Origin of the sequence: Nocardia takedensis NBRC 100417, assembly GCF_000308695.1 — a bacterium.
GTDB classification, from domain to species: Bacteria; Actinomycetota; Actinomycetes; order Mycobacteriales; family Mycobacteriaceae; genus Nocardia; species Nocardia takedensis.
Window position 1 is genome coordinate 1 of the sequence record NZ_BAGG01000093.1, and the last position, 114,916, is coordinate 114,916.

At 70.4% G+C, this 114,916-nt stretch carries 106 protein-coding genes, 2 tRNA genes and 1 pseudogene (1 of these 109 cut by a window edge); 42 read left to right on the plus strand and 67 right to left on the minus strand.

What is annotated here, in order from left to right; genetic code table 11:
* On the minus strand, positions 1-745 hold a 745-nt coding region (locus tag ON30_RS18970), incomplete at its 3' end, for a chromosome segregation SMC family protein (protein WP_157183774.1).
* A gap of 312 nt (positions 746-1,057) precedes the next feature.
* Between ON30_RS18970 and ON30_RS18975 the strand changes: the two genes are divergently transcribed.
* Positions 1,058-5,011 carry a hypothetical protein gene (locus ON30_RS18975; RefSeq protein ID WP_040708858.1) on the plus strand — a complete coding sequence of 1,318 codons (3,954 nt, stop codon included), beginning with the start codon at positions 1,058-1,060 and terminating at the stop codon, positions 5,009-5,011.
* A gap of 208 nt (positions 5,012-5,219) precedes the next feature.
* Here ON30_RS18975 and ON30_RS18980 read toward each other — a convergent pair whose 3' ends face one another.
* Positions 5,220-5,636 (minus strand): DUF1707 SHOCT-like domain-containing protein, encoded by a 417-nt coding sequence (locus ON30_RS18980; RefSeq protein ID WP_040708859.1) that lies wholly within the window; start codon positions 5,634-5,636, stop codon positions 5,220-5,222.
* Positions 5,637-5,827: 191 nt separating this feature from the next.
* Between ON30_RS18980 and ON30_RS18985 the strand changes: the two genes are divergently transcribed.
* Positions 5,828-6,913, plus strand: a complete 1,086-nt coding sequence (locus tag ON30_RS18985; protein ID WP_040708860.1) for an S-(hydroxymethyl)mycothiol dehydrogenase — start codon at positions 5,828-5,830, stop codon at positions 6,911-6,913.
* Positions 6,910-7,536, plus strand: coding sequence for an MBL fold metallo-hydrolase (locus ON30_RS18990; RefSeq protein WP_040708861.1), 627 nt, complete (start codon positions 6,910-6,912; stop codon positions 7,534-7,536). Before ON30_RS18985 ends, ON30_RS18990 begins: the two co-directional genes overlap by 4 nt.
* A 48-nt stretch (positions 7,537-7,584) precedes the next feature.
* On the opposite strand, the gene ON30_RS18995 is transcribed toward ON30_RS18990, so the two are convergent.
* The 7 genes from ON30_RS18995 to ON30_RS19025 all read right to left on the minus strand — a co-directional run bounded on the left by ON30_RS18995 (position 7,585) and on the right by ON30_RS19025 (position 14,566).
* Positions 7,585-8,034: a DUF350 domain-containing protein gene (locus tag ON30_RS18995; RefSeq protein ID WP_040708862.1), complete on the minus strand. Its 450-nt coding sequence runs from the start codon at positions 8,032-8,034 to the stop codon at positions 7,585-7,587.
* 42 nt (positions 8,035-8,076) lie between these two features.
* Positions 8,077-9,243, minus strand: coding sequence for a glutathionylspermidine synthase family protein (locus ON30_RS19000; RefSeq protein WP_040708863.1), 1,167 nt, complete (start codon positions 9,241-9,243; stop codon positions 8,077-8,079).
* A complete protein-coding gene (locus tag ON30_RS41760) occupies positions 9,243-10,112 on the minus strand; it encodes a hypothetical protein (protein ID WP_281004734.1) in 870 nt (289 codons plus the stop codon). Before ON30_RS41760 ends, ON30_RS19000 begins: the two co-directional genes overlap by 1 nt.
* 28 nt (positions 10,113-10,140) lie before the next feature.
* Complete coding sequence (locus tag ON30_RS19010; protein WP_083911514.1) at positions 10,141-10,449, minus strand: acylphosphatase; 309 nt, start codon at positions 10,447-10,449, stop codon at positions 10,141-10,143.
* 73 nt (positions 10,450-10,522) lie between these two features.
* Positions 10,523-10,990 (minus strand): OsmC family protein, encoded by a 468-nt coding sequence (locus ON30_RS19015; protein WP_040708864.1) that lies wholly within the window; start codon positions 10,988-10,990, stop codon positions 10,523-10,525.
* A gap of 253 nt (positions 10,991-11,243) precedes the next feature.
* The gene (locus ON30_RS19020; RefSeq protein ID WP_040709183.1) at positions 11,244-11,951 is read right to left on the minus strand and encodes a response regulator; all 708 of its coding nucleotides are present in this window, start codon (positions 11,949-11,951) and stop codon (positions 11,244-11,246) included.
* Between the two features lie 65 nt (positions 11,952-12,016).
* Entirely contained in the window at positions 12,017-14,566 is a 2,550-nt protein-coding gene (locus ON30_RS19025) for a sensor histidine kinase (RefSeq protein ID WP_083911515.1), read from the minus strand.
* 398 nt (positions 14,567-14,964) lie between these two features.
* Between ON30_RS19025 and ON30_RS19030 the strand changes: the two genes are divergently transcribed.
* The 10 genes from ON30_RS19030 (at position 14,965) to ON30_RS19075 (ending at position 24,492) form a co-directional block, all read left to right on the plus strand.
* Positions 14,965-15,828, plus strand: coding sequence for an ABC transporter permease (locus tag ON30_RS19030; RefSeq protein ID WP_083911516.1), 864 nt, complete (start codon positions 14,965-14,967; stop codon positions 15,826-15,828).
* Positions 15,828-16,700, plus strand: coding sequence for an ABC transporter permease (locus ON30_RS19035; RefSeq protein WP_040708865.1), 873 nt, complete (start codon positions 15,828-15,830; stop codon positions 16,698-16,700). The genes ON30_RS19030 and ON30_RS19035 overlap by 1 nt, the downstream gene beginning before the upstream one ends.
* Positions 16,701-16,707: 7 nt before the next feature.
* A complete protein-coding gene (locus tag ON30_RS19040) occupies positions 16,708-17,730 on the plus strand; it encodes an MlaD family protein (protein WP_040708866.1) in 1,023 nt (340 codons plus the stop codon).
* Positions 17,727-18,743: an MlaD family protein gene (locus ON30_RS19045; protein WP_040708867.1), complete on the plus strand. Its 1,017-nt coding sequence runs from the start codon at positions 17,727-17,729 to the stop codon at positions 18,741-18,743. The genes ON30_RS19040 and ON30_RS19045 overlap by 4 nt, the downstream gene beginning before the upstream one ends.
* Positions 18,740-19,762: an MlaD family protein gene (locus ON30_RS19050; RefSeq protein ID WP_040708868.1), complete on the plus strand. Its 1,023-nt coding sequence runs from the start codon at positions 18,740-18,742 to the stop codon at positions 19,760-19,762. The genes ON30_RS19045 and ON30_RS19050 overlap by 4 nt, the downstream gene beginning before the upstream one ends.
* Positions 19,763-19,765: 3 nt before the next feature.
* The gene (locus tag ON30_RS19055; RefSeq protein ID WP_040708869.1) at positions 19,766-20,821 is read left to right on the plus strand and encodes an MlaD family protein; all 1,056 of its coding nucleotides are present in this window, start codon (positions 19,766-19,768) and stop codon (positions 20,819-20,821) included.
* Positions 20,818-21,828: an MlaD family protein gene (locus tag ON30_RS19060; protein ID WP_040708870.1), complete on the plus strand. Its 1,011-nt coding sequence runs from the start codon at positions 20,818-20,820 to the stop codon at positions 21,826-21,828. The genes ON30_RS19055 and ON30_RS19060 overlap by 4 nt, the downstream gene beginning before the upstream one ends.
* On the plus strand, positions 21,825-22,808 hold the full coding sequence (locus ON30_RS19065; protein ID WP_040708871.1) for an MlaD family protein: 984 nt from the start codon (positions 21,825-21,827) through the stop codon (positions 22,806-22,808). The genes ON30_RS19060 and ON30_RS19065 overlap by 4 nt, the downstream gene beginning before the upstream one ends.
* Before the next feature lie 149 nt (positions 22,809-22,957).
* The gene (locus ON30_RS19070) at positions 22,958-23,458 is read left to right on the plus strand and encodes a hypothetical protein (RefSeq protein ID WP_051029526.1); all 501 of its coding nucleotides are present in this window, start codon (positions 22,958-22,960) and stop codon (positions 23,456-23,458) included.
* Positions 23,459-23,484: 26 nt separating this feature from the next.
* Entirely contained in the window at positions 23,485-24,492 is a 1,008-nt protein-coding gene (locus ON30_RS19075; protein ID WP_083911517.1) for an oxygenase MpaB family protein, read from the plus strand.
* Here ON30_RS19075 and ON30_RS19080 read toward each other — a convergent pair.
* On the minus strand, positions 24,489-25,136 hold the full coding sequence (locus ON30_RS19080) for a TetR/AcrR family transcriptional regulator (protein WP_373282591.1): 648 nt from the start codon (positions 25,134-25,136) through the stop codon (positions 24,489-24,491). The two genes, ON30_RS19075 and ON30_RS19080, sit on opposite strands and share 4 nt — an antisense overlap.
* Positions 25,137-25,398: 262 nt before the next feature.
* Between ON30_RS19080 and ON30_RS19085 the strand changes: the two genes are divergently transcribed.
* Together ON30_RS19085 and ON30_RS37600 are read left to right on the plus strand one after the other, a co-directional pair.
* Positions 25,399-26,403, plus strand: a complete 1,005-nt coding sequence (locus ON30_RS19085; protein ID WP_040708872.1) for an oxygenase MpaB family protein — start codon at positions 25,399-25,401, stop codon at positions 26,401-26,403.
* Positions 26,404-27,204: 801 nt separating this feature from the next.
* Positions 27,205-27,543: an ANTAR domain-containing protein gene (locus ON30_RS37600; RefSeq protein ID WP_083911519.1), complete on the plus strand. Its 339-nt coding sequence runs from the start codon at positions 27,205-27,207 to the stop codon at positions 27,541-27,543.
* 218 nt (positions 27,544-27,761) lie between these two features.
* Here ON30_RS37600 and ON30_RS19095 read toward each other — a convergent pair whose 3' ends face one another.
* Genes ON30_RS19095 through ON30_RS39255 form a run of 3 tightly spaced genes read right to left on the minus strand, consistent with a single transcriptional unit; the run spans position 27,762 to position 30,789 of the window.
* On the minus strand, positions 27,762-28,691 hold the full coding sequence (locus ON30_RS19095) for an oxygenase MpaB family protein (RefSeq protein ID WP_063719908.1): 930 nt from the start codon (positions 28,689-28,691) through the stop codon (positions 27,762-27,764).
* Positions 28,688-30,619: a linalool dehydratase/isomerase domain-containing protein gene (locus ON30_RS19100; RefSeq protein WP_051029529.1), complete on the minus strand. Its 1,932-nt coding sequence runs from the start codon at positions 30,617-30,619 to the stop codon at positions 28,688-28,690. Before ON30_RS19100 ends, ON30_RS19095 begins: the two co-directional genes overlap by 4 nt.
* Positions 30,616-30,789: a hypothetical protein gene (locus ON30_RS39255; protein WP_157183775.1), complete on the minus strand. Its 174-nt coding sequence runs from the start codon at positions 30,787-30,789 to the stop codon at positions 30,616-30,618. The genes ON30_RS19100 and ON30_RS39255 overlap by 4 nt, the downstream gene beginning before the upstream one ends.
* Before the next feature lie 60 nt (positions 30,790-30,849).
* Between ON30_RS39255 and ON30_RS36215 the strand changes: the two genes are divergently transcribed.
* Together ON30_RS36215 and ON30_RS19110 are read left to right on the plus strand one after the other, a co-directional pair.
* The gene (locus tag ON30_RS36215) at positions 30,850-31,491 is read left to right on the plus strand and encodes a TetR/AcrR family transcriptional regulator (RefSeq protein WP_051029530.1); all 642 of its coding nucleotides are present in this window, start codon (positions 30,850-30,852) and stop codon (positions 31,489-31,491) included.
* Between the two features lie 337 nt (positions 31,492-31,828).
* Complete coding sequence (locus tag ON30_RS19110; protein ID WP_040708873.1) at positions 31,829-32,275, plus strand: helix-turn-helix transcriptional regulator; 447 nt, start codon at positions 31,829-31,831, stop codon at positions 32,273-32,275.
* A 152-nt stretch (positions 32,276-32,427) separates the two neighbouring features.
* Here the strand turns inward: ON30_RS19110 and ON30_RS19115 are convergent, their stop codons facing one another.
* From ON30_RS19115 to ON30_RS19155, 9 genes are all read right to left on the minus strand, one after another.
* Entirely contained in the window at positions 32,428-33,510 is a 1,083-nt protein-coding gene (locus tag ON30_RS19115) for a winged helix DNA-binding domain-containing protein (protein WP_040708874.1), read from the minus strand.
* Positions 33,511-33,570: 60 nt separating this feature from the next.
* On the minus strand, positions 33,571-35,076 hold the full coding sequence (locus ON30_RS19120; protein WP_040708875.1) for a PstS family phosphate ABC transporter substrate-binding protein: 1,506 nt from the start codon (positions 35,074-35,076) through the stop codon (positions 33,571-33,573).
* Between the two features lie 124 nt (positions 35,077-35,200).
* Positions 35,201-36,253 carry a PHP domain-containing protein gene (locus ON30_RS19125; RefSeq protein WP_051029531.1) on the minus strand — a complete coding sequence of 351 codons (1,053 nt, stop codon included), beginning with the start codon at positions 36,251-36,253 and terminating at the stop codon, positions 35,201-35,203.
* Positions 36,254-36,835: a dihydrofolate reductase family protein gene (locus tag ON30_RS19130; RefSeq protein ID WP_040708876.1), complete on the minus strand. Its 582-nt coding sequence runs from the start codon at positions 36,833-36,835 to the stop codon at positions 36,254-36,256.
* 60 nt (positions 36,836-36,895) lie between these two features.
* Positions 36,896-37,756, minus strand: a complete 861-nt coding sequence (gene mutM, locus ON30_RS19135) for a bifunctional DNA-formamidopyrimidine glycosylase/DNA-(apurinic or apyrimidinic site) lyase (protein ID WP_040708877.1) — start codon at positions 37,754-37,756, stop codon at positions 36,896-36,898.
* The gene (gene rnc, locus ON30_RS19140) at positions 37,757-38,479 is read right to left on the minus strand and encodes a ribonuclease III (protein WP_040708878.1); all 723 of its coding nucleotides are present in this window, start codon (positions 38,477-38,479) and stop codon (positions 37,757-37,759) included.
* A 22-nt stretch (positions 38,480-38,501) separates the two neighbouring features.
* Entirely contained in the window at positions 38,502-38,684 is a 183-nt protein-coding gene (gene rpmF, locus ON30_RS19145) for a 50S ribosomal protein L32 (RefSeq protein ID WP_040708879.1), read from the minus strand.
* Between the two features lie 90 nt (positions 38,685-38,774).
* Entirely contained in the window at positions 38,775-39,407 is a 633-nt protein-coding gene (locus ON30_RS19150) for a YceD family protein (RefSeq protein ID WP_040709202.1), read from the minus strand.
* An 88-nt stretch (positions 39,408-39,495) separates the two neighbouring features.
* The gene (locus ON30_RS19155; protein ID WP_040708880.1) at positions 39,496-40,242 is read right to left on the minus strand and encodes a DivIVA domain-containing protein; all 747 of its coding nucleotides are present in this window, start codon (positions 40,240-40,242) and stop codon (positions 39,496-39,498) included.
* A gap of 359 nt (positions 40,243-40,601) precedes the next feature.
* Between ON30_RS19155 and ON30_RS19160 the strand changes: the two genes are divergently transcribed.
* Complete coding sequence (locus ON30_RS19160) at positions 40,602-41,117, plus strand: GtrA family protein (protein ID WP_083911522.1); 516 nt, start codon at positions 40,602-40,604, stop codon at positions 41,115-41,117.
* Between the two features lie 98 nt (positions 41,118-41,215).
* On the opposite strand, the gene coaD is transcribed toward ON30_RS19160, so the two are convergent.
* The 3 genes from coaD to ON30_RS19175 are packed head-to-tail and all read right to left on the minus strand — an operon-like array spanning position 41,216 to position 45,740.
* A complete protein-coding gene (coaD, locus tag ON30_RS19165; RefSeq protein ID WP_040708881.1) occupies positions 41,216-41,701 on the minus strand; it encodes a pantetheine-phosphate adenylyltransferase in 486 nt (161 codons plus the stop codon).
* Positions 41,702-41,748: 47 nt separating this feature from the next.
* On the minus strand, positions 41,749-42,327 hold the full coding sequence (gene rsmD, locus ON30_RS19170) for a 16S rRNA (guanine(966)-N(2))-methyltransferase RsmD (RefSeq protein WP_040708882.1): 579 nt from the start codon (positions 42,325-42,327) through the stop codon (positions 41,749-41,751).
* Complete coding sequence (locus ON30_RS19175) at positions 42,324-45,740, minus strand: pyruvate carboxylase (protein ID WP_040708883.1); 3,417 nt, start codon at positions 45,738-45,740, stop codon at positions 42,324-42,326. Before ON30_RS19175 ends, rsmD begins: the two co-directional genes overlap by 4 nt.
* 735 nt (positions 45,741-46,475) lie before the next feature.
* On the opposite strand from ON30_RS19175, the gene ON30_RS19180 reads away from it, so the two are divergent.
* Positions 46,476-47,897, plus strand: a complete 1,422-nt coding sequence (locus ON30_RS19180) for a short-chain fatty acyl-CoA regulator family protein (protein WP_040708884.1) — start codon at positions 46,476-46,478, stop codon at positions 47,895-47,897.
* Between the two features lie 4 nt (positions 47,898-47,901).
* Here the strand turns inward: ON30_RS19180 and recG are convergent, their stop codons facing one another.
* Positions 47,902-50,178 (minus strand): ATP-dependent DNA helicase RecG, encoded by a 2,277-nt coding sequence (recG, locus tag ON30_RS19185; RefSeq protein ID WP_040708885.1) that lies wholly within the window; start codon positions 50,176-50,178, stop codon positions 47,902-47,904.
* A 24-nt stretch (positions 50,179-50,202) separates the two neighbouring features.
* Entirely contained in the window at positions 50,203-51,876 is a 1,674-nt protein-coding gene (fakA, locus tag ON30_RS19190) for a DAK2 domain-containing protein (protein WP_245554140.1), read from the minus strand.
* Positions 51,877-52,180: 304 nt separating this feature from the next.
* Here fakA and rpmB point away from each other — a divergent pair, with 304 nt between their 5' ends.
* The 3 genes from rpmB (at position 52,181) to ON30_RS19205 (ending at position 53,862) form a co-directional block, all read left to right on the plus strand.
* Entirely contained in the window at positions 52,181-52,372 is a 192-nt protein-coding gene (gene rpmB / locus ON30_RS19195; protein WP_011210730.1) for a 50S ribosomal protein L28, read from the plus strand.
* 180 nt (positions 52,373-52,552) lie between these two features.
* Positions 52,553-53,047 carry a GNAT family N-acetyltransferase gene (locus tag ON30_RS19200; RefSeq protein WP_051029532.1) on the plus strand — a complete coding sequence of 165 codons (495 nt, stop codon included), beginning with the start codon at positions 52,553-52,555 and terminating at the stop codon, positions 53,045-53,047.
* A 26-nt stretch (positions 53,048-53,073) separates the two neighbouring features.
* On the plus strand, positions 53,074-53,862 hold the full coding sequence (locus ON30_RS19205; protein WP_040709206.1) for an enoyl-CoA hydratase/isomerase family protein: 789 nt from the start codon (positions 53,074-53,076) through the stop codon (positions 53,860-53,862).
* Positions 53,863-53,874: 12 nt separating this feature from the next.
* Here the strand turns inward: ON30_RS19205 and ON30_RS19210 are convergent, their stop codons facing one another.
* From ON30_RS19210 to ON30_RS19225, 4 genes are all read right to left on the minus strand, one after another.
* Positions 53,875-54,750 (minus strand): alpha/beta fold hydrolase, encoded by an 876-nt coding sequence (locus ON30_RS19210; RefSeq protein WP_051029533.1) that lies wholly within the window; start codon positions 54,748-54,750, stop codon positions 53,875-53,877.
* A gap of 58 nt (positions 54,751-54,808) precedes the next feature.
* Positions 54,809-55,063, minus strand: coding sequence for a hypothetical protein (locus ON30_RS19215; protein WP_040708886.1), 255 nt, complete (start codon positions 55,061-55,063; stop codon positions 54,809-54,811).
* Positions 55,064-55,133: 70 nt separating this feature from the next.
* Positions 55,134-55,817, minus strand: coding sequence for a uracil-DNA glycosylase (locus ON30_RS19220; protein WP_040708887.1), 684 nt, complete (start codon positions 55,815-55,817; stop codon positions 55,134-55,136).
* Between the two features lie 11 nt (positions 55,818-55,828).
* Positions 55,829-56,830 (minus strand): thiamine-phosphate kinase, encoded by a 1,002-nt coding sequence (locus ON30_RS19225; RefSeq protein WP_040709209.1) that lies wholly within the window; start codon positions 56,828-56,830, stop codon positions 55,829-55,831.
* Positions 56,831-56,990: 160 nt separating this feature from the next.
* On the opposite strand from ON30_RS19225, the gene ON30_RS19230 reads away from it, so the two are divergent.
* Positions 56,991-57,614: a DUF3515 domain-containing protein gene (locus ON30_RS19230; protein ID WP_083911523.1), complete on the plus strand. Its 624-nt coding sequence runs from the start codon at positions 56,991-56,993 to the stop codon at positions 57,612-57,614.
* Between the two features lie 17 nt (positions 57,615-57,631).
* Here the strand turns inward: ON30_RS19230 and ON30_RS41160 are convergent.
* From ON30_RS41160 to ON30_RS19240, 3 genes and pseudogenes are all read right to left on the minus strand, one after another.
* Positions 57,632-57,757: pseudogene (locus ON30_RS41160) on the minus strand (pyridoxal 5'-phosphate synthase glutaminase subunit PdxT); the annotation flags it as partial.
* A gap of 78 nt (positions 57,758-57,835) precedes the next feature.
* Positions 57,836-58,927 (minus strand): D-alanine--D-alanine ligase family protein, encoded by a 1,092-nt coding sequence (locus tag ON30_RS19235; RefSeq protein WP_040708889.1) that lies wholly within the window; start codon positions 58,925-58,927, stop codon positions 57,836-57,838.
* Positions 58,928-59,148: 221 nt separating this feature from the next.
* On the minus strand, positions 59,149-60,162 hold the full coding sequence (locus ON30_RS19240; RefSeq protein ID WP_040708890.1) for an NAD(P)H-dependent glycerol-3-phosphate dehydrogenase: 1,014 nt from the start codon (positions 60,160-60,162) through the stop codon (positions 59,149-59,151).
* Between the two features lie 94 nt (positions 60,163-60,256).
* On the opposite strand from ON30_RS19240, the gene cofC reads away from it, so the two are divergent.
* From cofC to ON30_RS19255, 3 genes are all read left to right on the plus strand, one after another.
* Positions 60,257-60,931 (plus strand): 2-phospho-L-lactate guanylyltransferase, encoded by a 675-nt coding sequence (cofC, locus tag ON30_RS19245; RefSeq protein WP_040708891.1) that lies wholly within the window; start codon positions 60,257-60,259, stop codon positions 60,929-60,931.
* Positions 60,932-61,013: 82 nt separating this feature from the next.
* On the plus strand, positions 61,014-63,176 hold the full coding sequence (locus tag ON30_RS19250; protein ID WP_040708892.1) for an RNA degradosome polyphosphate kinase: 2,163 nt from the start codon (positions 61,014-61,016) through the stop codon (positions 63,174-63,176).
* Positions 63,173-64,138, plus strand: a complete 966-nt coding sequence (locus ON30_RS19255; protein ID WP_051029535.1) for an NUDIX hydrolase — start codon at positions 63,173-63,175, stop codon at positions 64,136-64,138. The genes ON30_RS19250 and ON30_RS19255 overlap by 4 nt, the downstream gene beginning before the upstream one ends.
* Before the next feature lie 134 nt (positions 64,139-64,272).
* Here the strand turns inward: ON30_RS19255 and ON30_RS19260 are convergent, their stop codons facing one another.
* The 3 genes from ON30_RS19260 to leuC all read right to left on the minus strand — a co-directional run bounded on the left by ON30_RS19260 (position 64,273) and on the right by leuC (position 67,185).
* On the minus strand, positions 64,273-64,935 hold the full coding sequence (locus ON30_RS19260; protein WP_040708893.1) for an HU family DNA-binding protein: 663 nt from the start codon (positions 64,933-64,935) through the stop codon (positions 64,273-64,275).
* Between the two features lie 157 nt (positions 64,936-65,092).
* Positions 65,093-65,701 carry a 3-isopropylmalate dehydratase small subunit gene (gene leuD / locus ON30_RS19265; protein ID WP_040708894.1) on the minus strand — a complete coding sequence of 203 codons (609 nt, stop codon included), beginning with the start codon at positions 65,699-65,701 and terminating at the stop codon, positions 65,093-65,095.
* 59 nt (positions 65,702-65,760) lie between these two features.
* Entirely contained in the window at positions 65,761-67,185 is a 1,425-nt protein-coding gene (gene leuC, locus ON30_RS19270) for a 3-isopropylmalate dehydratase large subunit (protein ID WP_040708895.1), read from the minus strand.
* A 249-nt stretch (positions 67,186-67,434) separates the two neighbouring features.
* Here leuC and ON30_RS19275 point away from each other — a divergent pair, with 249 nt between their 5' ends.
* From ON30_RS19275 to ON30_RS19285, 3 genes are all read left to right on the plus strand, one after another.
* Positions 67,435-68,136: an IclR family transcriptional regulator gene (locus ON30_RS19275; protein ID WP_040708896.1), complete on the plus strand. Its 702-nt coding sequence runs from the start codon at positions 67,435-67,437 to the stop codon at positions 68,134-68,136.
* A 33-nt stretch (positions 68,137-68,169) separates the two neighbouring features.
* Entirely contained in the window at positions 68,170-68,670 is a 501-nt protein-coding gene (locus ON30_RS19280; RefSeq protein WP_040708897.1) for a pyridoxamine 5'-phosphate oxidase family protein, read from the plus strand.
* Positions 68,671-68,811: 141 nt separating this feature from the next.
* Positions 68,812-68,994: a DUF5302 domain-containing protein gene (locus tag ON30_RS19285; protein WP_040709214.1), complete on the plus strand. Its 183-nt coding sequence runs from the start codon at positions 68,812-68,814 to the stop codon at positions 68,992-68,994.
* A 440-nt stretch (positions 68,995-69,434) separates the two neighbouring features.
* Here the strand turns inward: ON30_RS19285 and ON30_RS19290 are convergent.
* From ON30_RS19290 to ON30_RS19305, 4 genes are all read right to left on the minus strand, one after another.
* Positions 69,435-69,507: transfer RNA gene (locus ON30_RS19290), tRNA-Glu, on the minus strand.
* Positions 69,508-69,674: 167 nt separating this feature from the next.
* A tRNA-Gln gene (locus tag ON30_RS19295) sits at positions 69,675-69,746 on the minus strand.
* A 171-nt stretch (positions 69,747-69,917) separates the two neighbouring features.
* Entirely contained in the window at positions 69,918-71,390 is a 1,473-nt protein-coding gene (gene gltX / locus ON30_RS19300; protein ID WP_040708898.1) for a glutamate--tRNA ligase, read from the minus strand.
* Between the two features lie 30 nt (positions 71,391-71,420).
* On the minus strand, positions 71,421-72,209 hold the full coding sequence (locus ON30_RS19305; protein WP_040708899.1) for a fumarylacetoacetate hydrolase family protein: 789 nt from the start codon (positions 72,207-72,209) through the stop codon (positions 71,421-71,423).
* A 256-nt stretch (positions 72,210-72,465) separates the two neighbouring features.
* Here ON30_RS19305 and ON30_RS19310 point away from each other — a divergent pair, with 256 nt between their 5' ends.
* The 3 genes from ON30_RS19310 (at position 72,466) to ON30_RS40400 (ending at position 75,598) form a co-directional block, all read left to right on the plus strand.
* Complete coding sequence (locus tag ON30_RS19310) at positions 72,466-73,677, plus strand: MFS transporter (RefSeq protein ID WP_040708900.1); 1,212 nt, start codon at positions 72,466-72,468, stop codon at positions 73,675-73,677.
* Positions 73,678-73,687: 10 nt separating this feature from the next.
* Complete coding sequence (locus tag ON30_RS19315) at positions 73,688-74,749, plus strand: ADP-ribosylglycohydrolase family protein (protein ID WP_218006284.1); 1,062 nt, start codon at positions 73,688-73,690, stop codon at positions 74,747-74,749.
* Between the two features lie 117 nt (positions 74,750-74,866).
* Positions 74,867-75,598 (plus strand): AsnC family protein, encoded by a 732-nt coding sequence (locus ON30_RS40400; protein ID WP_174387525.1) that lies wholly within the window; start codon positions 74,867-74,869, stop codon positions 75,596-75,598.
* A gap of 103 nt (positions 75,599-75,701) precedes the next feature.
* Here ON30_RS40400 and ON30_RS19325 read toward each other — a convergent pair whose 3' ends face one another.
* Both ON30_RS19325 and serA read right to left on the minus strand, forming a co-directional pair.
* Positions 75,702-76,709 (minus strand): 3-isopropylmalate dehydrogenase, encoded by a 1,008-nt coding sequence (locus ON30_RS19325; RefSeq protein WP_040708904.1) that lies wholly within the window; start codon positions 76,707-76,709, stop codon positions 75,702-75,704.
* A gap of 23 nt (positions 76,710-76,732) precedes the next feature.
* Positions 76,733-78,331: a phosphoglycerate dehydrogenase gene (gene serA, locus ON30_RS19330; RefSeq protein WP_040708906.1), complete on the minus strand. Its 1,599-nt coding sequence runs from the start codon at positions 78,329-78,331 to the stop codon at positions 76,733-76,735.
* Positions 78,332-79,117: 786 nt separating this feature from the next.
* On the opposite strand from serA, the gene ON30_RS19335 reads away from it, so the two are divergent.
* On the plus strand, positions 79,118-80,041 hold the full coding sequence (locus ON30_RS19335; protein ID WP_085999361.1) for a nucleotidyltransferase domain-containing protein: 924 nt from the start codon (positions 79,118-79,120) through the stop codon (positions 80,039-80,041).
* Here the strand turns inward: ON30_RS19335 and ON30_RS19340 are convergent.
* From ON30_RS19340 to ON30_RS19365, 6 genes are all read right to left on the minus strand, one after another.
* Complete coding sequence (locus ON30_RS19340; RefSeq protein ID WP_040708908.1) at positions 79,993-80,199, minus strand: cold-shock protein; 207 nt, start codon at positions 80,197-80,199, stop codon at positions 79,993-79,995. The genes ON30_RS19335 and ON30_RS19340 overlap by 49 nt on opposite strands.
* Positions 80,200-80,374: 175 nt before the next feature.
* Positions 80,375-80,578, minus strand: coding sequence for a cold-shock protein (locus ON30_RS19345; protein WP_040708909.1), 204 nt, complete (start codon positions 80,576-80,578; stop codon positions 80,375-80,377).
* Between the two features lie 181 nt (positions 80,579-80,759).
* Entirely contained in the window at positions 80,760-82,595 is a 1,836-nt protein-coding gene (gene iolD, locus ON30_RS19350) for a 3D-(3,5/4)-trihydroxycyclohexane-1,2-dione acylhydrolase (decyclizing) (RefSeq protein ID WP_040708911.1), read from the minus strand.
* 67 nt (positions 82,596-82,662) lie between these two features.
* A complete protein-coding gene (iolB, locus tag ON30_RS19355; RefSeq protein WP_040708913.1) occupies positions 82,663-83,547 on the minus strand; it encodes a 5-deoxy-glucuronate isomerase in 885 nt (294 codons plus the stop codon).
* Positions 83,544-84,515: a 5-dehydro-2-deoxygluconokinase gene (gene iolC, locus ON30_RS19360; protein ID WP_051029536.1), complete on the minus strand. Its 972-nt coding sequence runs from the start codon at positions 84,513-84,515 to the stop codon at positions 83,544-83,546. Before iolC ends, iolB begins: the two co-directional genes overlap by 4 nt.
* Entirely contained in the window at positions 84,512-85,429 is a 918-nt protein-coding gene (locus ON30_RS19365) for a TIM barrel protein (protein WP_051029537.1), read from the minus strand. Before ON30_RS19365 ends, iolC begins: the two co-directional genes overlap by 4 nt.
* 306 nt (positions 85,430-85,735) lie before the next feature.
* Here ON30_RS19365 and ON30_RS19370 point away from each other — a divergent pair, with 306 nt between their 5' ends.
* The gene (locus ON30_RS19370; RefSeq protein WP_085999362.1) at positions 85,736-86,749 is read left to right on the plus strand and encodes a Gfo/Idh/MocA family protein; all 1,014 of its coding nucleotides are present in this window, start codon (positions 85,736-85,738) and stop codon (positions 86,747-86,749) included.
* Here the strand turns inward: ON30_RS19370 and ON30_RS19375 are convergent.
* From ON30_RS19375 to ON30_RS19390, 4 genes are read right to left on the minus strand one after another with little or no spacing between them, the layout of a single operon-like run.
* Positions 86,671-87,834, minus strand: a complete 1,164-nt coding sequence (locus ON30_RS19375; RefSeq protein WP_083911525.1) for a DNA cytosine methyltransferase — start codon at positions 87,832-87,834, stop codon at positions 86,671-86,673. The genes ON30_RS19370 and ON30_RS19375 overlap by 79 nt on opposite strands.
* A 36-nt stretch (positions 87,835-87,870) precedes the next feature.
* Positions 87,871-89,319 carry a vWA domain-containing protein gene (locus tag ON30_RS19380; RefSeq protein ID WP_245554117.1) on the minus strand — a complete coding sequence of 483 codons (1,449 nt, stop codon included), beginning with the start codon at positions 89,317-89,319 and terminating at the stop codon, positions 87,871-87,873.
* On the minus strand, positions 89,316-90,191 hold the full coding sequence (locus ON30_RS19385; RefSeq protein ID WP_040708915.1) for an AAA family ATPase: 876 nt from the start codon (positions 90,189-90,191) through the stop codon (positions 89,316-89,318). The genes ON30_RS19380 and ON30_RS19385 overlap by 4 nt, the downstream gene beginning before the upstream one ends.
* Positions 90,192-90,213: 22 nt before the next feature.
* On the minus strand, positions 90,214-91,569 hold the full coding sequence (locus ON30_RS19390) for a DUF2252 domain-containing protein (RefSeq protein ID WP_040708917.1): 1,356 nt from the start codon (positions 91,567-91,569) through the stop codon (positions 90,214-90,216).
* Between the two features lie 406 nt (positions 91,570-91,975).
* On the opposite strand from ON30_RS19390, the gene ON30_RS19395 reads away from it, so the two are divergent.
* Positions 91,976-92,290 (plus strand): hypothetical protein, encoded by a 315-nt coding sequence (locus tag ON30_RS19395; protein ID WP_157183776.1) that lies wholly within the window; start codon positions 91,976-91,978, stop codon positions 92,288-92,290.
* A gap of 58 nt (positions 92,291-92,348) precedes the next feature.
* On the opposite strand, the gene ilvC is transcribed toward ON30_RS19395, so the two are convergent.
* The 3 genes from ilvC to ON30_RS19410 all read right to left on the minus strand — a co-directional run bounded on the left by ilvC (position 92,349) and on the right by ON30_RS19410 (position 96,020).
* Complete coding sequence (ilvC, locus tag ON30_RS19400) at positions 92,349-93,350, minus strand: ketol-acid reductoisomerase (protein WP_174387538.1); 1,002 nt, start codon at positions 93,348-93,350, stop codon at positions 92,349-92,351.
* A gap of 220 nt (positions 93,351-93,570) precedes the next feature.
* The gene (gene ilvN, locus ON30_RS19405; protein WP_040708923.1) at positions 93,571-94,074 is read right to left on the minus strand and encodes an acetolactate synthase small subunit; all 504 of its coding nucleotides are present in this window, start codon (positions 94,072-94,074) and stop codon (positions 93,571-93,573) included.
* A complete protein-coding gene (locus ON30_RS19410) occupies positions 94,071-96,020 on the minus strand; it encodes an acetolactate synthase large subunit (RefSeq protein WP_040708926.1) in 1,950 nt (649 codons plus the stop codon). Before ON30_RS19410 ends, ilvN begins: the two co-directional genes overlap by 4 nt.
* Before the next feature lie 400 nt (positions 96,021-96,420).
* On the opposite strand from ON30_RS19410, the gene ON30_RS19415 reads away from it, so the two are divergent.
* From ON30_RS19415 to ON30_RS19440, 6 genes are all read left to right on the plus strand, one after another.
* Entirely contained in the window at positions 96,421-96,969 is a 549-nt protein-coding gene (locus ON30_RS19415; RefSeq protein ID WP_245554118.1) for a PH domain-containing protein, read from the plus strand.
* A gap of 341 nt (positions 96,970-97,310) precedes the next feature.
* Positions 97,311-99,152 (plus strand): dihydroxy-acid dehydratase, encoded by a 1,842-nt coding sequence (gene ilvD, locus ON30_RS19420; protein WP_040708927.1) that lies wholly within the window; start codon positions 97,311-97,313, stop codon positions 99,150-99,152.
* Between the two features lie 209 nt (positions 99,153-99,361).
* The gene (locus ON30_RS19425; RefSeq protein ID WP_083911527.1) at positions 99,362-99,676 is read left to right on the plus strand and encodes a WXG100 family type VII secretion target; all 315 of its coding nucleotides are present in this window, start codon (positions 99,362-99,364) and stop codon (positions 99,674-99,676) included.
* Positions 99,677-99,693: 17 nt separating this feature from the next.
* Positions 99,694-100,002, plus strand: a complete 309-nt coding sequence (locus ON30_RS19430) for a WXG100 family type VII secretion target (protein WP_040708929.1) — start codon at positions 99,694-99,696, stop codon at positions 100,000-100,002.
* Positions 99,999-101,327 carry a polymorphic toxin type 24 domain-containing protein gene (locus ON30_RS36220; RefSeq protein ID WP_157183777.1) on the plus strand — a complete coding sequence of 443 codons (1,329 nt, stop codon included), beginning with the start codon at positions 99,999-100,001 and terminating at the stop codon, positions 101,325-101,327. Before ON30_RS19430 ends, ON30_RS36220 begins: the two co-directional genes overlap by 4 nt.
* Positions 101,327-101,758 (plus strand): hypothetical protein, encoded by a 432-nt coding sequence (locus ON30_RS19440; RefSeq protein WP_157183778.1) that lies wholly within the window; start codon positions 101,327-101,329, stop codon positions 101,756-101,758. Before ON30_RS36220 ends, ON30_RS19440 begins: the two co-directional genes overlap by 1 nt.
* A gap of 113 nt (positions 101,759-101,871) precedes the next feature.
* On the opposite strand, the gene ON30_RS19445 is transcribed toward ON30_RS19440, so the two are convergent.
* Positions 101,872-102,780 (minus strand): DoxX family protein, encoded by a 909-nt coding sequence (locus ON30_RS19445; protein WP_051029623.1) that lies wholly within the window; start codon positions 102,778-102,780, stop codon positions 101,872-101,874.
* Between the two features lie 124 nt (positions 102,781-102,904).
* On the opposite strand from ON30_RS19445, the gene ON30_RS19450 reads away from it, so the two are divergent.
* Positions 102,905-104,008: a PQQ-dependent sugar dehydrogenase gene (locus ON30_RS19450; protein ID WP_040708931.1), complete on the plus strand. Its 1,104-nt coding sequence runs from the start codon at positions 102,905-102,907 to the stop codon at positions 104,006-104,008.
* Positions 104,009-104,045: 37 nt separating this feature from the next.
* On the opposite strand, the gene ON30_RS19455 is transcribed toward ON30_RS19450, so the two are convergent.
* The 10 genes from ON30_RS19455 to ON30_RS42300 form a co-directional block, all read right to left on the minus strand.
* A complete protein-coding gene (locus ON30_RS19455; protein ID WP_051029540.1) occupies positions 104,046-104,825 on the minus strand; it encodes a hypothetical protein in 780 nt (259 codons plus the stop codon).
* A complete protein-coding gene (locus tag ON30_RS36225) occupies positions 104,822-105,505 on the minus strand; it encodes a helix-turn-helix domain-containing protein (RefSeq protein ID WP_157183779.1) in 684 nt (227 codons plus the stop codon). Before ON30_RS36225 ends, ON30_RS19455 begins: the two co-directional genes overlap by 4 nt.
* A gap of 457 nt (positions 105,506-105,962) precedes the next feature.
* A complete protein-coding gene (gene gatB, locus ON30_RS19465) occupies positions 105,963-107,468 on the minus strand; it encodes an Asp-tRNA(Asn)/Glu-tRNA(Gln) amidotransferase subunit GatB (RefSeq protein ID WP_040708934.1) in 1,506 nt (501 codons plus the stop codon).
* A 62-nt stretch (positions 107,469-107,530) separates the two neighbouring features.
* Positions 107,531-108,907, minus strand: a complete 1,377-nt coding sequence (locus ON30_RS19470) for an alpha/beta hydrolase family protein (protein WP_040708935.1) — start codon at positions 108,905-108,907, stop codon at positions 107,531-107,533.
* A gap of 78 nt (positions 108,908-108,985) precedes the next feature.
* A complete protein-coding gene (locus ON30_RS19475; RefSeq protein WP_040708936.1) occupies positions 108,986-109,456 on the minus strand; it encodes a hypothetical protein in 471 nt (156 codons plus the stop codon).
* A gap of 24 nt (positions 109,457-109,480) precedes the next feature.
* Complete coding sequence (locus ON30_RS19480) at positions 109,481-110,515, minus strand: ATP-dependent 6-phosphofructokinase (RefSeq protein ID WP_040708937.1); 1,035 nt, start codon at positions 110,513-110,515, stop codon at positions 109,481-109,483.
* A gap of 122 nt (positions 110,516-110,637) precedes the next feature.
* Positions 110,638-111,006 (minus strand): hypothetical protein, encoded by a 369-nt coding sequence (locus ON30_RS19485; protein WP_051029542.1) that lies wholly within the window; start codon positions 111,004-111,006, stop codon positions 110,638-110,640.
* Positions 111,003-112,640, minus strand: coding sequence for a serine/threonine-protein kinase (locus ON30_RS36230; protein ID WP_051029543.1), 1,638 nt, complete (start codon positions 112,638-112,640; stop codon positions 111,003-111,005). The genes ON30_RS19485 and ON30_RS36230 overlap by 4 nt, the downstream gene beginning before the upstream one ends.
* A 98-nt stretch (positions 112,641-112,738) precedes the next feature.
* Entirely contained in the window at positions 112,739-113,623 is an 885-nt protein-coding gene (locus ON30_RS19495; RefSeq protein WP_040708938.1) for a serine hydrolase, read from the minus strand.
* Between the two features lie 145 nt (positions 113,624-113,768).
* Positions 113,769-114,916: the 3' end of a protein kinase domain-containing protein gene (locus ON30_RS42300; protein ID WP_051029544.1), read on the minus strand. It continues 1,381 nt past the right edge of the window; only the last 1,148 of its 2,529 coding nucleotides appear in the window; the start codon falls outside the window, past its right edge; its stop codon occupies positions 113,769-113,771.

Consider the following 114,916-nt stretch of genomic DNA (forward strand, 5'->3'; position numbering starts at 1 on the left):
CTTCCTTGCTCTGCTGACTAGCCAGCTCCGCGCGCCGGGTGACCAGATCGTCGGCGGTCAGGCGCAGTCGGGCGTCGCGCAGGTCCGCCTGCACCGTCTGCGCGCGCCGCGCCACCTCGGCCTGGCGGCCCAGCGGTTTGAGCTGGCGGCGCAGTTCGGTGGTGAGGTCGGTCAGGCGGGCCAGATTCGCCTGCATCGCCTCGAGTTTGCGGACCGCCTTCTCCTTGCGTTTGCGGTGCTTGAGGACACCGGCGGCCTCCTCGACGAACGCGCGCCTGTCCTCGGGCCGCGATTCCAGGATCGCCGAGAGCTGCCCCTGCCCCACGATGACGTGCATCTCCCGGCCGATGCCGGAGTCGCTGAGCAGCTCCTGGACGTCCATCAGGCGACACGAACTGCCGTTGATCTCGTACTCGCCCGCGCCGTCGCGGAACATGCGCCGGGTGATGGAGACCTCGGCGTAGTCGATCGGCAGCGCGCCGTCGGAGTTGTCGATGGTCAGGGTGACCTCGGCGCGGCCCAGCGGCGCGCGGCCGGAGGTCCCGGCGAAGATGACGTCCTGCATCTTGCCGCCGCGCAGCGCCTTCGCTCCCTGCTCACCCATGACCCAGGTGAGCGCGTCGACGACGTTGGACTTGCCCGAGCCGTTGGGGCCCACCACGCAGGTGATGCCCGGCTCGAAGCGCAGCGTCGTCGCGGACGCGAAGGATTTGAACCCCTTCAACGTCAGACTCTTCAGGTGCAAATTCGGCCGACCTTTCCGTCCTCGGCGCACCGCGGCGGTCGCGCGGCGACCGGCCATCGGCGCCACCGGTCCCCTCGACCGGCGGGCAGTCGCTCCAGGTTATCGACTCCGCCGCCCATAGCGAGTATTCAGGTGTGCCCCGCGTTTGCCGGCACGGGGGGCGTGCGCTTGCCCACGGCGAGTCGGGAAGTCGGCCTGTAGTTTTCACACCGATACCTCGTGACGATCGACTCGCAAACTCTGCGATGATGGCCGCACTGGGAATACCATCCTCCTGATTCGCCAGCGGAACATTGTTCGGGAGTGTCACCGATGCCAGCCCCCCTGTTCGGGACCAGCACCCGCTACCGGCTTGCCCGGATCACGGCGTTGGTGCTGGGCAGCCTGGTTTTCCTGTACGCGTGCGAGAGCAGTCGCAGCGCGATGTTCTCCGACGTGTGGGGCGAGTTGCTGTTGGCCGCCTGCCTCGGTCTGGCCGGAATCGGAGCGGCCTGGTTCGAGATCACCCTGAGCAATCGACACGGCGCGCAGGAGGCCGCGGAAACCGGCGAGAGCGGCGAATTCCTCCTCGAATCGGATAATCGGACAATTCGGGCGCGTATCGCGCCGTCGGGAAATCTCGTGTTCCACGGCCGGGAAATCGCCGAGGACGGCCACGCCTCCCACGAATGGTCCTGGACCTTCCGCCCCACCACCTTCCCCGCCATCCGCACCGCGCTCGGCGGCGGCGACGGCGAACTGGTCGACCTGCTCGAAACCGTCATCCCCGAACTCGACCGCCACAGCCGCCGCGACCCCGGCGCGTGGGTCCGCGCCCACGGCATCACCGCCACCTACCGCGAAAAAGGCGACAACCCCAGCCGCGCCACCACCAAACTCCCCATCCTCAAACGCGGACTCCCGCGCGAAGTCCAGGCGAGCCGCACCGCCGGACTCCCCGTCACCTCCTTCGCCGGACGCGGAACCGATTCCGAGGACGATCCGCCCTCGGCGCGGTCGAAGACGAAGCCGCCCGGGCGCAAGGCGGCCGGTAGCGAGTCGAGCGGCGCGGGCCGCGCGTCCGCCGGAGGGTCGAAGGGGAGTGCCTCCGATAGCGACGCGCGACCGTCGACCGGACCGCAGGCCGTCTTCGGGCGCAAGTCGGCCGGTGCTGAGTCCAGCGGCGTGGGCCGCGCGGCCGCCGGCGGGACGAAGGCCGGTGTCTCCTCGAGCGAAACGCGACCGTCGACCGGACCGCAGGCCGTCTCCCGGCGTGCGTCGACGGACGGACGGCGACCGTCCACCGGGCCGGAGAAATCCGGGCGTACACCCACGGGACCGGATGGGCGACCGTCGACCGGGCCGCAGGCGACATCCGGGCGTACTCCCGCGGGGTCGGACCGACGGCCGCCGGTCACCGGGCCGCAGGCCGCCTCGCGACGGACCGGGTCCACCGAGTCGGACGGGCGGTCCGCGCGCAGACCACTGTCCGAGAAGTTCGCGGCCGGACGTGACTCGACCGCGAAATCCGGCCGCACACCGTCCCCCGATGCGAACAACGGCGTGCCGTCCACCGGTTCGCGCACCGGGCGTTCGTCGTCCGGCGGGCAGCGCGCCTCGTCCGCCCGTGACGAGATCGGTTCGCCGACGACGGGGCCCCGAGCCGCGACCGGACGTGGTCTGCCCGGTGAGAAGCTGTCCTCGCGCGCGATGGGAACCGACGCGGGACCGGACCGTGCGACCAGGTCACGCGGCCGGAGCGCATCGCTCGACGCCGAGTACAACGACGACTACGACGACGGGTACGGCCCCGACGCGGACGACGAATTCGACGAGGACTCGCCCTCGCTGCGCGCCCGCCTGGGCCGCGCCCGCGGATTCCTGTCCCGAGCCCTCCCCCAACGCCGTCGCGACGACCCCGAGGACTACGACGATTTCGCCGACCTCGAGGACGAGTACTACCTGGACGACGATCACGTCTCCGACGATCCCGAGGACGACCCGTACAGCGTCGAGGAACGCCCGCGCGTCCGCGCGAAGGCCGATTACGACGACTACCAGGACTACGACGTCCGCTACGACGACCTCCCCTCCCGCGCTCGCGGCGGGGCGCGCACGCGCGCCGGTGGCACGGACCGCGGCCGCGCGGCCGGAGACCCGAAGCGAGACCGCGCGGCCGCGAGCGAGTCCACCCGCGACCGCCGCAACCGCGCGAACGAGGCGACACCGGAGCGGGACCGTACGAGCGCCCGCGGCGAGTCGGCGTACGACTCGGCCGACGGTGCGAGCGGACGCGGGGCGCGGACGGATCTCGACCGTCGCGCACCGCGCGACACCGGATCGTCTCGGGGCGAACGAGGCGTCGACACCGGCTACGGCGCCGCCGATCGCCTCGGCACACGCGGCGAGGGAGGTCGAACGCCGCCGCCCCAGCGTGGGCGGGGCGCGGACGCCGAGCGTAGGCGCAGCGCGGAAGCCGGTCGGGGGCGCGGCGCACGCAACGGACGCGCCACCGCGAACGACCCGACCGCGCGCGCGGGACACGACGCCGACTCGTGGGAACCGAACGGATACGCGGAGGACGAGGAGGGCCGACGCGATCCCTCGAGGCAACGCCCGGATGCCACGCGAACCGCACCGCGCACCCCCGGGGACTCCTGGTCCGACTACGACCAGGGCACGCGCGGCAACCGCTCCCCTTCTCGCAACGGCACCCCCGCCGCCCGCAACGGAGCGAACCCCCGCACCGCGCACAACGGCGCGAATCCCGGGTCCGCCGGCGACGATGTGAGCGCGCGCGCCGACTACGACGGCGCGGGTTCGGGTGGCGCCTACGACGAACTCGGAGCACGTCCCGCCCGGACCGCGGGTTCCGGCAGCGGACGCAACGGCTCCGGTGCGCGCCCGGCCCACAATGGCGAGGTCGCGGGTGCCGCACGACGCAACGCGGGTTCCGGCGCGGGCTACCTCCCCGAGGACACGGGCGCGGATGACGCCTACGACCGCCGGTCACGCGCGGGCGGTGCGAGCAACGGCGTCGCCGGGAGTACGCCACACGCCGACTCGTGGGGTGCGGGCACCGGCGTTCCCCTGTGGAGCGCCCGCGACGACATCGGATCGAACACGCGCGGCGATGCGGATTTCCGAGGCGGGAACTCCGACTCGTGGGGCGGGGGCTCCGGCGTGCCGCCGTGGAGCGCGCGCGACGAAATCCGGCCCAACACTCGCGGCGGCGCGGACATGCGAACCGGGCGCGGGGCAACCGCGAACGGCGGCGACTCGTGGGGTGTGGGAACCGGCGTACCGCCGTGGAGCGCGCGCGACGAAATCCGACGGAACACTCTCGGCGGTGGGGATATGCGGGCCGGCGGTGGGGATATGCGGGCCGGCGGTGGTGAGGCCGGACGCGGGGCAGAAACCGGACGCGGGGCGGAGGCCGGACGCGGGGCGGGGGGCTCGTGGAACGGGTTCGGGGGTGCGCCGGAGTCACGATTCGAGGGCGGCGCGGGGAACTACCCGAACGGGTCGCGGGGTGCGGGCTCGGGCGGGCGGCGCGAGTTCGGGGGTTCGCCGAGTGATCGGGCCGGGTCCACCGCCTTTCCGAGCCGCTACGACGATCTCCTACCCCCGCAGCGCGCGTTGCCCGCTCCGCCGGTCCGCGACGACGCCGCGAGGAACTGGGCGGGGCATGATTCGGGGGCGGCCGAGAGTTCCGGTCGGCGGGCGTGGCGTTCCGAACCGGAGTACGGAGCCGAGCAGGTGAGGTCGGGGGTCGAGCGGGAGTCGCGCTCGACTCGTGGGGAGACGTCGAGCCGTTCGCGACTGGTGGACGATATCGCGGGCTATTCGCGGCACGGGTTCGCGGACGACCGGGCGGCGGGCACCCCGGACACGGAGGCGTCGTCGCCGCGATCCGCGCCTATCCCCCGGATTCCGGAGCCGGAACCGCTGCCGTCGGAGTCGGGGTTTTCGAGTCGGGAACAGCCCGTCACGCCGAGGCGCGCGGTGGATCCGCTGGACCCCGAGTGGAATCCGGCCGACGCCGTGCCGTCGACCCGCTGGTCGGGACGACGCTATTTGGCCGATCCCGCCGAGGACGCCGCGAGTCCCGCCGACATCATCGAGGATTCCGGCAGGCACGGCCTGCGCGCGGCCGAACCCGCACCCGAGGTCGACAGCACGCCGTCCCCCGAACCTCCCCCTGCGGACAGCGCCCCGCGTCGCCGCGCGCGCCACGGTCGCGACGAGGACGAACCGCGCCCCCGCCGTTCCCGCCACAGCCGCTGAGCCACGCGCCTCCGGCTGAAACCGTCGTCTCCGAAGCCACGAGCGCGCGGACCGGCGGCTTCCCGATCGAATCGGCGCTCACCGCGACCGGGATCAGCTCGAAACCGCTGCGTCGGCACCCGGCACCCTCAGGCGTCGGGCGCACGCCGCAAGGGGGTGAGCCCGGATCATGTCGCGCCGCCCGTAGACGCCCGACGACCTCCGAAGTTCAGCGCCGCCCGCACCCCAGGTTCGATTCGAAACCGGTGACCAGGCGGAACGCGAGGACCGCGCCCCAGGGACCGATGACCCAGATCGGCCAGAAGTAGGTGAACGCGCCGACGCCGAGGGAGATCGCGGCCCAGATGACCAGGACCAGCAGGCCGACGCCCGCCCAGGTGGTGATCTCGATGCGCTGCCAGATCGGGAGGCGGCGCTTGTCGGGCGCGGGGGCGGCGACGGTGGGCGCGGGGAGGTCGGCGAGGACCGCGCGCAGGTCGTCGCGGGTGGTGGTGGCGTAGACGGCGGCGACCCGCTGGTCGTATTCGGTGAGGTCGAGTCGGCCTTCGGCGAGGTGGCGAGCGAGTTGGCGCACGACGGTGTCGCGTTCGGCGTCCGAGGCCCGTGTACCGGTGGCGATATCCATATCCCCGTTCCTTCCACATTGGAATGAACCAAGCATGAATCCTCCAATGTGGAATGTCAAGGGATGGACAAGTGTCTGGTTTCTGGTGGCGCGCCGCTCCCGCAGACGGCAGGATTGGCCGTGCCGCAGCAGTGCAGGCCCCAGTCAAACCCGGCCCGGACCACTTCCGGCCAGAAGCAAGGAGGTACTTCGTGACGCAGACCGTCCGCGGTGTCGTCGCCCGCGCGAAGGGCGCACCGGTCGAGATCGTCGACATCGTCATCCCCGACCCCGGCCCGCACGACGTGGTGGTGCGCATCCAGGCGTGCGGGGTCTGCCACACCGACCTGCACTACCGCGAGGGCGGCATCAACGACGAATTCCCGTTCCTGCTCGGACACGAGGCGGCGGGCGTCGTGGAGACGGTCGGCGACCAGGTCACCCACGTCGCCGCGGGCGATTTCGTGGTGCTGAACTGGCGGGCGATCTGCGGGGAATGTCGCGCCTGCAAGCGCGGACGGCCCTGGTACTGCTTCGACAGCAGCAACGCGAGCGTCCCGATGACCCTGGCCGACGGCACCGCGCTGAGTCCCGCGCTGGGCATCGGCGCGTTCGCCGACAAGACCTTGGTCCACGAACGCCAGTGCACCAAGGTCGATCCCGAGGCCGACCCGGCCATCGCGGGTTTGCTGGGCTGCGGGGTCATGGCGGGCATCGGCGCGGCGGTCAACACCGGCAACGTCTCGCGCGGCGACACGGTCGCGGTCATCGGCTGCGGCGGGGTGGGCGACGCCGCCGTCGCGGGCGCGCGCCTGGCGGGCGCGAAGACGATCATCGCCGTCGACCGCGACGCCACGAAACTCGAGTGGGCGCGCGAATTCGGCGCCACCCACACCGTGAACGCCACCACCGAGGACGTGGTGGAGCGCATCCGCGAACTCACCGACGATTTCGGCGCGGACGTGGTCATCGAGGCGGTCGGCCGCCCCGAGACCTGGAAGCAGGCGTTCTACGCGCGCGACCTGGCGGGCACGGTGGTCCTGGTCGGCGTGCCCACCCCGGACATGACGCTGGACATGCCGCTGATCGACCTGTTCTCCCGCGGCGGCGCGCTGAAATCCTCCTGGTACGGCGACTGCCTGCCCGAACGCGACTTCCCGATGCTGGTCGACCTGTACCGGCAGGGTCGGTTGCCGCTGGAGAAGTTCGTCACCGAGCGGATCGCGCTGGACCAGGTCGAGGAAGCCTTCCACGCGATGCACGCGGGCACGGTGCTGCGGTCGGTGGTGGTGCTGTGAGCGCGCGCGTGGACCGGGTCGTCACCTCGGGCACGTTCTCCCTGGACGGCGGCACCTGGGAGGTCGACAACAACGTCTGGCTGATCGGCGACGACAGCGAGGTGCTGGTGGTCGACGCCGCCCACGACGCGGAGGCCATCGCGGCGGCGGTGGGCCGCAGGCACGTGGTCGCGGTGCTGTGCACGCACGGACACAACGACCACGTCACCGTCGCACCGGAATTGAGCGCGCGCTTCGACGCGCCGATCCTGCTGCATCCCGGCGACGAACCGCTGTGGCGGATGACCCACCCCGACGTCGACTACAGGTCGCTGGCCGACACCCCGCGGATCACGGTGGCCGGCGCCGACATCGACATCCTGCACACCCCGGGCCACTCACCCGGGTCGGTGAGTCTGCACCTGCCGGACCTGAGGGCGCTGTTCACCGGTGACACCCTGTTCCAGGGCGGGCCGGGCGCGACCGGTCGGTCCTACTCGGATTTCGACACCATCATCGATTCCATCCGGGACCGCCTGCTGACCCTGCCGGAGGACACGTCCGTGCACACCGGCCACGGCGACAGCACCACCATCGGCACGGAGAAACCGTCGCTGGCGGACTGGATCGCGCGCGGACACTGACGAAAAGGTCGGGGTGCGTACAAGACACGCGCCCCGACCCCCGCGCGGCTAGAGGATCGCGAAGGCGACGACCAGTCCGAGGCCGAAGTGCGCGGCCGCCACGACCAGCACCTCCACGGTGTAGGCGGGCGCGTGCAGGGCCGCGCCGATGTCGATGCCGAGCACCTTCTCCAGCACGCGCACCGAGATCACCTGCGCGATGATGCCGACCAGACCGTAGACCGCCGCGGCGATCAGCCCCTCGGACAATTTGCCGCCCGCCGAGAAGATCGCCAGCACCACGATGAAGGCCATGCTGACGATGCCCGCCGCGGTCACGATGATCGCGTTCGGCTTCCCCTCGCTGACCAGCTTGCGCAGATGCCCGGGGGTGGTCAGATCGATGGCGTAGAAACCGATCAGCATGAGCACCAGGCCGATCACGGCGTAGAGCAGGATCGCCCCCACGCCTTCGCCCAGTGAATTCCAATACCCCGATTCGAGGGCGACAGCGGTCATCGATGGTCCTTCCTGAACATCGAACGAGGTGTTCGTCATGGGTCAGCTCGTGGGGATGCGGTGCGGGACGAAGGCCGCGCCGTCGTCGGTGATCAGGCCCGCGGTCTCGCGGATGCCGAGTCCGGCCGAGGTGTCGCCGACCATCCACGCGCCGAGCACCGGGCGCATGTCGTCGAAGACCGGCAGCGGGTCGAGCAGTTGGTAGACGAAACCTTCCTCGCCGTAGACGCCGCCGGTGGCGGTCTCCATGCCCGCGCCGACGATGGTCATGTTCGCGCCTTCGCGGCCGAGTTTCGGCTTGCGGATGTATTCGGTGAGTTCGTGCGGCTCGTCGAGGTAGGCGGGCAACAGATTCGGGTGCCCGGGATACATCTCCCACAGCACGGCCAGGATCGCCTTGTTGCTCAGCAGCGTCTTCCACAGCGGTTCGACCCAGGCGGTGCCCGGCTGACTGTGCACGACCTGTTTGCCGAAATCGTCGTCGAGCACCCATTCCCACGGGTAGAGCTTGAAGGCGGCCTCGATCGGCGTCTCGGCCAGATCGACGAAACGTTCCAGCTCGGAGTCGAATCCGATCTCCTCGATCGGCAGCGCGACGGTGTCGAAGCCCGCTTCGGCGGCGGTTTCCTGCATGTAGGCGGTGGTGACGTTGTCCTCACCGCTGGCGTCGGCGGAGGACCAGCTGAAATGCAGGTGCGGCGAAGGCAGTCGGTCGCGCAGTTCGCCCCAGCGCTCGACCAGCTTCTCGTGCAGGGAATTCCACTGGTCGTCGCCGGGGAACACCGTGGTCAGCCAGTGCCACTGCACGATCGCGGCCTCGAGCAGCGAGGTGGGCGTATCGGCGTTGTACTCCAGCAGTTTCGCGGGCCTGCGGGCGTCGTAGCGCAGGTCGAAGCGGCCGTAGACGTACGGGTCGGAGCGCTTCCAGGATTGCGCGATCGGTTCCCAACTCCATTCCGGCAGGCCGAAATCGCGGAACCGTTCGGTCAGCACGACGTGTTCGACGGCGTTGAGGCACATCGAGTGCAGCAGTTCGACGTCGGCTTCGAGGGCGAGGATCTCCGACATGTCGAACTCGTAGTGCACCGACTCGTCCCAGTACGGGCGCGGCTGTCCGCTCGCGTCGCGCCCGGGCGCGCCGTAGACCAGCCCTTGGCTTTCGATGATCTGCTGCCATCCCGGCCTGGGTGTGCCGCGCACACGCCGCATTACGAACCGCTCCCGCCGGTGCTCTTGCTGCCGAGTCCGCCGCGCTGGACGGTGGTGCCGGTCTTGGTCTTGATCTCCGCGCCCTTGGGCCGCACGGTGACCGCGCCGGTCGGCGGCTTGCCGACGGCGGTGCTGCCGCCGTAGTAGTAGCGGTACTGCGGCCAGCCGCCGAGCAGGATCACCCCGCCCGCATGCGGGTGGCTGTTGTCGTTGTCGACGAAACCGGTCTGCCCCGGACGGCAGTACTGGTCCTCGACCACGATCTCCTGGCCGTTCTCGTCGATGCGCACGCAGGAGGCGGTCACCTTGTCGGGGGCGCTCAGGGCGCGGTAGGCGAGGTAACCGCCGCCGACCAACCCTGCGACGCCGACGATCGCGACGCCGCCGATCAGCACCCGGTTGCGGGTGCGGCGCTTGGCGTCGGCGGCGGCCGTGGCGGCGCGGTGGGCTTCCTCGGCGCGTTTGCGCGCCTTGTCGCGGGCTCTGGCCTCGGCCACCGTCGGCGGACGCGGCTGGGTGACGCCGGGTTCCTGGCGTTCGATGCTGCCCTGACGAGGTGCCTGCTCGCCGGGCTGGTCACCGGGATTCTGCTGCCCGCCCTCGGGCGGTTGCGCACCGAACGGCGGAACTCCCGGCCCCTGAGCGCCGAACGGCGTCGTCCCTTGACCGGGCGGCTGCGAACCGGGAGGCGGCACACCCTGACCGGGCGGCTGCGAACCGTGAGGCGGCACACCCTGACCGGGCGGCCAACCGGGCGCACCCTGGCCCGCGCCGAAGGACGGTTGCCCTTGCGGGGGCGGCGGCCATCCGGGCGGTCGATCGCCCTCGGGCGGCTGACCTCCCCCGGAGCCCGTTCCCCCCGCGCTCACCGCGTCCTCCCCTGCACCGTCGCATCCACTAGCGCTCCTCGAATCCGGACATATCTCCCCGCGCGGGCTCCCAGCTTTCCACAACCAGATCGACCCGGCCAGCGGTATCGCCCGAGCGCAGCAGCGCCAGCAACGCCTCGCCCGCCGCGCGCGTCCCCTCGGCCACCACGTGCACGCGGCCGTCGGGGGCATTGCGGGCGTAACCGGTCAGCCCCAGTTCCAGTGCGCGCGAACGAGTCCACCAGCGGAAACCGACGCCTTGCACGGCGCCGTGCACCCAGGCGCTCAGTCGCGCGACATCTTGGGCCGACGGGGCGGCCCCTGGTAACTCGCCCATGCGCAGACCCTAACGGGTGCGCGGCGCGACGTCGTCCGCACGGTCGATTCGCCCGTGCGGCGACACGCCGGAATCAGGCGTCGACCTCGAACGACAGCGTGACCTTGGTGCCCGCCTTCAACGTCCGGCCCACGGTGCAGACCTTGTCGACCGCGCGCTGCACGGTGACCAGCAGGCGTTCGCGGGCTTCGTCGTCGAGTTCGCTGAGGTCCAGTTCGACGACCTCGTCGAGTTGCGGGTACACCTCGTTCTCGCGGTCGGCGTCACCGGCGACGCGGATCGTGGCGTCGAAGTTGTCGCCGAGTTTGCGCGTGAGCGGGAAGTCCGCGCTGAGTCCGGTGCAGGCGGCCAAGGCGATCTTCAGCAGTTCGCCGGGGGTGAAGCGGCCGGGCACGCCCTGCGACCCGATCAGCACCTCCGCGCCGCGCGAGCTGCGGCCGACGTACTCGCGGACGCCGGTGCGCTCGGCCCACAGGGTGGTCGGTTCCGCGCCGGTCGGTGCGGTGGCGGTGGTCACGGGTGCGGCGGTCTTCTCGGACATGATGTCGATCCTGCCATTCGTCGGACGGGCACCCGTGCCAACGTCGGGCGGGCGGCCGGGCATTCCGGCGCGCGACAGCCGTCACAGCGGCCCGTGATTCCTGGAAGCGGTACTCCGATGCCCGGCGCGAACCTGGCGCGAGTCCGGTCCGCCGTTGCGGGCGGCCCCGCACCTCCGGAAGCGCTGACCCATCCCTGCAACCTTGCGCCCCGGCGACCTTGCGCGAGTCCGGTCCACCGCTACAGACGGACCCTCACTCCTGGAAGCGGTAACCCATGCCCGCCTCGGTGAGCAGGTGTCTGGGGTGCGACGGGTCGTCCTCGAGTTTGCGCCGCAGTTGGGCCAGGTAGACGCGCAGGTAGTGGGTCTCGGTGGCGTAGGAGGGGCCCCACACCTCGCGCAGCAGTTCCTTGCGGCCGACGAGTTTGCCGCGGTGGCGCACCAGCATCTCGAGCATGCCCCACTCGGTCGGCGTCAGGTGCACGGCGGCGCCGTTCTTGGTGACCTTCTTGGCGGCCAGATCGACGGTGAACGAGGAGGTCACCACGACGGGGGCGTCGGTGTCGGCCGTCTCGGCCCCGCGCCGGACCGCGGCGCGCAACCGCGCCAACAGTTCGTCCATGCCGAACGGTTTGGTGACGTAGTCGTCGGCGCCCGCGTCCAGCGCCTCGACCTTGTCGGCGGAGTCGGTGCGCGCGGACAGCACGATCACCGGGGCCCGACTCCAGCCGCGCAGCCCGGCCAGCACCTCGATGCCGTCCATATCGGGCAGCCCCAGGTCGAGGATGACCACGTCGGGGTGACGTTCGGCGGCCGCCCGCAAGGCGGCCGCGCCGGTGCCCGCGGTGAGGACCTCGTAGCCGCGCACCGACAGGTTGATCCGCAGCGCCCGCACGATCTGGGGTTCGTCGTCGACGACGAGCACCCTGGTGGTGGGGCCTTCTCGTTCGGTGCCGGTCATCGCGACCTCCGCCCGCCTCTCCGCATGCCGTGCGCCGCTCGGCGCGCTCGTGATCGTCGGTGCCATCATCGGTCACCCGCTCCGCCGTCGGCGTCCTTCGGCGGCGCGCCGTCGTCGGTAGTCGACCGACCAGCGGACACGCCGGCCCCCCGCGCCCCGGATGCGAGTTCCACGATCATGGTGAGCCCGCCGCCCGGGGTGGTCTCGGCGTGCACGGAACCGCCCATGGCTTCCACGAAGCCGCGGACCACCGACAGTCCGAGCCCGACGCCGGTGGTGTTGTCGCGGTCGCCGAGCCGCTGGAAGGGCTCGAACATCTGTTCCTCCGCGCCGGGGGGTATACCGGGGCCGGTGTCGACGATCGTCAGTGACACCCGGTCGCCGACCTGTTCGGCCCCCACCCGCACCGTACCGTCGGACAGGCGCAGCGCGTTGTCGAGCAGGTTCGCCACGACCCGTTCGAGCAGGCCGGCGTCGGCCGAGACCGACACCTCGCCGACCTCGACCTCCACCCGGTCCACCGCCGCGCGCCCCGTGCCGACCCCGACCAGCGCGCGGTGCACGACCTCGTCCAGGTAGACCCGCCGCAGGCTCGGGGTGACCGCGCCCGCCGCCAATCGCGAGGAGTCCAGCAGGTTGCCGACCAGCGCGGTCAGTTGGTCCACCGATTCCTCGACGGTCGCGAGCAGTTCGGCGGTGTCCTCGGGCGAGAATTCGACGTCGTCCACGCGCAGGCTCGACACGGCCGCTTTCGCGCCCGCGAGCGGGGTGCGCAGATCGTGGCTGACCGCCGAGAGCAGCGCCCGCCGCAACCGGTCCGCCTCCAGCAGCGCCGCGGCGGCTCCCGCCTCCTCGGCCAGGCGCGCCCGCTCGACCAGTCCGGCGGCCTGGTTGGCGACCGCGTTGAGCACCGGACGGTCCTTCGGCGCGAGCGGACGACCCGACAGCAGCAGTCGCGCGCCGCCCGCCCCGGCCTCGATCACGGTGTCCGCGTCGCCGACCCGCCGCGCGGGGTCGACGCCGACCTCGGCGATCACCGTCGCACCGGTCAGCATGCTCACCGCCCGCAACCCGTAGGTTTCGCGGACCTGGTCGAGCAGCGCGGGCAGGTCGGCCCCGTGCAGGACCGCGCCCGCGAACTCGGTGAGCAACGCGGCCTGTCGGGAGGCGCGGCGCGCCTGCGCGGTGCGCGCGGTGGACTCGTCGACCAGCGCGGCGACCGCGACGGCGACGATGAGCAGCACCACCACGGTGACGAAGTTGTCGGGTTCGGCGATGGTCAGGCTGTAGCGGGGGTCGGTGAAGAACCAGTTGAGCAGCAGTCCGGAGAACAGCGCCGAGAAGGCCGCGGGCAGGACGCCGCCCAGCAGCGCGACCGCCAGGACGCCGATGAAGAACAGCGCGCTCAGGCCGCCGAGTTGCAGGTAGCCGTCCAGGGCGCCCGAGCAGATCGCGGACACCAGCAGCGGCACGAGCAGCGCTGCGGGCCAGGCCAGTACCGGCATGCGGGGCGTCAACGCGCGGCGACGACGGCCGCGTCCGGCCTGTTCGTGGGTCACCATGTGCACGTCGATGCCGCCCGAGCGCTGCACCACGGTCGCGCCGATGCCCTCGTCGAGGATCCGCGCCCACCGCGACCGGCGCGAGGTGCCGAGCACGAGTTGGGTGGCGTTCACCCCGCGCGCGAATTCCAGCAGCGCGGTGGGGATGTCGTCACCGGTGACGGTGTGCAGGGTGGCGTCCAGGCCGGTCGCCAGGTCGCGCAGGCGCGCCGAACGCTGCGCCGACACACCGGCCAGTCCGTCGCCGCGCACGACGTGCACGACGACCAGATCGGCGCTGGCCTTGCCCGCGATCCGGCTGGCGCGGCGGATCACCGTCTCGGATTCGGGGCCGCCGGTCACCGCGACGACGACGCGTTCGCGGGCCTCCCACGGCTGGGTGATCTCGTGGTCGGCGCGGTATTTCGCCAAGGCGGCGTCGACCTGGTCGGCCAGCCACAGCAGCGCCAGTTCGCGCAGCGCGGTGAGGTTGCCGGGGCGGAAGTAGTTGCGCAGCGCGGCGTCGACCTTCTCGGCGGCGTAGACGTTGCCGTGGGACATCCTGCGCCGCAGCGCTTCCGGGGTGATGTCGACCAGTTCGACCTGGTCCGCGCCGCGTACCACGGCGTCGGGCACCGTCTCGGTCTGGCGGATCCCGGTGATCCGCTCGACCACGTCGTTGAGGCTCTCCAGGTGCTGCACGTTGACGGTGGACACCACGTCGATGCCCGCGTCGAGCAGTTCCGCGACGTCCTGCCAGCGTTTCTCGTTGCGGCTGCCCGGGGTGTTGGTGTGCGCGAGTTCGTCGACCAGCACCACGGCGGGTGCGCGCCGCAGCACCGCGTCGACGTCGAGTTCGGGGAATTGCGCGCCCCGGTACCGGATGATCACCGGGTCGACGCGTTCGATGCCGTCGAGCAGTTCGGCGGTTTTGGCGCGGCCGTGGGTTTCGACCACCGCGGCCACCACGTCGCGGCCGCGGTCGAGGCGGCGGTGCGCTTCGGCCAGCATGGCGTAGGTCTTGCCCACGCCGGGGGCGGCCCCGAGCAGGATCCGCAATTGCCCACGCCGCACCGAGGTCCGTCCCCTTTCCTGATCGTCCGGTCACCGCTGCCCCGCGCAGGCGGTGCACAGCTCATGTCCGAGACAAGCACAGGAACCGGTCCGAACAATCCCGCCTTTGCGATATCCATACGGCGATCACGGTCACAGCCGAGGTCGAGAGCCGTTCCCTGTGCGACGCGACCCGGCCCGCCCCGATCCGGACGCCCGCCGATAGCGGTGGTCCGTTTTCCGCCGACCCGAATGAGTCTCCAGCGGGGTTGACCCGATCGTTCTCGGCGATTCCTCTCCTTGATACACCCGTGATTGATAGCCTGGTGCACACTCAACTATCAATCCGTCCCATTACCCGGAATGCTCGCCAACCGGTGACGCGCGGGCACGGGCCGGATCTCGTTGCAGGAGTTGACGTGTCGAGCGAGTACGCGCCGCAGGCAAGGTGGCCCGCGGAATCCGCCGGACCGGCCACCGCCGGTCCCGCCACCGCGCTGTGGGCGTACCTGGTCTCCGGCACACGGACTTTCGGCCGCACGGTCCGGGTGGGCGTCCGCTCGACCGCGCTGCTGTGCGCCGATCTGGCCACCGGCCGGTTCCCGATGCGCGAAGCCCTGGTGCAGGCGTGGTTCCTCGCCTCGGTCGCGCTGCTGCCCGCGATCCTGATCTCGCTGCCCATGGGCGTGGTGATCGCGGTGCAGGTCGGCAGCCTCACCGAGAACGTCGGCGCGGGATCGATGGCGGGTGCGGTCGGCGGCGTGGGCGTCATGCAGCAGATCGCCCCGCTGGCGGCGGCGCTGTTGGTGGGCGGCGCCGGCGCCTCGGCCATCGCCTCCGACCTGGGCGCGCGCACCATCCGCGAGGAGATCGACGCGCTGCGCACGATGGGGATCGACCCGCACCGGCGACTGGTCGCGCCGCGCGTCCTCGCGATGACGGTGGTGGCCCCCATGCTCTCGGTGCTGGTCATCCTGATGAGCGTGCTGGCGGGCTTCCTGGTCGCCTCGATCGGCCAAGGCGTCGCGCCGGGGTCCTACTGGCTGTCGTTCGGCAGTTTCGCCGGACTCACCGACCTGGTGATCTGCCTGGGCAAAGCCGCGATCTTCGGCTACTTGGTCGCGGTCATCGCGGCGCAGCGCGGACTCGAGGCCCGTGGCGGCCCGAAGGGTGTGGCCGACTGCGTCAACGCCGCCGTCGTCCTGGGTCTGCTGACCTGCCTGGTGGTGAATCTGGTGATCACCCAACTGGTGCTGACCTTCCTTCCGACGGGACTGCTGTGATGGCCACCGGAACCACCCGCCCCTCGACCTATCGGCCGCCCGGCCTGCGCTGGACCGCCCGCCTGCGCCGCACCTGGGATCCCCTGGAGGAATTGGGTTTCCAACTGCGCTTCGGCCTCGCCGCCTTCACCGGCGCGGGCTGGGCGCTGCGCCGCTACCGCAAACAGGTCGTGGCCGTGTTCACCGATCTGGCCTGGGGCAACGGGCGTTCGGTGATCGTCGGCGGCGGGGTGGCCCCGGTACTGGTGGTGATGGGCGTGGTGGCGGGCGCGATGATCGGCCTGGTCGGCATCACCGCCCTGGACTCGCTCGGCATGGGACCGCTGGCCGGGGCGATGTCGGCGCTGGCCAATCCGCGCGAACTCGCGCCGCTCATCGCCGCGGTCGGCTTCGCCGCCCAGGCGGGCTGCCGGATGACCGCCGAGATCGGGGCGATGCGCATCTCCGAGGAGATCGACGCGCTCGAGGCGCAGGCGATCGACCCGGTCCCCTACGTGGTCTCGACCCGACTGCTGGCCGCGGTGATCACCGTCGTCCCCACGTATCTGATCGCGCTGGCGCTCGGCTTTCTCACCACCCGCCTGACCGTCACCGTGGTGCACGGACAGGCGGCGGGCTCCTTCGAGCACTACTTCCACATGTTCGTCGAACCGCGCGATCTGGTGTATTCGCTGATCAAAGTCGTGGTCTTCGTCCTGATAGTCACCTGCGTGCACACCTATCAGGGCTTCTACGCCACCGGCGGCCCCGAGGGGGTCGGGGTGGCCTCGGGCCGCGCCATCCGCGCGAGCCTGGTCGCCGTCGCCGCCGCCGACATGGTGCTGACGCTGGCGATGTGGGGTTTCGACACCGATCTCGGATTCGGGGGGTGAGCGGCCCGTGAGTCGTGCGGCGCGATTCTCCGAACGCGGTCCGGGCCGGGCCGGACTGCGGTGGCGCGGACTGGTTCTGCTCGCGGCCTTGACGCTGGCCGTCGGCGCGGCCTGGCGCGGCGTCGAACCCGATCACGACGGACGCATCGGCTTCGACATCGTGGCGACCGGACTCGGCGACGGCGTCGGCGAGGACACCGCCGTCCGGTTGCGCGGCCGCGACATCGGCTCGGTGGTCGAGGTCGCGCCCGCGGGCACCGACCGGCGGCGGGTGCGCGTCGAGGTGGAATCCCAACGCCTGAGCGAACTCTCGACCGCGATGCAGACCCGTTTCGTCTCGGCGAACCTGTTCGGCGCGACGGTGCTGGACCTGGTGCCGATGCCGGGCGGCGACCCGGTCACCGCGGACATGGTGCTCGACGTGGGCGACCGCTTCGACAATTTCACCGTCACCGGGATCCTGCGCGAATCCGGTCGCGCGGTCGCCGAGATCCTGACCCCCGAACTGGCGCGCTCGCTCGAGGACGCCGCCGCGCTCACCGAGGCGGGCGCGCCGCTGCTGGGCTCCGCGCTGCTGGTGGCGCGCGCCTGGCAGCGCGCCAACCGCGTGCCGCTGGACCGGGCGCTGCCCGACATCGCCGACGCCACCGAAGGTCTGGCCGCCTTCACCCCGTCGGCCCTCGGCATCCTGACCGCGCTGGCCTCGGTCGACCAACTCGACGACGACACCAGCATCGGACAGGCCTCCGACACCATCTCCGAGGTGTCGAACCTGGTCTTCGCCTTCGCCGGGAAACTGGTCGGCGCGCTCGGCCCCACCTCCGACGCGGTGGACATGCTGCTGGACCTGCTGATCCCGCTCAACCAGTCGATGCGCGGGGTGACCCCGGCGCGCGTGGGCGAACTCACCGCGGGCATCGACGGCGCGCTGCACCACCGCGACGGACAGGTGGTGCTCGACGTCGAAGTGCTGATCCAGACGATGCCCGCCTTCGGGATTCCGCTGCGCACGACGGGAGCACCGCGATGAGGACGCCGCGTTCGGCCGCCGCGCGACTGCTGGTTCTGCTGGTGGTGGTGGTCGCGATCGTCGTCGGCCTGGTCCAGGCCATCACCCGTCCGGTGGGCGGGCCGACGATCGCCTACCACGCCGAATTCGGCGACGTGTTCGGTCTGCGCGAGGACGCCGACGTGCGGGTGCGCGGCGTGCAGGTCGGCAAGATCACCGACATCTCGCTCACCCGCGACCATCTGGCGACGGTGCGTTTCACGCTGCTGACCGAGCATCGCCTGCACGAAGGCGACCGATTGGCCATCCGCTTCCAGAACCTCACCGGCCAGCGATATCTGGCCGTGCTGCCCGCCGAGACGGCAGGCCCCGACCACGATCCGGACGCGCCGGTGCGCGATGTCATCGATTCCTTCGACATCACCGCCGTGTTCAACGGGTTGCGCCCGCTGCTGCGCGAGGCCGACCCGGCTGTCTACAACCGGTTCGCGCAGAGCCTGGTCGCGGTCATCGAGGGCAACGGCGGCGACCTCACCCCGCTGCTGCGCGACCTGGGCGCGCTGGCCTCCTTCGCCGAGGACCGGACCGCCGTGATCACCGCGATCATCACGAATCTGGACGGCCTGTCGCAGAAACTGCGCGGCCGGTCGGAGAACTTGCAGAACATCCTGCGGGTCTTCCACTCGATCTTCATGCCGGTGGCCTCCCGGATGGAGGAGTTCCTGAACCTGATGAAGAAGGGGTCGGTGGAGATGTCGGAGATCGTGCGCGCCACCGAAGCGCTGGCCCGGCTCGGACTCGGTGCCCGCGACAGCACCGACGCGCTCACCGAACGCCTGCGCCAAGCCATCCCGGACACCCGCGAGACGGTGCGCTCGCTGTCGACGCTGCCCGGCCTGCTGGAGTCGCTCAACGCGCTCATCCCGCGCTCCGAACCCGAGAACCGGTGCGCCGACGGCACTTACGCCCCACCGGTCGAGGCCGCCGTCCTGCTCAACGGCAGGCGGCTGACACTGTGCGAGGCGGGCCGATGAACCGGCGATGGCGAGGACGGCCGACGGTCTCCTTCGGCGGCGAGGACGCCTCGCCCCGCGCGCAGACGGTGTGGGCGCTGGTGAGCGTCGTGGTGTTGGCGATCGCCTTCGCCGGCGCGGGCGCGCTCTACGCCCATCCCCCCGGCAGCACGACCCACCGGTTGCTGCTGCCCGAGACGGGTGGGCTGAGCGCGGGCGACGGTGTCCGCGTCGCGGGCGTACCGGTCGGCCGGGTGACCTCGGTGGGGCTGGGCGACGGACACGTCGAGGTGGAGTTCACCGTCGACGGGCAGGCGGACCTCGGTGACCGCACCGCCGCCGAGATCCGCATGCTCACCCCGGTCGGCGGTCTCTACCTGGCGTTGCTGCCCGCGGGCGACGCGCCGTTGCGCGGGCCGATCCCGGTGCAGCGCGCGCATCTGCCGTTCGTCCTGGGCGACCTGATCGGCGAGAGCGCCGAGATCGCGGGACAGGTCGACGTGGCCGCGCTGCGCACCACCCTGGACGCCGCCGCGCACGCGGTCGACGGCGCGCCCGGCGCGGTGCGCGAGTCGGTGACCGCACTGGGCACGGTGGTGACGGCGATGGCCGCCCAGCGCGACCAGGTGCGCGGCCTGCTGTCGCTGTCCAACGAATACCTGGCCACCGTCCGCGAGAACGAGGCGCTGGCCACCGAGGTGGTGCGCGCCTACGCGATCCTCGGCCCGCAGATCGTGGCCGCCCGGACCGAGGTGCAGATCTTCGCCGACAAGGTCACCGCCGTCGTCGGCCTGCTGTTCGACTTCTTCGCCGGCCCCTACGCGGAGAGCCTGGAACCGCTGTTCGCTCCGCTGGAACAGAGCGCCGACCTGGGCCGCGAGCTGATCTCCTCCACCGAGCAGTTGTTCGACCAGTTGCGCCACACCCTCGAGCAGTTGGCCGCGCTGGCAGGCCCGCAGGGACAGGCGCTGATCGATCAGAGCGGCCTGACGGTGCACCGGCCCGAGGTGTGCCTGCCGGTGCCGGGAGCGAGGTGCTGAGCGATGAGACGTGACTCGGGGCCCGTTGCGGCCCTGCTGATCCTGGTCGCGGTGGCCGCGCTGGTCACCACGGCGGCCGCGGCGGTGCGCTGGAACGCCGGACCGACCCGCGCGCTGTGCGCCGAATTCGACACCGCCTACGGGCTGTATCCGGACGCGGCGGTCACCGTCCGCGGCGTCTCGGTCGGCCGCGTGCTGGCGGTGGTCCCCGAGGGCGACCACGTGCGGGTGGACATGTCCATCGGCGAACGGCCGCTGGCGGCGGGCACGGGCGCGGTGGTGGTCAACGCCTCGCTGCTGACCGACCGGCGCGTGGAATTGGTCGACAGCGAGACCCGCGGCGCGAACGAACTGCCCGACCAGGGATGCCTGCCGCGCCAACGCACCCGCGTCCCGGTCAGCGTGTCCGACGCGCTCGGCTCGTTCTCCCGGATCGCCGAGGAGCTGACCACCCCCGGCCCGGACGGCAGCGCACCGCTGCGCGCGCTCATCGACGGCGCCGACCGCGAACTCGGCGGCCTCGGTCCCGCCCTGGACCAGCAGATGCGCGCGATCACCCACCTGCTCGCCTCCCCGGACGCCTTCGCCGCCGACCTCGGCGCGCTGCTGGACAATTCGGCCGAGCTGAGCCGCTTTGTCACCACCGAATGGGACGACATCAAGACCTCGATGATCACCTTCGGCCCCGGCCTGGAACTGCTGGAACGCACGCTGGTGATCGTCAAGATCCTGGTCGGCAAACTCGCCACCGCGCTCGGACCGCTGGACCGCGCGTTCAACCACCACTTCCCGTACTTGATGGACCTGCTCGAACAGTCGGTGCCGCTGGTCGTCATGGCCCGCACGCGGGTCGAGGACTCGCGTGAACTGCTGGCCACCGTGCCGGGCGTGATCGCCATGCTGCGCACCATGATCGGCGAAGGCGGACTCGCCGTGGAGTACCGGCCGCCCGCGCAGTGCCCGGCCCCCGATCCGGGACTGTGCGCGTCGCTGGGAACCAACAGCGCGAGGATGCCGGTGCCGCTGGCGGTGCTGGCCACCGTGGGAGGCAGACCGTGAACCGACACCGGATCGCCCTCGGCGCGACCGCGCTGGTCCTGACGGCGGCGGGCTGCGGATTCGACCCCGCCGATCACACCCTGCCCGGCGCGGGCGTACGCGGCGCGCACTACGAGCTCACCGTCGAGTTCGAGTCGCTGCTCAGCCTGCCCGTCGGCGCGAAGGTGCGCAGCAACGGCGCGGAGGTCGGCGTGGTCGACGCGATCCGACTCGACCCGCACGCCGCGCTGGCCGACCTCGACATCCGCGCCGACGTCGGCCTGCCGGTGGGCACCCGCGCCGAACTGCGGCAGACCACCGTGCTCGGCGACATCTACGTCGCGCTGCTGCCCCCGATCCGGCCGGAGGCGCGGACCTTGCGCGACGGCGACCGTATCCCGTTGCGCGACACCGAGACCGGCCCGCAGATCGAGCAGATCCTGGACCGGATGGCGAGTTTCGTCAACGGCGGCAGCGTGCTGCGCTCACAGGACGCGCTCGAACAACTCGCCGCCCGACTTCCCGAGGACCCGGCCGAATCCAGGGCGCTCGCGGCCACCGTCGGCACGGATCTGGCCGCCACCGCCGACCACCTGCCCGACCTGGATCGGATGCTGGCCGCCGTCGACGCCGTCACCGAACGACTGACGCGGATGCGTGAGGAAGTCGGCTTCCTGTTCTCCGAGACCGCCCGCGCCCGCCTGGACCGCGTGCCGCAGTTCATGACCGCCGTGCTCAACGTCGTCATCGACGTCAACACCCTCACCAACGGCCTGGACTGGCTGATCCCGCGCCTGCCGCACATCAACGAGGCGCTGGAGAAGACGGCGACGCTGCTGCGCGAACCGTCGGCCGACGCGCACACCTGGATCGGCAACGGGGCCGCCCTGTCCCAACTCATGCAGGGGAAGGTCATCCCGTTCCTGGGCGCGCCCGCCGTGGACGTGCGGCGGATCGCCCTCGGCGCGGGCCACGGCGACGAGGTGGACGCGCTGATCCTGCTGCGGTTGATCGGAGTGCTGCCGTGACCCGACTGCCCGCGGTGTACTCGCTGCTGATCCTCACCATGGTGACCGTCCTGGGCGTCGGCTACCTGAGCATGGGCGTGCTGCGGATGGACCCCACCCGCGAACGTGTCCACCTCAGCGTGCGGATGGACCACGCCGCCGGACTCGCCGCGGGCGCGGGCGTGGTCTACCGGGGCGTGGACATCGGCGCGGTGGACGAGGTCGCCAGTGTGCCCGGCGGCGTGCTGGTCCACCTGTCCTACGACAGCGATCAGCGCATCCCCGCCGACACGGCGATGGCGGTGGAGAACCTGTCCGCGCTCGGCGAACCCGTATTCGCCTTCCTGCCCCGCGTCGCCGTCGCCGACCGCTACCTGGCCGACGGCGACCGTCTGACCGGCGTGGTCGACGCGCCGACCTCGGTGCCGCAACTGCTCGCCGCGTCCTCGAACCTGCTGGGCCAGAGCGACACCGAGACCGTGGTGCGCCTGGTGCGCACCTTCACCGACGCCCTCGAACACGCCGCCGTCACCGCGCCCGCCCTGGCCCGCGCCGCCGACGTGCTGGCCCGCACCCTGGCCGCCCACCAACCCTCCATCGAGGCCGTCCTGCGCGACCTGATGCTGCTGCTGCCCGACATCGACTGGATGAAACCGGTCCTGACCTCCGCGCCGCCGCAACTCGACGGCTTCGGCGAAACCCTCGGCGTGTCCTACCAGTACCTGTTCGAGGGTTCGGCCCTGCTGCGCGGCAGCGAGATCATGGGCTCCTGGCGCGAGGAACAGCAGCGCTTCGTGGAATTCCTGTCGCGGCTGTCCCCCGAACTCGGCGCGCTCGGCGTCGCGCTGCGCCCCGTCACCTCCGCGGTGGGTCCGGCGCTGGGCTCCCTCGACATGGGCACCCTGCTCGAACGCGCCATGGACGCGGTCCCCGGCGACCGACTCCGCCTGACCCTGCAACCACCGACCGATCAACCCCCGGTCGAAGGAGGACAGCGATGACCGAGTCCGACACCGTCGTCGGCGACGCTGCACCGAAAGCCACAGCCAGGCCCGATGATTCCGAGCCTGCTCCGGCCGTACGCCGGCCGGCCGCTGCCCCGGAAGGCGAACCGAGGCCCGGATCACGCAGGGTCCTCGCGTTACTCGCCGTGGCGGTCGCGCTGCTGACCGCCGCGACGGCCCTCTTCGCCTGGCGCGCCGACGATTCCGCCGACGACCTCGCCGCCCTGCGCGCGAGCCTGGACACCGACGCCGCCGCCGAGCGCACCGCCGGCGACTACGCGCTGCGGGTCTCGCAGGTGAAGGCCGGTGACGTCGAAGGGTGGCGCACGGCGCTGAAATCCGGCGTCACCGATCAACTCGCCGCGAAACTGTCGGCCGCGGTCGACGTGGTCGGACCGTGGCTGAGCCAGATCGACTACTCCTCGACCGCCCAACCGCTGGCCGCGAAGGTGATGCGTCGCGACGGCGACGCCTACGTGGTGCAGGTCTTCGTCGACATGACCTCGCGCAGCCGTCAGACCCCCGACGGCGTGGTGGCCACCGCCGCCTACACCGTCACCCTCGACCGGTCCGCGAACTGGGCCATCACCGAAGTCGGCGGCGTCGCCACCGACCTGCCCGTACCCACCCCGCAAGCTCCCCGATGACACCGAGCCCCACAGGAGACGAGACGATGACACACGCCGCCGACGAATCCGTCACGCGCCTACCGCGCGCGGTGCCGGACACACCGCATCCCGCGACCGAACGCCCCGGGCCGCGCGTGTGGGCTTCCGACGACGAAGAACCCATCGAACTGATCGCCCCCGATTCGCTGACCGCGGAGATGGTCGGGCACTGGACCTATCTCATGCTCGAGGGCGCGGCCTTCGCGATGCAGGGCCTGCACCCCGTCATCCGGGACGTCACCGACAAGTACTCCGTCTCGCGCACCGATCCGGGCGGGCGCGCGATCCGGTCGGTCGACTCGGTGCTGCGCTGGACCTACGGCGGCCTGGAAGCCGTGCAGGAGGGCACCCGACTCCGGTCCCTGCACGAGCCGCTGACCATGCGCAACGAGGCGGGCAAGCGCATCAGCGCGCTCAATCCCGGCGCCTACCAGTGGGTCATCGCGACCGCCTACGTCACCACCGCCAAGGCCGGTCCGCTGCTGATCGGGCGCGAATTCACCAGCGAGGAACTCGACGACCTGCTCGCCGACAACATCCGCATCGCCAAGATCCTGCGCGTGCCGATGAAGGGCTACCCGCAGACCCGCGCGGAATTCGACGCCTACTACGAGCACATCGTCACCGAGGTGCTCTCGGCCAACGACACCGTGCGCGCCGACTACGCGATGCTGCGCAAGTCCGACACCGAACAACTGCGCGCCCTGCCCTACCCGGCGCGGCCGATCGTGCGCGCGCTGGCGCGACCGTTCCTGCGCTTCAACTACCTCTCGATCGTGGGCCTGCTCGATCCCCGCCTGCGCACCATGATCGGCGTGGACTGGACGCCGCAGGAGCAGCGCCGTCTGGAGCAGATCTATGCGGTGATCCGTTTCGCCTACAAGGTGCTGCCGGAACGGCTCACCTACTTCCCGATCGCCTATCACGCGCGCGGCCACCACCGCGCCATCCAGAAGATGAAGGTGCGCGAGCTGAAGTCGGCGGCCTACAAGGTGCGACCCAAGCAGGTCTAGCGTCCGCCGGGGTGGGGGAACAGCAGCGGCGCGAGATGGCGTCGCGCGAACTGTTTCGCCGCCCCGGTGTCGCCGAGCGGCAGGACGCCGCGCGGATTGGAGATGAAGGTCATCGTGAGCCGGACGAACAGTTCGGCCACCACCTCGACGTCGAAATCGCCGAGTTCGCCGCGGTGCTGCCAGTGCCGCAGGTAGCGGGCCACCACCGTGCGGCCCTGGAAGATGAAATCGTCGCCGGTGAGGAAGTTGGTCAGCTCGCCCGCCGCGGAGGACACCCGCAGGCTGCGGGTCAGCAGTCGCGGGGCGCTGGCCTCGCTGACGAAGGCGGCGAACATCTCCGCCAGCGCGCTGACCGGCCCCGCCGACCGGCGCACCGCCTCGGCCATGATGAGTCCCACCCGCTGTGACTCGGCCATCAGCGCGTAGCGGACCAGCGCGGATTTGGTGCCGAACCGGCGATAGACGGTGGCCACTCCGACTCCCGCGAGTTCGGCGATGTTGACCATCGTCGTCTCCTCGAAGCCGACGTCGGCGAAGCAGTCGCGGGCGGCGTCGACGATGCGGCGCGAACGGGCGTCGAGCGCGACCAGGTCGGCCCAACTGTCGGCGGTCGCGGCGAGGAACTCGGTGACGGTGTTCTCGATGTCGGCGCGGGTGGGCGAGCCGAAGTCCTTGCCGCCCGCGGGGGTTCCGCCGGACTCCCGTTCCTCCCGGTGCGCCGTCACCGGGCCGAGCCTACCGGCGCGGATTCCCCGCATCCGTGTCGACACCACCGCGGACTCCTCCGTTCGGTCCGTTACCGGCCACGCTCGCGCGCGGATCCCGCCCGCTCGGGTCTCGCTTGCACGGGACCGAAATGATAGTCTGAGTGGCATCAATCTATCACTCGCCACTCCGGGGTGTGTCATGACCACGAATGCAGAGCTGCCTCTCGTGTCCGAAACCGAAACCGCGCCCGGCCCTTCCGGCCCGCGCGCCGCCCAGGACCGGGTGCGCCCCGAAGTCCTCGCCGAATTCCGCAAGCACACCGCCAGCGTGCTCACCGGCGTCTTCGCGGGCTCCGCCTTCGACGAGGTCGCGATGATCCCCGTCGCCGCCGCCGTCGACCGCTCCGGCCGCTTCGCCGCCAACTTCGCCAACCGCGGCGTGCGCAGCGGCGCCTCGGGCATGCTCGCCATGTGGGGCGACCCCGTCGACCGCAAAGCCGAAGCCGACTGGCTCAAAACCCGCCACCGCGACGTGCACGGCCACGGCAAAGGCGACTACGCCGACGTCCGCTACAGCGCCCTCAACCCCAAGGCGTGGGTGTGGATCGGCGTCAGCGGAATGTTCGTGCCGCTCAACACCTTCACCTACTGCACCGGCATCCGGATGCGCCCCGAGGAGAAGGAAGCCGCCTATCAGATGCTGCGCGAGAACTTCGCCCACCTCGAACTCAACGCCGCCACCGGCAAACTCCCGCCCGACCTCGCCTCCGCCACCGCCTACTACGACGAGATGGTCGAGAACGAACTGGCCGCGAACCCGTTCCTGGTCCGGGAATTCGCCAAACTCACCCGCCTGCCCCTGCCCACCCTCGGCATCTCCTCGTTCACCCGCACCGTCCTCACCCCGCTGTGGCTGCTGATGCGCCCGCTGGTCGGCCACGTCATCCAGGTGTGCTCGGTCCAGGCCATGCACCCCGGCGTGCGCGCCATGGTCGGCTACCGCCACCACCCGCGCCACGACCTCGAATTCGCCCTCTACCTGCGCGTCCTGCAAACCGCCTGGAAACTGCTCCCCGACCGCGTCCTGCTCGCCCCCCTGGCCTACAACCGCCTGCGATACGAGAAACTGGTCCGCGCCCACCGCCGCGTCGGCCTCGACACCTTCGCCGCCCCACCCCTCCCCACCCCCGGCTGCCCCCTCTGACCCACGGGCGGGGTGCGGTTCGGGGTCGCGGGGGTGTCGGTGGCGCTGTAGCGCACGGTCCGCTGGCCCCACCGGCCGTACGGGCGCGCGGGGCCACCGAACAGGAAGGGCATCGCGTCGTTCGTGGATCTCTTAGGAACGCTTGGGTGACACCGAGGATCTCCGCGGCGCGGCCCATGCTGTAGGCGGGGTAGTGGTCGTCGTCGAGTTTCTCGCCGGCGGACTCGCCCCCGGTCGAGAACGGATCGGTTTCAGGAGGCACAACACCTCACAGGGGATTCGGGCAACGCCGACGGGCCCCGGCGCGTGGTGCGCCGGGGCCCGGGATCTACAAAGGATGTTTCGTTCGAGAGGGTGTTCAGGACTGGCTCGCTTCGCCGACTCGAGTGGTCGCCGTCGAACCAGGAGCCCGTAATCGGACGTTCTCGGAAGAGCTGAGTAACTGGTGCAGTGGCCACCTCCTGATCTATCGAACCGTCTGTCTGCTGTACTGCCGTGTCCCGCTCCGGCGGTCCGGCCGACTGCACCGGATTCTCTTCTCCGCCGGGGGACGATCCTTCTTCGTCTTCCGGGCAGTTCACCTGCCCGGCCAACTCGATCTCTTCATTCCGACGACAGCGACATTAGCGGTTCCGCCTCACAATGTCTACAACCATCACTACAGAATTTGTGATGTCGCCGTCTCGGTTTACCTGCTCCCGCGACCTCCGGTACTAGTGGAGAGCAACGGTTCCCCACCGACACCGGCGCGGCGGCAAACCACCCGCACCGGAAGACCACACGACACGGGACAGTTTCCAGATGAGCGAGGACGCAGCGGGTCGACCGCCTACGCAAGGACCGACGAACCACAACTTCGACCACACAGGGCCGGGCCGGAGTCGACGACGGAGAACACCGGACCAGCCCGGTCCGGGCGACGCGGTGATCGAACAGGCCACGGGAGCGTTGATGGCCGCCCACGGCATCGACGCGGCACAAGCACTAGACATGCTGGTCACCTGGGCCGAGGCCGGCGAAACCGCGCTACCGGCTACGGCCCAACGAATCCTGGCCACACTCAGCGAGAGCGGCGGCGCGGGCCGTGCGCTGCGGATTCGCTTCGACCACCTCCTGCTCACCGCACACCAGCGGATCTGAGCACACGGTTGCGGTCGCGGCTCGTTTCTCGCTTTTCCGCTCGGGCGGGGCGGTCGCGACGCGACACCGGACACCGCGTCGGTGCGCCGGGCGGTGGACTGCTCACACGTCCACCTGACCGTCGGTGACCATCACTCACATCGCCCGATCGGAAGCCGAAAATCAGGTCCGGCCCTCTGCCGCTCATGCCGACGAACGGACAACCGGCGGAGTGACGGCTACTGTCCGGGCTTCGCGTCCTGGTTGCCCTCGGGCCGGTCGAGGCGAACGCGTCCACCGTGGTGGTAGCCGACTTCGTCGGGAGTGCGCGGTCCGTAGCGGCGTTCGCCGAAGTCGACGGCGAGGGATCGGTGGGGATCGAGGCGTTGGAAATCGACGCTCGCCGCGTAGGCGCGCAGCCCGGCGCCCACCAGTGCGCGGGTCGCCAGGTCGGGATCGGGCAGGCCGTGCACACGCCGAAGCGGTCGGGAGCAGAAGGTGGCGATCACCCGTGTCGCGGCGGATCGCGCGGCTCGGGGCAGGCAGCGTTGACCGAACGCGTCGATCAGGGCGCGGGCGATCGCCCGTCCGTCGTCGGAGGCCGCGTATTCGCGCTGCTCGTAGGCGAGTGCCCACCGGGCGAGTTCGGCGCGCTCGTCGGGAATGTCGACGAGGTGCTGGCGCACCGCTACCGCTCGCCAGAATCGCCAGTGCGCTTCCTGTTCGGCCTCGGAGAACAGCCGGACGCCGAGGGAGGTGGTGATGGCGTGCGGATCGAGGGCGAGCGTGGCCAGGGTGTAAAGGGAGTCCTGCGCGCGCAGGGGGAAATGGGCGTGGATCTGGTTGAGCCGTTCGATCCAGGCCCGGCCGACGGCGGAGTCGGGTCCGTGGTCGAGCAGGTTGCCGAAGAAGACGATCGTGTCGTCGTTGCGGCGCAGGGTGTCACGGACGATGTCGCCGGTGCCACGGCGATACAGCGTGCGCGCCATCGCGGGCACCGCCACTTGCTCGAGGAAAGCGACGGTGAACAGCGCGTACACCAACGCGCCGTGGCCGTGCAGGACTGTCAGCGAGAGCCGGGCGATCTCGTCGGCGTCACGGCGGGGGTCGAGCGCGGCGATCCGGGCGCGCACCTGCGCGCCGCGGATGCGGTTGTTCGCGTGCGTCACGGTCGGGGCTCCACGTCGAGTTCGAGGCGGCCGCCGAGGTCGAGGGTGAGCGTCGAGCGTCCCGTGCGGTCGGCGACTATCTCGCGTTCGAGTGCTCCACGCACGTGGTAGGGGCGTCCGGGCGTCAGCCGGTCGACGACGACGGCGGTGCGCAGCGGGCCCGCACCGGGAGCCAGGACGCAGTGCAGCGCTGCGCCGTCGGTGTGCGCTCGGGCCACCAACACGTCGGGGTAGTCGGCGTCCGCGAGGCGGGGGCCGGTGCGCCAAGTGTCGGGCAGGCCGCCTCCGATGAGATCGCGCATCCCGGACGCGCGCCCGAACCGGGCCATCAGTTCGTAGAGGTTGCCCTGGGTGGAGACGCCCCCGTAGCGCGCCGCACCGCCCGCGCGTCGGATGGGCTCGGTGTCGGCCAGGTGGGCCAGTACGCGGACGGCGACGTCTTCGTCGCCGATCTCGCGGGCGGCCATCGCGAGCAGGATCTGCCCGAACGCCACGCCGCCGAAGGCGTAGGAGCCGGAGTCGCAGCGGTTGGCCAGTGTCGCGGGCAGGACGAAATGGCCGTCGCGTTCCCGCAGGACGGTTTCGCGCAGCAGTCGCCAGGAGCGGTGCGCGATATCGGGATAGGCGGGGTGCAGCCAGTACGTCGTGGGCAGCCACACGCCGTCGCCCGCCCACGGACTCCACGACATACCGAGCGTTTCGGAGCGGACACCGACGACGCGGCCGTCGGGGCGGTGGAATTCGGTGAGGTAGGCGGTGCGGATGCGCTCGTGCAGTCGGTCGTAGGCGGCGCCGCCGTGCAGGCGGCGGTCCATCAGCAGCGTGTTGACCGCGAAAGTGTTGCAGACCGGGTAGATCCACCGCGGTTCGCAGGAGAACAGTGTGAACGCTGAGCGCTCCATGTTCTTCGCGATCGAGGAAGCCAGCGCGGGCAGATCGTAGCTGTAGGTCTCCTCGTCGGACCAGCGGTAGGTGAGTCCGCCCGGTGCGGAGAAACGGGTGTCGTCGAAGGTCTCGAACAGGCCGACCGAGACGCCCTGCCAACCGGTGAGCATCACGTTGTCGTTGTTGTCGACCGGATCGCGGCTCAGCGACAGCCGTCCCCACGCGTTCTCCAGCGCCCAGTAGCCCCAGACGCGTCGGTCGCCCATCTTCTCGATCGAGCGGGCGTGCGCCTCGGTGAGATAGCCGCCGAAGGCGGGCGCGCAGGTGTGCCGGTAGGCCGCGAGCGCGTAGCCGAGCAGGCACAGCTGATAGCGCAGCGCTGCCTCGCGGAATTGGTCACGCCGGTCGAACCCGTCGAAGGACGACACCGGTTGCAGGGCGAGGTCGAGCGCGAACCGGAGCCGCTCGAGGTCGTCGGTGCTCGCTTCACGCACGGGCGGCTCGACGCGCGAGGGCACCCGGGTGATGGTGGCCGGTCGGGCCAGAACGCCCGCGTTGAGACGCGCGGCCCGCTGTCGACGCCGGGTGTGGCGCACCGCGTGCGCGGCGAGGCAGAACGCGGCCAGGGCCGGTCCGGCGGCCGCGACCGCGCCCAGTCCGGCATCGGTCAGGTGGTGGTGCGCCATCGTCACACCGAGGGCGAGGTCCAGCGCCCACACCGCGATCGGCACGACGACCGCGCCGATCATCCACCAGATCAGCACAGCCGTGACCAGGGCGAGCACCGCGCCGAGGGTGTGCAACGGATGACCGCTCGCGAGGTGCCCGCCGCCGGGCAGCATCAACCCCGCGCCCAGCAGACGCAGCCGGTCCTCGCCGGTGAGGGCCAGCACCGCGCCGAGCAACCAGATGACGCCGAGGACACCGCCCGCGCGGAGCATGGTTCGCAGGGTGACCGGCGGGAACAGCGGCGCACGCGCGTCGAGCGGGGGGAGGGCCACCGTCGTCGTGCGCGGCGACTCGGCCTCGGTGGCCGCGCTCATCGGGGCACCGCGTAGCGAGCGGGCGGGGCGAACATCGTTTCCGCGGAGGAGGTGTCGCGACGCGACCACCCGGCGCTCCCGCCTCCTCGCAGTGCGCGCAGGAGTCGCTCGAGCGCGGCCATCACCGCGAGCGCGGCCACACAACAGACCATGACGAGCCTCTCGGACATTCGGACGGAAATCCGATTTCAGGAACCGGTTCGTTCCGGTTCCCAATAAGGTGACAGTTCGTGGCACGGCGTGTCAAGATGCTCGACATGACCTCCGCCGCCCGCCCCTACGGCGGCATGCCCAGCGACACACGCCGCGAGCAGCGTCGGACACGACTGCTCCAGGCCGTGCTCGACGTCGCCGGCGAGGACGGACTCGGCGGGCTGACGGTCGCGTCGGTCTGCGCCCGCGCCGGGGTCGGGAAGCGCTACTTCTACGAGAGTTTCGCCTCACTCGACGAACTCATCGCCGGCGCGCTACAGCAGATCTTCGAACAGGTCGGTCGGGCCATCGAGGACTCCGGACTACAACCCGAGGACCCCGCCGAACGATTGCTGGAGGTAGCGGCCCGCGGCGCCCTCGAGGTGATGGACGACCCTCGAGTGGCGCGGTTCTACCTCGAATCGGCCGGCAGTCCCGCGGGCGCTGCCGTCCGTGAGGCCGCGGTCGGCGTCCTGACCGAACAACTGCTCGTCCGACTGGTAGGCGCCACCCCGGCACAGGCGACGGCCCGCCTGCTCGGGCATCTGCTCGTGGCCGGCACCCACCACGTAGTGGCCTTGTGGCTGGCCGGAGACTCCGGAGTCGACCGCGAGGAACTGATCGCACTGCTCGTCGATATCGGAAGCGACGCCGCGCAACGAATGCGCGAACAGGCTTGACGGTTCCGGACGTCGTCCATCCCGCGGCCTCGAACACCCGGAGGGTGGCCGCCTGTCAGCACAGACGCGGAAGAGCACGTGGCACTGATCGCGCTACTCCAGGCCCCGCCGGACGGCACCCGGTGGGGACCCTCGCGGCGTCCGCAGCCCAGCTCGCCGATCCCACGCCGCCCTCATGAAGACCCTCACCCAACGATACGACCCCGACGTATGCCCGGTCACCGGCGAGAAGTGCGTAGCAGAGGGCGACGCCGGACTCTGAGGTGTCCACGGTCGGATCCCGGTCGCGACCTCGATGCTCGGATCCAACCGGTGGCAGGCATGGGAGGATCGGGGGGTGAGTGGTGGATCGGGGGGCGGGCAGCAGTTGGGGGATCTGGCGCGGTTGCGGCGGGTGCGGGATCGGATCGATCGGGAGTTCGCGCAACCGTTGGACGTGGAGCGGCTCGCGCGGGACGCGCACATGTCGGCGGGGCATCTGAGCAGGCAGTTCCGGGCCGCTTACGGGGAGTCGCCGTACAGCTATCTGATGACGCGGCGGATCGAGCGGGCGATGGCGTTGCTGCGGCGCGGGGATCTGAGCGTCACCGAGGTGTGCTTCACGGTGGGGTGCTCCTCGCTGGGCACGTTCAGTACGCGGTTCACCGAATTGGTCGGGGTGCCGCCGAGTGTGTACCGGAAGGAGGCGCTGGAGACCTCGGGGATCCCGTCGTGCGTGGCCAAGCAGGTCACCCGGCCGGTCCGGGTCAAGGCCACCCCGGGCCGTCGACCGCCCACGGCCTGAGCCGCCCACCGAACTCACCGCCACCAGCGCCAGCCACCACCAACGCAACGACTGGCACCGCCACCGGCACCACCGCCAGCCACTGGCACCACCACTGGCATCGCCACCACGACGGGCACGGCCGCTCATCCCTCCTGGACGAACGACACCCGTCAGGAATCGATGACGACCCGCCCGCCCGGCGCGACGAACTCCAGCAGCGCGTCCGCCTCGGCGCGGACCGCCGCTTCGTCCGCCGCGTCCAGCGGATGCCAGGGCGAGATGCGCACCCCGGTTCCGTCCAGCGCCCAGCGTCCGTGCACGAAACCGTCGACCAGGTACATGGGCACCCCGGCCGAGGCTTCCTTGGCGGTCCGCGCGCGGTCGGCGTCGCTGATCATCCGCCGTCGGTCCTTGTGGCCGAGCAGCGCGTTGTCGAAGGCGGGCAGGAAGCGCACCGGGGCGGGCAGGTCGGGGTCGGCGAGCGGGGCGTCGGGCAGGTCGAACAGTACGGCGTGGCGGTCGTCGGTGAAGACGCGCAGTTCGGCGCGCATCCCGTCGATGACTTCGGCCAGTCTGGTCACCCCGGCCCACGCCTGCATGTCGGCGACGGTGGCCGGACCATAGGCGGCCAGATAGCGCAGGATGAGTCGGCGCGGGTCGGGCTCGGGGTGCAGGGGCGCGCCGATCCACTCCTCGGCGGGCCCCATGGTGACGTAGCGGTTGCGCCAGCGGCCCCATTCGCCGGTTTCGGGACCGTGGGCCATGGGCACGAGCACCTCGACGGTCTCCGCGAGTCGACGCGGCAGCCGACCGGGAAACCGTTCGGCGAGCAGTTTCCCGAGATCGCCTCGGCTCATGGTCTTTCCGGCCAGCAGCGCGCGCCCCGCACGCTCGAGTTCGTCGAGGTCGAGACCGTCGATCTCGTCGCGGTAGTAGGCGGCGCGCAGCGCCGAGCGCACGATCGGCCCCACGGTGGGCCGCAGCCACCGGAAGTCCTGCGCGTCGGCCAGGTGCACGGTGCGGCGGATCATGGTGGAGCGCACCACCTTCCGTTCCCGCAGCAGTTGTTCCAATTCGGCGGGCGCGAAATCGGCCAGCCGCGACCACAATCCGACGTAGGGCCAGTTGGGTTCCTGCCCTTGGACCGCGACCACGTGCCGGATCAGCTCGAACGGGGTGATCCGCGCCCGTTCCGCCAACATCTGGCGGACCAACAGGGTCCGGTTCAGCGCGCGCAACGACAGTTCCGTCATGCCCCCATACTCGCCGACCCCACCGACACGATCCGACCGGTCCGCGCCGCAAACCCCCATTCACCGGCCCGGATCGCAGCGCCCCGGTTCGAGCAGAGTGCTCCCGCACGGCTCGTCGCCGTGTTCGCGCAGCACCTCGGCCCCGATGTCGTCGGTCAGATAGTGCAGGAAGGCGGCCGCCAGCGAGTCACCGGGCACGTCGCCGTTGGTGTAGGCGTATTCGACGCCCCAGAAGGGGTAGCTCCGGTCGATGGCCTGCTGCCTGCCCGCCGCCACGCCGTCGAGGGTGAGCACCCGCATGTTCGCGGCCGCGGCCTCGGTCGACTCGCTGTAGCCGACCGCGCCGGGGATCTCGGCCACCGCCCGGTGCATCTCCTTGGTCACCGGCACGTCGCAGTAGGTGCCCGCGGTGTCCTTGATGGCGGTGCAACTGCGGTGCGGACGGTCGGGTTGGTCGCCGCCGAGCAGTCGGCTCTCGAAGATGTTGCGGGTGCCCGACCCCGGCGTGCGGTTGACCAGCACGACCGGCAGATCGGGGCCGCCGACCTGTCGCCAGTTGGTGATCCGCCCCTGGAACAGGTCTGCGACCTGGGCCGCGGTGAGATCGGTCAGCCCCAGATCGGGGTGCACGATCACCGTGAACAGCGACACCGCCAGCGGGCGCGGCAGCAGCGTGGGGTAGCCCGCGCCCTTGGGGCCATCGCTGATCGTGAGCAGACCCGCGTCGGGCCCCGCCTCGGTCACCCGGTCCAGACCGCGTTCGGTGCCCTCGAAGTCGAAGGCGAATTCCGCGCCGCCGCAACGCTTCCCGTACTGTTCGGCGGCGTCGCGCAGCACCGGTTCGAAGGCCGAGGACCCGACCACGGTCAGGGTGCCCGAGGCGCAGTCCAGCGGATCGGGATTCGGCTCGACCAGCGCGACCACGAACTGCACCACGATCACCACCACGAGGAACGCCACCAGCGCCACCATCATCCGGGAAACGCCCGTGCGGCTGACGGTTTCGGTGACCCGGCCGCCTTTGATGTTGCCCAGCAAGGTCGGCGGCGGGTACTCCCCCGCGCCCTCCGACCGTTGCAAGATCGCCAGGACCTTGTAGTGGTCGCCGCGATTCAACTGCACCTTGGGCAGGTCGATGACCCCGATCCGCCCCGCCGTGTCCTCGCGCACCGCGATCCCGGAGTTCGGCCCGAGCGAGCCGGTCAGATCCTGATCGCTCAACTCGGTGACCGCCATACCGACCACGCGACGCTGCGGGAACCGCAGGTGCAGGCCGACCCGCGCCACCGGCGCCAGGTAGTCCGACTCCTCGATCGTCAAGGTGCCACTGTTCTCGATGCGCACCAGAACGATGGACAGATCCCGCAATTCGGCGTTCGCGTCGCGGCGCAACTGGCTCAGCACACCGGGAAAGACCGCCTCCACCTCACCGGTGACCGGCGTGTCCATCTGCACGCGGTAACCCAGTCGCCGCCTACCCACGAACACGAACTCCCACAGGAACGCACCGACCGGTATCGCGATACCGATCAGCGCCAGAATCGTGTCGACCGGAATGTCGTCCACCGGCGCGCCCCTCCCCGCTACCGCGTGCGGAGCACCTGCGCTTCCGCCGCGTGCCACCATTCTGTGTCGCGGGTCGACCCGGGCTCGCGCGCGGGGGCAGTATTCCGCCAGTGTTCACCGACGATCAACCGGCGGCGGTCCACTCCAGCAATCGATCCACCGGCCAGGTGTTGATCACCGAATCGGGCGCGACGCCGTTGGCGACCGCCCGCGCGCATCCGTAACCCTGCCAATCCAATTGGCCCGGCGCGTGCGCGTCGGTGTCGATGCTGAACAGGCAGTCCATCTCCACCGCCAGTCGCAGCAACCGCGAGGGCGGATCGCGGCGTTCCGGGCGGCTGTTGATCTCGACGGCCGTGCCGTAGCGGCGGCAGGCCTCGAAGACCAGTTCGGCGTCGAACTCCGACTCGGGGCGGGTCCCGCGACCGCCCTCGACCAGCCGACCCGTGCAGTGCCCCAACACATCCACGTTCGGGTCGGCCACCGCGGTGACCATGCGTCGGGTCATCACGTCGCGTTCGGCGCGCAGTTTGGAATGCACGCTGGCCACCACGATGTCGACGCGGGCGAGCAGATCCGCGTCCTGGTCCAGGGAGCCGTCATCGAGGATGTCGACCTCGATCCCGGTCAGCACCCGGAACGGCGCGACCCGCTCGTTGAGTGCGGCGACGACGTCCAACTGGCGGCGCAACCGGTCGGCGGACAGACCGTTGGCCACGGTCAGGCGCGGCGAATGATCGGTCAGCGCACAGTATTCGTGCCCGAGCGCCGCCGCGACCGCCATCATCTCCTCGATCGGACTGCCGCCGTCGGACCAGTCCGAGTGGGTGTGCAGATCCCCGCGCAGCGCCCGCCGCATCGGCGCGCCCTCCGCGCCGATCGGCCGGGCCTGACCGCGCAACTCACGCAGATAGTCGGGCACCTCCCCCGCGCTCGCCTGCGCGATGACCGCCGCGGTCTTGGGGCCGATGCCCGCGATCTCCTGCCAACTGCCCGCCGCCGCCCGCCGCGCCCGTTCCCGGTCGGAGAGCTCCGCGACGATGTCGGCGGCGCGCCGATACGCCTTGACCCGGTGGGTCTGGGCGCGCTCGCGTTCGAGCCAGAACCCGATCTCGCGCAGCGCCTCCACCGGCCCCGGCGCGGCCGGATCGGAGGCGGGCGGCGGGTTCGCGGGCACCTAGCGGACCCGGCTGTATTTCACGAAGGCGACACCGTCCTCGTAGACGCGGCTGGTGATGACCCGGAACCGCGCCGGATCGGGCAGACGCTCCCCCGCGCCGAACAGCGGTTTACCGCGTCCGAGCACGATCGGATAGAGCTTGAGGAAGATCTGGTCGATCTCCGGCAGCAGGGCATAGGCCAACTCGCCGCCGCCGCACAGCCAGATGCCCAGACCGGGCTCGCGCTTGAGTCGGCGCACCCGGGCCAGCGGGTCCTCGGCGATCAGTTCCACGTCCGGATCGGGATTCTCCGGCAGCGTCGTGGACACCACGAACTGCCGCAGATGCGCGTACGGGCTCGACGTCCCGGTCCGCACCCCGAAATCATGGGTCTTGCGGCCCATCAGCACGGTGTCGAAACTGGCATTGGCCTTGTCGATGCCCAACGCCTCGCGCACCTTGGTCGGCAGCGTCTCCGGGAACTGCGCGGTGATCGCCGGGCCGTGGTCGCCGCCCACGGGGAAGAAGTCCACCGACCCGTCCTCGGTGGCGATGAAGCCGTCGATGGTCGACGCGACGTAATAGGTGAGCCTGCGCATAGGTCCTTCCTCCTACGGCCGATCCGATCCGGCCGCTAGGGAAACCGTATCTCGCCCGACTCAGCGGTGGTGCGGCTTGCGCTGGCAGCGCGGACACGAGAACGACGAACGGTTCATGAACCGTTCACGCGTGATCGGGGCTCCGCACCGTCGGCACGGTTCGTCCTCGCGACCGTAGACCGCCAGCGACCGTTCGAAGTAGCCGGAATTACCGTTGACGTTCACGTAGAGGGCGTCGAAGGAGGTGCCGCCCGCCGCCAGCGCCTCCGTCATGACGGCGGTGACCTCGGCCAGCAGGCCGCGCAGCACCGGCTTGCTCAGCCCGGAGGCGAGCCTGCCGCCGTGCAGGCGGGCCCGCCACAGCGACTCGTCGGCGTAGATGTTGCCCACCCCGGAGACCACCGTCTGATCGAGCAGGACGCGCTTGATCTCGGAGGAGCGGGAACGCAGCGCGGCGACCGCGGTCTCCACGTCGAAACGCGGGTCCAGCGGGTCGCGGGCGATGTGGGCGACCGGTTCGGGCAGCAGCGACCCGTCGACCTCGACCAGCGGGGCCAGCGCCCAGCCGCCGAAGGTCCGCTGATCCACGAAGCGCAGTTCGGCGCCGTCGTGCAGGGCGGCCCGGATGTGGGCGTGCTTCTCCACCGGGGCGACGGCGGGCTGCACCAACATCTGCCCGCTCATCCCCAGGTGTACCACCAGGGCGCTGTCGGAGTCGTCGAAGGTCAACCACAGGTATTTGCCGCGGCGTTCGGCGGCGGCCACACGCAGACCGGTCAGGCGCGCCGCGAGATCGGCGGCGCCTTCCAGGTGACGGCGCACCGACCGCGGATGCGTCACGGTCACCGATTCGACGGTCCGGCCGACCACGTGGCTGTCCAGCCCGCGCCGGACCACCTCGACCTCGGGGAGTTCGGGCATCTAGTCTTCGGCGGTCAACGCCCGGTAGGCCGCGCCCGCCGCCTTCTGCTCGGCTTCCTTCTTGGAGCGTCCGACGCCGCTGCCGTAGGCGACGCCGCCGATCACCGTCGTCGCGGTGAACTCCTTGTCGTGATCGGGGCCCGTCGAGGTGATCTCGTAGCTGGGCACGCCGAGGCCGCGCTCGGCGGTCAGCTCTTGCAGACTGGTCTTCCAGTCCAGGCCGGCGCCCATGCGGGGGCCACGCTCGAGCAGGTCGGCGAACAGGCGAAGCACCACCTCGCGCGCGACCTCGATGCCGTGCTCGAGATGCACCGCGCCCAGCAGCGACTCCATGCCGTCGGCGAGGATGCTCGGCTTGTTGCGGCCACCGGTGAGTTCCTCACCCTTGCCCAGCAGCAGGTGCACGCCGAGCCCGCCCTCGCCGAGCCCGCGCGCCACCTCGGCCAGCGCGTGCATGTTCACCACGCTGGCGCGCAGCTTGGCCAACTCGCCCTCGGACTTCTCCGGGTGCTCGTGGTACAGGCGCTCGGTGATGCTCAGGCCGAGTACCGAGTCGCCCAGGAATTCCAGGCGCTCGTTGGTCGGCAGGCCGCCGTTCTCGTAGGCGTAGGACCGGTGCGTCAGCGCGAGCCGCAACAGATCCGGCCCCACCTCGACGCCGAGGGCGTCGAGGAGGCTCGTGTGCGCACCGGTCGGGCCGGTGACATCCTTGCTGACCGTCACGTCGATGAGGCGGTTCGAACCGTCAGACAGCGGAGGTGACCTGGCGGCCCTTGTAGGTGCCGCAGGACGGGCACGCGATGTGCGGCAGGGTCTTCTCGCCGCACGCGCGGTTCGGGCACGTGACCAGGGTCGGCGCGGTGGCCTTCCACTGGCTGCGCCGCGACCTGGTGTTGGAACGGGACATCCGGCGCTTCGGAACGGCCACGACTACTTCTCCTCTGTCCACTGCGCGTCACGGCACGGGTTGCCGCGACTGCTGACTGTCTTACCGATGGTCTTGTCGGTGATCGCCGTACTAGCGATCGCCGGGGTCGGCCACACCCGAGTCGGGGTTGCCGCCGCCGGGCGATTCGGTGGCGAACCTCGCCAGCCCGGCCCAGCGAGGGTCAAGTATCTCATGCCCGTGATCCGGACCCGCAATCGCCATCCGGACACCGCATTCGGCGCACAGGCCGGGGCAGTCCGGCGTGCACAGCGGCTGCAACGGGAATTCCAGGCCGAGCAGATCGATCACCACCGGCTCGAGGTCGATCTGATCATCGACCAAGCGGTGGACCTCGTCCTCTTCGGTGGTCTGCTCGGTGGCGCTGTCCGGATAGGCGAACAGCTCGGTCACCGACAGGTCGACCGACCCGGTGAAGGGCTCGAGGCAGCGCGAGCATTCGCCCGCCGTCGGACCGGTGACGGTTCCGGTGACCAGCACGCCCTCCGAGACCGCCTGCAACCGCAGGTCGAGATCGAGTTCCGCGCCGACGGGCACCGCGATCATCTCCAGGCCCAGCCGCTCGGCGACCTGCACCGTGCGACGTAGCTCCTTCATGGTGCCGGGGCGGCGACCCAGGGAGCTGACATCGATCACGAAGCCCGCGTCCGGCCGACGGCGCGAGGCCGTGCGCGGACGCGACGCGGAACCGGAACCGGCGGACATCACGAACTCACTCACGATCGAGGGGGTATGGGCAACCACACCACAGTACGCGAGATACGCCGCCGGGCCAAAACGCGCCGGGATGGACTCAGCGGCGGAAGTCGGCCGCGTAGTCGGGCGCGCCCGCACCGGAACGCAGCTGGTGACGGCCGCGGCCGACGGTGCGCAGGGTGGCGTCGAGGGTCTCCTCGAAACCGGCCAGCGTCGAGTCCACGTAGTGGTCGCACTCGTCGCGCATCCGATCCGCCTCGGCCTGGGCGGCGTCGATCAGTCGCGCGGATTCGACGTGCGCGGCCCGGACCACCTCGGTCTGGTCGACCAGCCGGTCGCGTTCGGCCAGCCCTTCGGCGACCGACCGCTCGTAGGCGGTCTTGCCCGCCTCGACCATGCGGTCGGCCTCGACCCGGGCGCGGCCGGTGAGTTCCTCGTATTCGGCGGTGCCGTCGGCGACGACGCGATCGGCCTCGGCCTGCGCGGTGGCGACCAGGTGGTCGGCGTGCGCGCCGGCCTCGGCCACCATGCGGTCGGCGTGCGCCTTGGCGTCGGCGAGGATGCGATCGGCCTCCTCGCGGGCGGAGCCGATGGTCTGCTCGGCCTGCTCGTTCGCGCCGGTCACGGCGGTCTCGGCGGCGGTGCGGGCGTCGGTGACGATCTTGTCCCGGTGGTCGAGCACGTCCTGGGCGTCGTCCAGTTCGCCGGGCAGGGCGTCGCGGACATCGTCGAGTAGTTCGAGCACGTCGCCGCGCGGCACGATGCAGCTGCGGGTGGGCGGGATCCCGCGCGCCTCCTCGACGATCGCCACCAGCTCGTCGAGCGCTTCGAATACGCGATACATGCTCTCTACCCCGCTCTCGTACAGATGTCGGCGAAACTCTCCGCCGAACCCAGTGTGCCCGCACCGACCGCCGTGACCGAGTCATCTTCCGGTGTGTCGTCGCGGTGTCTGCCATGCCACAGAAATCAAGTGGAGAACTCGCCTCCACTTCGTGTTACATTTCTATCGGTGGAGATCACTCCAAGATCTTCGCAAGAGTTTCGCAGGCGCCGAGCAGAACCCTGGGACCGAGAGGAGGCCGACGGCCGGAAACACACTTCCTCCCGAGCCGTGCATACAGGACAATCGGCACGTGGGAGGGAATGCCGCGGCCACCACCGCTGTTTCCCACCGAAGGCACACGTTGGATCGGAAAGACGATGACCGTACTGGACGCACCGCGGACGATCGTGCTCCCCGCGGGCATGTACACCCCCTGGACCGGGCCGTTCCCGGTGCTGCGGGTGTCCCCGGCCACCGATCCGTTCACGCGGCTGCTGGGGTACCTGCGCGGTGACCGCGCCTTCGCCCAGCTGATCCGCTTCGCACTGGTCGGCGGTTCCAGCAATGTCGCCTACATCCTGCTGTTCTTCGCCCTGCACGGCGTGGGACCGCTGCTCGCGAACGTGGCGGGTTCGGTGGTCAGCACCGTCATCGCCAACGAACTGCACCGTCAGCTCACCTTCCACGCCGCCGACCGGGTCGGTTGGTTCAAGGCCCAGTGGGAGGGCGGCGGTCTCGCACTCGTCGGCCTCGGCATCACCACCGCGGGCTTGGCGGCGCTGGAACTGTGGGCCCCCGGCCTCGGCGGTTCCGCGCAGGCCGTCGCCGTGTTGGCGATCACCGCCGCGGTCGGCGCGATGCGCTTCCTGGCGCTGCGCGGCCTGGTGTTCTGAGCCCCCCGCCCCGAGCCTCGGTGATCCGAGCGCCCGCGTCCCCGAACGAACCGAGGCCCGACTCCCCCGCGGAGTCGGGCCTCGTCTCGTTCGAAGACCTAGGACGAACGTTCGGCCAAGCGCGCGAGCAGTCGCTTGTGCACGATCGGCGGCAGCATGTCGGCGACCTCACCGCCGTAGGCGGCCACCTCCTTGACCAGTGAACTGGACAGGTAGCTGAAGGCAGGGTTGGTCGCGATGAAGAAGGTGTCCACCCCGGACAGCTTCTTGTTCATCTGCGCCATCTGGAGTTCGTAGCCGAAATCGCCCGCATCGCGCAGCCCCTTGACGATGGCCCCGATCCCCTCCTCCCGCGCGAAGTCGACCAGCAGCCCCTGCCAGGAGGCGACCCGCACGTTGGGCAGATGCGCGGTCGACTCGCGCAGCAGGTCCATGCGCTCCTCGACGGTGAACATGCCCTGCTTCTTCGGGTTGATCATGACGGTCACCACGACCTCGTCGAATTGTGCCGCCGCCCTGGTGAATACGTCGATATGTCCGTTGGTCACCGGATCGAAGGACCCGGGGCACAGTGCTCCTGCCATGCCCAGACGGTAACAGCGGCGACCGCACCGGCGCACGGTCGACCACGCTAGTCCGCGCGCGACTCACCGGGGGTCGCGAAGTCGGCGATCTCGAGCCTGGTCTCGCCGTAGCGGCGCGGTTTCGCGACCGTGAATCCGGCCGGCCAGGAGATCTCCGGCGAGCGCGCGGACCGCTCCACGATCACCATCGCGTCCTCGGACAGCCAGCCGTGGCGCACCAGCGCGACGAGGTCGGCCTCGACGGCCGCGGTGTCCAGGTCGTAGGGCGGATCGGCGAAGACCACGTCGAATTCCGCGGTCGTCCCCTGCGCCAGCACCGTCGCCACCTGACCGACCCGCAGGTCCGCGCCCGGCAGTCCGAGGTCGGCGATATTGCCGCGCACCACCGCCGCCGCCTTGCGGTCGGCCTCCACCAGCACCGCCGCCGACGCCCCCCGCGAGAGCGCTTCCAGCCCGAGCGCCCCCGAGCCCGCGTAGAGGTCGAGCACCCGCAGACCGTCCAGATCCCAGCGCGCCTCCAGCGCGCTGAACAGGGCCTCGCGCACCCGGTCGGAGGTCGGGCGGGTGCCCGCGGGCGGCACCCGCAACCGCCGCCCGCCCGCCGCGCCCGCGACGATCCGGGTCATTCCGAGGACAGGGTCCGGGCGCTCTCGCCCACCGACAGTTCGATGAGCAGATCCCCGCCCTCGACCTGCTGGACCGACCCGATCGCGATCCGGGCCACCGTGCCCGCGCGCGGCGCGGTGATCGCGGCCTCCATCTTCATGGCCTCGATGGTGGCGATCGTGTCACCGGCGGCGACGGTGTCGCCCTCGCTCACCGTCAACGAGACGACGCCCGCGAACGGGGCCGCCACCTGGCCGGGGTTGTTGCGGTCGGCCTTCTCCGCCACCGGCACCTCGCTGGCCACCCGCCGGTCGCGCACCGCCACCGGCCGCAGTTGACCGTTGAGGATGCACATCACGGTGCGCATGCCGCGCTCGTCGGGTTCGGAGATCGCCTCCAGGCCGATCAGCAGCGTCACGCCCTTCTCCAACTGGACGCGGTGCTCCTCCCCGCGGCGCAGACCGTAGAAGAACTGGTTGGCCGACAAGCCCATCGTGTTGCCGTACTTCTCCTGGTGGGCCAGGAATTCGGCGGTCGGGCCGGGGAACAGCAGCCGGTTCAGGGTGGCGCGGCGCTGCGCCGAATCGGCCGAGAGGGCCGCCTCGTCGGCCGGGGACAGCGGGGTCTCCGGCTTCGCCGGGCCGCGGCCTTCCAGGGCCTTGGAGCGGAACGGTTCGGGCCAGCCCCCCGGCGGGGTGCCGAGTTCGCCGCGCAGGAAACCGATCACCGAATCGGGGATGTCGTAGCGGCCGGGGTCGGCGGCGAAGTCCTCCACCTCGACGCCCGCGCCGACCAGCGCCAACGCCAGATCGCCGACGACCTTCGAGGACGGGGTGACCTTGACCAGGCGCCCCAACAGCCGGTCCGCCGCGGCGTATTTGGCCTCGACCTGCTCGAACCGGTCGCCCAGGCCGAGCGCGATGGCCTGCTGCCGCAGGTTCGACAACTGACCGCCCGGGATCTCGTGGGTGTAGACCCGCCCCGTCGGGGCGGGCAGCCCGGACTCGAACGGGGCGTACACCTTGCGCAGCGCCTCCCAGTACGGCTCCAGATCGCACACGTTCGCCAGGTTCAGCCCCGTGTCGAATTCGCTGTGCGCCGCCGCCGCGACGATCGCCGAGAGCGCGGGTTGGCTGGTGGTGCCCGCCATCGCCGCGCTCGCGCCGTCGACCGCGTCCGCCCCGGCCTGCCAGGCGGCCAGGTAGGTGGCGAGCTGTCCGCCCGGGGTGTCGTGGGTGTGCACGTGCACCGGCAGGTCGAACTCCCGGCGCAACGCCGTCACCAACGTCACCGCCGCGGGCGCGCGCAGCAACCCGGCCATGTCCTTGATCGCCAGCACGTGCGCGCCCGCGTTGACGATCTGTTCGGCCAACTTCAGGTAGTAGTCCAGCGTGTAGAGGGTCTCGTTGGGATTCGACAGGTCACCGGTGTAGGACAGCGCGACCTCGGCGAGGGTCGTGCCGGTTTCGCGCACCGCGTCGATCGCCGGACGCATCTGGTCGACGTTGTTCAGCGCGTCGAAGATCCGGAAGATGTCGATGCCGGTGGCGGCGGCCTCGGAGACGAACGCGCGGGTCACCTTCTCCGGGTACGGGGTGTAGCCGACGGTGTTGCGCCCGCGCAGCAGCATCTGCAAGCAGATGTTCGGCACCGCCTCGCGCAGCGCCGCCAACCGCTCCCACGGATCCTCGAACAAGAACCGCAACCCCACGTCGTAGGTGGCCCCGCCCCACGCCTCGATCGACAGCAACTCCGGGGTCAGCCGCGCCACGTGCCCCGCCACGCCCAACAGACCGTTGGTGCGCACGCGGGTCGCCAACAACGACTGGTGCGCGTCGCGGAAGGTCGTATCGGTGACACCGACCGCCTTCTGCTCGCGCAGCGCGCGGGCGAACCCTTCCGGACCGAGCGCGAGCAGTTTCTGCCGCGACCCGTCCGGCGGCGGAACCGACAGATCGATCGACGGCAGTTTGTCGTGCGGGTACACCGTGGTCGGCCGCTCGCCGTGCGGCTTGTTGACGGTGATGTCGGCCAGATAGTTCAGGATCTTGGTGCCGCGGTCGGCCGATTCGCGCAGCCTCAGCAACTGCGGGCGTTCCTCGATGAACGAGGTGGTGACCCGGCCCGCCGCGAAATCCGGGTCGTCCAGGACCGCGAGCAGGAACGGGATGTTGGTGGTCACGCCGCGGATGCGGAATTCGGCCAGTGCCCGCGAGGCCCTGGCGACCGCGGCGGGCAGGTCGCGACCGCGGCAGGTCAGCTTGACCAGCATCGAGTCGAAGTACGCGCCGATCTCCGCGCCCAGGTTCGCGCCGCCGTCGAGGCGGATGCCCGCGCCGCCGGGGGTGCGGTAGGCGGTGATGCGGCCGGTGTCGGGCCGGAAGCCGTTGGCCGGGTCCTCGGTGGTGATGCGGCACTGCAACGCCGCGCCCCGGATGGTGACGGTGTCCTGACTCAGCCCGAGATCCGCGAGGGTCTCCCCGGCCGCGATCCGCAGTTGCGACTGCACCAGGTCGACGTCGGTGATCTCCTCGGTGACGGTGTGCTCCACCTGGATTCGCGGGTTCATCTCGATGAACACGTGGTTGCCGCGCTCGTCGACCAGGAATTCCACCGTGCCCGCGCACGAGTAGCCGATCTGCCGGGCGAAGGCCACCGCGTCGGCGCAGATGCGTTCGCGCAGTGCCGGATCGAGATTCGGCGCGGGCGCGAGTTCGATCACCTTCTGGTGCCTGCGCTGCACCGAGCAGTCCCGCTCGAACAGGTGCATGACCTCGCCCTGCTGATCGGCCAGGATCTGCACCTCGATGTGGCGCGGATTGACCACCGCCTGTTCCAGGAAGACCGTGGCGTCGCCGAAAGCCGACTCCGCTTCCCGCGAGGCCGCTTCGATGGATTCGCGCAGCAGGTCGGGCTCGGCCACCCGGCGCATACCGCGACCGCCGCCGCCCGCGACCGCCTTGACGAAGATCGGGTAGGTCAACTCCGCGGAGGCGGCGAGCAACTCCTCGACGTCGGCGGACGGTGCGCTCGACTTCAGCACCGGCAGTCCGGCCGCCTTCGCCGCCTCGATCGCGCGCGCCTTGTTGCCCGCCAGTTCGAGCACCTCGGCCGAGGGCCCCACGAAGGTGATGCCTTCGCGCGCGCAGGCGGCGGCGAGGTCGGGATTCTCCGAGAGGAACCCGTAGCCCGGATAGATGGCGTCCGCGCCCGCGGTCTTGGCGGCCTCGATGATCGCCTCGATCGACAGGTAGGCCCGGACCGGGTGCCCCTGCTCGCCGATCTGATACGACTCCGCCGCCTTCAACCGGTGCGGGGAATTGCGATCCTCGTACGGGAACACGGCCACCGTCCCGATGCCGAGTTCGTAGGCAGCGCGGAAGGCGCGGATGGCGATCTCACCACGATTGGCAACCAAGACTTTCGAGAACATTGACCCAACGTACCCGGCGATCGGGGCCGGTCCTACACGGAAGTACCATTCGCAGGAATGTTCACAGTGGAGCTAGCAGATTTGCGAAGTTGTGTTCATCGGACGGTCACATGCTGCGGCGATACGCAACCGCTAAGGAAGACCGCTGCCTAGCAGGCTCGCGCGTATGTGCCGGCGGACGCCGTCGGTTCGGCGGCCCGCGCCCGTCCTCCCGCCGCGACCGGCGACACGCTCCCGCCGTCGCCGGCCACACGCTCCGCCGTTTCCGGTGCGACGCGATCGGGCGATCCGGGTCCGCGCGGAACACCACTCGACGGGCGCGAATCGGGGTCCGCGCGCGTCCGCACCCGACCGGGCATCGGAGATCCCCTCACGAACCTCCGGTGCCCGGTCTCGGGCGGCGACTACACCGGCAGGTCGGCTCGATCCTGCCAGAATCCGTTGCGCCGCACCGGGGAACGGTCCTGGCCCGCTTGCTCTGATACCCGCGCGACGGCGATCCGAAACCCGCCGGGCCGCCGATCGCCTCCGGCGGGCGGCGCGAGCCCGCAAACCGCGGGCGTCGACGGCGCGGACGAGTACTATGCAGGTCTTCGCCCACGTCGGGTCCCGTCGGCCATCTTCGCACGCTACGCATGCCCACTGGACGGTCGAACTCCTAGCACACGCTCATATCGGCAAGGAGTTACTGGCGATTCTGCGATGGTTGCGAAGTCGGACGGCTAGGATTCGCCCGTGCGCAAGATGTACGCGGGCGCCCGGTTACGGCGGTTACGCGAAGAACGACGGATGACCCAGGCGGCACTGGCGAAGTCCCTCGATCTATCGCCCAGCTACCTCAATCAGCTGGAACGCGATCAGCGACCGCTCACCATTCCGGTGCTGCTGAAGTTGAACTCCACTTTCGATCTCGACGTGCAGTTCTTCGCCGCCGACTCCGACGCCCGACTCGTCTCCGACCTACACGAAGTGCTGGTCGACGCCGCGGGCGGGGACAGCGCGCCGCTGGCCGAGGTCGAGGAACTGGCCACCCGGCAACCCGAGGTCGCCCGCATCCTGGTCGCGATGCACCGCCGCCTGCGCGCGGCCACCGACCAACTCGACCTGCTGTCCTCGCGGGTCTCCGCCCCGACCGGGGCGCCGGGGGTGCCGATGCCCTACGAGGACGTGCGCGACTTCTTCTACGACCACCACAACCACATCCCCAGCCTGGACCTGGCCGCCGAACAGCTCTACGACGAATCCGGCCTGAGCATCGGCTCACTGGATCGGCAGCTGGCCAGGATCGCCGAAGAACGCGCGGGCGTCACCGTCCTGGTGCGCGGCGACGGGGCCGATCCCGCGATTCCCAAGCGGCACTACGACGCCGAGACCCGCACCCTGACCTTGGCGCGGCGGCTGCGGCCCGGACAGCGGGCCTTCCAGATCGCCACCACGCTCGGATTCCTGTTGTACAGCGACGACATCGACGCCGTCCTGGACGAATCCCCCTCGCTCACCGGCGAATCCAGGGTCCTGGCGCGCATCGGCCTGGCCAACTACTTCGCGGGCGCGCTGGTGCTGCCCTATGGTCGATTCCTGCGCTCGGCCGAAGAACTGCGCTACGACATCGACCTGCTGAGTCTGCGTTTCGAGGTCGGTTACGAAACCATCTGCCACCGGCTGAGCACGCTGCAACGGCAAGGACAGCGCGGGGTGCCGTTCTTCCTGGTGCGCACCGACCGCGCGGGCAACATCTCCAAACGCCAGTCCGCCACCGCCTTCCACTTCTCCCGGGTCGGCGGCAGCTGTCCGCTGTGGGTGGTGCACGAGGCGTTCGCCCACCCCGGGCGCATCCTGACCCAGGTGGCGTCCATGCCCGACGGCAGGCGCTACCTGTGGATCGCGCGGACCGCGATGACCGCCCCGCAGGGATTCGGCACGGCCACCAAGAATTTCGCCATCGGAGTCGGCTGCGACATCGAATACGCCGACCGCCTGGTGTATTCCACCGGACTGCAACTCGACGATCCCGCCGCGGCGGTACCGATCGGCGCGGGCTGCAAGGTGTGCGAGCGGCCGACCTGCCCGCAACGCGCCTTCCCGCAGATCGGCAGCCCGCTGGCGGTGTCGGAGGACCTCAGCACCGACCTGCCCTACCCGCGCCTACCGCGCTGACCGCTCAGGATTTCGCCAGGTACTCGAGCCGTTCGCCGTCGACCGCGGCGTTCATCATCGCGGCCAGGCCGGGGTGCTCGCGCAGACCCGGGTCCGCGCGCACCACCTCGCGGGCGAATTCCTGTGCGGCGGTGATGGTCTCCAGATCGTCGAGCAGTGAGAGCAGGCGCAGCGAGCGCGCCGTGCCGGACTGGGCCGACCCGAGCACGTCGCCCTCGCGGCGCTGCCGCAGGTCCAGCACGGCGAGCTCGAAGCCGTCGGTGGTCCCCGCGACCGCCTCGAGTCGCGTCATCGCCGACCCGCCGGGCGCGGCGTCGGTGACGAGCAGACACAGCCCGGGATGCTTGCCGCGCCCGATGCGCCCGCGCAACTGGTGCAACTGGCTGACGCCGAACCGGTCGGCGTCCACGATGACCATCACCGTCGCGTTGGGCACGTCCACGCCGACCTCGACCACCGTCGTGCACACCAGCACGTCGATGTCGCCGTCGTTGTAGTCGCGCATCACCTGGTCCTTCTCGTCGGCGGGCAGCCGACCGTGCAGCAGGCCCACCCGCAGCGAGGCCAGCGGACCGGTGCGCAGCATGTCGAACACGTCCAGGACGGCCTGCGTGGGCGGCGGTTCCTTCTCCTCGGCCGCACGCCCCTTCTTCGCCTTGCCCTTGGCCGCGCCCGCGTCCTCGTCGTCACCGATGCGCGAGCACACCACATACGCCTGCCGCCCCGCCCCGACCTCCTCGAGGATGCGTTCCCAGGCCCGATCGACCCAGTTCGGGTGCAGGCGGCGCGGCACCACCCGGGAAGTGATGGGCGAGCGGCCGCGCGGCAACTGGGTCAGCGTGGAGGTCTCCAGATCACCGAGGGTGGTCATCGCGATGGTGCGCGGGATCGGGGTGGCCGTCATCACCAGCAGGTGCGGGCTCGTGCCCGCCGTCGCCTTGGCGCGCAGGGCGTCACGCTGTTCCACCCCGAAGCGGTGCTGTTCGTCCACGACCACCATGCCGAGATCGAAGAACTCCACGGCGTCCTGGATCAGCGCGTGCGTGCCGATCACGATGCCCGCCTCACCCGTCACCGCCGCCAGCAGCGCCGCCTTCTTGGCGGCCGTCGACATCGATCCCGTCACCAGGACGATCCGCGTGGCCTGGTCGGCCCCGCCCAGCTCACCGGCCTCGGCCAGATCGCCCAGCATCGCCCGCAGCGACCGGTAGTGCTGGGCGGCCAACACCTCGGTGGGCGCGAGCAGCGCGCACTGGTGGCCCGCGTCGACCACCTGGAGCATCGCCAGCAGCGCCACGATCGTCTTGCCCGAGCCCACTTCGCCCTGGAGCAACCGGTGCGTGGGCTGGGACCGCGACAGGTCCGCCGAGATCTCCTCGACCACCCTGGTCTGTCCCTCGGTCAGCTCGAAGGGCAGCCGCTCCCGGAACGCCGCAGCGATCCCGTCCGCGCGGGGCGGACACGGCCGGGCGATCCGCCCCTCGACCTCGTGACGTCGCTCGGCCAACACCAACTGCAACGCCAACGCCTCGTCGAAGCGCAGCCGCTCCTTCGCGCCGTCGATCTCCGTGCGCGACTCGGGCAGGTGGATCGCGCGCAGCGCCTCGGAGATCCTCATCAGCGAGCGCTCCTCGCGCACCGCCTCGGGCAGCGGGTCGTCGATCGGATCGAGTTGGTCGAGGACCTGCCGGATGCAGGCCAGCAGATCCCAGCTCTGCACCTTGGCGGTGGCCGGATAGACCGGGATGTACTCGCGCTCCATGAACGAGACGTCCACGCCGCCCGCGCCTTTGGCGCTCTCGGCCAGCCCGCGCAGATCGCCGCCGCCGCGCACCCGGGTGAAGGAGCCGACCGACTCGTCCTCGGTCTCGGGCAGGATCAGATAGCCCGGATGCGACAGATTCCAACTGCCGGGCCGCCAGTAGGTCACGGTGCCCGACATCATCGCCCGAACACCGGCTTTGACAACGTATTTCACCTTGTCGCCGTTGAAGAAGGTGACATCGACCGGACGCCCGGCGCCGGTGTCGAGCAGCACCTTCAGCAGCGAACCCCGCCGGTTGCGCATCGGTTTGAGGTCGGTCTTGGTGATCCGACCGATCACGGTGACGTGCGATCCGTCCTCGGGTTCCTCCTCGGTCAGCGGCTGGCCCTGGGTGGCGTAGCGCAGCGGGTAGTGCCGCAGCAGATCCTCGACCGTGGTCATGTCGAACGATTCGGCCAGCGAGTCGGCGGCCTTCGCGCCGAGTACGTGGTCGAGCCGATCACCGAGTGTCGCCATGACTCAATCCTTCGTCCGCCGAGGTCATTCCACCCCGATCTGCACCAGATCACCTTGCTGCCCACCGGGATACACCACGACCTCGACCCCGGGGAAACCGCGCGCGATGTGCGCGGCGAATTCGACGGCCAGTTCCGGCGGAGCGTCCGCGCCCATCAGCAGGGTCACCAATTCTCCACCGAGACCGAGCATCCGATCGAGCAGGACGCCGCCCGCCGCGCGCACGTCCCGGTCGATCACGACCACGTCGTGGCCGACCAACCCGAGTCCGTCACCGGGTTCGCAGGTGCCGACCATGGTCAGCGCCCGATGCTCGGCGGCGCGCAGCGAACCCCACCTGGTGGCCGCGGCCGCCTCCGACATCGCGAACGCGTCGTCGACGGCGATGCGGCCGCGATCGTGCACCGCCAGCGCCGCCAATCCCTGCACCATCGAACCGCTGGGCAGCAACAGCACGTCGCGGTGGATGTCGCGGGCCGCGACGCCGACGGCGACGAGTTCGTGGGCGGGCAACGCGCCGTTGGGCAGCACCAGCACCTCGCGGTTGGGCATGCGCCGGATCGCGGTCAGCAGCGCCGCCGAGGTGACGGGGGTCTCGCCGCCGAGCACCACCGCGCCCCCGGCCTCGAACAACGTCACCGCGCCCGCGCCCGCCGCCACGGCCAGGACCGCGCGATCCACCGGCGTCTCGGGCATGCCCGCGGCGATCCGGGGATGGTGCGGATGGTCGGGTGCGGCGGTGACGGCGAAACTCTCGATGCGGATCGCGCTCACCGTGCCCGCCGCCAGGCCGGCCTCCACGGCCGCGCCCGCGTCGGCGCAGTGCACGTGCGTCGACCAGCAGTGCGCGCCGTCACCCACCACGACCACCGAATCGCCCAACTCGTCGAGGCGATCCCGCAGCGCGGCCACCCGCGTCTCGTCGCTGTCGGCGAGCAGGTACATGACCTCGAAACACGGGGCGGCCGGGTCGGCATCGGCGCCGGGCTCGACCGGGGGTTCCACCGGAACGCGCAGGTAGTCGGGCCGCTCGGGAGCCTCGCCCCGGGTGAGCGAGACCAGACTGTCCAGCAGCACCACCAAACCGCGCGCGCCCGCGTCGACCACACCGGCGGCGCGCAGGACACCGAGTTGGGAGGGGGTGTCGCCGAGCGCCTTGGCGGCGCCGTCGGCGGCGGCCAGCGCCACCTCGGCCGCTGTCGTGTCGGGGCAGGCGGCGGCGCTGGCGGCCGCGCAGTCCAGCACGGTGAGGATGGTGCCCTCGACCGGGGAACTCAACGCCCGGCGAACCAGCGCGGCGGCGCGATGCAGGGCTTCGCGCAACGCGTCCGCGGTGAGCCGGGTGCCGTCGCCCGCCTCGGCGAGACCGCGCAGGACCTGGGACAGGATGATGCCGGAATTGCCGCGCGCGCCCCTGGTCGCGCCGCGTGCCATGGCCGCGGCGACCTCGCGCACCGACGGCCCGGCGTTCTCGCGCGGTGTGGCGGCGGATTCGGCGGGTTCGTCCTCGAAGAGTCGTTCCGCCTCGCGGACCGCCGACCGCATCGTCGCGAGCATGTTGGTGCCGGTGTCGGAATCGGCGATCGGGAAGACGTTTAGGGCGTTGATCTCCTCGCGCCGCTGTTCCAGCCCGGCCAGACAGGTCCAGCCCCAGCGCAGCAGCGCGGCGCCGTCGATCTCGTCCCGCTCGTGGACCACCGTCACCTCACTCCCTGTCGTCTACCTGCACCGCACCGGACTCCGCCAGGTTAGCGGGGCGACCCGACACCGGCCCCGCGACACCGATCGAGTAGGCTCGCCCGGTACCGGGTCGCCCCCGGTGGCCCGTCGGGCCGCTGGTTTGGCGGATCGGGTCGGCGTTGGCTACCCTTGCAGGGTTGCCTCGCGCGGCCTTCCCGGTGTGCGCTGGCCGATATCCGTCGGCGGGGGCACAGCAAGCATCGTTTACGGACGGCTGCCTCGACGCGGCGGTCCCCACTTTGACATGAAGGAGTTCGCGACTATGGCTGCCGTCTGCGACGTCTGCGCCAAGGGCCCCGGCTTCGGGAAGTCGGTCTCGCACTCGCACCGGCGCACCAACCGTCGTTGGAACCCGAACATCCAGACCGTTCGTGCGCAGGTCGCCCCGGGCAACACCCGGCGGATGAACGTGTGCACCTCCTGCCTGAAGGCGGGCAAGGTCGTTCGCGGCTGATTCGCCGCGAGCACCGTCCCTGACGAAGGCATACCCGGTGCGCCGCGGTTCTATCGTCCGGCCCGTTCGCCGACTACGCGCGAGCGGTCGCGGACGGAGCCGCACCGAGCAGGACCGTGACCGAGCCCCGGTACTCCCCGTGAGTGCCGGGGCTCGTTCGTGCGCCGGGAGGCCCGCGTCGTGACCGACCCGCGCATCGTCGCCCTGGACACCGAGCACACCCGCGCCCTGGCCGAATGCCATATCGACTGCTGGCGCGAGGCGTACGCGGATCTGGTGCCGCGTCACGTGCTGGACGCCTTCGACCTCGACCGACGCGCCGCCCAGTGGGAACGCACCCGGGCCCGCGATCCGGGTGACACCTGGGTGGCCTTGGTCGAGCAGGTCGTGGTCGGCTTCGCCAACACCCGTGTCCCGCGCGACGATCCGCCCGCCGCCGACCGGGAACTCGGCGCGCTGTACGTGCGCTCCCCTTGGTACGGCACCGGTCTGGCCGACGCGCTGCTCGATCGCGTGCTGACGCCGCGCCTGTCCCATTCGCTGTGGGTCTTCGCCGAGAATCCACGCGCCCGCGCTTTCTACCGGCGGCGCGGTTTCGTCGCCGACGGTGCGCGCCGGATCGAGGATTTCAGTCCCGCCGAGATGGTGCGGATGGTGCGGGCCGTTCCGCTGTGACTCGGGCGCGGCTAGGGTTGGCGATCATGACCTCCTCCGACAGAACCGAATACGTCAGCGAAGAAAACGGCGTTCTCCGCATCACGATCGCCACCGCCGGCCGCGGCACCTCGATGGACTTCGGCGGCATCAACGCGGGAACCGCCGCGCTGCGTGCCCGTCGCGGTGATCTCGGCGCGGTCCTGCTCACCGGTTCGGGAGCGAATTTCTGCGCGGGCGGCGACGTGCGCGGGTTCGCCGAGGCGGCCGACCGCGGCGTGCACATCCACGGACTCGCCACCGACCTGCACGATTTCGTGCGCGCCCTGGACTCCTGCCCCGCCCCCGTGATCGCCGCCGTGCACGGCTGGGCGGCGGGCGCGGGAATGAGCCTGGTGCTCGCGGCCGATATCGCGATCGGCGGCGAATCCACCAAGCTGCGGCCCGCCTACCCCGGCATCGGCCTGAGCCCGGACGGCGGCATGTCCTGGACACTGCCGCGCGTCGTCGGGTGGGGCCGCGCCAGGGAGATCCTGCTCACCGACGCGGTGCTCGACGCCGAAGAGGCGCGAGACCTGGGCATCCTCAGCCGGATCGTCGCCGACGACGCGGTGTTGGCCGAAGCCGAGGCGCTCGCGGTCGCGGTGGCCGCCGGGCCGCGCACCACGCACGCGAGCATCAAGGCGTTGCTGCGCCGCTCGCCCGCCGCCACGTTGAGCGAACAACTCGACAGCGAACGCCAGAACATCACCGCCGCCGCCGCGGGACCGACCGGACGCGAAGGCGTCGACGCGTTCGTCGCCAAGCGCAAGCCGGACTTCACCGGGCTCACCTGACCGCGCGGCGGTTCAGTCGCGCACGCGCAGCACGAAATTCGCGACGGCGTCGGTGAACGCGTCGTTGTCGTCGCCCGCCGCGGTGTGCGCCGCGCCGCCGATCTCGACCATCTCCGCGTGCGGCACCAATTCCAGGAAGGCCGCCGCGCCTTCGGGACTGACCACGTCCGAACGCATTCCGCGCACCAGCAGCACCGGGATGGTCAAGGTGCGCGCGGCGGTCTCCATCACCTCGGTCATGGTCTCGGGATCGGCGACGCGGCCCGAGAGCATGTCCGGATCCCAGTGCCAGTACCAGCGGCCCTCGCGTTCGCGCAGATTGCGCAGCAGACCGTCGGTGGACTTCGGGCGCGGCCGGTGCGGCATATAGGCGGCGACGGCGTCGGCGGCCTGCTCGACGGTGTCGAATCCGTCGCGGTGCCTGCTCAGGAAGCCGATGACCCGGTCGACGCCCTCCGCCTCGGGCCTGGTGACGATGTCGACCAGTACCAGCGCCGCGATGCCGGCCTCGCCGGGCGCGGCCGCGGTGAGCAGGCCGGTGATTCCGCCCATGCTCGCGCCGACCACGACGGCGGGACGCTCCGGCGTCGCGCCGAGTTGTTCGAGGACCGCGAGCAGGTCGGCGACCATGCTCGCGCGACTGTAGTCGCGATCCTCGGCCCACGCGCTGTCGCCGTGGCCGCGCGCGTCGAGGGTGACCACCCGCATCCCCGCCAGCCCCAGCTTCGCGCCGGTCTGCTTCCAGGAATGTCGGGTCTGCCCGCCGCCGTGCAGGAACACCACCAGCGGGCCGTCCTCGGGACCGAAGTGGTCCGCGGCCAGGTCGATCCCGCCCTTCCCGCGCAGCCGCAGCCGGACCGGTTCGAGCAAGTAGTTCGCATTACTCACGATCCGAGGATCGCACAGTACCGATCCGGTCCGGCGCGGACCTCGCGGAAGAGCCCGGTCAGCAGTTCAGGCGGGTGCCGCTGAAGGTGTTCTGGAACAGGCAGGTGACCTTGGCGTTCACGCCCGAGGAGATGGTCGAGGACCCGGTCGAGGTGAACTCCTCGCCCACGGGGACGGCGGTGGTCGCGGCGTCGGCGGGTTCGAGCTGCAACGGCGCGGCGTTCGCGGCGGCGGCGCCACCGGCCAGCGCGGCGCACAGGGCCAGGGTGGCGGTGGTTCCGCGCACGGCCCGGCGGACGGTCTTGTCGGACATGGATAGGGCTCCTCACTTGTTGCGGTCGAGCGGTAAAGCGGCCCGGTCGGCGCCGGACGGTGGGGGTGGGTCAGGGCAGCCGCCAATCGACGGGTTCGGCGCCCAGTTCGTCGAGCAGTTCGTTGACCCGGGAGAACGGCCGGGAACCGAAGAAGCCGCGCGAGGCCGACAGCGGCGAGGGATGCGCGGATTCGATATAGGGGACTTCGGCGGCCGACAGCGTCGGCTTCAGGGTGCCCGCGTCCTTGCCCCACAGGATCGCGACCAGCGGTTCGTCCCGATCGACCAAGGCGCGAATGGCCTGTTCGGTCACCGCTTCCCAGCCCTTGCCGCGGTGCGAGGCGGGCTGCCCGGGCGCGACGGTCAGGACGCGGTTCAGCAGCAGCACCCCCTGATCCGACCACGGACTCAGGTCACCTGTCGAGGGTGTCGGGTGGCCGAGATCCTTGGCGAGTTCGGTGAAGATGTTGGCCAGGCTGCGCGGCACGGGCTTGACGTCGGGGGCGACCGAGAAGCTGAGCCCCATCGCGTGACCGGGGGTCGGATACGGATCCTGGCCGACGATCAGCACGCGAACGGCGTCGAAGGGACGTTGGAAAGCGCGTAACACGTTCTCGCCGGCGGGTAGATAGCCGCGCCCCGAGGCGTTCTCGGCCCGCAGGAATTCCCCCATCTCGGTGATCCGATCGGCGACCGGCGCCAACGCCCGCGCCCAACCTGGATCGATGATTTCCGACAGTGGTTTCGCACCCATGACCGCACAACCTATCGTGGCTCGGACTCGCCCGCCGAGCCTGCCCCGTCGAAGGATTCCCATCCGAGTGACCCGCTGTGCGCGACTCCGTCGACGGTGACGCCGTGACCTGCGCACACGCGTCCGATGACGAGCCATCCCGCGGGCGGTCGCACGCCCGAGGGCCAGGTGGCCGCGAAGGCGTGCTCCTCACCGCCCGCCAGGATCCATTGCGCCGCATCGGCATCCAGGGCCGCCGCGATCGACTCCAGCGCGGGATCGCCCAGCGCGGCGGAATCCAGGTCGACGCGCACCCCCGAGGCGCGCGCGATATGCCCCAGGTCGGCGAGCAGTCCGTCGGAGACGTCGGTCAGCGCGGTCGGCCGCGCGCCCGCGGCGGGCAGGTCGAGCACCGCGGCGTAGGGCGGACGCGGAACACGGTGCGCGGCAACCGCGTCGGCGAACCTGTCGGCTCCGGCCTCGGCGCTCAACACCGCCAGACCGGCCGCCGACCACCCGAGCCGGCCCGCGACCGCGACCGTATCGCCCTCGCGTGCCCCCGATCTGGTGATCGGCGCGCGGCCGCACAGGTCGCCGAAGGCCGTCACGGAGATCACCAGGTCCGCCGAGCGCACCAGGTCACCGCCCGCGACGGACGCGCCCAGATCCGTCGCCGCCGACCACAGCCCTTCGGCCAGACCGTCGATCACCGCCAACGGCGTATCGGACGGACAACCCAGCGCCACCGTGAACGCCGTCGGCGCCGCACCCATCGCGACCACGTCCGCCGCGTTCTGCGCGATCGCCTTGCGGCCGACATCGCGCGGGCTCGACCAGTCCAGCCGGAAATGGCGGCCCTGCACGAGCATGTCGGTGCTCACCACGAAACGACCGTCCGGCGCGGCGACCAGCGCGGCGTCGTCACCGGGGCCCAGCAGCACCGCGGGCGCGTCCGCCCGGCCCGCGTTAATTCGGTCGATCAGCGCGAACTCGCCCAGCTCACCGACCGTCCTCGGCTCCGCGCCCTCGCTGATGACCCGGCCCCTCTCACGCGCTCGGCCCCGTCCGGCCGCAGGTGCCGTACGGGCGGGAATCGGCTCGACGGTACCCTGTCCAGGGCAATCGAGGCCCACCGAACCCGCGCGCGACCCCGCGGCGAACCGGGTGCGACGACGCGAAAGAAGGTCAACAGCGATGGCGGCGGACAACGACTCGTCCAAGCCCACCGACGACGGCGAGGGTGACGACGAGGACCGCGCCACGCGGGCAGAGGCGGACGGTGCGGGCGGGTACTCCCCCGCGCTGATCGCGACGGCGGTGGCGCTGCCCGTCGTCCTGATCGTCGGCATCCTGGTCGCCGCCGTGATGGCCGCGCGGATGCCCGCCGAACGCGAACCGCTCGCGTTGGGGCCGGTGCCCGCGCCCGCCGCCGACGGCCCCGCCTGCACCGCGTTGCTGCCCGCCCTGCCCGCCGATCTCGGCGACTACACCAAATCCCAACTGGTCGAACCGGCCCCGCCCGCCACCCGGGCCTGGCAACCCGTCGACGGCGGCGAGGCCATCGTGCTGCGCTGCGGCCTGGATCGGCCACTCGAATTCAACCGGGCCTCGCCGTTGCAGGTGGTCAACGGGGTGCAGTGGTTCGAGGTGCGCGATCCGGCGGCCACCTCCGCCACCTGGTTCGCCGTCGACCGCGAGACCTACATCGCCCTCACGGTGCCCGACGGGTCCGGCCCCACCCCGTTGCAGACGGTCTCCGACACCCTGACCGCGACGCTCCCGGCCCGTCCGCTCGATCCCGGCCCGCTGCCGAACTGACTCGATCCCGACCCGCTCACCGTCATGTCGATCCCGGACAGGTGCTGGGCGTCCGGTCGCGTGTCGAGCACCTCGGAGGCCGGCAGGATCATGCCCGCGCAGGACCCGTAGGCGGGCATCCCGTCGCGAAGTCGCTGCCGAACTGACCGGTCGGCCCTGCCGTCCGCTCACCGCGCCCCGTCACACGAGGCCGTGCGCAGCCCACGAGTGACGCGCGCGGTTCAGCGCAGGCCGGTGCCCCGCGCCATCGCGGTCTCGATGAGCACCGACACCAGTTTCGCGTAGTCGATCCCGCTGGCCTCCCACATGCGGGGGTAGAGCGAGATCGCGGTGAAGCCGGGCATGGTGTTGATCTCGTTGAGGACCGGGCCGTTCTCGGTGACGAAGAAGTCGACGCGCGCGAGCCCTTGGCAGTCCAGGGCGCGGAAGGCGCGGACGGCCAGGTCGCGGATCTGCTCGGAGGTGTCGTCGTCCAGGTCGGCGGGGACGTCGAATTCGCAGACGTCGTCGACGTATTTGGTGTCGAAGTCGTAGAACCCGCTCGCCTCGGCCGCGGGCATGCGGATCTCGGCGACCACGCTGGCCTCGACGCGGCCGTCCGGGAATTCCAGTACACCGCATTCGACCTCGCGCCCGACGATGCCCGCCTCGACGATGACCTTCGGGTCGTGGGCGCGCGCCCTCGCGATCGCGGTGTCCAGGTCGGCCCAGTCGGCGACTTTGGTGATGCCGATGGAGGATCCGGCGCGCGCGGGCTTGACGAAGACGGGCAGGCCGAGGTGGTCGCGCTGGGCCGCGGTCAAGGTCTCCACACCGGGGCGCAGCACGATCTGGGTGCCGATGGGCAGACCTTCGGCGGCGAACAGTTTCTTGGTGAATTCCTTGTCCATGCCCGCCGCGCTGGCCAGCACGCCGGGGCCGACGTAAGGAATGCCCGCGAGTTCGAGCATTCCTTGTAAGGTGCCGTCCTCGCCGAAGGGACCGTGCAGGATCGGGAAGACGACGTCGACCGCGCCGAGCGCGACGTCCGGATCGTCGAGGGCGACCAGTCGACCGCCGAGACCGGGGTCGGCGGCCAGGGTGAGGGCGGTGCCGGAACCGTCCACGGAGGGCAGTTCGCCGCCGCGCAAGCCGAGCGCGGCGACCTCGGTGCTGCCGAGCACCCAACTGCCGCCGGTGGTGATGCCGATCGGCACGGCCTCGTACTTCTCCGGATCGAGGTTGCGCAGCACGCTGCCCGCCGACACACACGAGACGGCGTGTTCGTTGCTGCGCCCGCCGAATACCACAGCCACTCTGATCCGATTGGTCATGTTCGAAAACCTACCCGTCCCCACCGCGTGGCACGCGTCATGCCCACCGCGTGGCACGCGTCATGCCCACCGCGTGCCACGCGTCATGCCCACCGCGTGCCACGCGTCATGCCCACCGCGTGCCACGCGTCATGCCCACCGCGTGCCACGCATGACGACCTCGGCGCGGCACCCGCGAGGACTCCGGCGTCGCACACGCGTACCGCGCGGCCGAGGGCGGCTCACTCCGGTTTGATGCGCCTGCCCAGCAGGTTGCCGACCGCCTCGGCCACCGACATCTTCTCGTGGCACACCTGGTGCACCGCCTCGGTGAGCGGCATCTCCACCCCGGTGGCGGCGGCCAGCGCCCGCACCGAGGTGCAGGATTTGACGCCTTCGGCGACCTGGCCGTGGGTGGCCTGCTGCGCGGCCTCCATCGACCCGCCCGCGCCGAGGACGTGTCCGAAGCTGCGATTGCGCGACAGCGGCGAGGTGCAGGTGGCGACGAGGTCGCCGACGCCCGCCAGGCCGGCCAGCGTGACCGGTTCCGCGCCGAGCGCGACGCCCAGGCGGATGATCTCGGCCAGTCCGCGGGTGATGAGGCTGGCGATCGAGTTGTCGCCGAGTCCCATACCCGCCGCGATGCCGCAGGCCAGCGCGATCACGTTCTTGCACGCGCCGCCGATCTCGCAGCCGATGACGTCGGTGTTGGTGTAGGGCCGGAAGTAGCCGTTGGCGCTGGCCCGCTGCAAGGCCACCGCCCGGGAACCGTCGGTGCACGCGATGACGGTCGCGGCGGGCTGTTCGCCGGCGATCTCCTTGGCCAGGTTCGGTCCGGACAGGACCGCGATGCGGTCGGCGTCGGCCCCGGTGACCTCGCCGATCACCTGACTCATCCGCAGCAGCGTCCCCGTCTCGATGCCTTTGGCCAGACTGAGCAGGCTCGCGTCGTGGTGGGTGGTCGCGGCGGCGATCGCGCCTTTCCAGTGTTCGAGGTTGCCGCGCAGTGACTGCGAGGGCACGGCGAGCACGACGATGTTCGCCCGGTCCAGCGCCTCGGCGTGGTCGGCGGTGGCCGACAGTCCGGCGGGCAGGGCGACATCGGGCAGGTAGAACGGATTGCGATGGTCGGTGGCGATGGCTTCGGCGACCTCGGGTCGTCGCGCCCAGATCGTCACCTCGGTCCCGGCGTCCGCCAACACTTTCGCGAACGCCGTGCCCCATGAGCCCGCACCAAGTACCGCCGCCCTCGTCATCCGCCCAGGATGCCATCCGCGCCGGTCCCGGCTGCGCGATACCCCCGAAAGACACCGCACGCGCGGGCGCGGACGGGCGTGGAAGTATTGGCTCATGCGTCCGCACGCCGTGCACGCCGTGATCGCGGTGAAGAATCTGGATCGGGCCAAGAGCCGCCTGGCCGATCGGCTGCGCCCGGAGCACCGGGCCCGATTGGTGCTGGCCATGCTCGCCGACACGGTGACCGCCGCCAACGGCGTCGCGGCGATCCGCTCGGTCACGGTGGTCACGCCCGATCCCGAGGTGGCCGCGCTGGCGGGCGAACTGGGCGCGAACGTGCATCCGGAGCCGCTGATCTCGGATCTGAACGCCGCGCTGGGCGACGCCGCCGAGGCGTTGCGGCGCGCGCACGGCGCGGTGGAGTTGCTGGCGTTGCAGGCCGACCTGCCCGCGCTGCGTTCGCGGGAGTTGGCGGCGATGGTGGCCGCGGCCCCCGCGGGCCGTCGGTCGGTGGTGGTCGACCACACCGGATCCGGTACGGCGGCGCTGTTCGCGGGCGGTGGCGCGGTGGCGCTGGATCCGCGCTTCGGCCCCGGTTCGGCGCGCGCGCACCTCGCGGCGGGGGCGGTCGATCTCGACGGCCACTGGCCGGGGCTGCGCCTGGACGTCGACACGGCGGAAGACCTGGACAGTGCGCTGACACTGGGCGCGGGCCGGTCGACGCGCGCTCTCCTGGGCGACATCGGCTGGTCCGGTGCCGTTCACGAGGCCGTTCGCGGCGTGTGCTAGAGGATCGCCACCGCTTTCGAGGTACCCGAACAATCCCGGTGTCGGGGTGCGTCGGCCCCCCGGAGTGAGGGATGATCGACGTGTGAGCGATACGGACATTGTCAGGCAGCAACAACTGCTCCCCACCCCGCCGCCCGCCGCGACACCCGTCCTCGGCGACCCGGTGGAGCAACGTTTGCCACGTGATCGCTACCTCAATCGCGAGATGAGTTGGCTGGACTTCAACGCGCGGGTGCTCGCCCTCGCGGAGGACACGTCGCTGCCGTTGCTGGAGCGCGCGAAATTCCTCGCGATCTTCGCCTCCAACCTCGACGAGTTCTACATGGTCCGGGTCGCCGGTCTCAAGCGCCGCGCGGAGACCGGCCTGACGGTGCGCTCGGCCGACGGACGCTCGCCCTCCGAACAACTCGAATTGATCCACGCGCGCGCCCAGGAGATTGCCGACCGGCACGCCCGCGTCTTCCTCGACTCGGTGCTGCCCGCGCTGACCAGCGAGGGCATCGCCATCATCGACTGGTCCGATCTCGACGAGGACGAGCGACAACGACTATCGAATCACTTCCAGGAGCAGGTGTTCCCGGTGCTGACCCCGCTCGCGGTCGACCCGGCCCACCCGTTCCCCTACATCAGCGGTCTGAGCCTGAACCTCGCGGTGACGGTCAAGGACGCCGCGACGGGCGGCGAGCACTTCGCGCGCGTCAAGGTGCCCGACAACGTCGACCGGTTCGTGCGGGTGCGGCGCAGCGCCGCCGAGACCCCGATCGCGGCCTTCCTGCCGATGGAGGCGCTGATCGCCGCGCACCTGGATCTGCTGTTCCCCGGCATGGAAGTGGTCGAACACCATTCGTTCCGGATCACCCGCAACGCCGATTTCGAGGTCGACGAGGACCGCGACGAGGATCTGCTGCAAGCGCTGGAACGGGAACTGGCGCGGCGCCGCTTCGGATCGCCGGTGCGCCTCGAGGTCTCCGACGACATGACCGAGCACATGCTCGATCTGCTGCTGCGCGAACTCGACGTCGACCCGGGCGATGTCATCCAGGTGCCGGGTCTGCTCGACCTGTCGTGCCTGTGGCAGGTCTATGGTGTGGACCGGCCGAATCTGAAGGATTCGCCCTACGTTCCCGCGACGCCGCCCGCGTTCGGCGAACGCGAGACCCCGCGCAACGTCTTCCAGGCCCTGCGCGAGGGTGACGTGCTGGTGCACCACCCCTACGACTCGTTCTCCACCAGCGTGCAGCGCTTCATCGAGCAGGCCGCGGCCGACCCGCAGGTGCTGGCCATCAAGCAGACCCTCTACCGCACCTCCGGCGATTCCCCGATCGTCAACGCGCTCATCGACGCCGCCGAGGCCGGTAAGCAGGTCGTGGCGCTGGTGGAGATCAAGGCGCGCTTCGACGAGCAGGCCAACATCAAATGGGCGCGCGCGCTGGAGCAGGCGGGCGTGCACGTGGTGTACGGGCTCATCGGTCTCAAGACCCACTGCAAGACCTGCCTGGTGGTGCGGCGCGAGGGGTCGACCATCCGCCGCTACTGCCACATCGGTACCGGCAACTACAACCCGAAGACCGCGCGTCTCTACGAGGACGTCGGATTGCTCACCGCCGCACCGGAAATCGGCGCGGATCTGACCGACCTGTTCAACTCGTTGACCGGGTACTCGCGAAAAGCCAACTACCGCAACCTGCTCGTGGCCCCGCAGGGGGTGCGCGCCGGCATCATCGAACGCATCCAGCGCGAGATCGAACTGGCCCGCGAGGGCCAGCAGGCCCGAATCCGGTTGAAGGCCAACGCGATCGTGGACGAGCAGGTCATCGACGCGCTCTACCGCGCTTCACAGGCGGGCGTTCCGGTGCAGATCGTGGTGCGCGGCATCTGCGGGCTGCGCCCGGGCGTTGCGGGGATGAGCGACAACATCGAGGTGCGTTCGATCCTCGGCCGTTTCCTCGAGCATTCGCGGGTGCTGCACTTCCAGGCGCAGAACGAGTACTGGATCGGCAGCGCCGACATGATGCACCGCAACCTCGACCGCCGCGTGGAGGTCATGGCGCAGGTGAAGGACCCGCGCCTGAGCGAACAACTCGACCGAGTCTTCGAGTCGGCGCTGCATCCGGAGACCCGCTCGTGGACGCTGCACGCCGACGGCAGTTGGCACGCCTGGCCCGAGCAGACCGGCGACGGCGAGCGCGAGGTCAGAGACCACCAGGAATTCCTCATGCGGCTGCGGAGGCCGGGGCAGCAGTGAGCGGGAAGACGGGGTACGAAGAAGACGGACCGTTCTGGGATCCCCGCGTCACCGCCAATATCCACGCCGCGGGCGCGGTGGTCTGGCGGCCCGCGCCGGACAACCCGCGCGTGGTCGAGATCGCGGTCGTGCACCGACCGAAATATCAGGACTGGTCGCTGCCCAAAGGCAAACTCGACCCCGGTGAGACGCCGATCGTCGCCGCGGTCCGCGAGGTCGGCGAGGAGACCGGGCTGCGCTGTCGGCTCGGCCGCTATCTCGGGCACGTCACCTATCCGGTGCCGGGTCATCGCAAACTCAAGCGGGTGGACTACTGGGCGGCCGAGGCGATCGGCGGCGAATTCGACGCCAACGCCGAAGTGGACGTCCTGCGCTGGTATCCGCTGGACCGGGTGATGGACCAACTGTCGTATCCGATGGATCGTCAGGTGATGCGCGCCTTCTCGCGGTTGCCCGCGCGCCTGAGCACCCTGCTGCTGGTCCGGCACGCCAAGGCCGGTCGTCGCGACCGCTACGACGGCCCGGACGAGCGACGGCCCCTGGACCGAGCCGGTGCCGCGCAGGCCCGGGCGCTGGTCCCGAATCTGCTGGCCTTCGGCCCCACCGAAGTCTTCTCCGCCGATCCCGTCCGCTGTGTGGAGACGGTGCGACCGCTGGCCGAGGCGGTGGGCGTGACCGTCGAGATCGAACCGTTGCTTTCCGAACAGGGTTACGCCGCGGAGACCGACAAGGCCCGCGCGCGGGCGGTCTCGCTGGTCGCACCCGGCCCGGTGCGGGTGGTGTGCAGTCAGGGCGGGGTGATCCCCGACCTGCTGTCCTGGTGGGCCGCCAAAGACGGCCTCACCCTGCCCTCGGCGCGCAATCGCAAGGGCAGCGTCTGGGTGCTGTCGTTCGCGGGCGAACGGCTCGTGGCCGCCGACCATCTGGAACGCTCGATCTCCACCGAGGTCGTGAAGGGCTGAACGGCCCGCGCGCACGCCGGCGCGCAGATGCGGCCCCGGATCTGGATCCGGGGCCGTTTCTCTGCGGTATGGCGGGTGATTCGGCCGTCACCGGTCGAATCACCCGGCGGCACGGAGCCGCCTGCCGAGTGAACTCAGCGAGCGCGACGGGCCGGAGCCTTCTTGGCGGCCGTCTTCTTGGCCGGGGCCTTCTTGGCCGCGGTGGTCTTCTTGGCCGCCGTGGTCTTGGCCGCGGTGGTCTTCTTCGCCGCCGTGGTCTTCTTGGCGGCCGCCGCCGTCGTCGTCTTCTTGGCCGGGGCCTTCTTGGCGGCGGTCTTGGTCGCCGTCGTCTTGCGGGCCGTGGTCTTGGCGGGAGCCTTGGCCGCGGCCTTGCGAGCGGTGGTCTTGGCCGGGGCCTTGGTGGCCGTCGCCTTCTTGGCGGCGGTCTTCTTGGCCGCCGTCTTCTTCGCGGCCGCCTTCTTGGCCGCCACCGGAGCGTTCACGCCCCGCTTGACCGCAGGGCCGGTCGCGGCGAGCTTCTGCTTACCCGCGATGACGGCCTTGAATTGGGCGCCGGGGCGGAACGCGGGCACCGAAGTCGGCTTCACCTTGACGGTTTCGCCGGTGCGCGGGTTCCGGGCCACACGGGCGGCACGCTTGCGCTGTTCGAACACACCGAAGCCGGTGATGGTGACGCTCTGGCCCTTGTGCACCGCGCGAACGATGGTGTCGACAACATGCTCGACTGCCGCGGTAGCCGTGCGCCTGTCCGTACCCAACTTTTCGGTCAGAACGTCGATCAGTTCCGCCTTGTTCATTGAATCCTCCGCAGACTAATGGCCCGTCGTCGGACCGACTAGGTACCACGGTAAACCCACCCCGAGCAAGAGTCTATGTGCCACGCCAAAATTCATCGTGGTTTAGCACACGTCTAGCTACCGCATCCCATGGCCTCCAGCTATCGCGAACCAACGATTACTGCCCTGAAATGCGCGCGGGCAGCGTGGTGGGCTTCCAACTCGGCCTTGCTTTTTCGAACTCGGTGATGACCTCACTTCGCCGCAGCGTAAGGCCGATGTCGTCCAAACCTTCCAGCAGACGCCACCGCGTGTAGTCATCAATATCGAACGGCAACACGACGGTTCCAACGGTCACCGTGCGCGCTTCGAGGTCCACAACCAATTCGATGCCGGGCTGTTCCTCGATCATCTTCCAGAGCAATTCGACATCGTTCTGTGACATCTGCGCGGCCAACAAGCCGCCCTTGCCCGCATTGCCGCGGAAGATGTCGGCGAAGCGGGAGGAGATGACCACCCGAAAGCCGTAGTCCGACAGCGCCCAAACCGCGTGTTCCCGGGAGGACCCGGTGCCGAAATCGGGACCCGCCACCAGAACGCTGCCCCGGTCGAAGGGCGCGGTGTTCAGAATGAAGTCGGGATCCGAGCGCCAGGCGGCGAACAAGCCGTCCTCGAATCCGGTTCGGGTCACCCGCTTCAGATACACCGCCGGGATGATCTGGTCGGTATCGACATTCGACCGGCGCAGCGGCACGCCGATGCCCTTGTGCACGGTGAACGGTTCCATGGGTTTTCTCCTGAGTCAGTAGGGGGATCGAGACGCATCCGCGCCGCGTAGAGCCGGATTCAGTCCAGATCCGCAGGCGAGGACAGAGTTCCGCGGACCGCCGTCGCGGCGGCCACCAGGGGCGAGACCAGGTGGGTGCGACCGCCCTTGCCCTGCCTGCCCTCGAAGTTACGATTCGATGTCGATGCGCAGCGCTGGCCCGGAGAAAGCTGATCGGGGTTCATTCCCAGGCACATCGAGCACCCGGCCTGCCGCCATTCCGCGCCCGCCGCGTCGAAAATCTCGCCCAAACCCTCTTTTTCCGCCTGCGCCCGCACCCGCATGGAGCCCGGTACGACCAGCATTCGCACGCCCTCGGCGACCCGGCGGCCTTTCAGGATGCCCGCCACCGCGCGCAGATCCTCGATCCGGCCGTTGGTGCACGAACCGACGAAGACGGTGTCGACGCCGACCTCGCGCAACGGGGTGCCCGGGATCAGATCCATGTACCGCAGCGCTTTCTCCGCCGCCTGCCGCTCGTTCTCGTCGACGATCCGCGCCGGGTCCGGCACGGCATCGCCCAGCGGGGAGCCCTGGCCGGGGTTGGTTCCCCAGGTCACGAACGGGGTCAGGGTGTTCGCGTCCAGGTGCACCTCGGCGTCGAAAACCGCGCCCTCGTCGGTCTTCAGCGCGTCCCAGGCGGCCACCGCGGCGTCCCAGTCGGCGCCCCGCGGGGCGTGCGGACGGCCTTTCAGGAAGGCGTAGGTGGTCTCGTCGGGGGCCACCATGCCCGCGCGCGCACCCGCTTCGATGGACATGTTGCACATCGTCATCCGGGCCTCCATGGACATGGCCCGCACCGCGTCGCCGCGGTATTCGAGCACATAGCCCTGACCGCCGCCGGTGCCGATCTTCGCGATCACGGCCAGGATCACGTCCTTGGCGGTGACGCCGTCGGGCAGCGTGCCGTCGATGTTGATCGCCATGGTCTTGAAGGGGCGCAGCGACAGCGTCTGGGTGGCGAGTACGTGTTCCACCTCGGAGGTGCCGATGCCCATGGCCAGCGCGCCGAACGCGCCGTGGGTGGAGGTGTGGCTGTCGCCGCAGACGACGGTGGTGCCCGGCTGGGTGAGCCCCAACTGCGGTCCGACCACGTGCACGATGCCCTGGTCGATATCGCCCATCGGGTGCAGGCGGACCCCGAATTCGGCGCAGTTGTGGCGCAGCGTCTCGACCTGGGTGCGCGAAACCGGGTCCGCGATCGGTTTGTCGATGTCGACGGTGGGGACGTTGTGGTCCTCGGTGGCGATGGTCAGGTCCGGTCGGCGGACCGGGCGGCCGGCGGCGCGCAGGCCGTCGAAGGCCTGGGGGCTGGTCACCTCGTGGACCAAGTGCAGGTCGATGTAGATCAGATCGGGTTCGCGGGCATCGCCCTGGCCCTCTCCGCGGGCGACGACGTGGTCGTCCCAGACCTTCTCGGCCAGGGTGCGTGGGCGGTCGGCCATTTCTCGATCACCTTTCCGGGGGCGGCCGCCGCAGCGTTGCGGGCTGCGGGCGCTTCGGCGGCTGCGGTCTCGACAGTTGGACTTCGCTGTCTCGGATGACGGGATCGAGCCGACCGCCGGGTACGCTCACGCCGCCGTCCGCGGCCGGCCCATCACCTCGGCCGCCGGGGGCGATCCCGTTCGACGGGGATCCCCGCCCGGACCTTCGAGGATTTACTATCTCAACATCCGAGACGCTAGTATCGTTCTATGAGACAGCATAGCGGTATCGGCGTCCTCGACAAAGCAGTGGCGGTCCTCTACGCCGTCGCCGACCAGCCGTGCGGCCTCAACGAACTGTGCACCCGCACCGGGCTGCCGCGCGCCACCGCCCACCGCCTCGCGGTCGGCCTGGAGGTCCACCGACTGCTGGCCAGGGACAACAACGGCCTGTGGCGACCGGGGCCCGCGCTCGGCGAACTCGCCGCGGGCGCCTCGGACCCGCTGCAAGAGGCCGCCGGGGTGATCCTGCCCCGACTACGGGAGATCACCGGCGAGAGCGTGCAGCTCTACTGCCGTGACGGAAATGCGCGCGTCTGCATCGCCGCCCTCGAACCGCCGGTCGGCCTGCGCGACACCGTGCCGGTCGGTTCGCGCCTGCCGCTCACCGCGGGCTCCGCCGCCAAGGTGCTGCTGGCCTGGTCCGATCCCGAACTCCAGCGCACCATCCTCGCCGACGCCGTCTTCGGCGAGCGCGCCCTGGCCGAGGTGCGCAAGCGCGGGTGGGCGCAGAGCGCCGCCGAGCGGGCCGCCGGGGTGGCCAGTGTCTCCGCGCCGGTCCGGGACGCGGCGGGGGCCGTGATCGCCGCCGTCTCCGTCTCCGGCCCGATCGATCGGATGGGCCGCAGGCCGGGTGCCCGCTGGGCCGCCGACCTGGTCGCCGCGGCCGAGGCCCTGCACAAACGCCTGTAACACGTTCTACACGACGCGCTCTACAGTTGGCCGATGGGAGTCAATCAACGAGCACAGATCGTCATGTCGCCGCCCGAGATCACCGCGTTCCTGGAGCGCAGCCGCATCGCCACCATGGCCACGATCGGCCCGACGGGCGCACCGCACCTCATCGCGATGTGGTACGCCCTGATCGACGGCGAGATCTGGTTCGAGACCAAGGCCAAATCGCAGAAGGCGGTCAACCTGCGCCGTGACCCGCGGATCACCTGCATGATCGAGGCGGGCGACACCTACGACCAACTGCGCGGTGTCTCCGTCGAGGGCCGCGCCGAGATCGTCGAGGACCCGGAGCGACTGTTCGCGGTGGGCGTCAGCGTCTGGGAGCGCTACACCGCTCCCTACACCGAGCAGGCGCGGCCGATGGTCGAGGCCATGCTGCACAAACGCCTGGCCATCCGGGTCGTGGCCGAGCGGACGCGCAGCTGGGACCACCGCAAATTGGACCTGCCCGCGATGCCGCTGGGCGGCACCACCGCCGAAACACCGGCCTGACCGCCACGATCTCCGCCCGACGCAGGAAAACGGTGTGACAGCCGAGGCGGTGAGGCGCTAGCGTTGGGCGGTTCGATACGAATCGGCCGGACACCGTCGTCCTCCGACGCGGTGCTCGGCCGCGACGCCGAGGAGCAGGCCATGACGGACGCGGAGAAAGCCAACGACAGTGCCGACGACGTGAAACGCAGGTTCCGGGAGGCACTGGATCGCAAGAACGCCAGGTCCGCCCGGGCGGACGAGCATCGCGACGGGCGGTCCAAGGCCGCGGCCCCGCACGGCAACGCCAGCCACAAGCGGGAGTTCCGGCGCAAGAGCGGCTAGCCGTCCGAGACACCGAAGACCACGAGGCCCCCCGGGTACCGCCCGGGGGCCTCGCGCGTCCTGCGGTACGGCCGAAATCCGCCGAATGCGACCGGAATCCCCACTTTGCAAGCCCCACCTCGAGGTCCCAGGTATCAACCGATTCCTTCCCGAGCAAATCCCCGCGACGGGGACCGCGGAGAAATCTCGAGCAAGATCGAATCGCCGAACACCGGGTCCCGGGTACCATCCCGCGTGGCTGAAACACCGCCGCCCCGAGCGCGAGAATTATCGGAAAAACACCACCGACCGGAACCGGAACTCGCAGGGGCACAAGGGCACCGAGCGGGCGGTGGGAGGGCCGCACGGGGGCGGGCGAGCGACCGTCGCGGCGGATGTGGAGACAGAGAAGGGCAGCAGAAAGGCCCGGGCTCTGTGTGAGCCCGGGCCTTCGCTTCGAGTAGCCCCGACGGGATTCGAACCCGCGCTACCGCCTTGAGAGGGCGGCGTCCTAGGCCGCTAGACGACGGGGCCAGGACTTGATCTTCCGCGAAGCCGCGGCGATCAACCGGTGTGATCTTGCGATCGTGATCTTTCGATCCGGACGCTCGGCTAGCTTAGCTGACCGAAGCTCGGCGACCAAATCGCCGGATGCTGAACCACTTTCGGTCGCGAACCGAGAGATGAACCAACATTCTCCGCTGGGGTACCAGGACTCGAACCTAGAATGGCTGAACCAGAATCAGCTGTGTTGCCAATTACACCATACCCCAATGACCAGGACCTCGACCCCGGAGCCTCAGCGGCTCGGGGCCTCGTTCCGGCCGAGAAGAAGAGTACCAAACCCCCGCCGGTAAACTACAAATCGGCTGGTCAGAGCCCTGTTTTCGGCTTCCGTGCGCGGCCGGGCGCGGTGCGCGCCCGGCCGTGAGTCGATCGCCGACTCAGGAACTCGGGGTCCACTCCCGGGCCGCCCGCAACCGGGCCAGCGAGGTCTCGCGGCCCAGCAGTTCCAGCGACTCGTAGAGCGGCGGGCTGATGTGCGACCCGGTGACCCCGACCCGCACGGGCGCGAACGCCTTGCGCGGTTTGAGCCCCAGATCCTCGATCAGCGCCGTCTTGAGGGCCTCCTCGATGGCCGCGGTGGTCCAGTCCGGCAGCGGTTCGAGCGCGGCCACGGCGGCGTCCAGCACCGCCACGGCGTCACCGCCGAGATTCTTCGCGCCCGCCGCGGGATCGATGGCGAACGCGTCCGCGGGGGCGAACAGGAATCGCAGCAGATCCCACGCGTCGGAAAGCACGACGATCCTGGTCTGCACCAGTTCGGCGGCCGCCGCGAAGGTCGACTCGGGGATATCGGCGCCGATGCGGCCGTGCTCGGTCAGGAACTCGCGCAGTCGCCGGGCGAAATCCCCGGATTCGAGCAGACGAATGTGCTCGGCATTGAGCGCATCGGCTTTCTTCTGATCGAATCGGGCCGGATTGGAATTGACCTTCGCGATATCGAACGCGTCCACCATCTCCGCCATGGAGAACACATCGTGGTCGTCGGAGATACCCCATCCGAGAAGCGCGAGATAATTCAGCAAACCTTCAGGAATGAATCCGCGGTCGCGATGGGCGAACAGATTGGATTCCGGGTCGCGCTTGGACAACTTCTTGTTGCCCTGCCCCATGACGAAGGGCAGATGACCGAACTCGGGGGTGAACTCGGCCACCCCGATACGCTGTAATGCGGCATACAGCGCGAGCTGGCGCGGCGTGGAGGACAGCAGATCCTCCCCGCGCAGCACGTGGGTGATCCGCATCAGGGCGTCGTCGACCGGATTGACCAAGGTGTAGAGCGGATCGCCGTTGCCGCGGGTCAGGGCGAAATCGGGCACCGTCCCCGCCTTGAAGACGGTCTCCCCGCGCACGAGGTCCTTCCAGCCGAGATCGGCGTCGGGCATGCGCAACCGGACCACCGGCGGTCGACCCGCGTCCCGGTGGGCCTGGATCGCCTCCGGCGTCAGGTCGCGGTCGAAGTTGTCGTAGCCGAGTTTGGGATCGCGGCCCGCCGCGACGTGGCGCGCCTCGACTTCCTCGGGAGTGGAAAAGGATTCGTAGGCCTCCCCCGCCTCGAGCAGACGGCGCACGACGTCCAGGTGCAGCTCGCGGCGCTCGGACTGCCGGTAGGGACCATAGGGCCCGCCGATCTCCGGGCCCTCGTCCCAGGTCAGGCCGAGCCAGCGCAACGCGTCGAGGATGGCGTTGTAGGACTCCTCGGAATCGCGCGCGGCGTCGGTGTCCTCGATGCGGAAGACGAACGTGCCGCCGGTGTGCCGGGCGTAGGCCCAGTTGAACAGGGCGGTGCGGATCAGCCCGACGTGCGGCGTTCCGGTGGGCGACGGGCAGAATCGGACCCGTACTTCAGTCATGGCTCTCTTTCGGTCTGGTCGTGCGACCGGTCAGCGCTGTTTGGTCGCAACGGAATTGGTCAGGGTGCCGATGCCCTCGACGGTGACCGACACCTGCTGCCCGGCGGCCAGCGGACCGACCCCTTCGGGGGTTCCGGTGAGGATCACGTCGCCGGGCAGCAGCGTCATCACCCGGCTCACCCACTCGATGAGCGTCGGGATGTCGTGCAGCAGAAGGGATGTGCGGCTGCGTTGGCGGACCTCGCCATCGAGTTCGGTGACGATCTCGAGGTCGGCGGGGTCGACGGCGGTCTCGATCCACGGGCCGAGCGGGCAGAACGTGTCGTAGCCCTTGGCGCGGGTCCACTGACCGTCCTCGCGCTGCTGGTCGCGGGCGGTGACGTCGTTGGCGACGGTGTAGCCGAGGATCACCTCGCGGGCGCGCGCCGCCGGGACGTCCTTGCACGGCCTGCCGATGACGACGGCGAGCTCGCCCTCGTAGTCGACCTGTGATGAACTGGGCGGCAGCGTGATCGAGGCGTTCGGGCCGACGATCGCGGTGCTCGGTTTCATGAAGATCACCGGGTTCTCCGGTGCGGGACCGCCCATCTCGGCGGCGTGCGCGGCGTAGTTCTTGCCGACGCAGACCACCTTGCTGGCCAGGATGGGAGCGAGCAACCGCACGTCGGCCAGCGGCCAACTGCGCCCGGTGAAGGTGGGCGTGCCGAAGGGATGTTCGGCGATCTCCTTGGCGAGCAGGGAACTCGCCCCGTCGCCACCCTCCCCCTCGATGCTGACGAACGCGACCCCATCCGGACTGGCAACTCGACCTAGACGCATGCCCGGCAGTCTAACGATCGGCCGCCACCTGCCCGAACACACCCGACCGGCCGGTCGGACGGGACGCGGTCCGGCCGCGCACGCGGCCCGGCCAACACCGGTCGCGGCCGTGCCCGAATCCCGCCAGATGTGAGCAGATCGACAGCACCGTCGCCAAATCGATTCGACCGCACGGTGTAGCGTGGGCGACGATGTTCAGGAATTGAGATTTGTGTATCACATAGTGAGACGCTGACGAGATCGCCGGGGTGAGACCATGACGACCGTGACACAGGTGCGCGACCTCCACCGCTGGGCCATGCTCGGACTCGGCGTCTTCGCGCAGATCTCCAGCGCGATCTTCATCCACGGCGTGGCCTTCCTGCTGCCCGCGCTGACCGACCGCGGCATGTCGCTGCCCACCGCCGGACTACTGGTCGCCATGCCGACCGTCGGACTGGTGTGCACCCTGATCGCCTGGGGCTACATCGTCGACCGCATCGGCGAACGCACCGTCCTGGTCGCCGGGCCGCTGGTGATGCTGGCCGCCGGACTGGCCGCGGCGGCCACCACCGACACCTTCCTGTTCGGCGCGCTGCTGTTCCTCGGCGGCGTCGGCGGCGCCAGCACCAACGGGGCCAGCGGGCGCGTCATCGTCGGATGGTTCCCGCCGCATCGGCGCGGATTGGCGATGGGCATCCGACAGACCGCCCAACCGCTGGGCGTCGGCATCGGCGCCCTGGCGATCCCCGCCGTCGCGGGTGCGCACGGCGTGCAGGCCGCGATCCTGGTTCCCGCGCTGCTGGCGGGGCTGGCCGCACTCGGCTGCCTGCTCGGCATCGTCGACCCGCCGCGCCCCGACGTGCGGGCGGCCGACCGGGTCAACCCTTACCGCGGCGATTCGACGCTGTGGCGCATCCACGGCGTCTCGGTTCTGCTGTGCGTCCCGCAAGGGGTGGTGTGGACCTTCGCGCTGCTGTGGCTGCACCGCGATATCGGCTGGTCGCTGCCCGCGGCGGGCGCGCTGGTCACCGCGACCCAGATCCTGGGCGCGCTGGGCCGGATCGGCGCGGGCGCGTGGTCGGACCGGGTCGGCTCCCGACTCGGCCCGCTGCGCCTGGTCGCGATCGCGGCGGTCGCCTGCATGGCGCTGCTCGCCGTCACCGCGTGGACGACGTGGTGGTGGGCGGCGATCCCGCTGCTGGTCGCCGCCTCGGTGGTCACCGTGTCCGACAACGGCCTGGCCTTCACCGCCGTCGCCGAGATCGCCGGACCGTTCTGGAGCGGACGCGGACTCGGCGTCCAGAACAGCGGACAGAATCTGGCCATGGCCGCCATTCCGCCGGTGTTCGGTGCGATCGTCCTGGCGGGCGGCTTCCCGGCCGCCTACTTCGCCGCGGCCGCGCTGGCCGCGGTCGCGGTGCCGCTGGTGCCGCGGGATCGGCCCGTTTCCCCTGCGGCGGTGGCGGAATCGATCGAGGATTCCTAGGGTCGAGGGCGTGGAGATCATCGACCGCGTCCGCGGCTGTCTGCTGGGCGGGGCCATCGGGGACGCGCTGGGTTGGCCGATCGAATTCGAGAACCTCGGGGCGATCCGGCACCGGCACGGCCCCGACGGCGTCACCGGATTCCTCAGCGGATACGGTCCCCCGCAACAGATCACCGACGACACCCAGATGACCTTGTTCACCGCCGAGGGATTGCTGCGCGGTGCACCCGGCGCGGATCTCGGGCCGGTCCTGCGCGAGGCGTACCTGCGCTGGCTGCGCACCCAGGACGCGCCGGGCCCCGAGGTGCGGCCCGACGGGTGGCTGCTGTCGCACCGATTCCTCTACGCGATGCGCGCGCCGGGCCAAGCGTGCATGAGCGGTCTGCGCGAACAACGGCGGGACTATCGCGCGCCGCGGCCGATCGGTCTTGCCGGACACGTCAATCCGCACTCCAAAGGTTGCGGCACGGTGATGCGGTCCGCGCCGTTCGGCCTCGCGCGCCTCGGACCGGACCATGCTTTCCTCGAGGCCGTGCGCGGCGCGCAACTGACCCACGGCCACCCCACCGGCTACCTCGCCGCCGGCGCGTTCGCCGCGCTGACCGACCGGATCCTCGATGGACTCGACCTGCGAACAGCGTTGCGCGCCACCATCGCCCAGGTCCGCGCGATGCCTGCCGGGACGGAAACCGCCGACGCCTTGGAACACGCGCTCGCACTGGCCGATTCGCACCCGCCCACCTCGGAGACCGTCGAACTCGTCGGCGCGGGCTGGGTAGCCGAGGAATGTCTGGCCATCGCCGTGCACTGCGCGCTGCGGGCCGAATCCGGCGACCTGCGCGGCGCGCTGCTGCTGTCGGTCAACCACTCGGGCGATTCCGATTCCACCGGCGCGGTGGCGGGCAATCTCCTCGGCGCGCTGCACGGCGTCGCGGCGTTGCCCGCGGAGTGGGCCTCGGCCGTCGAGGGCCGCGAGGTGCTGCTGCGAGTCGCCGACGACCTGGTGGCCGCGTTCGTCGACGGCGACCACGAGCGCGTCGCCGAGCGGTACTCGCGCACGCCGGCGTCGTAGTCGAGACGGCCTCGACCCGCCGCCAACCCGGGGCGGGGCGGGGAGCACGCGCCTCCGCGACCGAAACGTTGTCAAGCCAGCCTTGACGCATGAACGATGTCAAGGCAGCCTTGACGTATGTCCGAAGAAGCCCGATCCGACGCGAGTGACGAACGCGCCACCTTGGGAAAACTGCTGTCCACCAACGCCGAACTCGTCGTCGGCGTCCTGAGTCCGCACCCCGGCGCACCGCCGGTCCCGGTCCTCACCGCACTCACGGCCACCCGCAACCTCGGCCGCCTGGTCGACGACATCCTGCACACCCTCGCCCGCCAAGCCCGCCACGAAGGCCACACCTGGGCGGAACTGGGTGACCTGCTCGGCACCTCCCGCCAGGCCGCCTACCAGCGCTTCAGCGGCCCGATGCCCCCCGCCGGCCCCTTCCCTCCCCCACCTCCGTTCCCCCCGCACCGCGGCCCCCTCGGCGCACCCCCGATCCCACCCGGCCCTCCGGGTTCCCCACCACCCGGCGCACCCCCACCCCCGGCCGGGGCACCCGGTGGGTCACCGGCCCGACACATCCCGCCCGATGGTCCGTCGTCCCTTCATGATCCACAGGGCGCGCGGCCGATCTCGCCGGGCGGGCCGCCTGCCTCGGCGCAACCAGTGCAGGGCGATCCGTCCGGGGGCAGCGGACACCGTGTGCACGGAAACGACTGTGGCACACCGGGCATACCGCCCGTAAGCCCGCCGTGGGATGGCGCGCACCACCCGCGGCACCCCGGCGGACATCATCGGCCCGGGTTCGCGCCCGGCCCGAATCCGCTGACTCCACCGTCCTTTCCGCCGCCGTCGCCGTTCGGCGAATAGCGGTCACGCGGACCGATCAACTCCGCAGCCGATCGACAACCGATGGGAAAGCGAAGCCCCGCAACGGAATTCCGGTGCGGGGCTTCGCGATGTTCGGAACGGATCAGACCGCGCCCGCGATGCGGTCGCCGACGGCGACCGTGGAGGCGGCTCCGGTGCGGGTGGCCAGATCCTTGGCGACGGCCGCGTGGATGCGGGCGGCGGAGTCGGTGTCGCCGAGGTGGTTCAGCAGCAGCGAAACCGACAGGATCGCGGCGGTCGGGTCGGCCTTGGACTGGCCCGCGATATCGGGGGCGCTGCCGTGGACCGGCTCGAACATGCTCGGGTTGACGCCGGAGGCATCGATGTTGCCGCTGGCCGCCAGGCCGATGCCGCCGCTGACCGCGGCCGCGAGGTCGGTGATGATGTCGCCGAACAGGTTGTCGGTGACGATCACGTCGAAGCGGCCCGGATCGTTGACCATGTGGATGGTGGCGGCGTCGATGTGCTGGTAGGCCACCGTCACCTCCGGGAATTCGGCGGCGACCGCGTCGACGGTGCGCTGCCACAGCGATCCGGCGTAGGTGAGCACGTTGGTCTTGTGCACCAGGGTCAGATGCTTGCGGCGGGCCCGCGCCTTGTCGAAGGCGTAGCGCACCACGCGTTCGATGCCGAAGCGGGTGTTGGGGCTGACCTCGGTGGCCACCTCGTGCGGGGTGTCGACGCGGATCGCGCCGCCGGTGCCGGTGTAGGGGCCTTCGGTGCCCTCGCGCACGACGACGAAATCGATCTCCGGTTCGCCCGCCAGCGGACTGGTGACGCCCGGGAACAGCGTCGAGGGCCGCAGGTTGACGTGGTGGTCGAGCGCGAACCGGGTGCGCAGCAGCAGTCCGCGTTCGAGCACGCCGCTGGGCACCGACGGGTCGCCGATCGCACCGAGCAGGATCGCGTCGTGCTGCCGCAGTTCGGGCAGCACCGAATCGGGCAGCACCTCGCCGGTGGCGTGGTAGCGCTTGGCGCCCAGGTCGTATTCGGTCTTCTCGACGCCGGGGACCACGACGTCGAGGACCTTGAGCGCCTCGGCGATGACCTCGGGCCCGATCCCGTCGCCGGGGATGACAGCGAGCTTCATGACAGTGTTCCGTTCGTCCGGTGTCAGACCAGGTCGACCAGGACGACCTTGGCCGCGCCGACGGCCTCGGCGATGGCGTCCTTGACCTCGGTGGGGACCTCGCGGTTGACGCGCAGCACGACGGTGGCGCCTTCCTTGTCGATGTCCTGGCTCAGCTGCGCGGCCAGGATGTCGATCCCGGCCTCGCCCAGCTTGGTGCCGATCTTGCCGAGCGCGCCGGGGCGGTCGTCGTAGTTCAGCACGGCCAGGTTCAGGCCCTCGGCGCGCATGTCGTAGTTGCGGCCGTTGATGGTGACGATCTTCTGCACCTGCTGCGGCTCGGTCAGGGTGCCCGCGACGTTGAGCACGCGTCCGTCGCCGAACACGGCGCGCAGGTCGACCACGCTGCGGTGGCTGGGGCTCTCGGTGGCGGTGGTCACCTGGGCGGTGATGCCGCGGTCCTTGGCCAGCGCGGGCGCGTTGACGAAGGTGACCTGGTCCTCGACCAGGGCCGAGAACACCCCGCGCAGCGCGGAGAGTTCGAGCACGGCCACGTCCTGGGCGGCCAGTTCGCCGCGGACCTGCACCTCGAGGGAGACGGGCAGTTCGTCCGAGAGCGCGCCGAGCAGCGCGCCCTGCTTGCGGACGATGTCGAGCCACGGGGCCACGTCGTCGTTGACCACGCCGCCGGTGACGTTGACCGCGCCGGGGACGAATTCGCCCGCCAGGGCGAGCAGGACGGATTTGGCGACGTCGGTGCCCGCACGGTCCTGCGCCTCGGTGGTGGACGCGCCCAGGTGCGGGGTGACCACGACCTGTGGCAGGTCGAACAGCGGGCTGTCGGTGCAGGGCTCGGTCTCGAAGACGTCGAGGCCCGCGGCGCGCACGTGACCGGACTTGATGGCCTCGGCGAGCGCGGATTCGTCGACGAGTCCGCCGCGCGCGGCGTTGACGATGATCACGCCCGGCTTGGTCTTGGCGATGGCCTCCTTGCCGATGATGCCCTTGGTCTCGGGGGTCTTCGGCAGGTGGATGGAGATGAGGTCGGCGCGCTCGAGCAGCTCGTCCAGGGTGAGCAGTTCGATGCCGAGCTGGGCGGCGCGGGCCGGGGAGACGTAGGGGTCGTAGGCGACGATCTTGGTCTCGAAGGCGGCCAGGCGCGCGGCGAAGAGCTGGCCGATGCGGCCGAGGCCGACGACGCCGACGGTCTTGTCGAAGATCTCGACGCCGTTGAACTTGCTGCGCGCCCAGGTGCGCTCGCGCAGGGTGGCGTCGGCGGCGGGAACCTGGCGGGCCGCGGCGAGCAACAGGGTGACGGCGTGCTCGGCGGCGGTGTGGATGTTGGAGGTGGGCGCGTTGACCACCATGACGCCGCGTTCGGTGGCGGCGGGCACGTCGACGTTGTCGAGGCCGACGCCGGCGCGGGCGACGATCTTCAGATTCTTACCGGCTTCGAGGACCTCGGCGTCGACCGTGGTGGCGGAGCGCACGAGCAGCGCGTCGGCCTCGGGGACCGCGGCGAGCAGCGCCGGGCGGTCCGGGCCGTCGACCCACCGAACCTCGACTCCGTCACCGAGCGCGTCGACGGTCGACTGGGCGAGCTTGTCGGCGATCAGAACTACAGGACGGCCTGCTTGGCTCACTGTGGGGTACTCCTGGGGAAGAGGTCGGCAATTACCGGCGACCAGCTTAGTCGGCGCGGTTTGCGGAGGGCTTACCACCCGGTAGGGCACCCGCGGTCGGTGGCGGGCGCGACCTGACGACCACGACCCCGCGCCGACTGGGCGCGGGGTCGCGAACGAGGTCGTATCGGCCGGAACCCGGCCGGGGGCTCGATCAGCCGCCGAACGAGCCGGTCCACAGGGTGTCGAGCAGGCCGGTGATCGCGGCGCCCGCGGTGTTCCAGATTCCGGTCAGAGCAGCGGAACCGGTGTCGATGATAACGGGGATCATGTGAATTCCTTCTCGTCGATATTTACTTCAGCCGATCGGGCTGACAATGGGCACATCGGCGGGTTTCCCGCTCGGGTTACCGAATTCCACGTGTTAGTGACCGGGAACACAGTGATAGCCGATATTCGATCATTGACACCTGAACTAGGGGCTTGCCGAACCGAAAATCATGCTCTACCTGCTGTTTTGTTGCCCGAATAGAACTGAACGAACGACCATCAGTGCGCGGTAGTCGAACTACGACGCGCGTGACGCGAAATTCACGGTTTGACCGGGAGATACTTCAAACATTTCTTCAACACATCGTCATGTCGACCCGACTTGACCGCTGCCCGGAAAAATAGGGGCGGCGCGGCGTTATCGCACGGTGATAGCGGTTGTCGAGACCGCGGGACATCCGCCGACGATCCGCGGGGCGGGCCCGAGCGAGGAAAAACCGACTGCGCGACCCGCCCGCCGCGCCCTACCATCGCGCCATGTCCTTGCGCGCGATCCCCGACTCGATGGCTCCGGCCGTCGTCGCCTCCATCGATGCCGAACTCGACCGCGTCGCCGCCGAGCACCGCGTGCGCATCCCGCTGGCCATCGAAAGCGGCAGCCGCGCCTGGGGTTTCCCCTCCCCCGACTCCGACTACGACTGCCGTTTCGTCTACATCGCGTCGCTGGAGGACTACCTGACGCCGTGGCGGACCCGCGACGTCATCGAGACACCGCTGGTGGGGCTGCTCGACGTGAACGGGTGGGATCTGGCCAAGGCGCTGCGGTTGCTGGTCGCGGGCAACGCGGTGCTGATCGAATGGCTGCGGTCACCGATCGTCTACCGCGGCGATCCGCGTTTCCGCGCCGAGTTGCGCGCGCTGGCCGACCAGGTCGCCGACCGGGACCGGGTGGCGCGGCACTACCTGCATCTGGGACGCAAGCAGTGGGCGGCGGCGCAGCGGACGGGCGGGCTCAAGCGACTGTTCTACGCGTTGCGGCCCGCGATGGCGTTGCGCTGGCTGCGCGAGCACCCGGGGACCTCGGTCGCGCCGATGCACCTGCCGACCCTGATGGCCGACTGCGCCGTCGAGGCGGATCTGGCGACGGCGGTGACCGAACTCACCGAGTTGAAGACGCGCACCAGGGAGATGGGCTCCGGGGCGAGGCCCGCGGCGATCGCCGCGTTCGTCACCGACGAGTTCGACCTGGCCGAGACGCTGTTCCCCCGCCCCGGCAACCGCGACCTCGGCCCCGCGCGGGCGGCGACGGCGGAGTTCTTCCGCACCTGGGCGACGGCCGAGGCGACGACTCGACCGACGGAGACACAGCCGAGGGAGACTCCGCCGACGGAGACTCCGCCGACGAGGGCGGCTCAGCCGACGACGCGCACGCCGATCGCCTCGGGACCGGCCTTGACCTGACGTAGCTCGAACTGCACGCGCTGGCCCGCGCTCAGCGCACGGAAGCCGGAACCGTGCAATTCCTTGTAGTCGACGAACACGTCGGGGCCCTCACCGTCCTGGCTGATGAACCCGAAGCCCTTCTCGGTGTCGAACCACTTCACCGTCCCGTGGACCATGCGTCGCGTTCCTCCGTGCCCGGCGGCCCGCCCGCTGCGCCCCACCGATGGACCAATGGTGGCACGGGTGCGCCTCCGGTGCGGTGACACGGTGTACGAAAGCAGACGCCCCCCGTACCTGTCGGTACGGGGGGCGTCGAAGCTTGGTCGCACTCAGAGAGCGCGGCCGGGGCTATCAGAGGACGCGCACATCCTGCGCCTGCGGTCCCTTCTGACCCTGGCCGATCTCGAACTCCACGCGCTGCCCTTCGTCGAGGGAGCGGAAGCCCGAGCCGCTAACAGCCGAGTAGTGCACGAAGACGTCGGGGCCTCCGCCGTCTTGCGCGATGAAGCCGAAGCCCTTCTCGCTGTTGAACCACTTCACAACACCTTGAGCCATTTCATACTTTCCTGTAGACGAGCCAGATTCTGACAAAGGGATGTCCTGGTCTCGACATCAACGATGCCACGGTCCGACGAATTCGGCCACATCGGATACCGGAAACTGTGACCCATCCCTCCCGATCGAGGGGAGTGGGCGTGCGAAATCCCACCTTTCCGGGCATCGGCGCGGCCCCGGATCACCTCGGCGGCAGCAGGCGCGTCTGCCGGATCTTGCCCGCCGCGTAGTCCTCGTGGCCGGAAAGCGCGTGCGGCACACCGACTTCCCACCAGGCGCCCGCCTCGGTCCACGCGCTCGGGGCGGTGCGCACGACGACGACGGCGGGGCGGCGCTCGGCCCGCGCGGTCTCGCGCGCCCACGCGTAGGAAGCGCGGAATTCCGCCATCCCGGAAACCTCGACGGCGGCGCAGCCCAATGCGCGCGCGTGCTCGCGGAAATTCACGCGCGGCGGCGCGGAGTGTTCGCTGCGGCAGTCGTCGTAGAAATTGTTGAAAGCCTTCCCACCCTGCCCCTGTTGTAAACGTGCGATCACGGCGTAGCCGTCGTTGTCGCACACCACCGCCACGAACGGGTGGCCCGCGAACGCCGCGGAGAACAGTTCGGAGTTCAGCATCAGGTAGGAACCGTCGCCGACCAGCGCCGTGACCAGGCCGTCCGTGCGGGCCATCGCCGCACCCCACGCGCCCGCGAGTTCGTAACCCATGCAGGAGAATCCGTACTCGACGTCCATCGTCGGGCGGCCTCCGCGCGCCCGCCAGCCGCCGACCAGTTCGCCCGGTAATCCGCCCGCCGCCGTGACCACGTAGTCCTCGGGGCCGCTGCTCTCCTCGACCACCCCGACGACCTGCGCGTAGGTGAGGGGGCCGTCCGCGACGCGCAGCGCGTCGACGTGGGCGTCCCACCCCGCGCGCAGTGTCGCCGCCCGCTCCGTCCAGGCCGCCTCGACCCGCAGATCCGGCGAAGAGAGCTCCGGCAGGGTCGCCGCGGCATCGCCGACGACCGCGAGCGCCCCGCGTTTGACCGCGTCGAAGCGTGCCGTGTTGACGGTGACGATCGCCACGTCGGCGGCGAAGACCGACCAGGAGGCGGTGGTGAAGTCCTGGAGGCGGGTGCCGACGGCCAGGACCACGTCGGCCGCGGCGGCCATGGCGTTCGCCGAGGCCGAACCGGTCACGCCCAGCGGTCCGGCGTAGAGCGGGTGGTCGTGGCGGACCAGGGTGCGTCCCGCGGTGGTCTCCACGATCGGGATGCCGTGCCGCTCGGCGAAGGCCAGTGCGACGGCGGCGGCCCCGGAATAGCGCACGCCGCCGCCGAGGATCAGCAACGGCCGCCGGGACGTGCGCAGGACCTCGCGCGCCGCCGCGATCTCGCCGAGGTCGGCGCGGGGGCGCGGCACGCGGTGCACGACCGGCGCGAACAACGCGTCAGGGAAGTCGAAGGTCTCGACCTGGACGTCCTGGGGCAGCGCGAGGGTGACCGGGCCGGTGCGCGACGGGTCGGTGAGCACCGCCGCGACCTGCGGCAGGGTGCCGAGCAGCTGTTCGGGGCGGGTGAGACGGTCGAAATACCGGCTGACCGGGCGCAGCGCGTCGTTCACCGTCACGCCGGGCTGGGCGAAATCCTCGATCTGTTGCAGCACCGGGTCACTCGCCCGCCCCGCGAAGGTGTCGCCGGGCAGGAGCAGCAGCGGCAACCGGTTGGCGTGGGCCACGCCCGCCGCGGTCACCAGGTTGGCCGCGCCGGGCCCGATGGACGTGGTCACCACGCCGACCTGCCGCCGGTCGGTGGCCTTGGCGTAACCGATCGCCGCGAGTGCCATGCCCTGTTCGGTGTGCCCGCGCCACACCGGCAACTCCGCGCGATGCTCGTACAGCGCGGTGCCCAGACCGAGGACGTTGCCGTGCCCGAAGATGGCGAACACCGCCGGGAACAGGGGCACCTCGCGGCCGTCGAGGGTTTCGGCGCGCTGGGCCGCGAGCCAGGCGACCAGCGCCTGGGCCGTCGTCAGTTCCACGCGGCGGACACCGCCCCGGACCTGCCGCGCCGACCGGCCCCCGGTACGGGCGCGGGATGAGCGGCCGTCATCGCCGCCCCCGGTGATCGGTGAGCGGGCAGCGCGGGTCGGCGGGTTCCTCGGCCCAGCGCTCGCGGACCCAGGCGTGCGCGGGATCGTCGCAGAAAGCCATCGACCGTTCGGGCCCCGGACCCGCCAGCACGTTGAGGTAGTACATCGGGTGACCGGGGGCGGCGACGCACGGACCGTGGTATCCGCGCGGGATCAGGAAGACGTCGCCGTCGCGCACGGTGACCGTCTCGTCGATCGCGCCATCGGCGGTGTAGGTGCGGTGCAGGCCGAATCCTGACGGGCCGGGGGTGATCCCGTCGCGTTCGGCGATGCGGAAGTAGTAGATCTCCTCGTTGACCGATTCGTGGGCGCTCGCCTCGTCGTGCTTGTGCGGCGGATAGGACGACCAGTTGCCGTCGGGGGTGAGCACTTCGCAGGCCATCAGGCGGTCGGCGTGCTCCCACACTCCGGGCGCCCCGAAGTTGGTGACCTGGCGGGTCGCTCGGCCCGCGCCGCGCACCTCCACCGGCACCCCTTCGGCGGGACCGTATCTCGGGGTCAGTCGACGCTCGCAGCGAGCCGAGGGCACCGCCGCCAGCAGACCCGTCTCGGTCGCCACCACGGCCTCGGCCTCGCGCGGCAGGTAGAGGAAATCGCTGACCCCGGCGAACACCGAGGTCCGGCCGCGCAGCCGAAATCGCTCGCCGTCGACCTCGACCGTGCCCGATCCGGACAGCGGCAGGACGAACGCCTCGCACTCGCCCGTGCGCAGTGTCCGGGCCTCGCCCGCCGGGAGGTCGAGGACCCACAGGCCGGTGTAGGTCCAGCCCGCTGCGTGCGGGGTCAGCACGATCGGGTAGGGGCCTTCGCGCAGCGAGCCCGCCGGGCGGTGCAAGCTCATCCGACGCGCTCCCCGTCGGCCACGACGGGACGCCCGTCGAGGAGGGCTTCGATCTCCGCCGCCGTCGGCATGGCGTCCGCGCAGGCCAGTCGGGAAGCGACCAGCGCGCCCGCGGCGTTGGCGAATTCGGCCAGCCGCCGCGGCGGCCACCCCGCGAGCAACCCGTGCGCCAGCGCCCCGCCGAATCCGTCGCCCGCGCCCAGCCCGCACACCACCCGGACCGCGTGCGACGGCACCCGCACGCGCTCGTCCGCGGTGGCGACCAGCACGCCCTCGGCCCCGCATTTGACGACCGCGCAGCGCACCCCGGCGGCGAGCAGACGGTCGGCGGCGCGCGCCGGGTCGGCGGTCCCCACAACCACCCTGGTCTCCTCGCGATTGCCGACCACCGCGCTCACCCGCGGCAGCATCGCGCCGATCGCCGCGCGGGCGGTGGCCTCGTCCGGCCAGAACATCGGCCGGTAGTCCAGATCCAGCACGGTGTGCGCGCGGCGGGCGCGCCGCCGCAGTATCGCGCGCTGCGTGCCGCGCGCGGGTTCGGCGCTGACCCCGGTGCCGGTGACCCACAGCAGGGGCACCGAATCCACCGTCTCCCAGGGCACCTCGTCCTCGGTGAGGGTCAGGTCGGGTGCGATGGGCGCGCGGTAGAACAGCAGTGTCGGCTCGGCGGGCGGGGTGAGTTCGCAGAACACCACGGGCGTCAGCAGATTCGGCGCGGTGCCCACGTGACGCGCTGTGACGCCGAACTTCTCCAGCGCGGCGCGGACGTAGTCGCCGAAGCCGTCCGGGCCGACCTTGGTCAGCACGGCGCTGCGGCGACCCAGCCGGGCCGCCGCCACCGCCACGTTGGTCGCGGTGCCGCCCAACGATTTCGCGAAGGTGGCGACCTCGGCCAGCGGGACGCCGCTCTGTTCCGGATACAGGTCGACGCCGACCCGGCCGACGGTGAGGATGTCCAGGTCGGTCATCGCACCAGTTCCCGACCGTCGGCCCCGCGCCGCCCCCGCAGGATCCGGCCGAGGTGGTCCAGGCTCCGCGCGGCGTCGCGGGTGGGCGCGTCGACGGTGTCGCGCGGGCCGAGAGCCGTGTCCTGTTCGAGGACATACCATCCCGCGTAGTCGCCCTCGGCCAGCAGGTCGAGCAACCCGGCGACGTCGAGGTCACCGTCCCCCAGCGGCGGGTACAGCCCGGCGCGCACGGCCTCGGTGTACCCCAGTGCGCCCGAGGCGATGTCGTCGAGCAGCCCGAGGCGGACGTCCTTGAGGTGCACGTGACCGACCCGGTCGCGGTGGCGGCGCGCCAGCAGCAGCGGATCGGTTCCGCCGACGAGCAGGTGGCCGGTGTCCAGGCACAGCGACAGCGGCGAGTCGGCGAGGAAACGTTCGATGTCGTACTCGGTTTCGACGTGGGTGCCGACGTGCGGGTGCACGACCGTGCGCAGGCCGTGCGCGGCCGCGAGTTCGGCGACCGCGCCGGCGGTCGCGATCAGGGTGCGCCACTGGCCCTCGGTCAACTCGGGTCTGGTGTCGTAGCCGGACAGTCCGGTGGCCGCCGCCAGGATCAGGATCTCCGCGCCCGCCGCCGCGAATCCGGTGACGGTGGCGCGCGCGGCGCGGATCGCCGCGGCGGGATCGCGGTGCAGCGGCAGGGCGAGGAACCCGCCGATACCGCGCAGCCCGTAGGAGTCGAGCAGCGCGCGAGCCGCGGCGGGGTCGGTCGGGAGGTAGCCGGGCGGGCCGAATTCGGTGGCCGTCACCCCGAGCGAGGCCATCGCCGACAGGACGACGGGCGCGGCCGGGACCGTGCCCCATCCCGGGACCTCGCACACCCCCCAGGAGATCGGCGCGAGCGCGACGCGCGGCGGTGCGAGAGGTTCGCTCATCGGTGTCTCCGGCCTTCGAGGTGACGAGTGGCGTCGTGGAGCGCTCCCCACTATGTAATGCGGGACATACGGTGTCAAGGTGCGGCGCGGACGGGTCTCCAGGCCGCTCACCTGCGGAAATCACGAGTCGGAAGATCATCGCCGTGTGCCGTTCACGCGGCGGGCGCACGCTGTTGATCGCCCCGGCGCGAGGTTGTAACCTCCGTCACGACACGGCCGTCGCCTCGCCCGCGTGAGGCGGCGGTCCGCCCCGGATCGGCGCGCGCAAGAAAGAATTCGGTCGAACGTCTCGAGAGGGGAACCGCGATGGCACCCGTGACCATCGGCGTGGCGGGGGCCGGTCGGATCGGTTCCGCGCACGCCGCCGCACTGGCCCGCCTGTCGGAGGTCGAGCGCGTTCTGGTCGCCGACGTGGATGCCGACCGGGCCGCGAAACTCGCCGCCGATCTCGGTGTCGAGGCCGTCGCGGATGTCACCGCCCTGCTCGCTTCCGACCTCACCGGTCTGGTCGTGGCCACCCCCACCGACACCCACCCCGAACTCGTGACCCGCGCGGTGGACGAGGGCGTCCCGGTGCTGTGCGAGAAACCGCTCGCCGCCGACCTAGCGGGCACCCTGTCGTTGCTGACCCGCCTGGAACAGCGCGAAGTCCCCGTGCAGGTCGGGTTCCAGCGCCGGTTCGACGCGGGCTACCGGGCGGCGCGCGCGGCGGTCGCGGACGGACGACTGGGCCGGGTGCACAGCCTGCGCGCCACCACCCTCGATCCCGCGCCGCCGCCCGCCGACTACCTGCCGCATTCCGGCGGGATCTTCCGCGACTGCGGCGTCCACGATTTCGACGCGCTGCGCTGGGTGTCGGGTCGCGAGGTGGTGGAGGTCTACGCGCGCGGGGCCAACCGCGGCGACGCGATCTTCGCGGCCTGCGACGACGTCGACACCGCCCACGTCGTGTTGGCGCTCGACGACGACAGCCTGGCGACCGTCGCCCTGACCCGCTACAACGGCGCGGGCTACGACGTGCGTCTGGAAGTGCTCGGCTCGCACGGCAACGTCGTCGTCGGACTCGACGGACGCACACCGCTGCATTCGGCCGAACCCGGCGTTCCCGGCCCCGACCGACCGCACGCGAATTTCCTGGATCGCTTCGCCGACGCCTACGCCGAGGAACTCGCCTGTTTCGTCCGGGCGGCCACCGGCCAGGGGCCCGTGCTCTGCCCGCCGCGCGACGCGCTCGAGGCTTTCTACATCGCCGAAGCCTGCGCGCTCTCGCGCCGGGCGGGTCGACCGGTCGCCGTCGCGGAGGTCAGGGTCGCGGACTGAGCGGACCGCGCGGGAGCCAGCGCCCCGTGCGCGTCACGCCAGGAACCGGCGACCGCGGCGTCCAGGGCGGCCGGGTCGGGTGCGCGATCGAACACCGCCCAGGACAGCACGTGCGCGGCCAACCGCGGCGGGATGGCGTTGCCGATCTGCTGGGCCAGATCGCGGCCCGCCCAGGGATAGTCGGGCGGGAAGGTCTGCAACCGGGCGGCGTCGCGGTGGTCCAGATTGCGCAGGTAGGCGCCCTCGACGGTCACCATCTTGTTCCGCGACACCTTGCCGGTGACGGTGTAGGCGGGTTCGTCGTGCCGCCGCCGCCCGCGCGCCCGCGGGTCGCCGCCGGTCCCGTAGTTGGACACGACCACGAATTCGCGGTCGGGGGCCAGCAGCGGGCCCATCGGCAGCCAGGGCGCGAGGTGCGCGTCGGCGGGCGTGGCCGCCCCGCGCGGCCGGAAGGTGCGGTGCGTGGGCGTCGGCAGGCGGGGACGGCGACGCAGGTGGGCCACCAGGATCGCGCGGCGGCGGGTCTGCGGGACGCCGAACTGCTCGGTGCGCAGGATGCCCGTCTCGCAGGTGTAGCCGCGGGCACCCAGCACGGCCGCCACGCGCTGCCAGACCGGCAGCACCGCGGGCACCTGTTCCAGCACGATCACCTCGTAGGGGCGGCGATGCAGGTCGGCGGCGTCCAGCACCCAGCGCAGCGGTTCGAGGACCAGGCCGGTCCGCTCGTCGCGCAAGGTCTTCAGTTCCGCGCGCACGCTACGGTCGCCCGCGCCCATCCGGTCGACGAAACCCATCACCTCGTCGAGTGCCTGGCGGCCCGCCCCGGTGCCGGCGACCGAGAACGTCTGGCACGGCGGACCGCCCGCGAGCACGGTGGCCTCCGGAAAGAGGTCGGGACCGAGGTCGCGCACATCCGCGCCGCGCGTTCCGAGGCCGGCGGCGGTGCGGGTGGCCAGCGCGTCGGCGTCCCATTCGACGCCGGTCACGGGGATGCCGAGCCAGCGGGCGGCGACGTCGAGACCGCCGGGGCCCGCGAACAGATCGATCATCCGGGCCGGTGGCGCCGCCCCCGCATCCGACGACATGGTGGAAGATCATAGCCCGCGCGCACCGCGCGGGATTCACACCGGCAGCAACCGGGCGATCACCCGCGAGAGTTGTTCCACGGTGCGGCATTCGTGCATGGTGATGTGCTCGGCGTAACGGTGCGCGGCGCTGTCGCCGGTCGACCAGGAACGCGCGGGTTCCGGGTTGAGCCAATGCGCGTGCGCGGCGCGCTCGACCAGCAGTCGCACGGTGTCCAGGGCGGGATCGGTGCGGTTGGTGCGGGCGTCGCCGAGGATGAGCAGCGAGGTGCGCGGGCCAAGGATCTCGGCGTAGCCGTCGGCGAAGCCGCGGAACGCCTCCCCGTAGTTGCTGCTGCCGAAACGCGAGACGCCGGACTCACGGATGATGCGGGTCGCGATGCCGGGCGCGGGCGGTTCGCCGGGCGCGAAGAACGCGGTGATCTCGTCGCAGGTGTCGACGAACCCGAAACTGCGTACGCGGGTGAACTGGTCCTGCAACGCCTGGATCAGGTGCAGGGTGAATTCGGCGAATCCGCTGACCGAGCCGGACAGGTCGGCCAGCACCACCAGGTCCGGTCGGCCGTGGCGGCGGGCGCGCAGCACCGGGTCGATCGGCACGCCGCCGGTGGCCATCGAGCGACGCAGCGTGCGACGCAGGTCGATGTGTCCGCGCACCGCCTTCTTGCGACGCGCGGACAGTCGGGTAGCCAGTTTGCGCGCCAACGGCGCGACCATCCGGCGCATCTCGGCCAGGTCCTGTTCGCGCGCGCCGAGGAAGTCGATCCGGTCGGTCGCCGCTTCCACGCCGCGCCTGGCGATGTGTCCGGTGCCGCGCAGTTCGGCGGTCCGCAGCAGGGCTTCGGTACGCACGGCGGCCTGGAACCCCTCGACGCGACGACGCGCCTCGATGGTGTGCACGGCGGACTCCAGCGGGGTGCGCGCGCCCATCGCGGCGGCGACGCGCTCGATCAACTCCTCGGGCCGCAGGGTTTTCATGGTCTGGTACGACGACCACCCCATCCCGGAAGCGGCGCTCACCGGGCCGCCGTTCTGCCCCGCGCCCGCGCCGCCGTAGCCGCCGAGCAGGGTCAGCGAGCGACGGGCCAGGTCCGTCGGCACGGCCTGCGCGGTACTCGACAGCGCCGCCACCAGCTCCTCGCGCAGTTCCTCCGGCGAGGACGTCCGCTCCGGTTCCACCCGGGCCACACCGAGGAAATACAGATCGAAGAGCTGGTCGAAGACCGCCCGCTGACCGTCGCGGCGCAACAGGGTCGCGGCCAACCCGGAGCGCAGCCGATGCGGGTCCGACAGACCGAGGGCCACGATCGCCCGGGCGGCGTCGACGGTTTCGCTCGGACCGGCCGTGATCCCGTGCTCGCGTAGCACGCCGACGAAATCGACCAGGCGATCGGTCATCGCGCCCGAGACGGGCAGAGATACAGCGGCGACGGGCGGGGACACAGTCGCGGTGGGCTCGGGCTCAGCGGCGTCGGGCGCGGTCACCGCGAGTCCTCGATCGGGTCGAGTCCCAACTGCCGCAGGGCGAGACGGTGATCGGCGCGGTACTTGAGCAGCACACCGAGCGTCGAGCGCAGGACCTCGCCGCCGAGTTGGCGCGCGCCCAAGGTGACCAGTGTGCGCGCCCAGTCGACGGTCTCGGCGATCGACGGCGTCTTGCGCAGCGGCAGGGCGCGCAGCGCGCCGACCACGGACACCGCGGCGGCGGCCAGGTCCGCGTCCAGTTCGGGGACGCGCAACCGCACGATCGCGCGCTCCAGTTCCGCTGTCGGATAGTCGATGTGCAGGTAGAGGCAGCGGCGTTTGAGCGCCTCGGACAGGTCGCGGTCGGCGTTGGAGGTCAGCACGACGAACGGGGTGCGCACGGCGGTGACGGTGCCCAGTTCCGGGATGCTGACCTGGTGCTCGCCGAGGACCTCGAGCAGCAGACCCTCCATCTCCGCGTCGGCCTTGTCGAGTTCATCGATGAGCAGCACGGTGGACCGGGGATTGCGCAAGGCCCGCAGCAGCGGACGTTCGAGCAGGAACTCCTCGGTGAAAACGTGCGCGCGCGTCGCGTCCCAGCCGTCGCCTGCCGCGGTGATGCGCAACAGTTGGCGGGCATGGTTCCACTCGTAGAGAGCGCGGGATTCATCGATGCCCTCGTAGCACTGCAACCGCACCAGATCCGCGTCCGCCGCGGCGGCGACGGCGCGGGCGAGTTCGGTCTTGCCCACCCCGGCGGGTCCCTCGACCAGCAGCGGTTTGCCCAAGTGGTCGGCCAGGAAGACCGCGGTGGCGATATCGGTGGAGGGCAGGTAGTCGGCCGCGGTCAGCGCGCGGGTGACCTGCTCCACCGAATCGAAGAACTTACTCATCGGTAACCAGTGTAGAAGGAACTCAGTCCTCCACGGCCACCGCCACCCGCCCCTCGGCGACGGCCTCCACCAAGCCCTGATGGTCGATCAGCGTCTGATCGGCGTAGGCCATCGCGAAAACCGCCATCGCGCGGTCGAAGGCGTCGCCCGAGCCCAGGTAGGCGGCGATCGCGACCCGATCACCGGAACGGGCGTGCGCCCGCGCCAAGGTGTGCCCGCACAGCGTCGCGTACTTCGCCAGTTCGCCCGGCGACAGGTTCTCCACCACCGCCGACCCCTTCATGTCGCGCAACTGCCGCCAATAGAAGTAGCGTCCGCCCGGCCCCGTCGCCCAGCCGAGGAAGATATCGCTGGCCGCCTGCATGAGCCGCTGCCCGTGCACCACCCGGTGCCCCTGGTGCTTGAATCGACTCGCCGCCAGATGCGGTGTCAGCACCGAATTCTCGGCCTCCTTGACCTGGAGGAACAGGGGACTGCCGGTGTCGCGGTCGACCATCAGCCCGATGAAACACCGGGTGCCGACACTGCCGACGCCGACCACTTTCAACGCGACCTCCACCAAGCGGTGCCGGTCCAGCAGCACCCGGCGCTCCTCGGGCAGGCTGCGCCGGTAGGCGGCGAAGACACCCGACAGGTCCAGCGCCTCGGGTTCGTCGATGGGAACCAACAGCGGCGGCCGGTGCCGGATGCGCGGACTGCCGTCCTCGCCCGGTTCGGTCAACTTCGACAGCGCGCGCAGACTGGTGTTGGCCCGCGCGGTCGCCAACGCCTTCTCGACCCCCTTGCGCCGCTTCGGCTTGCGCGCCAACTCCACCACCGACTCGGCGTCCACCCGCAGATACCAGACGTCCATCCCGTCCATGCCCGCCACCCGCAGCATCGTCTCGCGATAGCCGCGCGCCGCGGCCAGCACCGCCTTCTCCGCCTGGGCGTCGGTGAAACCGTTGCCGCGCGCCGCCACCGCCACACTGGCGACCAATCGCTTCACATCCCACTCGAAGGGACCCGGCAAAGTCTCGTCGAAATCGTTGAGGTCGAACAGCAGCGCGCGCTCCGGGGAGGCGAACAACCCGAAATTCGACAGGTGCGCGTCACCGCAGAGCTGCGCCGTCAACCCCGATTTCGGCCCCGAGGCCAGATCCGCGGCCATCACCGCGGGCGCGCCGCGCAGGAACGGGAACGGCGCGGCGGCCATCCGCCCGTAACGGATCGGAACCAGCGGCGCCAGCCGCGTCCTGGCCTGCCTGTCCAGGATGGTCAGCGGATCGACCCGGTCCGGCGCGGCCGTCCACCGCCCCAACGCCGCCCGCGACACCCGCTTGCGCGCCAACCGCCCCGCTTCGACCCCCGAGACCTCGGATTCGACCGTCGCCGTCATCCCCACAGTCTTGCTCGACGGATGCCACAGATCAAGACACGGAACGATTGCCCGACACGTTGCGCGCTTGAGCTGCCACGATGACTCACAGATCGGATTGCCAATTATTAGCCATCGACGGTTACCGCTCGTCGAGCCGCCCGACGAGCGAGTCGATCGGCACTCAGCGGACCTCCTCCGGGTTCCCACCCAGCACCGCGCACCGCGAGTCATCAGAACGGATGAACTTCACCGGAATCCGCCCAACACCCGTGACCTGTCGATTCCGGTGCGGCACAGTGTAGGTCGTACGGAGCTCGCCGGTCGGCGCGCCGGGTCCGATCCCCTCCCGAACCCGGCCGCTGCCGCCTCCGACGCGAAAACCGGCGGCTCCGACGAGTATCGACCGTTCTCGGAAGGAATCACGGTGTACAGCAACAGAAATACCCGGCGACTGCTCGGCGCGGCCGCCGTCGCCGGCGCGCTCGCCACGCTCCCCGTCCTGACCGCCGGATCGGCCGCGGCCACACCGCAGACCGGTGCGCCGCAGGTCACCGAGGTCGGGCGCGGCCACGACTGCCGCCGCGACAAGCCCTGGGAGGACTTCTTCGACAACGACCGGTACGGGCGCGGCGGCCACCACCACGGCCACTGCGGCGACCGCAAGCCGTGGGACCTCGACAACCCGTGGGACGCGCCGTGGCGGGGCTTCCGGGTCGAAGGTTCCTTCGGCAGCAGCTAGCGGAACACCGATGGCCCGCTCCCCCGGAAGGGAACGGGCCATCGCGGTTCGACCGGACTCAGGCGGTCTCGGTGATGGGGCGATCCACCCAGCTCATCAGGCCGCGCAACTTGGCGCCGGTGACCTCGATCGGGTGCTCGGCGTTCTGCTTGCGCAGACCTTCGAGCTCCTTGTTGCCGCCCTCGACGTTGGCGACCAGGCGCTTGACGAAGGTGCCGTCCTGGATGTCCTTGAGGATGTCCTGCATCCGCTTCTTGGTGTCGGCGTCGATGACCCGCGGGCCCGAGAGGTAGCCGCCGAACTCGGCGGTGTCGGACACCGAGTAGTTCATCCGCGCGATGCCGCCCTCGTACATGAGGTCGACGATCAGCTTCAGCTCGTGCAGCACCTCGAAGTAGGCCATCTCCGGGGCGTAACCGGCCTCGACCATGACCTCGAAACCGGTCTTGACCAGTTCCTCGGTGCCACCGCAGAGCACGGCCTGCTCACCGAACAGGTCGGTCTCGGTCTCTTCCTTGAACGTGGTCTTGATGACGCCGGCGCGGGTGCCGCCGATGCCCTTGGCGTAGGACAGCGCCAGCGCCTGGCCCTCGCCCTTCGGGTCCTGGTCGATGGCGATCAGGGCCGGGACGCCCTTGCCGTCGACGAACTGGCGGCGCACCAGGTGGCCGGGGCCCTTCGGCGCGACCATGCCGATGGTGACGTTCGCGGGGGGCTTGATCAGGCCGAAGTGGATGTTGAGGCCGTGGCCGAAGAACAGCGCGTCGCCGTCCTTCAGGTTCGGCTCGATGTCGTTGGTGAAGATCGAGGCCTGCGCGGTGTCGGGCGCGAGCACCATGATCACCTCGGCCCACTCCGCGACCTCGGCCGGGGTGCCGACGGTCAGGCCCGCCTCCTCGGCCTTGGGACGCGACTTCGAACCCTCGGCCAGACCGACGCGCACGTCGACGCCCGAGTCGCGCAGGCTCAGCGAATGCGCGTGGCCCTGGCTGCCGTAGCCGATGACAGCGACCTTGCGGCCCTGGATGATCGACAGATCGGCGTCGTCGTCGTAGAACATCTCGACTGCCACAGTGGTTCCTTCCGGGGGGATCGTCCCCGCCCGAGGCGGGGCACACCGAACTTCGTCGGTGCTCTCGTTTTCTGGGTCAAGACCCCGTGGGGCACGGGGGTTGGATCAAACCCGCTGGGCGGGGGCGGCACGCCGTCCGTCGATCGGACAAAAGGTTAGCCTGTGGCCGCGACCGGGTCGTCGGCCACCGTCGGGCGCCGCCCGCGCCTCACCGGGTCGCGGTGATGGACTTCGGGCCGCGTCCGACCGCCACGACGCCCGACTGCACGATCTCGCGGATTCCGTACGGTTCGAGCATGCGCAGCAGCGCGTCGAGCTTGGACCGGGTCCCGGTCGCCTCGACGGTGAGCGCGTCCGGGGACACGTCGATGACCTTCGCGCGGAACAAAGTGACCGCTTCGATCACCTGGGTCCGCACACTGGCGTCGGCACGCACCTTCACCAGGATCAGTTCGCGGGCCACCGAGGCGTCGGCGTCCTGCTCAACGATCTTGATGACGTTCACCAGTTTGTTGAGCTGCTTGGTGACCTGCTCCAACGGCAGGTCGTCCACGGTGACCACGATCGTCATCCGGGAGATCTCGGGCAGTTCGGTGCCGCCGACCGCCAGCGACTCGATGTTGAATCCGCGCCGCGAGAACAGGCTCGCGACCCGCGCCAGCACGCCCGGCTTGTCCTCGACGAGAACGCTCAGCGTGTGGGTGGTACTCATTCGCTCCCCTGGTTCTGCTCGGTGCCCGCCGCGTCGGCGTCGGCCTGCTCGTGATGCTGGTTCAGGGCCTCGTGGATGACGGCGGGCTCGGCGGCCTGCTCGTCCTCGTCGAAGAGCGGACGGATGCCGCGCGCGGCCATGATCTCGTCGTTGCTGGTGCCCGCGGCGACCATCGGCCACACCTGGGCGTCCTTGCCGACGATGAAATCGATCACCACGGGGCGGTCGTTGATCGACTGCGCCTCGCGGATCGCGGCCTCGACCTCGTCTTCCTTCTCCACCCGGATGCCGTGGCAGCCCAGCGCCTCGGCGAGCTTGACGAAGTCGGGGATGCGCAGGGTGTGCGTGCCCAGGTCGGTGTTGGAGTAGCGCTCCTCGTAGAACAAGGTCTGCCACTGCCGGACCATGCCGAGATTGCCGTTGTTGATCAGCGCGACCTTGATCGGGACGCCCTCCACCGCGCAGGTGGCCAGTTCCTGATTGGTCATCTGGAAGCAGCCGTCGCCGTCGACCGCCCACACTTCCTTGTCCGGTGCGCCCATCTTCGCGCCCATGGCGGCGGGCACCGCGTAGCCCATGGTGCCGAGACCGCCGGAGTTCAGCCAGGTCCGCGGCTTCTCGTACTTGATGAACTGGGCCGCCCACATCTGGTGCTGGCCCACGCCCGCGCAGTACACCGCGTCGGGACCGGCCAGTTCGCCCAGCTTCTGGATGACGTACTCCGGCGAGAGCGAACCGTCGCTCGGCGCGGTCCAGCCCAGGGGGTAGCCGTCGCGGATCCCGTCGAGGTAGGCCCACCAGGCGGCGAGGTCGAGTTTCGGCGCACCCGCCGGATCGGCCTTGAGGGTTTCGATCAGCTCGACGATCACCTCGCGGCAGTCACCCACGATCGGGACGTCGGCGTGGCGGTTCTTGCCGATCTCGGCCGGGTCGATGTCGGCGTGGATGACCCGCGCGTCCGGCGCGAAGGAATCCAGCTGACCGGTGACGCGGTCGTCGAAACGCGCGCCGAGGGTGATCAGCAGATCGGACTTCTGCAAGGCCGCGACCGCGCCGACCGTGCCGTGCATCCCCGGCATGCCCATGTTGAGCCGGTGACTGTCGGGGAACGCGCCGCGCGCCATCAGCGTGGTGACCACCGGGATGCCGGTCAGTTCGGCCAGTTCCAGCAGTTCGGCCGAGGCGTCGGCCTTGATGACGCCGCCGCCCACGTACAGCACGGGCTGCTTGGCCTCGAGGATCATCCGCGCGGCCTCGCGCACCTGCTTGCCGTGCGGTTTGGTGACCGGACGGTAGCCGGGTAAGCGCATCTCCGGCGGCCAGCTGAACGTGGTCTGCGCCTGTAGGACGTCCTTGGGGATGTCGACCAGGACCGCGCCCGGGCGGCCCGAAGCGGCCAGATAGAACGCCTCGGCCATGATCCGCGGGATGTCGATGCCGTCGGTGATCAGGAAGTTGTGCTTGGTGACCGGCATGGTGATGCCGGAGATGTCGGCTTCCTGGAAGGCGTCGGTGCCGATCAGGCCGCGGCCGACCTGTCCGGTGATCGCCACGATCGGCACCGAGTCCATCTGGGCGTCGGCGATCGGGGTGACCAGATTCGTCGCGCCGGGGCCCGAGGTCGCCATACAGACGCCGACCTTGCCGGTGGCCTGGGCGTATCCGGTGGCCGCGTGGCCCGCGCCCTGCTCGTGGCGCACGAGCACGTGGCGCACCTTGGTCGAATCGAAGAGCGGATCGTAGACCGGGAGGATCGCGCCGCCGGGAATGCCGAATACGGTGTCGACCTCGAGCTCCTCGAGCGCGCGGACGACCGACTGCGCCCCGGTGACCCGCTCCGGCGGGACCTGGCGGCGGTTGCCCGCCGCGGCGGCAGGGGCTGCCTGCTGATTCGAAGGCGCGGACCGGCGGGCCGATGGCCCCGGTCGTGCGGTTGGTGCGCTCACCGTCTTCGTTCCTAACTGTTCGTACTGGACCCCGGACAACACTGGTGGATGCGGCATGTTCTGGGCGCTGTGCTCTCGGTGTTACGGGTGGAAGCGCCGTGCGACGCCCCACCGCGCGGACTTTCGCCCGAACACGAAAAAACCCCCGTCAGCGCAGGGCTGATCGAGGGTGGCGCGTCAAACGCGAGCTGACGTATTCGACTCAGGCAGTCAGGCTCAACGCTGGACGCGCCGGCCGAGTACGAGCAACTCGTTTCGATTCACGCGCACGACGTTAAGCGGGAGTGAACCGAAGAGTCAAACAGATGACCCCGTGCGTCCCATTATGTGGGACAGTGCGGTTGCTTGTGTCCGTTCACCAGGATGCGAGGATGGTGGTGTGTCATCACCGCATCAGTCCGTGCCACCTACTGAATCGTCCCACACCGCGCCCGAGGGATCGGATACGGGTTCCGCCGCGAGCCCGCCGCCCGCCACCCGCGCGAAAGTCATCCGCACGCCCCGCCTGGCCCTGCTCGGCGTCGTCGTGCTGCTGCTCGGGGTATTCCTGTTCTTCGTCGGCGCGCCCGCGCTGACGTGGTGGCTGCTGGTGCTGCCCGTCCTCGTCGCGATCTGGGTACTGCGCACCCAGACCACGGTGTCGGCGAACGGACTCGACCTGCGCACGGTCTTCGGCTCCCGGCACGTGGACTGGGAGCGGGTCCGCGGCCTGCGCATCCCCAAGCGCGGCTTCGTGCGCGTACACCTCGACGACGACTCCGAGGTCACACTGCCCGCCGTGAGCTACGACCGGTTGCGCGAGCTGATCGTCGCCTCCGACGGCCGCATCCCCGACCCGTTCGCCGCCGCCGAGGAGGCCGAACAGCGCGAATGGGAACAGCGGCAGGCCGAGAAGACCGCAGAGGAAGAGTCCCCGGACGCGAACAAGCCCGCGGCCGACCAGGACTGACCTCGCGCGGCCTGTGATCGAACACACGGGTGGGAACAACCACACCCCGCCGGTGGATACACTCGACACAGCCCCGCCTCCGATGCGCGATCCCCGGTGACACACTCCGACCGCGCATCGGCCGGACGGTCCCGGCGGCGACACCCGCCCGAGGACACCGCCCCGCGCCGACGACAACCCTCGCGGCGACACCCACCGAACGACCGCGCGGCCGTTCGGGCAGGCGACCGGTGGCGCGCTCCCACCGACGGGGGCCGAGCGCGCCGGGAGTACCGTGAAATCCGCCGCCGAGCCAACTCCGCGCAGTCGCACCTCAGCCCAGCGACCCCTCGAGGATCTCCATGCCACCGCTTCGTTCACGCACCACCACCATCGGACGCAACGCCGCGGGCGCTCGCGCGCTGTGGCGGGCCACCGGTATGACCGACTCCGATTTCGGCAAGCCGATCGTCGCCATCGCGAACTCCTACACCCAGTTCGTCCCCGGCCACGTCCATCTCAAGGACGTCGGTGAGATCGTGGCGGAGTCGGTGCGCGCCGCGGGCGGCGTCCCGCGCGAATTCCACACCATCGCCGTGGACGACGGCATCGCCATGGGCCACGGCGGCATGCTCTACTCGCTGCCCTCGCGCGAGATCATCGCCGACTCGGTCGAATACATGGCCAACGCGCACACCGCCGACGCGCTGGTGTGCATCTCCAACTGCGACAAGATCACCCCCGGCATGCTCAATGCCGCGATGCGCCTGAACATCCCGGCCGTGTTCGTCTCCGGCGGACCGATGGAAGCGGGCAAGGCCGTCGTGGTCGGCGGCGTCGCCCAGGCCCCCACCGACCTGATCACCGCGATCTCGGCCAGCGCCAACCAGGCCGTGTCCGAGGACGGGCTGAGCGAAGTCGAGCGCAGCGCCTGCCCCACCTGCGGTTCCTGCTCGGGCATGTTCACCGCCAACTCGATGAACTGCCTCACCGAAGCCCTCGGGCTCGCGCTGCCCGGCAACGGTTCCACGCTGGCCACCCACGCCGCCCGGCGCGCGCTGTTCCAGCGGGCGGGCACCATCGTGGTCGACATCGCCAACCGCTGGTACCGCGAGGACGACGCGTCGGTGCTGCCGCGCAACGTCGCCAACGAGCGGGCCTTCCGCAACGCCATGGCCCTCGACGTCGCGATGGGCGGGTCCACCAACACCGTCCTGCACACCCTGGCCGCCGCCCAGGAAGGCGAGATCGACTTCGACCTGGGCACCATCGACGAGATCAGCCGCAAGGTGCCGTGTCTGTCGAAGGTCTCGCCGAACTCCGATTACCACATGGAGGACGTGCACCGCGCGGGCGGCATCCCCGCCATCCTGGGCGAACTGCGGCGCGCCGGCCTGCTCGACACCGACGTCAGCACCGTGCACACCGCGAGCTTCGACGAATGGCTCGACACCTGGGACATCCGCTCCGGCAAGGCTTCCGCCGAAGCGCTCGAACTGTTCCACGCCGCGCCGGGCGGGGTGCGCACCGTCGAACCCTTCTCCACCGAGAACCGGTGGTCCTCGCTGGACACCGACGCCGCGGGCGGGTGCATCCGCGACAAGGAGCACGCCTACACCGTCGAAGGCGGCCTGGTCGTGTTGCGCGGCAACATCGCTCCCGACGGCGCGATCCTCAAGACCGCGGGCATCGACGAGGAACTGTTCTCCTTCGAAGGGCCCGCCGTGGTGGTCGAATCCCAGGAGGACGCGGTCTCCAAGATCCTCGGCAAGCAGATCAAGCCCGGTGACGTCATCGTGGTCCGCTACGAAGGCCCCGCCGGCGGGCCGGGTATGCAGGAAATGCTGCACCCCACCGCCTTCCTCAAGGGCGCGGGCCTGGGCAAGCAGTGCGCGCTGATCACCGACGGCCGCTTCTCCGGCGGCACCTCCGGCCTGTCCATCGGCCACATCTCCCCCGAGGCGGCCAGCGGCGGCGTGATCGGCCTGGTCGAGAACGGCGACACGATCCGCATCGACGTCGCCACCCGCACCCTCGAGGTCGTCGTGGACGACGCCGTGCTCGCCGAGCGCCGCGCCAAGATGGAAGCCTCCGAACGGCCCTGGCAGCCCGTGGACCGTGTCCGCCCGGTCACCACCGCCCTGCGCGCCTACGCCGCCCTGGCCACCTCCGCCGACAAAGGCGCGGTCCGCCGCGTCCCCTGAATCTCGCCTTCGATCGACCCCACACCATCATTCGACGACGATCCGCCGAACGCTCGACAGTCCCGAGCGTTCGGCCGGAGGAACCTCGATTCGAAACAGCAGCGGTGACCTTCCATCGACATGTCCGCTGACCGGAGGACGTGATTTCAGCGCGACGCCGACGACCGTGCAGTGGAGGTAGAATTCCGCGAGGGTCCGGGAGGGGATGTATGACGCAGGGCGACGGCACTTTTGACATCGTCCCGTCCGAAGTGGCCGATGCAGGCCGCTACCTGCAATTGACGGCACAAGAACTGATCGACGGAGTCCGGACCCTGGACACCGAGATAAGTGCCCTCCTGCAAGGCTGGACCGGTGTGTCCGCCACCGCCTATCGATCGGGCTGGGAGGAAACCCGTCAAGGCGCGCAGGCCGTTCTGGACGCACTCGCGACGCTTGCCGAACTGATGGGGGTCACCGCCGATACGCACCTGCGACTGGACAGCGATCGGTCCGGACACACCAGTTCACTCGATCTACCGTAGTTCCGGGGGAAACAGTCATGACCGAACCATTTCGGGTCGACCTGACCGAGCTCGATGACATCACCGCTCGCGTGGCCGGATTCGTCGGTTTCCTCGAAGACAGCCTCATCGGCATTCAGCAACGACTCACCGCGGTTCAGGCCGGTTGGAGCGGCGAATCAGCCGACGCAGCGAACGATGCCTTCGCCCGGTGGCTCACCGGGGCTCGAGATGTCGCCGAGGGAATTCACGAGATGCGCGCCGCCGGCAGCGCCGCCCATCAACGCTACACCGAGGCGGTGGCCACGAATCTGGAAATGCTCGGCCGAGGCGGGACACCGCAGTGACAGTGCTCGATGTCGCGCCACAGGTCTATTACGACGCCGCCGTCGCCTGTAATTCCGCTGCCTCCGGTTTGATCACCGCGCTACAGCACAGGATGCAATCCCTCGACGGCACAAGGGGCATGGCGGGAACGGTCGGCGAGGGGAAGATCTGGGCCGAATCCTACGACCAGCAGGCGCGCGAGGTTTGGAAGGTCTCGCTCGATCTCACCATGGCGCTCGACACCTACGCGCAGATCCTCAACCAGGCCGGTTACAACCATGCGCTCGCGGATCACACTCCCGCCGCAGGGCCCGAACCTCAGATGCCGACACTCGCGATGGTATTCGGCTACTCGCCGCTGGAACTGCTGTCGACCATTCCGCCTTCCGCAGGCGGAGACGGGCGAGGTCTGATCGACGACGGTCTCGATCTGGCAGCCAAGGTCGGCATTCCGATTCCCGATGGTGACACCGCCAAGATGTCGCACGCGGCCGATGTCTGGCACACGCTGTCCACCGATGAATTCGTCACCGACGTGGCAGTGGAACTCGAACGCGCCGCAGTGATGTTCGAACAAGTCACCTCGCCCGACGCCAACTTCATCGATGAAGATCTACGCGAGCTGAAGACGGTCGCCGCGGACCTGGCCGGTGCCTATGCGGAAATGGCCCAGTCCTGCCGCGACCAGAAGCTGGCCCACGACAACCTACGGACCGAACTCGAGCGACTGTGCGGTGACCTCGCACAAGAGATCGCCGTAGAAGTCGCTGTCAGTGTCGCACTCTCGGTGCTCGCCTCCTGCGTCAGCTTCGGCGTCGGGGCCGCCGCCGTGGCCGCGCGGACGACGGCCGCTGTGGCCAGGATCATCGAGAAGTTTGCCGACCTCATCAAGATCGCGGTCAAAGCGGCGAAACTCCACACGGCGGTCGCAGCAAAGCGCATCACTACCAAGACCAAAGAGATCGTTCAACGCATCAAGGACCTCGCCACAAAGCTTCTCGAAAAGATGCGAGGCAAAGTTCCGAAGTCTCTCAAGAACGACCTGGACAATGCACAGGTCTGGACGCAACGAACACTGCCGACGAAAGGACCGCCGAACGGCTATCTGGTCAAGAAGGACGCCGACGGAAATATCACGCACTACTCCTATTACGATGAAGACGGCATAGCCACGAAGCGTGTGGACCTGACCGGGAAGCCACACTACGACAAAGCAACCGGGCAAGACATTCCGACGCCACATGTCGTCGAAGTCAAGAAGAACATCAACCCGAAGACCGGAGAAAAATTCGGTCAAACACTGCCGGACAGTGTGCGACCGGCGCTGCCGGAGGAGATTCCCTAGTGGACGGTGACAGCGAAGGCCGAGCCTCGGCGGAGAGCGCGGTCGCGAGGTCGAAAGATGGCGATACGGGGGCACGGGTCGCTTCGGTGCCGGAATTGGCACAGTGGATCGATCAACCCGTGGTTCTGGATCGTTTGACCGAAATGTTGCGCGACCAAAATGTCACGGTGATGGTCGATGCCGCGGAAGCGCTGGCTCGCAGTGGCGGGCCTGCGGGCATTCGCGCGGTTCTGGAGGAGATCGGTCGAAGTGCGGATGACCCCGACGTCGACTACATCATGTACAAGTTGGAGGAATTGGAGGCGTTGGGCGAGGTGCCGGTTCTAGCGGTCGCCAGATCGTTGGACCCCGCCCGGGAATCGGCCGAATTTCGAGCAGGCGCGGACGAGGTCGAGCGTTATATGGGACACCATGATCCGAAAACGTCGTGACGGTGGTGAACTTGTCGGCGCGGACTGACAACCGCGTCATCCGCCGGCTTCTCTGACCCTGCAGCGACGACGCCCCCGGCCGATTCGGTCGGGGGCGTCGGTTGTCTCGGGGGTCAGTCGAAGGGGCCGATGCCGGTGAGGGGGTTGCCGCCGTGCAGGTACCAGTAGGCGCCGATGGCGGCGGCAACGGCCAGCAGCAGGACGACGAAGGAACCGTAGGAGGGGCGGGTGGCCCATTTGCGGTTGCGGTCCAGCGACCAGCGCCCCGGTCCGGTGAGGATGATCACCGCCGCCGTGCCGGCGAGGATGCTCTCGAGTTCGACGCCGTTGGGCACGCTGCCCCGGTACTGGAAGCCGGGGACCATGCCCTGCTTCCACATCCACGCGTCCAGGATCACGGCGAGCACCGCGCCCGCCGCCAACGGCGTGATCAGGCCGAGGGCCAGCAGCGCGCCGCCGCCGACCTCGCCGATGGTCACCAGGATCGCGCACAGCGTCGCGTGGTCCCAGCCGCCGCCGGCCATCATGTCGCGGGTGCCGTCCAGGCCCGGGCCGTTGAACCAGCCGGTCAGCTTCTGCAAGCCGTGATAGACGAAGGTGCCGCCGACGATCAGGCGCAGCAGGAACAGGCCGAAATCCAAGGTGCCGCGCGGCGGAGCGAGCGCGGGGCGACGGCGCAGACCGCGACTGGGCTCGCCCGGCTGATTCGCCGCGGGCGGAATGCTGGCGTAGGAGTAAGCACCGCCGGCCCCGGCAGCCCCCGCGGCCGCTGCGGGCGCGGCGACCGGTTCGGTCGGCGCTCCGGCGTTCTCGGCGACCGTCGGCACCTCCGGGTCGAGGCCGAGTTCGTCATCGGTGCGCGGAACCGCCCCCTGCTCGCCTTTGGACAGACCGACGCGCGGTAGCTGACCGGTCGGCGAATCGTAGGGACTGCCGACGTTGTTGCGGCCGGTCGTCACCGACTCCTGCTCGCCCGGCGACGGCGCGTCGGGCCCCGATGTGTCCTTCGGCTTGTCACTCACGGGCATACCCTATGCCGCGGCGGCGGGTCGCACAGGCCACACGCGGCGGCGTGTCCGTAGCGGTCACCCCCGACACCCGACCCGGGAGCGGCGCGGGCGACGGTATTTCCGTAACGTCTGAGCCATGAGTGTGGTTGTCGTGGGTCGCGTCGCGATGTGTCTGGCGCTCGGCGCGGTGTTGTTGACCGGATGCGCCCGGTTCGACGATTCGGCGGCGAGTCCGTTCACGCCGGAGCCGACGTTCGATCCCGCCGCGCCCAAACGACCGCAGACCACCCCGCCGTCCACCACCCGTCCGAGCGGTCCGTGCATCGACCCCGATCCGGCGGTCGTGGCGACCTGTCTGGACCCCACCGCGGGCATCATCGCCTTCGGCGACGGCGCGCTGGTCGCCGAACGCCGCACCGGGCGCATCCTGAAGGTCGTCTCCCCGGAGACCCCGCCGGTGGAGGTCGCCAAGATCGAGGTCGACGGGTCCGGCGACGGCGGACTCAGCGATATCGCGCTGTCCCCGCACTTCGGCGAGGACGGCCTCATGTACGCCTACATCACCACCGCGAGCGACAACCGCGTGGTGCGCATCGCCGACGGCGGCTCCCCCAAACCCATCCTCACCGGAATCCCCAAAGGCGCCACCGGGAATCACGGCGCGCTGGAATGGGCCGGACCGGACCGCTTGATGGTGCTCACCGGCGACGCGGGCGATCCCGGACTGGCCGCCGCGCCGTCCTCCCTCGCGGGCAAACTGTTGCGCGTGGACGCCCCCGCGCCCGGGGCCACCCCGCAGGTCGCCGCCTCCGGCATCGGCACCGCGGGCGACCTGTGCCACGACGGCGGGGACAATCTGTGGTTCACCGACCGCACCGCCATCGAGGACCGTCTGCAACGCCTCGACGCCCAAGGCGTCGTCTCCGTCGGCTGGACCTGGCCCGACCGGCCCGGCGTGGCGGGTTGCGCGGCCGCGCTGGACGGCGTCGCCGTCGCCCTCACCGACGGCAAGGCCCTGTCCCTGGCCACCCTCGACCCGAACACCCACACCGTCACCACCGCCCCCAGCCTGCTGGCCCAGGACAAGTACGGCCGCCTCTCCGGCGCCACCGTGGGCCCCGACGGCAGCTTCTGGGTCGGCACCGTCAACAAAGCCGACGGCTCCCAACCCGGCCCCAACGACGACCGCGTCGTCCGCATCCCCCTCCCCCAAGCCGGAGGCGGCGGCGGCCCCGACTAGCCCCTCCCCCGGCGGACCCCCAAGCCCGCCGGGGAGCTCATCGGAGAGCGACGTGCTCCCGGATCAGCGCCGCCGACCGTGCGGGCGGATGCCCGAGCACGTCGCGTCGGATCTGCCCGCGATCGAGCACTCCGAGCACGCGGCGCAGTGCGCGAACCGTGTCACCCCGCGCGCCCCGCAATGGTTGTTCGCCCAGTTCCCAGCGGAGCAGTCCGTCGCGGTGGGCATGCACGATCTCGAACAGGCCGGCCAGGTCGACGAGATCCTTGTCCGCGCCGCGTGATTGCCAGGCGAGCGCTTTGAGGACGACCGCCGCTTCCACATCGGGGATCCGCACATCGATTGGCAGGCGATCACCGCTGGTCAGACGTACATGACCAACAACCCGCAACGGTGGAGCCGCCAACGCCAACCGGAGACCGGGCGCGGGATCGAAACCCCGACCACCGATCTGGTCGGTCCCACGCCGCGCGCTGTCCGGAACCAGGATGTCGACCGCCAGCCTGCCCACGGGATGGTCACGTACGTAGCGGTTCCCGCTCTCGTCCGTGTAATCGCGGCCGCGCAGCCGATCGTGGAAGTAGCGGCTCGCCGCGATCTCGGTGCTGACTCCCGCATCCGCGTCGGCGGTGCCGCGCAAGCGCGTGCCCGGCGTGGGATAGACGTGGATCAGCAACTGCACCATGTGGCCGCCGATGATGCGCCATTCGTCGCTGACGATGTCCGCCGCCGCGGCAGCGACATCGGCCAAGGCCAGGAACCCCAGATCGGCGGCGTTCGTCGTGGAGACCATGTCCGCGATCGCGATCTGCTTCACGATCGGCCCGCCCGAGCCGCGTCGATGTATCGGCGCAGCCGGTCACCGGCTTCCACCGCCGTGGGGTCGGTGCTGGTGTTGTACAGATCCCAGAGGACCGTCGCGGGGTCCGCGAGCAGCCGGGCCCGGTCCGGCTTCGCCGAATGCGCAGCGACCGCGCGAATCGTCGGATCCTCGGGGACGACCACGGTCATCGTCGCTTCCATCGCATCGGACGGGGAGAAGCCCGCGTCGGTGAAATCGATCAATTCGTCCAGGTAGAACCGCACGGTGGTCGGCAACATCCACGGAGCGTAGGCGTCGGCGGCCAGCTCTCCGGTCAGAATCGATCCGGCGGTCAATTCGTTCAACAGGGCACGCGCCGAGAGCAATTGGTCGGCGGGAGATCCGAGGCCGTACCAATGGCCTTGGAGTCCGCGCGGCCCCGGATAGGACCGCAACCACTCGTCGAGGAGTTCGGCGTCGCCGATCCAGCCGGCGTCCGTGCGGATCACATGGTCCAGCGATCGGAGTATGCGGGAGATCGCCTGTTGGGTCGCGCCGACGCGGTCGGCGATCTCGCGCTGCGTCAGTGGCCGGTCCGTGATGGCGAGTACCCGCTGCACGGCGAATCGGTACCAGGAGACGGGTCGGTCACGCCCCACCGCTCTCGGTGCCTCGCCGTACTCGTTCAAGAGCACCGTTCCCCCTATCACCACCGTTTCCGTGGCGACCGATACGAGATCGAACGCACCGCGCGCCGCATCGGCGATCACCGCGTCGGTTGCCTCGGGGGCGGCGAAAAGCACTGTGACCGAGGAAGAATTCGTTCGCATGGCACGTCGCACCGTAGCGGAGCCGAGTCGACCGTGCGAGTAGATTTTCGCGCGGACGGGACGCGGTCGACCGCCCTCGGTGACCAACACCAGATCCGGCAGACCACCGGTCGCTCGGACTCCGGCCCGTTGCAGCAAACGGAGCAGATCACGGTGCACATCCATGGTCACGCCCGGCTCCTAGCGCATGCAATCCGACATGTCAAACAACCGACTGCGCCCGACTATGACTTCGGTTGTTTGACATCACCTTACTGCATGCAGTAGTGCAACTGCGCGATGTCGGACGCTCACCGATCGCGAGTGCCCGACATCGAAGGGGTCAGGAGCAGGCGGCGAGGACGAGTTCGCGGACTCGGGCGGCGTCGGCTTGGCCGCGGGTGGCCTTCATGACGTCGCCGACGATCTTGCCCGCGGCCTGGACTTTGCCGGAGCGGATCTTGTCGGCGATGTCGGGGTTGGCGGCGAGGGCCTTCTCGACCTCGGCTTGCAGGGCGCCTTCGTCGCTGACCATGCCGAGCCCCTTGGACTCGACGATGGCGGCCGGGTCGCCTTCACCGGCCAGGACGAAGTCGACGACCTGCTTGGCGACCTTGTTGTTGACCGTCTTGGCTTCGACCAGGCCGATGACCGCGGCGACCTGGGCGGGGGTGATGGGCAGGTCCTCGAGGGCGACCTCGTGTTCCTTGGCCTTCTCGGTGAGGTAGGCGACCCACCAGGAACGCGCCTCGTTGGCGGGGGCGCCCGCGTCGACGGTGGCGATGATCAGATCGAGCGCGCCCGCGTTGACCAGGTCGCGCATGACCTCGTCGGACAGGCCCCAGTCGGACTGGATGCGGGCGCGGCGCAACCACGGGTACTCGGGGATGGTGCCGCGCAGGCTCTCGACCAGGTCGGTCGAGGGCGCGACGGGTTCGAGGTCGGGTTCCGGGAAGTAGCGGTAGTCCTCGGCGGTCTCCTTGCGGCGGCCGGGCGAGGTGGAGCCGTCGGCTTCGTGGAAGTGCCTGGTCTCCTGCACGATGCTGCCGCCCGCGGCCAGGATCGCGCCCTGCCTGCGCATCTCGTAGCGCACCGCGACCTCGACGCTGCGCAGCGAGTTCACGTTCTTGGTCTCGGTGCGGGTGCCGAATTCGCTCGCGCCGATGGGCATCAGCGAGACGTTGGCGTCGCAGCGCAGCGACCCCTGTTCCATCTTCACGTCCGACACCTCGAGCGAGCGGAGGACCTCGCGCAGCGCCGTCACGTAGGCGCGGGCCACCTCGGGCGCGCGCTCGCCCGCGCCGGTGATGGGCCGGGTGACGATCTCGATGAGCGGCACGCCCGCGCGGTTGTAGTCCAGCAGCGAGTGGCTCGCGCCGTGGATGCGCCCGGTGGCGCCGCCGACGTGCAGCGACTTGCCGGTGTCCTCCTCCATGTGCGCGCGTTCGATCTGCACGCGGAACACGCTGCCGTCGTCCAGGATCACGTCGAGGTGGCCGTCGGTGGCGATCGGCTCGTCGTACTGGCTGATCTGGTAGTTCTTCGGCTGGTCCGGGTAGAAGTAGTTCTTGCGGGCGAAACGCCCCCACGGGGTGATCGAGCAGTTGAGCGCCAGCCCGATCCGGATCGCCGATTCCACGGCCTTCTCGTTGACCACCGGCAGCGACCCGGGCAGACCGAGGCAGACCGGGCACACCTGGGTGTTGGGCTGGGCGCCGAATTCGGTCGGGCAACCGCAGAACATCTTCGTCGCGGTGGACAGCTCGACGTGGACCTCCATGCCGAGCACCGGTTCGTACCGGGCGATGACATCGGTGTAGTCCATCAACTCGACCGTGGGTGCGCTCATGGCCCCAGTCTAGGTAAGCGCCGGTCGGCGACCGCGCCGACCTCCCGGCCCGCGACGTCCGGTCAGGCCGGCGGGAATCGGCGCGTCAGCCACTCGGTCACGTAGGTCAGCACCTCCGGAGAGACGGTGGTCTCGATGGTGGCGTATTCGGTGAGTTTCCCGGTGACCGTCGGCTGCATCAAGTGGTTGAGCCCCGGGAAGGTGTGCACGGTGGCGTCGGGGTTGCCCGCCAGCAGTTCCCGCATGGGCGGTTCGTTCTGGGCGGGCAGCACCTGGAGGTCCTTCTCGCCGAAGAAGGCCAGCGTGGGGACTCGCAGCGCCGCGAGCGAGGCGGTGGGGTCGTGGCGGATCAACGACGCGAAGTAGGTGGTGATCTGGGCGTCGACCTGGTCGTCGGGCACCCGCTGGCCTTCGGGGGCCTTGGCGTTGGCCTGCTTCAGGAACGCTTTGGCCCCTTCGAGGTCGTTCGCGTCGAGCAGTCGGATCATCTCGGTGTTGGCGGCGATCTCGGCGTCGATCGCCTCGGGGGTCGCGCCGTTGGCGGCCAGGATCACCCGCGTCTGTTCGAGCAGGACCGCCGAACCGCGCACCGACGGCCCCGCCATCAGGACCGTGAACGCCACACCGCTGTCGGGGGTGTTCGCGACGAGGGGCGCGATGAAGCCGCCTTCGCTGTGTCCGAGCAGGCCGACCCGCGCCGGATCGATGTCGGGACGTTCCCGCAGGAATTGCACGCCCTGCACCGCGTCGGCGGTCAGGGTCGGGTAGTCGGCGTCGGCCAGTTTCCCGCCCGTGCCGCCGATGCCCCGGTCGTCGGTGCGCAGCACCGCGTAGCCCGCGCGGGTCAGGGTGTCGGCCAGCAGCAGGAAGGGCTTGTGCCCGAACAGTTCCTCGTCGCGGTTCTGTTCGCCGCTGCCGGTGATCAACAGCACCGCCGGGAACGGGCCGTCACCCTGCGGACGGGTCAGGGTGCCCGCGACGGTGATGTCACCGCTGCGGTAGGTGACGTCCTCGGCGCGGTAGGGAAACGGCGGTTTCGGTTCCTGCGGGCGCGCCGGGCCCGCCGACTTGCCGCGCTCCAGCACGAGGGGGAACGACTGACCGGCCTGGGTGAAATCGCCGGTGATGCGGTCGGATTCGTAGCGACCGCGGAAGGTCGGATCGCCGGGGATGTCCGGGAGGACGAATTCGACGCCCGAACGATCCGAGCGCACGTCGCGCAACGGCAGCGCCGAGATCCCCTGCGCGGGAATGTCGATGGTGGCCTCGTCACCGCCGGCGAAGGTGACACCGATGGACAGGGGCTGACCCGGCACCTGGATCTCGCCGTGCCAATCCCCGGTCGTCGGTTCGGGAGGGTCGGCCTCCGAGGAACACGCCGCCACCAACGAGGCGACGACGAGCCACACTGCCAACACGATCAGCCGCCCGGTACGCATGCCGCCACGGTACCCATCGGCGGGACGCGCGCGGATCAGCCTGGAGTCGCGACCCGTCTACGCCGCGGGGACGACCCGCTAGGTCAGCTGCCCGTGACCGATCACGTCCTCGGCCCTGGCGTAGCGGACCGAGGCTTCGATCGCGCCCATGTCCAGGCGCAGCGACGGGTCACGGCGGGCGGCGTCGGCGAATTCGTCCATGACGTCGTCCACGCTGGTGCGCCGCGCCAGCGCGATCAGTTCACGACGGATGTACTGCCCCAACCCCAGGCCCGCCGCCACCGCGCGACTTCCGTACCGGTCGACGACCTCCTCCGGCAGGTCGTAGATCTCGACCAGGCCCGCTGCCTCGGCGTCCCACGCGCAGCCGCAATGGCGGCCCTGGGCGCGCAGGAATTCGACCACGGCGTCGTCGGGCACGCGCACGCGCGCCCTGGCGAGGAGTTCCACCCGCAGGTATTCGGTCACCGACAGGCCCGCGATCCGGGCACGCCTGCGCAGCACATCGGCCGAACCCGCGGGCAGTTCCTCGATTTCGATGAATGCCATGGCGGACACTGTAAACCCGTCGGGTCAGCCGAAGAACGCTTTCGCCTCGTCGTAGCGCGATTCCGGTACCCGTTTGAGTTGTTTGGTGGCCTCGGACAACGCGACGAGCTCGATCGTGGTGCCGTGCAAGGCCACCATCTGGCCGAACCGTCCGGCGTGCACGGCCTCGGCGGCGTGGAAACCGAAGCGGGTGGCCAACACCCGGTCGTAAGGGGTGGGGCTGCCGCCGCGCTGCACGTGCCCGAGCACGGTGGTGCGCACCTCTTTGCCGATGCGGCGCTCGATCTCCGAACCCAACTGCTGGGCGACGCCGGTGAACCGCTCGTGCCCGAATTCGTCGATCCCGCCCTCGCGCAGGGTGAACCCGGAATCCGGTGCGGGATGGGAACCTTCGGCGACCACGCAGATGAAATGCTTGTCGCCGCGCTGGAATCGGCGCTTGATCATCGTGCACACCTCGTCGACGTCGAAGGGCTCCTCGGGAACCAACGTCAGGTGCGCGCCCGCGGCCATGCCCGCGTTCACCGCGATCCAGCCCGCGTGCCTGCCCATGACCTCGACCAGCATGACGCGCTGGTGGGATTCGGCGGTGGTGTGCAACCGGTCGATGGCTTCGCTGGCGATGCTCAGCGCGGTGTCGTGGCCGAAGGTGACGTCGGTGCAGTCGATGTCGTTGTCGATGGTCTTGGGGACACCGACCACCGGCACCCCTTCGTCGGAGAGCCAACTGGCCGCGGTCAGCGTGCCCTCACCGCCGATCGGGATCAGCGCGTCGATGCCGTTGTCGTCCAGGGTCCGCTTGATCCGCGGCAGACCGTTGCGCAGCACGTCGGGATTGGTGCGCGCGGTGCCGAGGATGGTGCCGCCCTTGGTGAGCAGGCGGTCGGTGCGGTCGTCGTTGTGGATCTGGATCTTGCGGTCCTCCAACAGACCGCGCCACCCGTCCTCGAATCCGACGATCGCGTCACCGTAGCGCCCGTTCGCGGTGCGAACGACAGCGCGGATGACCGCGTTCAGTCCTGGACAGTCTCCGCCTCCGGTCAAGACTCCGATGCGCATGGCGCTATCTTGCCCCGCCGAGCCCGCGCCCGGCTCCGCGCCCCCGTGAACGTTGGGTAACCAGTGTGTCGGCCCCGCGCACACCTGCGCCGTTCCCGATCCGCGACCGTTTCCCGCGAACGTCAGTAGAGGTAGACGACCGCGTTCTCGCCGCCCGTGCACGTCACGTAGTCCATGCCGGTCACGCACAGCAGCGTGTACTCGCGATCGTTGATCGGGCTGATCGCGCCGACTTCGCGTTCCTCGCCGGTCTCGCCGTCGCCGCCTTCGGCGTAGGCGGTGCGGACCGCCTCCGCGAACGGACAACTGGTCACTTTGGAGCCGACCGCCGACGCCCGGTAGCGGCCGAGGATCGGTTCGGTCTGGGTGCAGGTGCGCGTGCCCTCCGGAAGCGCGATCCCGGTGTCGACGGGCTGGGTGGCGGGGGTACTCGACTCGTCGCGCATGCGCAGCGTGAGCACGGTGACGACCATGGCCAGGATCAGGATCACCAGGACCCAGGCGAGGCGATTGGCCCAGGCGGCGCGGTTGCCGCCGCGCCGAACGGGACGCGCGCCGGCCAGCGCCGAACGTTCCAGGGTGACGGCGGTCTGGTCGTGACGGTAGACGGGCGCGTCGAGGCCGGCGGGGACGGCCGCGCCCGGACGGACGATCCTGGCCTGCGCCTGCCGCCGCGGTGGCTGTGGGTGGGCACGGCCCGGATAGCCGCCGTCGCCGGCCGCGAACGCGGTGGTCCCCGGTGCGTGCGCGGCGTCGTGGCCGAAACCGGTGTTGCCCTGCACCGCGGTCGAACCGCCCTGCGCGAAGGGCGGGGTGCGATCGACCTTCGTCGTCTCGGGGGCCGCGCCCGGGTCCGCCCGGCGGGATCGGCCAGGGCTTGCAGGTCGACGGTGGCGGCGGCGCCGGGCGGAGGCGGCGGCGAACCGTCACCGACCGCGTCGAGGTCGACGGTGGGCGCGCTCGCCGACGGCGCGTCCTCGGGGTGCCCGTGCGCGTCGAGGCGGCGGGCGGGACGCCCCTGCGGACGTCCGGGTCCGGGCGTGCCCGTACCGACCAGGCGAGGGTTGGACTCCGCCGCCCGGCTCGGACGAGGGGCGTCGCCGCCCAGGTCGACGGTGGGTGGGGACGGCGGACTGCCTGCCCTGGGATCGCGCGGGGCGGGTCGGGGCGTGCCGCGTGCCTGCGCGCCGGCGAAACGCGTGGTCGACGCGTCGCCGGTGTGGGTGGCGCGCCGGGGCGCGGGGTCCAGGGACGGGAACGCGACGGTGGTGGGCGCGGTGGGGCCGTGGGCGGGCGCGGTCAGCGCGGCGCGGGCGGCGGCGGCCAGCGCGCCCGCGGTCTGGAAGCGGTCGGCCGGGTCCTTGGCCATGCCGCGGGTGACCACGGCGTCCAAGGCGACGGGCAGGCCGGGCTGTTCGGCGCTGGGGCGGGGCGGCGGCGTGGTCAGGTGCGCGCGGATCAGCACGCTCATCGCCGTGGCGGGGAACGGTTGCGCGCCGGTGAGGCATTCGTAGAGCACGCAGGTCAGCGAGTACACGTCGGCGGTGCCCGCGATGGGGGCGCTGTCCAGGCGTTCGGGGGCGATGTAGTTGTAGGAGCCGATCGCCGCGCCGGTCTCGGTGAGGTTCGGGTCGCCGACCGTGCGGGCGATGCCGAAATCGGCGAGGTAGGCGAAATCCGAGGGGGTGACCAGGATGTTGGCGGGTTTGACGTCGCGGTGCACCAACCCTTCGGCGTGCGCGGCGTCGAGGGCGGCGGCCACCTGCTCGATGATCCCGACCGCGCGCACCGGACTCAGCGGGCCCTTGCCGCGCAGCACCGACCGCAGGTCGCTGCCGCGCACGAAACGCATGTCGATGTAGAGCACGCCGTCGATCTCGCCCCAGTCGTGGATCGGGATGACGTGCGGTTCGGCCAGGCGGGCGGTGGCCCGCGACTCGTGCCGGAACCGCTGCTGGAAGGTCGGGTCGGCGGCCAACTCCGCGGGCAGCAGTTTCAACGCGACGACCCGGCCCTTGACCGTGTCGAGGGCCTCGTACACCTCGCCCATTCCGCCCCGGCCGAGCAGTGAGCGCAGTTCGTAGGGGCCGAACCGACCGCCCACGCGCGACTCCGCGTCCTCCACCCCGTTTACCTCCACCTCGCGGACGTGACCGTCCGGACCGCACGCCGTCTCCCGGAACCTCACCTACATTGTTCGCCGGCGCGGCGCTCGGCGTTCTCTCACCGAGCGCACGTGCCCGCGGACAATTCGTCGAGATGGTCCGACACCAGCGACGCCATCCGGTCCAGAGCCTTCATACCATCGGCGAACGCGCCCGAATCCGGCTGCGCCGCAAAGGCGACGGCGATCCTGCCGGACGGGGTGACGATCAGGCCGAATTGGCGGACCAGGTATTTGCCCGCGGCGTCGGGGCCCCAGCCGCCCTTGAACTCCGCGCCGGTGAACGCGCCGAGCCCCCAGCGGTGGGCGGGCACGATCTGCTCCATGAGGTCGACCACCTTCTGACTCTGGGGCAGACAAGGCAGCCGCGAGGCGAAGCGGACCTGTTCGGCCAGCGACCATTCGGCCTGCCCGAACGCCGAATGGTCGGGTCTGGCGCGGGCGGCGGGCACGGTGGTCTCCTCGTCGCCCGCCTCGCGCAGGATCTCCTCGACCGAGGCGGCGGCGCTCTGCGGCGACCCGAGCGCCTCCCACAGCACCTCGGCGGCGGTGTTGTCGGATTCGGTGATCGCGGCCGAGGCGGCGTACCCGCCGTAGGAGGAGTCGGCGCGGATCGCGGCGATCGTCAACGGGACTTTCATCGTCGACCAGGCCGGTCCGGTGGTCCAGTTGCCGAACATCGCGGGACGGTCGCCGCCGACCGGCATCACCGCCATTCCGAAGCGGCCCTTCAGACCGGCCTGGAGTTCCTGGAATCCGGCGGCGAGCGTGCCGGGCAGGGTCATCGACAACTGCGGTTCGCTGACGGCGGCGGCCTGGGTGATCGTGGTCTCGTCGGTCGAATCCGGCCCGGAGGCGTCGGTGCCGCACGAAGTGGCGAGCAGGACGGCCAGAACGGAAGCGCGGAGGGCTCGCCGAGGACGGTGGAACGTGATGTGACGCATTACTCTCGGTGGCTCCCCACGGTACCCGGGCTCGTACGGTAGCCAGACACCGTACACGGACCCTGCTTCGACACGCGGCCGAGCGTAGCCGCCCGGAACGGCGCGTCGAGGTCGGGTTCCACCCGTTTCTGCTTCATCGGCGGTCTCAGTAGATGTAGACCACCGCGTTCTCGCCGCCGGAGCAGGTGACCACCTGCTGCTCGACCGCGCAGTTCATCGTGTAACTGCGTCCCGTCACCGGACTCACCGCGACGACCGAGCGGGGCGGACGGTTGGCGGCCGTCGAGGCGGCGTCGGCGTAGGCCTTGCGGACCGCCTCGGCGAACGGGCAACTGGTCACCTCGCTGCCTGCGGCGGCCTGCCCGAACGTGCCGGGCGAGAGCCGACCCGTGGCGCAGGGTTTCGCGCCCGCGGGCAGTGCCGTGGTGGTCGCGGCGGCACTGGTGCCGCGCGGCGCGGAAGTCGTCGCCGGGCCCGGCGCGGCCGCCTGCGGACTCGCGGTGGTGACCGGGCCTGCCTGCTCCTCGATCTGCTGGTTGTCCGCGCCGGGGCGCAGCATCGTCCATCCGACCACCCCGCCGACCGCGACGACGACGATCACCAGCACCGCGACGAGGATCGGGCCGACCACCGAGCGCCGCTTCTCCGGCGGGGCCTCGCCGTAGGCACCCTGCTCGTCGTAGCCGTAGTCGGCCTGCGGGCCCGAGCTGTCGTAGCCGCGGCCCGGGTCCGGTCGATAGTCCGAATACGCCTGCGCGCCGCCGTATTCGGCGTCGCCGTAACCGGGTTCGCCATAACCCGGTTCGCCATAACCCGGTTCGCCGTAGCCGCCCGGATGCTGCCCTTCGGGGTAGCGGCCGTCACGGTACGGATCGTCGGGGTGGGCACCCCGGCCCGCCGCGTACGCGCCGTCGGAATATGCCCGGTCCGCGTAGCCCTGCTCGGAGTACGCCCGGTTTCCCTGCTCGGCGTACGCCTGATTCGCGTACGCCCGGTCGGAATACGCCTGCTGCGCGTACCCCTGCTCCGAGTAGTCGGGGTCGGCGTAACCGGCGGCGGGTTGCGCGGATTGGTCGTAGCGCTGGGTCTCGGCCGCGTACGCCTGCGCGTCGTAGTCCGACACGCGGGCCGCGTAGGCGTCCAGCGGCGCGGCGACCGGTTCGAAGCGCTGGGTCAGCAACGCCGGATCGACTTCCGGGTCGGGATAGCGGCGCGTGGGCGGCGCCTGCTGGGGAACCACCGGTGCGGGCGGTTCCGGTTCGGTGTAGCCGCCGACATCCGGATACCCGCCCT

What these genes read in the sequence shown, in the direction of transcription:
- ON30_RS18975 (WP_040708858.1), top strand. Translation starts at nt 1,058, where the DNA reads ATGCCAGCCCCCCTGTTCGGGACCAGCACCCGCTACCGGCTTGCCCGG.
- ON30_RS18980 (WP_040708859.1), bottom strand. Translation starts at nt 5,636, where the DNA reads ATGGATATCGCCACCGGTACACGGGCCTCGGACGCCGAACGCGACACC.
- ON30_RS18995 (WP_040708862.1), bottom strand. Translation starts at nt 8,034, where the DNA reads ATGACCGCTGTCGCCCTCGAATCGGGGTATTGGAATTCACTGGGCGAA.
- ON30_RS19000 (WP_040708863.1), bottom strand. Translation starts at nt 9,243, where the DNA reads ATGCGGCGTGTGCGCGGCACACCCAGGCCGGGATGGCAGCAGATCATC.
- ON30_RS19010 (WP_083911514.1), bottom strand. Translation starts at nt 10,449, where the DNA reads ATGGGCGAGTTACCAGGGGCCGCCCCGTCGGCCCAAGATGTCGCGCGA.
- ON30_RS19015 (WP_040708864.1), bottom strand. Translation starts at nt 10,990, where the DNA reads ATGTCCGAGAAGACCGCCGCACCCGTGACCACCGCCACCGCACCGACC.
- ON30_RS19020 (WP_040709183.1), bottom strand. Translation starts at nt 11,951, where the DNA reads ATGACCGGCACCGAACGAGAAGGCCCCACCACCAGGGTGCTCGTCGTC.
- ON30_RS19035 (WP_040708865.1), top strand. Translation starts at nt 15,828, where the DNA reads ATGGCCACCGGAACCACCCGCCCCTCGACCTATCGGCCGCCCGGCCTG.
- ON30_RS19045 (WP_040708867.1), top strand. Translation starts at nt 17,727, where the DNA reads ATGAGGACGCCGCGTTCGGCCGCCGCGCGACTGCTGGTTCTGCTGGTG.
- ON30_RS19050 (WP_040708868.1), top strand. Translation starts at nt 18,740, where the DNA reads ATGAACCGGCGATGGCGAGGACGGCCGACGGTCTCCTTCGGCGGCGAG.
- ON30_RS19055 (WP_040708869.1), top strand. Translation starts at nt 19,766, where the DNA reads ATGAGACGTGACTCGGGGCCCGTTGCGGCCCTGCTGATCCTGGTCGCG.
- ON30_RS19075 (WP_083911517.1), top strand. Translation starts at nt 23,485, where the DNA reads ATGACACACGCCGCCGACGAATCCGTCACGCGCCTACCGCGCGCGGTG.
- ON30_RS19085 (WP_040708872.1), top strand. Translation starts at nt 25,399, where the DNA reads ATGACCACGAATGCAGAGCTGCCTCTCGTGTCCGAAACCGAAACCGCG.
- ON30_RS37600 (WP_083911519.1), top strand. Translation starts at nt 27,205, where the DNA reads ATGAGCGAGGACGCAGCGGGTCGACCGCCTACGCAAGGACCGACGAAC.
- ON30_RS19100 (WP_051029529.1), bottom strand. Translation starts at nt 30,619, where the DNA reads ATGAGCGCGGCCACCGAGGCCGAGTCGCCGCGCACGACGACGGTGGCC.
- ON30_RS39255 (WP_157183775.1), bottom strand. Translation starts at nt 30,789, where the DNA reads ATGTCCGAGAGGCTCGTCATGGTCTGTTGTGTGGCCGCGCTCGCGGTG.
- ON30_RS19115 (WP_040708874.1), bottom strand. Translation starts at nt 33,510, where the DNA reads ATGACGGAACTGTCGTTGCGCGCGCTGAACCGGACCCTGTTGGTCCGC.
- ON30_RS19130 (WP_040708876.1), bottom strand. Translation starts at nt 36,835, where the DNA reads ATGCGCAGGCTCACCTATTACGTCGCGTCGACCATCGACGGCTTCATC.
- mutM (WP_040708877.1), bottom strand. Translation starts at nt 37,756, where the DNA reads ATGCCCGAACTCCCCGAGGTCGAGGTGGTCCGGCGCGGGCTGGACAGC.
- ON30_RS19150 (WP_040709202.1), bottom strand. Translation starts at nt 39,407, where the DNA reads ATGTCCGCCGGTTCCGGTTCCGCGTCGCGTCCGCGCACGGCCTCGCGC.
- ON30_RS19155 (WP_040708880.1), bottom strand. Translation starts at nt 40,242, where the DNA reads ATGTATCGCGTATTCGAAGCGCTCGACGAGCTGGTGGCGATCGTCGAG.
- ON30_RS19160 (WP_083911522.1), top strand. Translation starts at nt 40,602, where the DNA reads ATGACCGTACTGGACGCACCGCGGACGATCGTGCTCCCCGCGGGCATG.
- coaD (WP_040708881.1), bottom strand. Translation starts at nt 41,701, where the DNA reads ATGGCAGGAGCACTGTGCCCCGGGTCCTTCGATCCGGTGACCAACGGA.
- rsmD (WP_040708882.1), bottom strand. Translation starts at nt 42,327, where the DNA reads ATGACCCGGATCGTCGCGGGCGCGGCGGGCGGGCGGCGGTTGCGGGTG.
- ON30_RS19175 (WP_040708883.1), bottom strand. Translation starts at nt 45,740, where the DNA reads ATGTTCTCGAAAGTCTTGGTTGCCAATCGTGGTGAGATCGCCATCCGC.
- recG (WP_040708885.1), bottom strand. Translation starts at nt 50,178, where the DNA reads ATGGCGACACTCGGTGATCGGCTCGACCACGTACTCGGCGCGAAGGCC.
- rpmB (WP_011210730.1), top strand. Translation starts at nt 52,181, where the DNA reads ATGGCTGCCGTCTGCGACGTCTGCGCCAAGGGCCCCGGCTTCGGGAAG.
- ON30_RS19205 (WP_040709206.1), top strand. Translation starts at nt 53,074, where the DNA reads ATGACCTCCTCCGACAGAACCGAATACGTCAGCGAAGAAAACGGCGTT.
- ON30_RS19215 (WP_040708886.1), bottom strand. Translation starts at nt 55,063, where the DNA reads ATGTCCGACAAGACCGTCCGCCGGGCCGTGCGCGGAACCACCGCCACC.
- ON30_RS19220 (WP_040708887.1), bottom strand. Translation starts at nt 55,817, where the DNA reads ATGGGTGCGAAACCACTGTCGGAAATCATCGATCCAGGTTGGGCGCGG.
- ON30_RS19230 (WP_083911523.1), top strand. Translation starts at nt 56,991, where the DNA reads ATGGCGGCGGACAACGACTCGTCCAAGCCCACCGACGACGGCGAGGGT.
- ON30_RS19235 (WP_040708889.1), bottom strand. Translation starts at nt 58,927, where the DNA reads ATGACCAATCGGATCAGAGTGGCTGTGGTATTCGGCGGGCGCAGCAAC.
- ON30_RS19240 (WP_040708890.1), bottom strand. Translation starts at nt 60,162, where the DNA reads ATGACGAGGGCGGCGGTACTTGGTGCGGGCTCATGGGGCACGGCGTTC.
- cofC (WP_040708891.1), top strand. Translation starts at nt 60,257, where the DNA reads ATGCGTCCGCACGCCGTGCACGCCGTGATCGCGGTGAAGAATCTGGAT.
- ON30_RS19260 (WP_040708893.1), bottom strand. Translation starts at nt 64,935, where the DNA reads ATGAACAAGGCGGAACTGATCGACGTTCTGACCGAAAAGTTGGGTACG.
- leuD (WP_040708894.1), bottom strand. Translation starts at nt 65,701, where the DNA reads ATGGAACCGTTCACCGTGCACAAGGGCATCGGCGTGCCGCTGCGCCGG.
- leuC (WP_040708895.1), bottom strand. Translation starts at nt 67,185, where the DNA reads ATGGCCGACCGCCCACGCACCCTGGCCGAGAAGGTCTGGGACGACCAC.
- ON30_RS19275 (WP_040708896.1), top strand. Translation starts at nt 67,435, where the DNA reads ATGAGACAGCATAGCGGTATCGGCGTCCTCGACAAAGCAGTGGCGGTC.
- ON30_RS19280 (WP_040708897.1), top strand. Translation starts at nt 68,170, where the DNA reads ATGGGAGTCAATCAACGAGCACAGATCGTCATGTCGCCGCCCGAGATC.
- ON30_RS19285 (WP_040709214.1), top strand. Translation starts at nt 68,812, where the DNA reads ATGACGGACGCGGAGAAAGCCAACGACAGTGCCGACGACGTGAAACGC.
- gltX (WP_040708898.1), bottom strand. Translation starts at nt 71,390, where the DNA reads ATGACTGAAGTACGGGTCCGATTCTGCCCGTCGCCCACCGGAACGCCG.
- ON30_RS19305 (WP_040708899.1), bottom strand. Translation starts at nt 72,209, where the DNA reads ATGCGTCTAGGTCGAGTTGCCAGTCCGGATGGGGTCGCGTTCGTCAGC.
- ON30_RS19310 (WP_040708900.1), top strand. Translation starts at nt 72,466, where the DNA reads ATGACGACCGTGACACAGGTGCGCGACCTCCACCGCTGGGCCATGCTC.
- ON30_RS40400 (WP_174387525.1), top strand. Translation starts at nt 74,867, where the DNA reads ATGTCCGAAGAAGCCCGATCCGACGCGAGTGACGAACGCGCCACCTTG.
- ON30_RS19325 (WP_040708904.1), bottom strand. Translation starts at nt 76,709, where the DNA reads ATGAAGCTCGCTGTCATCCCCGGCGACGGGATCGGGCCCGAGGTCATC.
- ON30_RS19335 (WP_085999361.1), top strand. Translation starts at nt 79,118, where the DNA reads ATGTCCTTGCGCGCGATCCCCGACTCGATGGCTCCGGCCGTCGTCGCC.
- ON30_RS19340 (WP_040708908.1), bottom strand. Translation starts at nt 80,199, where the DNA reads ATGGTCCACGGGACGGTGAAGTGGTTCGACACCGAGAAGGGCTTCGGG.
- ON30_RS19345 (WP_040708909.1), bottom strand. Translation starts at nt 80,578, where the DNA reads ATGGCTCAAGGTGTTGTGAAGTGGTTCAACAGCGAGAAGGGCTTCGGC.
- iolB (WP_040708913.1), bottom strand. Translation starts at nt 83,547, where the DNA reads ATGAGCTTGCACCGCCCGGCGGGCTCGCTGCGCGAAGGCCCCTACCCG.
- iolC (WP_051029536.1), bottom strand. Translation starts at nt 84,515, where the DNA reads ATGACCGACCTGGACATCCTCACCGTCGGCCGGGTCGGCGTCGACCTG.
- ON30_RS19365 (WP_051029537.1), bottom strand. Translation starts at nt 85,429, where the DNA reads ATGAGCGAACCTCTCGCACCGCCGCGCGTCGCGCTCGCGCCGATCTCC.
- ON30_RS19370 (WP_085999362.1), top strand. Translation starts at nt 85,736, where the DNA reads ATGGCACCCGTGACCATCGGCGTGGCGGGGGCCGGTCGGATCGGTTCC.
- ON30_RS19375 (WP_083911525.1), bottom strand. Translation starts at nt 87,834, where the DNA reads ATGTCGTCGGATGCGGGGGCGGCGCCACCGGCCCGGATGATCGATCTG.
- ON30_RS19385 (WP_040708915.1), bottom strand. Translation starts at nt 90,191, where the DNA reads ATGAGTAAGTTCTTCGATTCGGTGGAGCAGGTCACCCGCGCGCTGACC.
- ON30_RS19390 (WP_040708917.1), bottom strand. Translation starts at nt 91,569, where the DNA reads ATGACGGCGACGGTCGAATCCGAGGTCTCGGGGGTCGAAGCGGGGCGG.
- ilvC (WP_174387538.1), bottom strand. Translation starts at nt 93,350, where the DNA reads ATGTTCTACGACGACGACGCCGATCTGTCGATCATCCAGGGCCGCAAG.
- ilvN (WP_040708923.1), bottom strand. Translation starts at nt 94,074, where the DNA reads ATGAGTACCACCCACACGCTGAGCGTTCTCGTCGAGGACAAGCCGGGC.
- ilvD (WP_040708927.1), top strand. Translation starts at nt 97,311, where the DNA reads ATGCCACCGCTTCGTTCACGCACCACCACCATCGGACGCAACGCCGCG.
- ON30_RS19425 (WP_083911527.1), top strand. Translation starts at nt 99,362, where the DNA reads ATGACGCAGGGCGACGGCACTTTTGACATCGTCCCGTCCGAAGTGGCC.
- ON30_RS19430 (WP_040708929.1), top strand. Translation starts at nt 99,694, where the DNA reads ATGACCGAACCATTTCGGGTCGACCTGACCGAGCTCGATGACATCACC.
- ON30_RS19450 (WP_040708931.1), top strand. Translation starts at nt 102,905, where the DNA reads ATGAGTGTGGTTGTCGTGGGTCGCGTCGCGATGTGTCTGGCGCTCGGC.
- gatB (WP_040708934.1), bottom strand. Translation starts at nt 107,468, where the DNA reads ATGAGCGCACCCACGGTCGAGTTGATGGACTACACCGATGTCATCGCC.
- ON30_RS19470 (WP_040708935.1), bottom strand. Translation starts at nt 108,907, where the DNA reads ATGCGTACCGGGCGGCTGATCGTGTTGGCAGTGTGGCTCGTCGTCGCC.
- ON30_RS19475 (WP_040708936.1), bottom strand. Translation starts at nt 109,456, where the DNA reads ATGGCATTCATCGAAATCGAGGAACTGCCCGCGGGTTCGGCCGATGTG.
- ON30_RS19480 (WP_040708937.1), bottom strand. Translation starts at nt 110,515, where the DNA reads ATGCGCATCGGAGTCTTGACCGGAGGCGGAGACTGTCCAGGACTGAAC.
- ON30_RS19495 (WP_040708938.1), bottom strand. Translation starts at nt 113,623, where the DNA reads ATGCGTCACATCACGTTCCACCGTCCTCGGCGAGCCCTCCGCGCTTCC.